Here is a 110992-nt window from a genome sequence, read left to right as displayed (position 1 = left end):
ACCCGCGATGACCCAGGAAGAGCTGGCCGCGCGCGCCGACTACGGGAAGGGCGGCGCGGTCTCGATCTCCCGGATCGAACGCGGGCTCATCAGCCCGGGGGAACACCGGCTGGCCGCCATCGCCCTCGCGCTCCAGCTGACACCCGGGCAGCTCAAGCACGAGGCGCAGGAGCGGACCAGGTCCCTCGCCCGTCAGCGCGGCCGGCGGCCGGTGAAGTTGCGCGACCAGGTCGCGGAGACGAAACGACGTCACGCCGAGATCAACGAGAAGGCGGCCCAGCGGTCGAAGATCACCCAGGAACTCGGGGAAGCCTTCAACGACGTCCACGATGCCGCCCGCGACGAGTTCTTCCTGCGGTTCGTGGAGCTGGCCGAGAGCATCAGCGGGGCGCCCGAGCCGGCGAGGCCGAGTGAGGAGGAGATCGAGAGCACGGGTGAGATCCCCACCGCGCTCCGCGTCGAGGCCATGTCCATCGGGATCGCCAACGCGATCCGCGGTGCCGCCGCCGGCGGTGCGGCCGGGGCAGCGGCCGGCGGAGCCGCGGCCTACGGTGCTTTCACCGCCGCCGCGTTGTTCGGGACCGCCTCCACCGGCACGGCCATTTCGGCGCTGTCCGGGGTCGCCGCGACCAACGCGACCCTGGCCCTCCTGGGAGGCGGCACGCTCGCCGCGGGCGGAGCGGGCATGGCGGGCGGAATCCTCCTGCTGACCGGCATGGTCGCCGCCCCGGCGGCAGCGCTGGCGGCCGCCGGCTTCTACGTCTTGAGGAAGCGCCGGAACAAGAAGGAGGAGGAGCGCCTGCGCACCGAGGTCGACGCCGCGGAGTCGGCTCTGGATCAGTCGCAGCAGGGCTTCGACGCCATGATCGACGTACTCCTCCGCGCCACGGACACCATGGAATACGTCACCGTCCACGGCACCCACGCCCTGGAGAAGTGGCGGCTGAGCCTTCCGCCGGAACCCCGGGACTGGGCATCGCTCGGGTCCGAGGGGCAGGAACGGTACCAGGAGTTCCTCGCGGTGGCGGGCTGCCTCCTTGCCGTGAGCAGCATCAACGTCAGTGCTCTCCTCACGGCGAAGCCCGACGCCGTGCGCGAGGTGGACAAGGCCATCGACGAGACGCTGCGGTACGCGGACAAGACCATCAAGTCGCTCGTCTGAGTCGCGAAGCCGTTGTGCAACCCCGTGAGGGGGCGCCGACCGCATTCGAATCCTCGCGGGAACGTTTCCGCACGTCAAGCGGCATGTTCCGGGCACGGACCGGCTGCGATGTCGAACGCGACGGGAGCGGTCCCCGCACGGACGGGTGATCATTTGTCGGCCACCCGGACCCAATCCAACGGCCCCCACTCGTCACGTTGTGTGAACGATCGCTATGGGTGTGGCATGACGAACTCACCCCGTGACCCCGCGTCCCCCCTCGGCCCCGGACGCCGTGCGGTCCTCGGCGGCGCCGCCGGCGCGGTACTGGCCGCCGGCGCCGGCCTGCCGGCCGCGTCGGCGGCCGCGGCCCGCAGCGGCCGCCCCGCCGCGGACCTGCCCGACGAAGTCGAGTACCTCGTCATCGGATCGGGTCCGGGAGGCGGCAGCGTGGCCGCGAACCTCGCCGAGGCCGGACACTCGGTCCTGGTGCTCGAGGCCGGCCCGGCCCAGGGCAACCAGACGTACTACGAGGTCCCGTCCTTCCACCTGAAGGCCGCCCGCGATCCGGAGATCAGCTGGGACATGTGGGTCCGTCACTACACCGACGACGCGGCCCACGGCAGCCAGTGGGTGCCCGGCAAGGGCATCCTCTACCCACGGTCCGCGACCCTCGGTGGCTGCACCGCCCACAACGCCATGATCCTCATGTACCCCGAGCACTCGGACTGGGCGTACATCCGGGACCTGACCGGGGACCAGGGCTGGGATCCGCAGACCATGTGGGACGTGCACTGGAAGAAGGTGCTCTCCTGGCAGCCCGTCGAACGTTCGAGTCCGCTGCTGGCCCTGCGCGACCCGTTCCTCGACGCCCTGGTGCTCGGAGTGAACTCCGAGCCGCTGCCCCAAGGGCCGGTGGCTTCTCCGCTCGACCCCGACGTGAACTCCAGGGCGAACGTCGACCGCTGTGCCCAAGGCGTGTTCACGACCCCGATGACCGCCCTCGCGGGCCGCCGGCACGCCATCCGGGAGCGCCTCCTCGCGGTCCGGTCCCGGCACCCCGCCCGCCTCAACCTGGTCACGGACGCCCTAGCCGAACGCATCGTGTTCGAGGAAGCCGGCGGAACGCTGCGGGCCACCGCGGTGGAGTTGCTGCTCGGCCGGCACCTCTACGGCGCCTTCGCGGACGCCCGTCCGGTCGCTGACGCCGAACGGGCGTCCCTGCGCCGCACCGTACGGGTCACCCGGGAGGTGGTCGTCGCGGGCGGCGCCTTCAACACACCCCAACTGCTGATGCTGTCGGGCATCGGCCCCCGCGACCACCTCGCCGCGCGTGGCATCACGCCCCTGCTCGACCTGCCCGGCGTCGGCGGCAACCTGCAGGACCGGTACGAGGTCTCCGTGGTGTCCCGGCTCGGCCACGACCTCGCGGCCATCGCCGCGTGCGAGTTCCGTGACCAGGACGACCCCTGCCTCACGGAGTGGCGCGACCCGCTCAGGCGGCCCGCGGCCCCGTACGCCTCCAACGGGGTGGCCACCGGGATCAAACGGCGGTACTCGCGCGGCTCGGCCCACCCGGAGCTGTTCGTGTTCGCCGCACCCGGCAATTTCGCGGGATACGTACCGGGCTTCGACACGCTGGCGGTCAAGGACAAGCGGCACCTCAGCTGGCTGGTACTCAAGGGCTACGCGGCCAACCGCTCCGGGACGGTACGCCTGTCCTCGGCCGACCCGACGGCGCAACCGGAGATCAACTTCCGTTCCATGGACGACGGCAGGGGCGGCGACGAGGACGTCGCCGCGATGATCGAGGCGATCCGTTCGATCCGCAGCATCAACCGCAAGGTCGGCCTCGTCGATCCGCTGAGCGAGTCCGTTCCCGGTCCGCGCGTCGCGACCGACGCCCAGCTCGCCGCGTGGATCCGGCGGGAGGCGTGGGGACACCACGCGTCCTGCACCGCGGCCATCGGTCCGGCCGGCCGCACCGGTTCGGTCCTCGACAGCCGCCTGCGCGTGCACGGAACGGCCAACGTCCGCGTCGTGGACGCCTCCGCCTTCCCCCGCATCCCGGGCCTCTTCCTGATGGCTCCCGTCCTGCTCCTGGCGGAGAAGGCCAGCCAGGACATCCTGACGGCCGCCGTCTGAGCGGCGGCGCCGGCCTCTCCGGGTGTGGGCCGGCCTCTCCGGGTGGGCGCCGGGCCGATCGTTTCCGCAGGTCAGGCTTGCGCACGGAGCCGGGCCGTTCGGGTGAGGGGAAAACGATCCCGCAGGCCGGGCGGGTTCCCCCGCCGCACCGCCGACCGAAACGATCCTCACTGCCCGGCTTCGTCGCCGGGCCGCCGCCCTCGCGCCGGCAGACGCGGTGCGCCACGGCCGCGAACCCTCACCCAACCCCGAGTAAGGAGTCCCGGCATGGGACTGACGCCAGCCACCATCGCCTCCGAACTGGAAGCCGCGAACAAGGTCGGAGACCCGAAGGCCGACCAGTTGGTCTCGGACCTGATCGACAACAAGGAGATCGACGGGGTCAACTCCCTGTTCCGGACCATCGGCACCCTCAAGCCCGGCCAGGACCTCTCCGAACTTCCCCCACGCCTGGCGGAGTTCCTCAAGGAGGCCGCGGCCGCACCGCCGGACTGGTCCGAAGCCGACGTCAAGGCCGCGGAGAGCTTCTTCGCCCACCACCACGGCGAAGTCAGCATGCTCCAGGGCACGGTCGGCCTCATCGGCACCTACCTCTCCCCGACGGGCGCCTTCACCCTCCGCTCCACCGGCCGCCTCGGCGGCGTCGAGGGCCCGGGCCGCCGCCTGTCGCAGTCCTCCCGCCTCTTCCTCGACATGGGCGACAGGAACGCCATGCGCGACGGCACCCTCGCGGCGAACGTCACCAAGGTCCGCCTGGTCCACGCATCGGTTCGCCAGCTCCACAAGAAGAGCGGCGAGTGGGACTACGCCAAGTGGGGGGAGCCGGTTTCGCAGAAGTACACCACCGGCGCCGCATGCGTCTTCTCCACCCAGATCATCCAGGCCATGGAGCGGCTGGGCATCGACGTGGCCAAGGACGACGCCAAGGGCTTCATGTGCGCCTGGCAGTACGTCAGCCACTACCTGGGCACGCACGAGAAGTGGCTCCTGCCCAAGGACCCCGGCCAGGTCGAGACCCTGTGGAACCAGGTCCGCGACGAGGAGTGGAAGAAGACCGACGACGGGGTCTTCATGACCAGGCAGGCCGTCGACTTCTACAAGAAGTTCTACCCGCCGGGCGCCCACGACGCGTTCATCGCGATGGTCCGCCACGCGTTGACCGACAAGTACGCGGACATGGCCGGCCTGCCCAAGAGCGTCCTGGACGCGGCCGCCAAGCCGATCACGGCCGGCCATGACCTGGTCAGCGGAATCGGAGGCGGCCTCCTCGGCGGCGGAGCCAAGAAGGCCACCGGCGTCAACCCCTACAAGGAGATCGTCGGCATCGCCTCCAAGGCCTTCAACGGGATCCAGAAGTTCGCCCTCACCCACGACCAGGACGACCAGCCCCAGATGCACCAGGAACTCCACGACAACCGCTGACCGCCCCGGGGCCTCCGGGACCCGCCGCGACACGCACGAAAGCGCGCGACAACGACGCCGAGGAGCATGACAGGGCCGGGACGCGGGTGGACGCACTCCCGGGAGACCGGAGGGCGGCCGCAGCCGTATCCCGCGCCGCCGGCCCTGTCGCTTCCACACGGCCACCGCCCGATTCGCCACCCGCGTAGATCAGTTGCCCGGCACCCCGGAAATCCCCTTTCCTTGATCAAGAATTCCATTCGAACAAGGTGTTGTGACGGGTGTCTCCGTTCGATACGATCGCAACCCTCAACGGCCGTAAGTCCACCTATTGCAGGGGGCATTGTGGGTGCGTTCGCGTCAGCAATCCCCGCCGGGCGGGACCATTGATGGACGAGGTCGAATTACGACCTTCCGGCCCTGAGTTACCCGAAGAAGCGCCCGCATCTCCCTTCCGCATAAGGGATTTCGCGCTCTTCTGGACCGCGGGCGCCGTCGACGGTCTCGGCACCTGCGCGTCCTCCCTCTTTCTTCCGCTGATCCTGCTGGGCGCCGGATATTCGGCCGGGCTCGCCGGACTCGTCGCGACGGTGGCTCTGATCAGCGGCCTGGTGGTCGCACCGGTCGCGGGCGTGTTCGCCGACCGGTGGCCGCGCAAACCCATGATGTACACGGCGGCCCTGGTCGCGGCCGGCGCCATGGGATCGGTGTTCGTGACCGTGGCCCTCGGCCATGTCGTCCTCGTCCACGTCCTCGTCGCGGCCGTGGTCGAGCAGGCGGCCAGCGCCACCTACGGGGCCGCCGCCTCCGGGACGATCCGGCGGCTGGTGCCGCCCGAGGGGTACGCCCGGGCGATCGGCTACCTCCAGGCACGGGACCAGGCCGTGCAGATCGTCGGGCCGACGCTGGGCGGCGTGCTCTACCAGTTGGCCCGCTGGGTTCCGCTGCTCGCGGACGCGGTGTCGTTCCTGCTCGTGGCCGTGCTGAGCAAGGCGATCCGCGCGGACCTGACGCCCGGGCGGGAGGGCCCCGCCGGTTCGTTCACCCGTGACCTCGCCGAAGGGCTGCGCTTCGTGTGCGCGCAACCCTTCCTGCGCTTCGTCGTGGTGTGGACCGCCGGGATCAACGCGCTGCTCGGCGCCCTGTACTTCCACGCGGTGTTCGCCTCCCACGCCCAGGGCGCCAGCCCCTCCTCGATCGGGCTCATCCTCACCCTCGCGGGCGTCGGCGGGCTGCTCGGCGCACTCGCCGCTCCGTGGCTGGTACGGCGGGTCGCGGCCCCGCGGATCGTGACGGGCGCGTCGTGGGCCATGGTGCCGACGGCGGCCGGGCTCGCCTTCGCGTCCCGGACCTGGGCCTACGGGCTCCTGCTGAGCGGGGTGTCGCTGATCGTGCCGTCCGTGGTGGTCGTGCTGCAGACCCGGGCCGTGCTGGTCACCCCCGACCGGCTGCTGGCCAGGATGGGGACGGTGCTGGGCACCGCCGGCCAGGGCGTCGCGGTGCTGGCGCCAGTGGCGGCGGGGGTCCTGGTGGCGGCGTACGGGGGCCGTACGGTCGCGCTGGGCTGCGCGGGCGCGTTCGCCGGGCTGGCGCTGTACGCGACCGGCAGGGCGGGACTCGTGGCCCGGGAGGCGTCGTGACACCCGCCGCGCAGAAGTCCGCCACGCGCACCTACGGCGTCTACCGGCCGGTGCTGCCGGTGACCAGCCCCCGGACGCCCGACCGCATGGTGTACACCGGCGACGCCGACGGCCGGTGCGAGATCTTCGCGTGGGACCGGTCCAGCGGCGTCGGCCGGCAGCTCACGGACCGTCCCCAGGGCACGCTCCTGTGCGCCATCGACGAGGACGAGGCCGTGTGGTGGTTCGACGAGGACCGCGGCGGCAGCGGAGGCTGGCGCACCCAGCCCTTCGACGGCGGCCCGGACCGTACGGCGCTGGCCGGAGTGCCGTACGGGCGGCCCGCCGGGCTGGCGCTGACGGCCGGGGGCGCTGTGGCCGTCGGCATCCGGAGCCCCGAGGGGCTCAGCATCCACACGGGGCGGCGCGGCGGCACCGGCACCTGCGTCCTGCACACGACCGACTCCGGCACGCTGTGCGACCTCGCGCCGGACGGCGGGCTGCTGGCGGTGTCCGGACCGGCCCACTCCGCCCACGCCGTGACGCTGCTGACCCCGGACGGGACCACCGTCGCGGTGCTCTCCGGCACCAGGGAACGCACCTGGGCGCTCGGCTTCGCGCCCATGCCCGCGCCGTTACCGGGTCCGGTGCCGTTACCCGGCCCGACGCGGCTGCCCGGCCCCGTACCGTTACCCGGCCCCGCACCGTCCTCCGGGCCCGGACCGACGCCCGGCCGCACCCTGCTGCTGGTCATGCGCGAGCGCGCCGGCCGCTACCACCTCGGCACCTGGGCCCCCGGTAGCGGACTGGAGCTGCTGCCCTGGTGCTCGTTCGACACCGAGACGACCGCCCGCTGGTACCCCGGCCCGGGCGCCGCGCGCGTCCTGCTCCGGCAGGACCGGCACGGCCGCAGTCGGCTGTTCACCGCCGACCTGGACCGCGGCGAACTGACGCCGGTGCCCACCCCGCAGGGCAGCATCCTCGACGCGGCGCCGGCGGCCGACGGCGACGTGCACTACCTCTGGACCGACGCCGTGAACGTGCCGCGCGCGCTGTCCCTGTCGGGTGCGCCGCTGCCCGGGCAGAGCCAGTGGCGCCTCCCTCGGTTCGGCCACCGCCAGGACCTGTGGACGCCCGGCCCCGACGGCCCGGTGCACACCTTCGTCACCACACCCGCCGACCGTCCCGCGCCGCACCCGCTGGTCTTCCTCGTCCACGGCGGTCCGGCCGACCACGACCGCGACGCCTACGACCCGATGGTGCAGGCCCTCGTCGGGTCCGGTTACGCCGTGGCCCGCGTCAACTACCGGGGCTCCACCGGGTACGGTCCGCGCTGGCGCTCCGCCTACTCCGAGGGCGTCGGCCACACCCAGGTCGCCGACCTGGTGAGGGCCCGGGCCGAACTGCTGGAGCGGGGCATCGGTCGCGAGGGGGCCGTGGGCCTGTGCGGCACGTCGTGGGGCGGCTACCTGACCCTGCTGGCCATGGGAACCCGCCCGGACCTGTGGAACGTGGGGGTGGCCGTCAAACCGCTCGCCGACTGCGTCACGGCCTTCCGGCACTCCACGCCCGCCCTCCAGGCGCTGGACACCGCGCTGTTCGGCGGCACCCCCGACCAGGTGCCCGAGGCCTACGCCCGCGCCTCCCCGTCCTCGTACGCGGCCGAGATCCGCTCCCCGCTGCTCGTCGTCGCCGCGCGGCGGGACGCCAAGTGCCCGCCGGAGCAGATCGAGGCGTACCTGGCCGTGCTGCGCGCGGGCGGGGTCGCCCACGAGCTGATGTGGCTGGACTCCGGCCACGACGGCTACGACGGCGCCGACCACCTGGCCGTGATTCGGCGGTCCCTCAGATTTCTCGGCCGCGGGCTGCCTTCGGCACCCGCGCCGGCCGAGCCGTCCCCGCACCCGGGGAGGAGGTGAACAGCATGCAGAAGGACATCATCCACGGCGACCCGCTCGAGGGCGACGAGGAGAGCCGCAAGCCGGGCGTCGGAGTCGTCGTCTACCTCCGCTCCGCGGAAGAGATGGAGGACGAGGAGAAGTAGCACGAAGGGGCCGGCCCCGCACCCCGTGCGCGGCCGGCCCCTGTCACACCGGACCACACCGGACCACATGAGAAGAGGCCAGCCATGCGCGTACTCCTGGTGAACATGCCCTGGGCCCCGATCGATCTCCCGTCGCTGGCTCTCGGAATTCTCAAGCGCAGCGTCGACGAGCGCGTCCCGAACGGAACGGCGGACGTGCTCCACGCCAATATCGAATACGTGGACTGGATCACCAAGAACACGGAATTCACCCTGGAGGACTACTCTTACTACGCGCTCGGCTCCTATTTCCTCGGCTGTGGCGACTGGGTCTTCTCCTCCGCCCTTTACGACGACCCCCAGTGGCGCGTATCCGAGTTCACCGAAGCGATGAGCAGCCGGGTCCGCGGAACCCGGATGGAGATGACGAAGGAACTGCACGTGACCGCGCCCGATTTCGTCCGGTACATCGCCGAGCGCATCGTCGAACTCGCCCCGGACGTGGTCGGTTTCACCTCGACGTTCCAGCAGAACACGGCCGCCCTGGCGGCCGCCAAGTACGTCAAGCGCCTCGCCCCGCACATCATCACGGCCATGGGCGGCGCCAACTGCGACGGCAAGCAGGGCGAGACCGTCCACCGCAACTTCCCCTTCGTCGACTACGTCCTGCGCGGCGAGGGCGAGGTGTCCTTCCCCGCGCTGCTGCGGGCGTTGGACGCCGGCGAGCCGTTGTCGGAGGTACCCGGACTGTGCTGGCGCGACGCGGACGGCGCCCCCGTGGTCAATGCCATGAGCACCAAACCGCTGCCGCCCGCCTCGATCCTCCCGCCGGACTACGCCGGGTACTTCGAGCGCCTCGCCTCCTCCCACGCGCGGCACTGGGTCGAGCCCAAGCTGGTCGTCGAGGGCGCGCGGGGCTGCTGGTGGGGCGAGAAGCACCACTGCACCTTCTGCGGGCTGAACGGCTCGTTCATGCAGTTCCGCAGCAAGAGCCCGGACGTGTTCTACGACGAGATCATCGAACTGGCCCGCAAGCACCGGGTCCTGGACATGTACGTCGTCGACAACATCCTGGACATGGGGTACGTGAACACGGTGCTGCCGCGCATCATCGACAGCGGGTTCGACCTGCGCATGCACATCGAGATCAAGTCCAACATGCGGCGGGGGCAGCTCCAGACCCTCGCCGACGCGGGCCTGATATTCGTCCAGCCGGGCATCGAGAGCCTCAACAGCCGGGTGCTGACGCTCATGGACAAGGGCGTGACCGGCGGCCAGAACGTCCGGATGCTCCGCGACGCCGCCACCGTCGGCCTCTCGGTCGCCTGGAACTACCTGCACGGCTTCCCCGGCGAGGACGTCGAGGACTACGACGACGTGGTGGCCCAACTGCCCGCGCTGGAACACCTCAACCCGCCCGTGGGCCCGTCCTCGCGGATCGCGATCGAGCGCTTCAGCCCCTACTTCAACAACCCCGGGCTCGGCTTCTCCGAACTGCGCGCGGCCGAACCGTACCGGCTCACCTACGACCTTCCCGACGCCGAGATGTTCGACCTGGCGTACGTCTTCGACGTGCCGCCGCGAGGGATCGGCGAGGACGTCGTCGACCGTCTCGACGAAGGCATCTCGCACTGGAAGCGCAACTACGCGGGCAGTCGTCTCACCCACTGCGATCTGGAGGACCGGATCGTGCTGGTCAGCAAGCGCCGGGCCTTCGACTGGACGCACCTGGAACTCACCGACCCGTTCGAGCTGGCCCTGTTCCGGCTGCTCGACCAGCCGCACACGGTGAAGGCGGCCGCCCGCAAGCTGCACGAGGACCACCACATGGGGGAGGAGGCCCTGCGGCAGGTACTGACGCGCTGGCGTGCGCTCGGGGTGGTCTTCGAGGACAGCGGGCAGTTCGTGCAGATCGCGCCGCCCGCGCTCAACGAGGAGTTCCTGCGGATCGACTTCATGCGGCACACCTCCGCCCGCGACGGCGAACTCGCCGCGACGACCGCCTGACGCCTGCCAGACGACTGCCCGACGGAGAGACGACGATGACTCCAGCACTCACCGGCACCCCACCCTTCACCGTGACCGCCTCGCGTGACTACGACCCCGAGGTGGGCGCGCTGCCCAGCATGTCCCTGGGCCGCTACGAGATCGACCTCCCCGGCGGCGAGGCCGCCCGACGGCTCTTCGCCGCCGGGGCCCGGCACGTCACGCTTCCCCGCCCGGTCGACGTGACGGACACCGCCGACGCGGCCTGGTCGGTCCGGGCGCTCAGCTTCGTGGGCGACCTGTCCAGCCTGGCCATCTCGGTCGACTGGCAGATCCACACCGGCCCGGACCCCGACGCCTGGCGCCACTACGGCCATCTCCACCCGCCGACCGCCGTCCTCGGCACCGCCGACCCGGCCGCGACGGCACTCACGTGGCGCAACGCGTACTACATCTGCAAATGCGTCTACCGGTACGGCCCCGGCTTCATCCAGGTCCGCGACCGGCGCTACGGCGAACTGCGCCGCTTCACCATCGACGAACCGGACTACCACGAGGCCATCGAGGCCCTCACCGACGGCGCCCGCGCCGACGCGATCCCACGGCCGATCCTGGACGACCTCATGGGCGAGACCCTGGTCCTCCGTCTCGGCGACCACCTGTGGTGGAGCCCGTACCGGGTCCGCCGCTGGTCGGAGGCCCCGCTGGTGATCTGACGGAGCGCCGGCCCAGCGGTCGGGCCGCCCGGGCGTCCTCTCGCCGCGCTCCGGGCTACGCCCCCGCCCAGTAGGCGGCCCGCACCTCCCCCTCCGCGAAGTCCCGGCGCGGCAGACGCAGGCCGAGGGACTCCTCCAAGGCGTGGAAGTACAGCTCGAACGTGCTGGACAGTTCGGGGTGGTCCAGCTCGGCCCGGCGCAAGGCCCGGTTGAGGAAGTCCAGTTCACCACCGCGGAGGTAGGGGGCGCGGCCGCGCTCGTACCAGATCAGCTCCAGCATGCCATGGTCGTCGTCGCTGACGCGGCGGCCGTCCCGCACGTAGTCGAAGGTGTAGATCGCCTTCGCGGAGGTGGCGCTCAGCCACACGCTCTCCTTGATCCCGAGGGCCGCGTACGCCTCCTTGTCGGCGAAGGATCCCGGCGGCGTGTCGTGGTGCAGCAGGAACGTCCACCCGCCCGCCTGCCCGAAGCAGCAGCTCTCCCACGCGCGGTCCCAGTGGACCCGGCCGCCGTCCACGGCCTTCAGGTCCTTCAGGCGCGTACCGGCCGCGACCTGCGCGGGATCGGCCCCGTACAGCAGGGCCAGCCGCTCGGGGTCGATGACCTGCCCGGGCGCCGCGCGGAAGAAGGCGAGCGTCGTGTACGGGTCCTGCTCGCGCCAGGACCCGGCCATCCAGGCGAGCCCCTCCAGCGGGTCGCGCCCACAGGCCTCGACCGTCCCCGTGTCGTCCAGGCCACCACTGCGGAAGCGCCTGCCCCACGCCGGATCGATCAGGTCCAGCGTGCCGGCCACCTCCTCGAGGCTGCCGCCGCGCCCGCGTATCGCGGCCTCGGCGATCAGGTACAGCGCCTGTTCGAGGTCGCGGGTGGCGAAGACCTCCCGGTAGGGGCCGTGACGGCCGTGCACCGTGCCGTCCTCGTCCAGCAGCAGCCACAGGCCGTCGTCCGCCGTCCCCTCGGCGCGCTCGGCCCACTCCTCGAGCTCGTCGTGCGAAAGCGTCACGGGCGGCAGCCCGACCTCGTCGAGCAGGGTGTGCCGCGCGGCCGTCCGCTGCCAGGCCTCCGCAAGGGTCCGCTTGGTGATCTCCATGGCGCCACTGTAAAAGGGCCCACTGACAACGGGCCGCCCCCGCCGACGGGTTCGGCACCCGGCCGCCCTGTCCCGCTGCTTCGGTGCGCGGACGGCGCCCCGGGGCACCGCGCGCGCCGGGGGAACCGTCCGGCCTGCGCGATCGTCGGTTACGGATGTGACTGAAGTGACGCCCATACTGACCGCTGACCACCGCGAACTGATCTCGGACCTGTCCGGGATCGTCTGCGACTACCCCTACGTGGATCCCGAATCGACCCTCGCCGTCCTCGCCGGCGACGCGGCGGAGGCGCTCGGCCGCGACACCCCGGAGGGCCGCCGGGAGCGGACCGGGTACACGATCCTCCTGCATGCCACCTGCTGGTACGTCGGCGCACGGGTCTTCAGCAAGTCCCTGTTCGCGTCGTACACAGAGGCCCTGGACGGGCTCCGTGCGCAGCTGGACCGGGCCTCCTGCGCCTGTCCGCCCGATGCCCACCCCGCGGATCTGGACTCGGAGTACCAGGTCGAGGCGGGGGTGAGCATGCTGACCGAGGAGGGGCGGGCCGCCTTCGCCGAGGAGTACGGTCTCGACGCGGAGGAGTTGGCGGTGTTCGACTGCCAGGGGTTCCTCGCGGACCTCGCCGATGAGGCCCTGGGCTGCCTGCACGAGGCGCACCGGGAGCTCTTCGGCGGCATTGACGTCTCCCATCTGGACGCACGGTTCGTCCGGGAAGACGGCAGCCTCGACCTCGTCGCCGTGCAGGAGGCGATCAGCCGGAGCTGGGAGAACAACACCGGCCCGGTCGCCCTGTGGTCCGCCCGCCGCTGGCTCACCGGGCGGGTGCGGGACGAGGAGCGGATCGGCCTGTTCCTGTGCCTGTGGATGGGCATCGCCCAGACGTACGAGGGTCTGCCGCCCTCGTACGCGCGCGACCTGGCCGCCGCGCTCGCCACCGTCGACCTGGACGCCTCCTGCGAGCACCCCCAGCACCCCTGGTCCACCGCCGACTCCACCGTGCAGTCCCGGTTCAGCGCCGTGGTCCACCTGTACGCGCCGCAGGACCACCCCGACACCCCCGTGCCCGCCGAGCTCTCGGCCCGCGAGCTGTGGGAGTGCCCGGTGCAGTACGCCCAGTTGGCGCGGAAGGCGCTGGAAGACCTCAAGGGATGGCGCACGATGCGCGGCGGCGACGACGAGGACTGGGAGGACTGAGCGGTACGGGTCGCCTCGGAGCAGGTCAGGACTGACCGGCCGCCACCGCCCGGAAGGCCGCGGTCGCGCGGCGTGCGACCGCGTCGGCGTACGGCACGAAGACGGCCGGGTCGGCGTGATCGGTGAGGCGCAGGCGCACCGCGGGCTCGAAGGTGTGGGCCGTGTAGTGGACGAGTCCGTCGGGGACCAGCGCCTGCGCGAACTGTTCGATCTCCCGCTCCCACCACGTGTACCGGGTGGCGAGTCCGTTCGCGATGCTCTCGCTGGTCACGACCGCCAGAGCGTAGGCACCGGAGGGCTTCCGTACGAGGAGGATCCGGTCGGGGTGGTACGAGCCGTCGCGCCACCGCCCTGCGTACAGGTGTCCCGTCGGCATGTCCGGCGGTGTCCTCAGCCAGGTGGCGTCCGGCAGGCCGGACCAGGTGAAGTGCACCCACCAGCCGTGGCGCACCTCGTACGGCTTGTCCTTCACGGTGATGATGCCGGGCCGGCCGGCCGCTTCCAGGGCCGCCGCGGTCGCGGTGATCACCCCGGTCACCTTGCGCACGGCCTCCTCGCGTGCCCGCTCGTTGCGGACCGAGGCGTGGACACGCTGCCACCAGGCGTCGACGTCACCGACGGTCTCCCGCAGGTCGGCGGGCCAGGACTCCGGTGTCTCGCCCCGCGCAGCCAGCTCGCGCGGCGTGCTCCCGCCGGGCAGCGGCCGGTCCGCGGCGGCCTGGCGCCACTCCCACTCCTCGAACCGGGCCCGGGCCTCCGCACGCCGCCGCTCCTGTTCCCGGAAGGCCCGTCGGCCCGCCTCGGCGCGCTGGGCCTCCTGGTCGGCGATCCGCCGCTCCACGGCCTCCCGCACCGGCCGGTAGGCGGCCGCCGCGGGCTCCACCCGTTCCAGGAAGGCCGCCTTGGCCTTCCTGTACGTCGCCTCGGCCCAGCGCCGGCCCACCAGCCGCCTGCGCCAGCGCCGGACCCGCTCCTCGACCCGCTCCAGTTCGACGACGGCTTCGGTGAGTTCGCGCAGGTAGGTGAGGGCGGCGGCATTCCAGGCGGTCACCTCCTGCGGTGTGCCGGCCGCCACCACCCGGGTGCGCGAAAAGCGCGAGGAGACCAGCCCGCCCGGGACGCCGTCCCCGGTCTCGTCGGCCCCCTCGGGGAACCAGTAGACGGTGATGAGACCGGCATCGGCTATCGCGTGGTTCAGCCACGATATTTTCAGGGCCATGGTCCGAGGATGCCCACGAGGACGGCTCCGAAGTCCCCGCCGGGGGCGCCGTCCAGGCCGGTTCCTCCGGGTCGGGTCACTGGGACGGGTCGTACGGGTCCACCGGGAGCTGTGCGAACGGTGTCCGGGTGTGACCCTCGGGCGAGCAGGCGGCGAACGGCCCCTGCTGGGGGTCCATCAGGACGCGCAAGTGCGGATCGGCGTGCTGGATCCACCAGGTCGTCATGCCGAGGGCCGGGTCGTGGCGCAGGTGCTCCCAGGCCAGCCAGAGTGCGGACAGCCGGGCCCCCGCCTCGAAATGGTCCCACCAGCGCGGGCACCACGTGGCGGTCGTACCGTCCAACGGGCGGCGGATGGTGTGGGCCAGGTAGCCGGTGACGAAGTCGAAGACGTCGGCGAAGTAGAACTCGGCCTTGCCGTCGTGGACTTCCGAGGCCGGCATGGGGAAGACCGAACGCGGCTCGCGCGGCGGCTTGGCCGGGGCGTACGCCCTCAGCAGCGCGTCCAGGGCCGTGTCGCGCTTCCGGAGCTCCGTCAGGATCCAGCCCTGCAACTGCTCCTGCAGTTCGGCGACCTCGGCGTAGGCGTCCGCCTCCAGGCAGTCGACTAGCCGCTTTCTCCAGTCGTCCAGCCGGCGGGCGTGGTGTTCTTCCTCGTACGCCGACCGCGCGCCGGCCAAGAAGTAGGTCAGAGTCATGTGGTGATCCCGCTTCCACTCCTCGCCGGCGGCCTCCGCGGTGACCTTGGCGGCCACCCGCTGCGCGTGTTCGGCCGCTGAGCTGTCCGTGGAGCCGGTGTTCTCGTCGGGTGCTTCGTTCATGAGCCGAGAATAACTTATTATCGTCTCAGTGACGATAAAAGGGTGCGGTCATCAGTGCGTCGGACTACCCTGGTGCAGAAGATCACTGACGCGGGGGAGCGGCCATGAGCGACGGCAACCATCAGGCTGTGCAGATCATGATCGGAGGCGGGCCGGCCGTCCTGGCCCGCCCGGCGGGGGCGGTGCTGGTCGACGACTGCGGCAGCGTGTTCCACCGGGGCGTTCTCCCCGACCTCGGCCACACCCCCGATCAGCTGCGCCACCTGAGCGCCTACGGGTTCGACCCCTACGCGTACGCCGCGCCCACTGAGCGGGTGCCGACGATGGCGGTCCGCATGTGGCTGGACCAGCTGGCGGCTTCCGGCCCGGTGGTCAACGGCACGGCCGAGCTGGCCGTGGACCAGGAACGCCGTCTGGTCGCGGCCGTCCACCCCGCGGGGGCCGCCGACCGGGTCATCGTCGACGTCGAGGGCATACCGACGCTCGCCCCGGGCCTGCCCGCACAGCTCGTGCCCGGCACCGGCCCCGCGCTGCACTCCTTCGACTGGGCCGCGGGTGTCCTGCTGGCCGATCTGGTCAGGCAGGGTCCGGTGGCGAGCGGGGCGGCGCGAGCACTGGTCGGCCTGCTCAACCAGCGGGGCGGCCCGGCGGACGTGCTGGCGTTGCTGGACCGCATGGACCCGGCGCTGCTGACCGCGTCAAGGGCGCCGATCGAGGCGATCCGAGCGTTCGCCGCCTTCCTGTGGGCCACCGAGCACGCCGCCGGACCGCTCTGCTTCGGTGACGCCCTGGTGTACGGGCGGATCGCGGCGACGGCCGCCGACCGCTGGATCGTGGCCGGCGGCGGGGACCACGCCCTGGCAACCGCCGAGGCCCTCCTCAACGGCAACCCGGCCGCCCGGGTCACCGTGGTCGCGGCAGCCTTCGAAACGGCGGCGCTCAGCACGGCACGGTACTTCGGCCTGTGGAGCCGCCACACCGCGGACGGCGGTGGTGACGGCCGCCTGGAGTTCCGCACCGGAGCCGAGCCCGGCCCCGTCACCCTCACCGGTACGGGACGCTTCACCGAGGGCGGGGTGGAGGCCGACGGATACGCGGCGTCGATCGGCCGGGCCCGCCGACTGCCGCTTGCCGTGGGCAAGCTGGCGAGCTGGGCGCGGGAGGCCCACGGACAGGTCACCGGCACCCTGCTCTTCGACACCGACCTGCTCTACCTCGGCTACCGGCTGCACTTCGCCGCCGAGGGCCTGCTGCGCCAGGTGGACGTCACCGGCGCCGCCTCGTGGTTCCTGCCCGCCGACGTGTTCCCGGAAGAGCAGGCCCGCCGGGTCGAACTGATGGGTCAACGTGCCGTGCCGCCGGAATCGGGATGCACCCCCACCGACCTGGCGCCGGTCGCGCAACAGGGCGCCCGGCTGGCGGCTGCCCGACGGCAGGGCGCGGTACGCGAGACCGAAACGGTGCCCGAACGCTGGGTGCCGTCCGTCTGACCGCTGGGCCGGATCGCGGCGCGGCGTGGCCGCGCCGTCGGATCAGGGCAGGGGCGAGGCCTCGGTGGCGCGGGCCCGCCTCAGGCGGAGACGGCGCTGCGGGTCAGGGCGGTGCGGAGCGCGAAGACGCCGAGCAGTCCGCCCGCCGTGAACCGCTGGGCGGTCATGGCGCGGGGCCGGGCGGCCAGGAAACCCGACACGCGCGCGGCACTGAGCATGATCAGGGCGTTCACGCAGATCCCCACGACGATCTGCACGGCACCGAGCTGGAGGAGCTGCGCCCAGGCCGGACCTGCCTGCGGGTCCAGGAACTGGGGCAGCAGGGCGGCATACATGAGAGCGATCTTCGGGTTGAGCAGGTTGGTCAGCAGCCCCATCGAGAACAGGCGGGCGTCGGAGACCGGAGGCAGGTCTTGGGCCGGTGCGAAGGGCGAGCGGCCGCCCGGCCTGAGCATGCCCCAGGCGAGGTAGGCCAGGTAGGCGGCCCCGGCGAGCTTGACCACCGTGAAGGCCAGCGGCACGGCGGCGAACAACGCGGACAAGCCCGCGGCCGCCGCCAGCAGGTAGCACACGAATCCCACGGCGGTCCCACTGAGGCTCACCAGTCCGGCCCTGCGTCCTTGCGTGATGGCGCGGGAGGCGAGGTGGATCATGTTCGGGCCCGGAGTCAGCGCCATGCCCAGTTCGATGAGGGCCACTCCTCCGACTGCGGTCAGAGCGATCATCGGTCAGCCTCCAGGCCGTTCGTCGGGTACCTGATGTGCAAGGGGGGTCACCCGGCGGCGAAGCGCGGGTGCGAGGCATCAGCCGAGCCTGCCGCGCCCGCAGCAGCATACGGCCCCGCCCCTCGGGCTCTTCATGAGCTCCCGGCCCCGCTCCCGGCCCGCCGACTGCTTCAACCTGAAGGCAGTCGAACGGCCTTGACGCCGAAGGGAACCCCCTCGGCTCGGCCGGCGGGTCCTCGCCGAGGTACTTCTGAGAGGGCTTGCGCGGCAGCGACTCCTCACGGTCCTCGACCCGTTCGACGTTCCGCGGATGTCCACGGACCGGTACGGGTGCAACAGCTCGCGCGTCTCCTCGCAGAACACCACTGTGCCGTTCAGGGACGGGGCGGCCAGCCGGCGTCGGAGTCGGTGAGGGCCCGGGCCTGGTGCACACGCTCTTCGACGAGCCGGCGGAACCCGGGGAGCGCGTACCGTTCCCCCGTCGCCGATCGGGTGCCGCGGATTCCGGCGATGTCGGCCATGAGCTGCTGGGGCTGGGGCTGCCAGCCCACGACCAGGACCCGCAGCCCCCAGGCTTCCGCCCGCCGGTGCAGGTCCAGCAGGTGCAGCAGCCCCTCACGGTCCATGAGGACCACGTGGTGCAGATCGACCGTGAGGACCCGCTCATGGGCGGTGACCACCTCGTCCACCACGCGCCCGAGTGCGGCGCCCGTGTCCGCGTCGAGTTTTCCGTCGACGCCGACCCAGAGGGTGCTGTCGCGGTGTTGGACGTCCACAGTGTTCAATGCGGTGCCTCCCGTCACCCGGAAGCCGGTGCCCGCCGGGGGCCATCATCTTGGCGTGCTGCCCGGCAGGACCGGTACGGGACGCGCTGGCGGACCGCTGTCGGCTTGACCGCGGCAGGGACACCCGATTCTCGAACTCGCGCTCGAACATGCGGAGATCGCCTGCAATTCAGAGGCTCCACAACAATGATTCTGGCATCTCCCGTCACGCCGGTCACGATTCTTCGACCCGAAATCAGATGGCGGGCGTACCGGCTCCGGGCATGACGAAATTGGCCGGATCGAGCTGTGGACAGCCAGGGGCCTTTCGGGCTGAATGGACCTCGCCCATCGGCGGACCATACGGGAGGGCGGATAATCGTGTCCGAAGGCCTAGGAGAAGTCGACAAGGAACAGGTTCAGGCGAGAGTCCAGAAGATCCAGGAAGTCTTCGCCCGTAAGCGGGAGGAGAGCGGCAGCCTCGGCTCGGGGCTCGATCTGGAGGCGTCAGCGCGGCAGGCCTTGGAGGCGAGGGCGCGGCCCGCCGTGGTCGCGGACGAAGAGATCCTGGCGAAGCTGCGCGCCTCCGCTCCGCAGTCCCGCGACGACAGCGGCCCGAGCATCTGGTGCGAGCTCTACGGATTCCTGGACCTCGGGTACAAGATTCATCTGAATCCCTACGCGGTCGCCATGGTGACGAGTGCGGCCTCGGCTCTGGAAAAGGTTCTGGGCGACGCCGTAGAGGATTTCCCGGAACTCGAGGCGATGTTCGTTCCGCTGCTCGCGTTCATTTACGCCGAAGGGGACGCGATCGGTGAAGTCGCTCAGATCAACGGCTCGGTCGTGCTGATCGGCGTGATCCCCGACCCGTTCCCCCTTCCGTTCCCCGACGACTAGTCCTCCACCCTCAACCGCACGGCCGGAGGCCCTCCAGCAGATCCTTCGCGATCTGCTGGAGGGCCTCCGGCCGCCCACTCCCGGTGAAGGCCGGGCGGAAATCCGCCTCCCACAGCGCGGAGAAGGTGCCAAGATGCGACGAACAGCACCGGAAAGGCAGGGGCTTGGCGCATGCTCGGATGGAACATCACCGTTTCGACCCAGACTCCGCAGGAGAGGGACCAGAACGTCACACACAGCCGCGAGGATTCCATCCTCGCCTCGTGGTCCGTCGGCATCGGCGGACTCAACTGGGTCTCAGAGCTACAGCGGTCGGGCAAGGCCGAGGAACTGCTGGGCGGCGGCTACCCCTGCCGCTACGTCATCCGTGCCGCAGACGTGCTGCCCCTGCTCGCCGACGGGCCCCCGGCGGGCGGCAGCACCATCCACTCCTCCTGGATGCACCCCGAGCGGATGGCGGCCTGCCGCGACGACCAGATGCTGACCGTCGATGCCTGGGACCAGTCGTGAACGCCGCACCCTGACCCCCGGCGACCCTCGGCAGCGCGCTCGTCGCCGGCCGCGCCGGGCGCCGAGGCCGGGTGGTGACCGCTCTCAGTGCCGGGCCTCAGCCTCGGTCTCGGCGTCGGCGACAGCGATGGCTATCCCGAGGGCCGAGGTGAGGTTGCCCGCCGCCGTCATGACACGGGCGGTGCCCACGATGGGGGCGATGGCGACCAGGACGTCCTGGAGCTGCTCGACGGTCACGCCCGTCCTGATGGCGGGGTCGATGTGCGCCAGGTACGAGATCGGCGGAGCGTCCGACGCGGCGAGGGCCGCGATCCGCGTGAGCATGAGCATGTCCGGGGCCAGCCCGCACCGTTCGATCGAGTCGACGGTCATGGCGGCGAGGGTGTCCAGGACTGGGGTTTCTGATGCGGTGGCCATGCCATTGCCTTCCCGTGTGCTTTCCCGTGTGCTCCGGCGCAGGGCCGAGTGGGTTCACGGCGGGAGCATCGGGCGTCCGCGAGCGCCGGGGCCTCCCTCCAACCGTAGATCCGCCGTGGGTACCCCGCATGGCAGGGCATCCACCCCCCGCGCCGTGTGCCCGCCCGCCCCCCCGGCAACCGAACCACTGCCGGCTCTGACGGGTCAGACCATCACCAGCAGCCGCGTGCTCGCCACCAGCTTCCGGTTGACACTGGTGCTCTGCACGAAGATCGTGAAGTCGTCGTTGTGGTCCGGCTTGACGCGGACTTCCGTGTCCGGCAGACCGAGCAGGGCCCGGGCCTCCGGCCCCGTGTAGATCTGGTCCGTCTTCTTCTCCAGCACCGCGATCTGCTTTCGCGGCTGGATGCTTTCCGACTTGCTCAGCTGGTAGAAAGCGCAACCCGTCCGGTAATCGTGCCCGGCCTCGATGACCCATTCCCGGATCGCCGCCGCCCGGGTCACGGGAACCAGCTGGTACCCCGACGGATCGGCCGGAGTGAGACCGGCTGCCTCGATGCTCTTCTTGTTGACCTTTTCCGCACCGACGGAGAACACCGCCTTCGATCCCCGAATGCCCTTGGTGCGGCCCACCATGAAGCTTTCGGTCGCCTTCAGGATGACCTGCCCGGCCTCCTCCAGACCGTGTGTGCTCGTGGCGTCCCACACGGCGATGTTGTCCTTCGGGAAGCCGCACTGCATGGCCTCGCGCTTGCCCATCTGGTCCGGCACGAGGACGGCCAGCGTCCAGTTGTCCTGCTGCGTCTCGATCATCTTGGCGACGGCCTGCACCAGTGCGCGAGGGGTCTTGGCGGGCGCGTCCGGGCAGCGGTGACTCGCGTTCTCCTGACCGTCGGTCAGCACGAAGGTGAGGAAGCTGTGGTCGCCGTACAGCTGGGCCGTCTGGGCCAGCTCTCGCTGGGACTTCAGCGTGGCGGCCAGCAGAGCTGTCATTCCCCCGGTCCGGTACAGCTGCTTCAACGACGGCATGCGCAGCACGTCCTTGTCGTAGATGACGCACTCCACCTTGTCGGCGAAGACGTACACCGTGACACGGGTCTCCTGGTCCAGTTCCTGCGACCGGCGGGCCAGATAGGCGATCTGCTGGTCGGCGACTTCGACCACCTTGCCGCTCAGGTGCGACATGGACGAACTGGCATCCAGCACGAGAGCGACGTGATTGATGTAGTTCTGCATTCCGGACATGGAAGCTCCCCCTCTTTCCGACTCGATACTTCGATCCTCCCATCCACCACTGACAATCGATCTTGTCCGGACGACCGGCCCGCCCCTCCGGGATGCGGCGTTCGGGGACGTGCGCGTGGCCTCCTTGACCGGTCGGGCCGGCACCCGCAGAGTCGGGATGCGGAGCCGTGACAGCGCCGCCCGACCCCCTTCAGCCGGCCCCCGTTCCACGGCGGCGGACGGCCCCGACCTCCGGGAGTGACCGCGCCGATGGTTCTCGACCTCGTCGTCATCGGTACGGCCATCACCCTGGGCCCCCTGCACAACAGCGCCTTCATCCTGCTGCTCTCCTCGCGGCGCGGAGTCCGGAAGGGCCTGGCGTTCCTGCTGTCGTGGCTCGCCAACCTGGTCGTGGTCATCGCGTGCGTCCTGCTGCTGACCGGCGGTGAGCCGCCGGCCCACCACAGCACCCCGTCGACCGCCGTGTCCTGGGTGAAACTCGCCATCGGCGTGGGGCTGGTGCTGTACGGCCTGCACCGGCACCGCCGGCCCCCGCGCCCGCACGGGCCGCCGCACTGGACCGCCCGGGTGGACGGAGCCTCCCTGGCCACGGCCGCCGGGCTGGCCTGGCTGTTGCAGCCGTGGGCGTTGGTCGGCGCCGGCGCCGCCACCGTCGTCGCCGCGGACCTCTCCTCCATCGGCGCCTGGGTCGCCCTGACCGGCTATTGCCTGCTGGCCACGCTCGGCCTGATCGTCATGGAGATGTACACCGTCCGGGCACCCGAGGCCTCGGGCGCCAGGCTGAACGCCCTGCGGACCTGGCTCGAGCGGCACCAGGAACAGCTGGTGGTCGGGCTCTCCCTGTTCGTCGGCCTGTGGCTGACGGCCCGGGCCGTCTACGAGCTGGTCGCCTGACGTACGCCCGCGTTCAGAGGCGGGCGTACGTCACCCGGAACGCCCAGTCGGCCCGCTCCTTGAGTGCGTCATGGCCGGGGCGTGTGGTTTCCTGAGCTGCCTCGCGCTGTAGCGGGGCGACTACATGGAGTGAAGGGGATGTTGTCGTGAGCGTTCTGGACATCAAGCTGGACCGGTCGTTCGATGTCTTCGACTCGGACGGCGACGGGCGGCTGGAGAAGTCGGACGTCACCGCCCTCTCGGACAAGCTCGCCGAGTCGCTCGGTCTCGCCCCGGACGCCGTGGAAGGACTCCGGGGCTCGCTGGCGGACCTCTGGGACACCGTCTTCCAGCGGATGGACCGGAACGGCGACGGCGGCGTCGACCGACAGGAGTTCCGGACGTCGTTCCGGGCGCGGATCGTCACGGACCAGAACAGGATCTGGGAGCGGCTCCGGAACATGAGCAACGCCTGGACCGAGCTCGGCGACCGCGACGGCGACGGCATGCTGAGCCGCGAGGAGTACACCTCCCTGCTCCACGGCATGTTCCGCCTGCCCCGCGAGACCTGTGACGAGGCGTTCAACCGGCTGGACGCCGACGGGGACGGGCAGTTGAGCCGTGACGAGATCAGCTCCGCGATGAAGGAGTACTACACGAGCGAGAACCACACGGCCCGCGGCAACCAGTTCTTCGGCCGGCTCTGAGAGGCGCGGCGGGGGTGCTCCAGCGCCCCCGCCCGCGGTGGCTTCCCCGGAGCCGGTTCGTATCGGTTCCCCGCTCGTTGACTGGAAGCGGAAGCCAATCTCTCAAGACCTACTGGAGGACCTCGTGATGGCCGATGCCGCACTGCCGGTGATCGTCGTCTCCGACTCCGATCCGCTCCGCCGGCACGAGACGGCCGAGCTGGTGCAGAGCTGGTACCGCACTTCCTTCCGCGTACTGCAGGCCTCAGGGCCCTCGGAAGTGGTCCGCGCGCTGAGGTCGCTGGCCGACCGGAAGGTACCCGTCGCGGCCGTGCTAGCCGATGAAGCCCCCGACCTCGGTGCCGGGCACCCCGGCGTGCGCTGGCTGTCGCCGGCCGGACACTCCGGCGCCGTACCCGACGCCCTTGCCGAAGGCGCAGGGGGCGCCGGGTCCCCGGCCGGGGACCCCGCCGGGCTCAGGGGCGCGCTGGACGACTTCCTGTGCACGTGGAACGCCGACTGCCAGGGCGATCTGCCCACCGCCGAGGTGCGCGGCAGCCGCTCCTCACCCGCCGCCTACGCGGTGCGCGACTTCCTCGGCCGCAGCGGCGTGATCTTCCGCTGGCTCCGCGAGGAGGAGGACGTGCGGGAGGCCCCGGTGACCGTCCGCCTCGGCGACGGCACCGAGATGGTGAATCCGTCGGTCAGCGAGCTGGCCGAGCGGCTCGGACTCATCAGGCCGGCCGAACAGACGCACTACGACGTCGCGGTGATCGGCGGTGGCCCCGGCGGCCTGTCCGCCGCGGTGTACGCCGCCGCGGAGGGCATGAGCGTCGTCGTGATCGAGGACGACGCGCCCGGCGGGCAGGCGGGATCGACCTCACGGATCGAGAACTACCTGGGCTTCCCCGTGGGACTCACGGGCGGTGACCTCGCCCAGCGCGCCCTGCAACAGGCCCGCAGGGCACGCGTCGAGTGGCAGCCCACCCGGGTGGCCAGCCGGGTCACCCCGACCGCCACGGGTGATCACACCGTTGAGTTCGTCAAGGCCGGAACGGACGAGACGGCCTCGGTGACGGCGGCCGCGGTGGTCGTCGCCACAGGTGTGGACTGGAACCGCTTGAAGGCTCCCGGCGTCGACCGACTGCTCAACTCCGGCGTCTACTACGGTTCGTGCCTGTCCGACGCCCCCTCAACCGTGGGGGAGGACGTGTACATGGTCGGCGCGGGGAACTCCGCCGGGCAGGCCGCCCTCTACTTCGCGCGCTACGCCCGCTCCGTCACCCTGCTGGTACGGGGCACCGACCTCGGCGCCTCGATGTCGAGCTACCTGGTGCAGCGCATCGAGCGGACCCCCGGCCTGCGCGTCCTGTTGGGCACCGAGGTGACCGAGTGTTTCGGCGGGACCGCTCTCACCGGGCTCGGGCTGCGGTCCCGCGACGGCGGGGAGCGAACCGTGTCCGCGCACAGCCTGTACGTCCTGATCGGCGGTCACCCGTCGACCGACTGGCTGGGCGGGGCGCTGCAACTCGACGACCGAGGGTACGTCCTGACCGGAACCGGCGGGGCCGGCCCTGACGCGCTGCCGATGGAGACCAGCGTGCCCGGCGTGTTCGCGGTGGGCGACGTGCGCTCCGGTTCCGTCAAGCGGGTCGGCGCGGCCGTGGGCGAAGGGGCCGCCGTGGCCCAGTGCCTGGTCGAGTACAGGCGGCGGCATCCCGAGCGCTTCCGGGACGCGCGAGCCGTCTGCGGCTTCTGACGGAAGACGACTGGCCCGGGGTGCCTTCCGGCCTTGGCCGTCGAGGCCGTCCACGCGTTCTCCGGTACGCGTGGACGGTGACCCGCTTGCCACGCGGATCAGGAGGCCCGCGCGGTCGGCCACTTGAGCTCGATCTCCAGCTCGATCTCCCCGTCCTCCACCTCTACCTCGACCTCGGTGTGGATCTCGTCCGGGATCCGCAGGGTCAGCGTCCCGGGTCCGAGCTCCAGCTCGGCCGTGCCGCGGTGCCGGAGCGCCTCCGCGAGCGCGGAGAGCTGATCGGCCGCCTCGAGACGGGACAGGGATCTCTTCTGCTCAAACTTGAGGTCCTTCACGGATGTCTCCAATCCGCTACGAACAGCGCGAACACCTGGTGAGTCTCATTGTGAGGCCGCGCGGCAGGCCGGGCACGTGCGCCCGCGTCACCGGGCACCCACCCCGCCCGGCCGCTCCTGCGCCGCCGGTCGCGGCCGGCTGAAGGCCAGGCCGACGACCTCACGCCACTGCACGGGCGGCAGCGACACCGGAGACCCGGGGCGATCCCGGGGCACGCGGACGCGCAACGCGCCCGGGCGGACGGTGCAGACGACCGGCACCGGCATGGTCAGGGCCTCTCCGTCGACGGCGACCGGAATGCTCTCCGTGCCCGAGCTGATGCTGATCCGCCGGGAGGCCAGCACCTGGAGCCCGGCCGACCTGGCACCCCGGAGCGCGACGTCGGTCGCCTGGGCCGCGTTGTCCACCCGGATCCCGAGGACCCCCAGTACTCCGCGGTCGAGCCGGGACCTCCGGCCGCCCGCGGCCATCGGCTCGGGGGTGGCATACGGGTTGTTGCTGACCAGCAGCGCCTGCTGGGACTCCAGCCGCGCATCGTCCGTCACCGCGTCGAGCCTGTGACCGGTGAAACCGAGCAGCAGGTCGGGCATCGCGTCCAGTGCCGTGTCCGCCTTGGCGTCCCGGTAGTCCGGGCGCTGCACGACCTCCGCGTAGACGCCGAACGAGGCCGTGTTGACGAAGGCGTGACCGCCCACGACGCCCAGGTCGACCCGGAGCTCCTCCCCGTCGGCCAGCGCTTCCAGACACCGGGCCGGGTCGTCGCGGTCCAGACCGAGATCCCTGGCGAAGTGGTTCCTGGTGCCCGCGGAGACCACGAGGAACGGCAGGTCGTGGTCGGCCGCCACCTCGGCCACCCGGGCCTGGGTCCCGTCGCCCCCCGCCACCCCGAGCAGGTCCGCGCCCTCGGCCACCGCCCGACGGGCGAGCGCGGCGACATCCGTCGTGACCGTCGTGTCCAGCAGCACGACCCGGGCGCCCAGCGCCTCGGCCTTCTCGACCAGGCCGAAACGGCCGACCTTGCCGCCGCCGGACTTCGGGTTCATGATCAGCACCGGATGCCGGGGGAGGGGACCGGCGACCGCCGGCATGGCGTCGGGTTTCCGTACCGCGCGCAGCGCCGATCCCGCGCACACCACGGCGGCACCCCACAGCGCGATGGCGGTCAGCGCCACGGGCCACAGATCGGCCAGAGCGTACGTGACCAGGATGGCCACCGGCGCGCCCACCACGAGCAGCGCTCCGGCCACCCGTACCGCCCCGTGATGGGCCAGGACCCACCACGTACCCGCGGCGGTGAGCACCGCGCCGGCCGCCCCGACCGTGAGGACGAGCAGACCACCCCGGCCGGCGGCGGCGGCGAGCGCCACCACCGCCCCCAGCGCGCAGAGCAATGCCAGCCGGGCCAGCAGTCTGGCGCGGGGAGCCGAGCCGGCTGGATGCGACGGTGACATCGTCCTCACGCCCTCTGGCCGGTCCTCACCACGAGCTGTCGCCGGCACCGGTTGCGGTCCCCGTACGGCCCGGCGCGGCGGTGCGCATCGTGCGGCGGCGCTACCGGCGCCACTCGCCCAGTGTGCCACCGCCCCTGCGCCGTCCCCTGTGCCGGACCACGAGCCACCGGGAATCCACCGGATGGCTCAGCTTCGGAGATCCGACGATCCGGGCGCCAAGTGCCGTGCCGCAGAGGAGCATTGCGGTCTGCAGGCCGCGGACACGGCCCGCCGGCTGCGCGCGCGGCTGGCCGGCGAGCCCCACCCCGAACCCTGACCGGAGCCGGCCCGCCCGGGGTGTGCGCCCGCGCCTCCTGACCCCATGGCCGGGGCGGTCAGGAGGCGCGGGCCGCCGACGCCGTCAGGCGCGGCAGCGCAGCATTTCCAGCGGGGGGTTGGCGTAGAGGTCGGCCCAGTGGTCCGCGCCGAACGCGCGTACGCCGGCCTCGGACACCTCGACCGGAACCCAGGTCAGCTCACTGAATCCGGCCGCCTCCAGGCACTTCTCGTAGACGTCGCGGCGCGGGCGGTTGGCGACGAACGACACCGGCGGGTCGAGCAGTGCCGTGGTCCGGACCCGCGGCCCGGTCTCGCCTTCCTCCCCGGTGAGCTCGCTGCGGAAGCCGTACCTCTCCGGGGACGGCCCGTCGAAGCGGAAGTCGGGCGACTGGTTGAGCAGGAACAGCTCGGCGCCGGGCTTCAGGCTCCGGTGGATGCGGCGGCACATCAGCTCGGTGGTGGCGATGTCCGGCGCGTAGTTGAGCAGCTGGACGGCCAGGCCCACGTCGAAGGGCTGCTCGAAGGTCCGCAGTTCCGACACGTCGCCGACCTCGTACCGCACGCCCAGCGGACTCTGCTCCTCCAGCTTCTGCGCCACGGCGACCATCTCGCCGGAGATGTCGATCCCGAGGACGTCGGCGGCGCCGCGCCGCTTGAACTCCCGGCTGTAGAAGCCGGTGCCGGAGGCCAGGTCCAGGACCGACTTGCCGGTCACGTCCCCGACCAGGGACAGGAAGCCGGGCACCACCGCGTACTGCTCCAGGGGCAGGGCCTTGAACCCCTCGTAAGCCTCGCCGATCTCGTCGTACTGCTGCTGCGCACTCATCGTGCCGTCCTCCCCGTTCGTTGCACCATGTCATCGGCCCCGGCCGCCCGTGACCGGGACGGGCCGTGGCCTCTGGCTGGAAGTCTCTCCCAACCTGGCAGAGCGTCAGGCTTGGCGGAAACCACGAAAATACGGTCACCGTCCCGGCCTCCCGCACAGCACCGTCCCGGCCTCCCGCACAGGCGGGCCCCCTGGTCGCGACCGGATCCGGGGCCGCAGCGGACGCTCCCGGCCACGCCGAGTGCTAGAAAGGGAGTATGTCCGGGTTCGGTCGGTCTGCGGCCCCGTCGCCACGCGCATCCCCGGGGCCTCCCCGGCGCTCCTTCCTCGGGGTGCGCAGCGTCGCCGGCCAGGTCCTGTTGCTGCAGGTGGCGGTCGTGGTGCTGCTGGTCGCCGCGGCCGTCGGGACGCTGATCCTCGAAGCGCGCGGCGAGAACACGCGCGAGGCCCGGGACCGGTCGATGGCCGTGGCCGAGACGTTCGCGCACGCTCCCGGGACGGCCGCGGCCATGACGAGCACCCACCCCAGCGTCGTGCTGCAGCCGCGCGCCGAGCAGATCCGCAAAGAGACCGGCGTGGACCTCATCGTCGTGTACTCCCCGCAGGGAATCCGCTACACGCACCCGGACCCGGCCCTCATCGGGGAGCGGGTCCCGGGCGGTGGCGAGGTGCCGAAGGAGGCCCAGACGCAGATCGACGAGACCACGCAGGGGCTCGCCGTGCTCTCGCTGGTCCCCGTCATCGGGCCTGACGGCTCGGCCGTCGGTACCGTAGGGGTCGGGATCACCGTCCAGAGCGTGAGCTCCGTGGTCAACCGCCAGCTCCCGGCCCTCCTGGGGGGAGCGGCGATCGTGCTCGCGCTCGGTACCGCCGGTTCGGCGCTGGTGGGCAGGCGGCTGCGGCGGCAGACCCACAACCAGGACCCCGCGGAGATGGCCCGCATGTACGAGCACCACGACGCGGTCCTGCACGCGGCCCGTGAGGGCGTCCTCATCGTCGGCGGGGACGGCCGGCTGCTGCTGGCCAACGACGAGACGCGGCGGTTGCTCGGACTGCCCGCCGACGCGGAGGGGCGGAGCATCACCGACCTCGGCCTCGGCCGGGACCTCGTCGCGCTGCTGACCTCCGGCCGCAGTCCGACCGACGAGCTGCACGAGGCCGGTGAGCGGCTGCTGGCCGTCAGCGTGCGGCCGACCGGCCCGTACGGCGGGCCGCCCGGCAGCGTGGCGACGCTGCGCGACACCACCGAGCTGGAGGCGCTGGCCGTCCGGGCGGAGGCGGCTCGGACCCGGCTGCGGCTGCTGTACGACGCCAGCGTGCGCATCGGTACCACCCTCGACGTGGTGCACACCGCCGTGGAGCTGACCGAGGCGGCCGTTCCCCGGTTCTCCGACTTCGCCAGCGTCGATCTGCTGGAGCCCGTACTGCGGGGCGAGGAACCGGTGGGACTGGACATGCGGAGGATCGCCCTCGGCGCCATCCGGGACGACCACCCGCTGTATCCGCTCGGGCGGCTGATCAGCCTCGCGCCGAACAGTCCGCAGGCGTTCGGCTTCGCCAGCGGACGTACGGTGCTGGAGGCGGAGCTGCCCGATTTTTCCGGCTGGCAGGAGCAGGACCCCGCACTGGCCGAGGTGATCGTCGGATTCGGCATCCATTCCATGATCACTGTGCCGGTCCGGGCCCGGGGCGTCACCCTCGGCATGGCCTCCTTCTGGCGCTCGGAGAAGTCCGGGGCGTTCGACGACGAGGACGTCTCCCTGGTCGAGGAACTGGTCGCCCTCGCGGCGGTCAGCATCGACAACGCCCGGCGCTTCACCCGCGAGCACACCACGGCCGTCACGCTCCAGCGCAGCCTGCTGCCCAGTGCCCTGCCCGAGCAGGACGCCGTGGAGGTCGCGCACCGCTACCTGCCCGCCAAGGCGGTGGGCGGCGACTGGTTCGACGTCATCCCGCTGCCGGGTGCCCGGGTCGCCCTGGTGGTCGGGGACGTGACCGGCCGGGGTCTGCAGGCCGTGGCCACGATGGGCCGGCTGCGTACCGGCATCCACAACTTCGCCGCGCTGGACATGGCCCCCGAGGAACTGCTGGCCAGCCTGGACGACCTGGTCGTCCGGACCGACGAGAACCGGCCGGCCGTCGGGGACAGTGCCCAGATCATCGGGGCCACCTGCCTGTACGCGGTGTACGACGCGGTCAGCGGCCGCTGCACCGTGGTCCGGGCCGGTCATCCCGGGCCCGCCGTGATCCTCCCCGACGGCACCGTGGACTTTCCCGAGGTCCCGGCCAGCCCCCCGCTGGGCCTGGGCGGCCTGCCGTTCGAGGCCGCGGAGCTGGAACTGCCCGAGGGGAGCGGGCTGGTCCTGTTCACCGACGGTCTCGTCGCAGGACCGGAGCGGGACGTCGGCACCGGTCTGGACAGGCTGCGGGGCGTGCTGTCCGGCGTGGCGGGGGAGCGGAGCCCGGAGGCGATCTGCGAGGCCCTCGTCACCTCCATGGTGCCCGGCGACCGCAGCGACGACACCGCGCTGCTGGTGGCCCGTACGCGGCTGCTGGACCCCGCCCGGGTTGCCCGGTGGGAGGTACCGAAGGATCCCGCGGAGGTCGGCCGGGTACGTGCCTCCTGCGCGCGGAAGCTGGAGGAGTGGGGTCTCGACGCGGTCGGATTCACCACCGAACTCATCCTCAGCGAGCTGATCACCAATGCCGTCCGGTACGGCTCCGAGCCCATCAGGGTGCGGCTGCTGTACGACCGGAGCCTGATCTGCGAGGTGTCCGACGGCAGCAGCACCTCACCGCACCTGCGACGGGCGGCCATGACGGACGAGGGCGGACGGGGCCTGTTCCTGATCGCCCAGATGGCGAAGAGGTGGGGGACGCGCTACACGGCCCAGGGAAAGATCATCTGGGCGGAGCAGGTCCTGTACCCGAGCGGGGCGGACGGGGCGGACGCCGTGGGGAGGGCAGGCCCGGAGGCCGAGCTGCCGGCCCTGTGGGACGACGTACCGGCCCTGTGAGCAGGCCGGACGGGGCCGGACCGGCTCCTCATGGGAGCCGGTCGACGACGATCATCGCCACGTCGTCCGCCAAGTGCCCCTCGGTGTGGCGGATCAGTGCCTGGTGGAGTTCGTTCAGGAACTCCTGCGGGGAAGTGCCGGCCCGGATCCGTTCCAGGGTCTCCGGCAGGGGGAGGAATTCGTTGTCGCGGTTGCGCGCTTCCATGACGCCGTCCGTGTAGAGCAACAGGCGGTCGCCGGGCAGGAACGGGTAGCTTTCGGGTCTCGCGGGAGGCCCGGTGTAGAGGTCTTCGAGGCCGAGGGGCGGAAGCGGACAGGAGGGCGTCAGGGCCCGAACGCTGCCCTGGCGTAGCACCAGCGGAGGGGGATGGCCGCGGTTGACCAGCTGTACCACCTCGTCTTCCGGAACCTGGGCGACGAGGGCGGTGGTGAACCCCTCCATGAGCACCTCGGGAAGGTCGGCCTGGGAGTACGTACCCGGTACGGCGGCCTCGCGCCGCAGGGCGGCCGAGCAGTGCTCCATGACCTCCTGCAGCTCGCCCTCGTAGTGAACGGCCTCCCGGAACGCGCCCAGCGCCACCGCGACCGCGCGGATGGCGGACAGCCCTTTCCCGCGGACGTCCCCGACGATCAGCCGGACGCCGTAGCGCGTCTGCACGGCCTCGTACAGGTCGCCGCCGATCTGCGCCCCCGTACCTGCCGCGAGGCACAGGCTGGCGGCCCGTACCCGTCCCAGGAGCTCGGGGACGGGCCGCAGGACGACCTCCTGGGCCGCGACCGCGATCCTGCGGACCTGGTCGAGCTCGCTCTGCCTGCGCGTGCGCACCGCGTTGCTCAGGATGACACTGGCCACCGACACGACGGTGATCCCCAGGAAGTTGCCGATGATCAGCTGGGTCTGGGTTCCCCAGGACTGGTTGTAGGTCGCGGAGGTCGCGTTCACACCAGCGGCGAGGGCTGCCGCGGTCAGTGTGCCCATGGGGCCCATCGTCAAGGCCGCCAGGGCCGGCGTCGTGGTCAGGATGGGGCCGGTGACCAGGTCGTGTGCGGGCGAGAGCTCGATCCCCAGCACGCCCAGCGCGATCGCGAACGGCGCGCAGCGCGCCAGCGTGAACAGGACCTCGCCATGACCGCCGGCTCCCGGTCGGGAGGACGCCCCGGGCCTGATCGCTGAGCGAGGTTGGGACCTCATGGGAACAGCCTGCCCCGTGGAACCTGCCGGGGCCTCCGGAACCCTGTGACCTGCGGCGCGGCCTGCCGCCCGCTGGCCGACCCGGGCCGTTTCGGCCGTTCGGCCGTGAGGGGAGCCCGGCCGGATGCTGACCGTCCCGTCCGGGGTCCGGCTCTCCGCCCGGACGGCGCGTCAGACCACGGCGAGCCGGTCCACGAGCAGCTCGACCCTCCGTTCGGCGTCCTCCGGCGGCAGCCGTCCCGCCCGGGTCAGGGTCGCCAGCCCGTGCAGGGCCGCCCAGAACACCTCCGTGAACAGTCCCGGGTGGACACCCTCCCCGGCGACCTCGCCGAGGCTCTCCAGCAGGGCGGCGAAGGCGTCCTTCAGCGGTGCCGGGGTGTCCTCCCGCGCGAACGCCAGGCCGCCGTCGAGCTGGAACATGGCGTCGTAGAGCGCCGGGTTGCGTTCGGCGAAGTCGAGATAGGTGCGGGCGAGGGCGACGACCCGCCCGCGCGGGCCGTCCGCGGCGGCAGCCGCGGCCCGCAGCGCCGCGGCCATCTCGGCGGCGCCCTCGAGGGCGACGGCGCCGATGATCTCGCGCTTGCCGCGGAAGTGGCTGTAGAGGACGGGCTGGCTGTACTCGATGCGCTCGGCGAGACGGCGGGTCGTGACCGCGTCCCAGCCCTGCTGCTCGGCGAGTTCGCGGGCCGTCGCCACGATGAGACGTTCGCGGCCCGCCCGCTCGCGCTCCTTGCGTTCCTGTACCGACATGATTCGATCCTAGCACCGCTAGACAACAGAGCGGCAGTAGTACTAGCTTTGCCTCATCGGCTAGCACTGCTAGATCCCCGGAGGGGTCATCATGCTCAACGCACTTCAGGTCTTCACCACCGTGGTCGTCGGCCTGATGGTGGGGGTGGAGTTCTCCGTCGCCTTCGTCATCAACCGGATCCTGAACGCCCTCCCCGAGGACAGCGGCCAGCTCGGCCGCGCCCACGGGGGCCGGATGCTCGGAGCCGTGATGCCGGTCTGGTACATCGGCTCGCTCGTCCTCGTCGCGGTCTGGGCCGTCTCCGGATGGCGCCACGACGGCACCGGCCTCGTCGTCACCGCCGGAGCGCTGCTGATCCTCAGCGTGGTCATGTCGCTCCTGCTGCTCGTCCCGATCAACAACCGGAGCAAGACGTGGACCCCCGAGAACCGGCCCGAGGACTGGAAGGAGCAGTCGAACCGCTGGGACCGCTACCACTACGTCCGCGTCGCCGTCATCATCGCCGCCTTCGCACTGCTGGTCACCGCCCTCGCCTGAGCCCGCGGCCCGCCACGCTCCCTGCGGGCCGGCAGACGCTGGAGCGCCCGGTCAGGTGAGGGTCTGGACGAGGTACAGGGCGCCGACGCCGGCGGCGAGGCCGCCCAGGAGCAGGCGCAGGAAGGTCTCGGGGAGGCGGGGCTGGAGGCGGGCGCCGAGGTAGCCGCCGATGAGCCCTCCCAAGCCGCAGGCCAGGCCGAGCCACCAGTCGGGGGCCACGGGCCCCGTGCTGGCCCTGGACAGCACGGTGTACGCGGCGGCGCCGGCGACGGAGGTGGTGAAGGTCGCGGCGAGGGTGGCCGGTGCGATGCGGGCCAGGGACATGCCGCGCGCCGCGAGGATCGGCCCGAGGAGGGAACCGCCCCCGATGCCGTAGATCCCGCCGACCACCCCGACCGTCAGGGCGAGGGAGGCGAGCACGCGTGCCGACGGCTCGGCCGGCCCCGGCCGCCGGCGGGTGGGGCGCAGGGTGCGCAGGCACAGCCATGCACCGAGCGGGAGCAGGAAGGCGGCGACCAGGATGCGGAAGACGCCGGGGCCGGGGAGGGCGAAGACGCGGACGGCGGCGCCGACGATGACGCCGGGCAGCGTCCAGGCGACGAGACGCCGGGCCAGGTCGTCGCGCAGAGCGCCGTCACGGCGGTAGCGCCAGAGCGCGCCCGGCCCGGCAACCACGTTGAACAGCAGGTTCGTCGGGGTGACCGAGGGGCTCGGCACGCCGAGCACGCTCAGCTGGACCGGCAGCAGGAAGACCGCCCCGGACACCCCGACCGGGGCGGTCACGGTCGAGATCAGAAGGCCGGCCGCGAACCCTGCCCAGACCGTCCACTCCACCGTTGCCCCTGTTCCTGTTCCTGCCGCTCCTTGATCGCCCCGTCAGTATCGACGGAGCCGGTGGCGGGATCGCGAACCGGCAACGAGATGTTCACGAGCGGCAGGTACGGCCCGGCTCGCAGGCGCACGTGCCTGATCAGCCCTTGAACGGCTGGTTCGTCTCTCTCGGCTTGTCTGCGGCGGGAGCCTGCTCGGTGGCGAGCAGGGCATGCGCCATGTAGTTCGCGCTGAGGGTCCGCGATCCGGGGTGTTCGCGGGTACGCGCCGCGTACAGCTGCTCGATGAGCGGTTCGTCCCCGGGCTCGCTCGCCCGATCCGGATACGGTGTCTCCCCGCACCGCTCCTGGACGTGGCTCACGAGGGCGTAGACCTCGTGGGTGTCACTGGAGTCGGCGCAGCCGGGGCCGGGCAACCGCATGCCCAGGGCGAGACGCTGGGCCACGCCTTCGGAGACGGCCCGGGCGAGGATGCCCTCCCGTTGGCAGGCGATGGCCTGCGCGGCCCACGCTCGCATGGAAATCGAGCGCGCACAGTGGATCGTGCGGTCGCGCATGGCGCCGTACCGATCGTTGTCTGCGAGGGCGGCGTCGAGAAGGGCACGCATCTGCTCGATCGCGGGTCCGTCTTCCCAATGCAGGCTCCACACCGCCCCCCAGGCGTGGATCAGGTTCACACCGACGTCGGTGGCATCGCTCAGGTGCCGGGCCAGGAGACGGGCCTGTCGGCTGCGACTCACGCTGCCACCTCCATGGCGACCGCCCCGTCCGGGGACGGAGGCTTGATCGTGACAGGAAAGTCCAACGGCATGGTCGGCGCCCTTCTTCGTGAATGGTTCAGGCAAACGCTAGGGCGTGCCACTGACACCGACCGGCCGTAAGGCGGGGGACCGGCTCGGCTGCATCTGGCCCTGTCGCATCAGCGAGCGCCGGCGGTTGCCCTCGTACGAACTCCGGCTGCTTCGCCGCTCAGTGTTCGTGCGTCACCTGAGCCAGCAGCTCACGGATCTCCCGCAGGCTCATCCGCGTACCGGGGTCGGAGTCCCGCTCCTCGATCTGCGCGAAGTGGTGTTCGGCCGTGGCCAGGTCGCCGCGCTGCCGGGCCAGTCGCCCGGCGAGGCGGTGGCCGGCGAGGTGGCCCGGGTACTCGGCGAGGATGTCCGCGACGAGTGGCGCGGCCTCCTCGTCGCGCTCCGCCTCGACGAGCAGCTCGGCCAGCTCGGGACGGGCGTCGACGCGCCGTCCGAGCGGTCCGCGCGGTGGGTCGAAGTCGCCGGAGCGCTCCACCGCGCGGCGCAGCCACTGTTCGGCCTCCGAGGTGCGTCCGAGCCGGCGCAGCGCCCTGCCTAGGTGATACGCCGCCTCGGGGATGTCGTTCTCCCACGCCTTCACGAGCCACCGCTCGGCCTCGGCGTACCGCCCCCAGCGCACCATGCTGCGACCGGCCAGGAACGCGGGCCGCGCCAGACCGCCCTCGGCGGAGCGCACGTACCAGCGCTCCGCGAACTGCGGGTCCCCTCCCCGCTCTTCAGAGGCCCAGCCGACGCCCCAGGCTGCCCTCACGTGACCGAGGTCCGCCGCCTTCAGCGTCCAGATGCCGGCGGCCCGCTCGTTCTTCGCGTGGGTGTGGATCCCGGCGATGCTGTACGCAGCCCCCGCGTCCCCGGCCTCGGCGGCCGGCCCGAAGTACGGTACGAGCAGGGTCTCGTCGGCATGGCAGTCCTGCAGCATGCGGCCGAGCTTGAGCAGCGCGCGCGGAGTGCCGGTCTTGCGGTACCAGTCGGCGGCGTCGGGCAGCCGGTAGAGGCGGTCGAGTGCATCGGCGTACGCGAAGCACTCCTCGACACCGCCGGACTCCGCGGCCGTCCGCAAGTCGGGCAGGCGCGCCGCGAGTTCGGGGTCGGGCAGTAGGGCGGGGTCGGCGCGAATCGCCGCGATCTCCTCGAGCTGCTCGACGAACATCTTGGGCAGGCCGCCGTCTTGAGCGTTCTCGTCCTCGGCGTCGCCGGTGAGACGCAGCCATCGCTCGGCCTCGTCCAGCCGACGCTGCACGATGCCGATCAGACCGAGGTAGAAGCGGGCGTAGTCGTGACCATCGGGTGCTGCGGCCGCCGTCTCGAACCAATGCTCGGCCCTGCGCTGGTCACCGCGCTCGAAGGCCCAGACACCCATGACGAAGGCCGCGCCGGAGTAGCCGAGTTCGTGCGCCCGTACGGCCAGGGCGCGCGCCTCCTCGATCCGGTCGCTGTCGCGGGCCACCAGGAGGGCCTGCTCGACCAGGGTCTGGTGCGAGCCGACCGCCGCGGCTCGCGCGTACTCCAGCCGACGATCGTGATCTCGTTGGTGAAGGGCGCCGAGGCGACACTCGGACAGCGTCGACCATCTGGCCGGGACCGCCCACGCCGTCGGCTCCTCTTCCCCCTAACCGAGTTCACCGAGACGTAGGGCGTCCCTGATCTCGCTGAGCTTCGCGGTCGTCGCCGGGGTCTGCTCCTGCGCTTGTCCAGCGAGTCGGAGGGCATCGTCGATCTCGCTGAGCTTCGCCGGGGACAGGACGGCCGCCCGCTCTATCAGGTCGTCCCGCGATACAGTGGTCAGCCACGTGCAAGGGGTGAAGCCTGGACGCGGGAACGCGAGCCGCAGCACGCCTTCGAACGGCAATCCTTCACCGGCGCCCACCCTCACTTCGATGCCCAGACCGCTCATGTCGACGCCCGCCGGAGCGACGACCTGCATCACCCGGATCCCGGACGCGTCGTCTCCCGACAGCAGTACGACCAACCTCCGCTCGTCGAACCGGACCCACCAGACTTCGCCACGTTGCACAAGTCCTCCAGAGCGGTGGCCGCAGGTCACAGCGTAGACCCCGCCCTCTGGCAGGAGGCGTTCGAGGGCCTGATGAGCCGGATCGCGGGACGGTTCACGCGGGTACGGGGTGGAGCATCTGCACGACGACGGGGCGGTGCTGGTGGTCGTTTTCAGGAAGCCCGGATCGCCCGCTCGATCTCCGCGCCGGTGCGGACCACGATGACCGGCCACTCGTCCCTGAGGGAGACGGGCAGGAGCTCGCGGTCCTCGTCCCGCTGGACCATGGTCGGCCCGCCCGGGACGACGAGCACGGCATCCAGCCGGCGCAGCAGGACGGCCAGGAGGTCCATGATCCCGTCCCCTCCGAAGCGGTTGAAGGTGATGCCGGTCGGGTCGCTGAAGTACACACCCGCTTCCTCCCCCTCCGCCGTACTCACCAGCAAGAAATCCGTCTCGGGGTCCCGCGCCACCACGTAGGGGCCGAGGACCTCGCGTGCGGCACTCATGTCCAGGGGCGCCGGCTCACCGTTCTCGAACCGCAGCACGAAGATGTCGAAACTCATGGAGTCCTGGAGTCCTTTCCAGCGTCAGGTCGAGGTGTGGAGCAGGAGCCTGACCTGCTCCGGGAAGGTCCAGAGGGTCGCGTAGACCCTGCCTTCGTGTAGCCGCTCCGCGCGGCCGACCGGCCTGCTGAGCACGGCCGCGAACCATGCCGCGCACCGCTCCGCGCTCCTCGCGGCCCTCCGCCAGATCCTCGTCCCAGAACCAAGGGTTGCCGTCCATGGTGTGATCGTAGGACTCCATCACGAAGGTGTACGCGCGCGAGGGTCAGGCCGGGACGCGCAGTCCTGCCAGGAGCCGGTCGAGCGCCTGCTCCGCGGCCTCCGGGTCCCCGCCCCGCGCGATCCACAACGCGGCCTCGTTCATCGCCCCGGAGAGCAGCCGGGCCAAGGGCTCGACCGGCTGCTCGGCGATGATCCCGGCCGCGGCGAGGGCCGTCAGGGCCTCCGCGAGGTGCCGGGCGGAGGACGCCTCGTCCATGGTCCTCCACTCGTCCCAGCCCAGTACGGTCGGGGCGTCGACCAGCAGGATCTGCCGCACCGCCGGGTCGGTCCCCGCCGCCAGGAAGGCCCGGCAGCCGGACCGCAGTTGCTCCCAGAGGTCCGCGTGCCGTTCGGCCGCGGTGGCGACCCGCTCGCCCAGTTCCCGCTGGACCTCGCGGACGACGGCCCGGAAGAGCCCCGCCTTGCTGTCGAAGTGGTGATAAGCGGCGCCCTTGGTGACCCCGGCTGCCCGCGCCACTTCGGCCAGCACCACGTGGTGGTACCCGTCGGCCGCGAACCGCCGCTGCCCTTCGGCCAGCAGCGCCTGCCGCGTGGCCGCCCGCTGCTCCGCCCGGTTGACCGCCATCGCGCGCACCGCCCTTTCCGTTTCGCGTACCGGGGGTATGCTAACGCCACGGTTCACATACCCGAGGTATGTGAAATGGATCCGGAGGACCCCCTGCCATGACGAACGAACTCCCGGCCGCGCCCACGACCGAGCTCGGCGGCTTCTACCCGGTACTCGCGACCCGGGACGTGACGGCCTCCCGCGACTTCTACACCCGTCACCTCGGGTTCGAGGTGACCTTCGAGGCGGACTGGTACGTCAGCCTGCGCCGGCCGGACGCCCCGCAGTACGAGCTGGCCCTCCTCGACCACGCCCACCCGACCCTCCCCGAGGGCCACCGGCACCCGCTCCGGGGCGGCCTGCTCCTGAACTTCGAGGTGGCGGACGTGGACTCCGAGCACCAGAGGCTCGTGGCGGAGGCGGGCCTGCCCGAGGTACTGCCACTGCGCACCGAGGAGTTCGGCCAGCGCCACTTCATCCTCGCCGCGCCCGACGGCGTGCTGATCGACGTCATCACCGTCGTCCCGCCCGGCGAGGAGTACGCCGCCCAGTACACGAACGCCTGATTCCCGGGGCAGCCTTCGGGGCCGCGGGGGTCAGCGTGCCTGGAGCTTGCTTCCGATGTCGTAATGGGCCGAACTGTCGAGCGTGATGGCCTTGCCGTACGTGGCCCTGGGGGAACCCTGTGTCTCCAGCGAGCAGTTCTCGGAGTAGTACCCGTCCTGCGGGGTCAGAGTGCAGTCCCAGGAGTACCAGCCGCTGTTGAGGGCGATGCTCCTGCCGCCGTCGATGCAGGTGTAGCCGTCCTGGCAGGTGTACACCTGCCAGGTGTACGTCGCGGCGACGAGGTAGATGTCCCTGTGCATGGACACGGATGCCATTCCGGAGTTCGGGGCGTTGGTGAGCCAGCGGGTCTGCTCGACAACGGCGGGCGCAGGAGCGGCCGTTGCCGGTGCCGGACCGAATGCCAGAACAGCTGCGAAGACCGCGATGACGGCGCCGAGCCTGAGTCGCTTGCCCATGTGTGTGGTGATCCCCCGTCGGATTGGTGCGGTAGACGGCTGGGGTTCCGGCCCGGACCTTCGTCACGGTCCCTCGCGGGCGCAGCCCCAGCTCAAATGCTTGCAGAGCGGCGGCTTCCGGCCCCGCCTCTCGAACCTAGGCGTGCGTGGCGGTTCGCCCTGTGCGTGGAGTGCACGACTCCTCGACATCCCGTGCGATCTCGCACCGAGGGACGGCCGTCCGGTATTCAGTGGGAGTCATCCCGTACACGTCGCGGAACATCCGGCTGAACGCGCTGGCACTGGAGAAGCCCCAGCGGGCCGAGATCGTCTGCACGGGATGGCCGCGCCACTCCGGGCGACCGAGTTCGGCGCGCGCACGTTCCAGCCGGCCCTGGCGGATGTAGCCCGCCACGCTGACGGGCTGGTCACTGAAGAGGGAGTAGAGGGAACGCAGGGATATGTTGTGCCGGTCCGCGATGGCTTGGGGCGTCAGGTCCGGGTCGCCCAGATTGTTCTCGATGAACCGGGTGACCCGTTGACGGGTTTCCTGGGCGCGGGCTTCGGCCGGCGCCGCGTCGGGGGTGCCGAGTTGCTGCGCCAGGCAGGCGGTCGCCAGATCCAGGGCGATGGACCCCATGCTCGCCAGCTCCGTCGGCCCGCAGCTCGGGCCCTGGACGAGCAGGGTCCTCAGAAAGCCGCCGAGGATCGCCCCGGTACCCCTGTCACCACGGATGCGCTGCCCCAGGATGCCTTCCACCCTGTCGTGCCGCAGCGGCAGGAGGGAGCGGGGAACCTGCAGAATGGCGACCGTCGACCGCTCGTCGATGCTCGCCCCCTCGCTCGGGCGCGAGGTGTCCGTCAGGACCAGGTCCCCTACGACGAGCGACTGGTGGCTCCGCTGGGCCACCTGGAAGGCGCCCCGTGTGACCAACGCCAGCTGGAACTGCTCGGGATCGCCCCTGCGTACATGAGCCGACGTACGGCGCGACAGCACCGGGGAGAAGGTGAGCGCCGACAGCCGCACGGAACCGAGCTCCAGGTCGGCGACGTCCGCGTGGAAGTCGGACGGACGACTGGTGCTGAGGCTCACGGGCATGACGTGGTCCGACACCGCGTCACAGAACCACTCGAACCTCTCGAACCTTTCGAACCTCTCGGCGGAAGCCATGCCCTCACTCCTCGGACCCGCTGATCCCACGTACCCCTTGCTCCCCCCCAGTGCGCCAACGATTATCCGCCATGGCCGAGGTGCACTCCGCGGGGTGTACGACTTCCGGCCGGTCCCATCCGGTTCCCGGTCCCATTGGGTTCCCGGTCCCGCCCGCGCGCCGGCCCCGGCAGGCTGCCGACACGCGCGGCGGGCCCCCCGATGACGATCGGGGGGCCCGCGTGGTTCTGCTACCCCTGCCCGCTGTTCACGCCCGGCGCAGTGCGGAGCGGCCCGCGTAGCGGGCCGAGTCGCCCAGCTCCTCTTCGATCCGGATCAGTTGGTTGTACTTCGCGGTGCGGTCGGAGCGGGAGAGCGAGCCGGTCTTGATCTGACCGCAGCCGGTCGCCACCGCCAGGTCCGCGATGGTGGTGTCCTCGGTCTCCCCCGAGCGGTGCGACATGACGGCCGTCCAGCCCGCCTGGTGGGCCGTGGCCACGGCGGCCAGGGCCTCGGTCAGGGTGCCGATCTGGTTGACCTTGATCAGGATCGAGTTGCCGGCGCCGGTGCGGATGCCCTCGCGCAGCAGTGTCTCGTTGGTGCAGAACAGGTCGTCGCCGGTGAGCTGGCAGCGGTCGCCGACCCGGGCCGTCAGTTCGCGCCAGCCCTCCCAGTCGTTCTCGGCCATCGGGTCCTCGATGGACACGACCGGGTAGGCGTCGATGAGCTTGGCGAGGTAGTCGGCGTTCTCGGAGGGCGTGCGCCGCACTCCCTCGCCCGCGTAGTCGTACACCCCGTCACGGAAGAACTCCGACGACGCCGGGTCCATGACCAGGCCGATGTCCGTGCCGGGCCGGTAGCCGGTGCGCTCGATGGCGGCCACCACGAAGTCGAGCGCCTCCTCGGCGGTACGCAGCGCCGGCGCGAAGCCGCCCTCGTCGCCGACGCCCGTGGAGTGCCCGGCGGCCAGCAGGTCGCGGCGCAGGGTGTGGAAGACCTCGCTTCCCATGCGGACGGCTTCGGCGAAGGTGTCCGCGCCCACGGGCACGATCATGAACTCCTGGAAGTCCAGCGGATTGTCGGCGTGGGCACCACCGTTGACGATGTTCATCATCGGCAGCGGTAGGAGATGGGCGTCGGCGCCGCCGAGGTAGCGGTACAGGGGCTGCCGGTGGGCCGCCGCGGCGGCCTTGGCCGCAGCGAGGGAGACGCCGAGGATCGCGTTGGCGCCGAGCCGGGACTTCGTGGCGGTGCCGTCGAGGGCGGCCAGCGCGGCGTCGAGACCCGCCTGGTCCGCCGCGTCCCGGCCGCGCACGGACGCCGCGATCTCCCCGTTGACATGGGCCACCGCGCGGTCGACGCCCTTGCCGTGCCAGCGCGCCGGGTCTGCGTCGCGCAGTTCCACGGCCTCCCGGGCGCCGGTGGAGGCGCCGGAGGGGACGGCCGCGCGCCCCAGGGATCCGTCCGCCAGGACGACATCGACCTCGACCGTGGGGTTGCCCCGGCTGTCGATGATCCGGCGGGCGGTGACGGTCTCGATGGCGGCGTCGACGGTTCCGACTGCCTTTTCGGACATGGGAGGTCCTTCCCGTTGTCATGTGCCGTGGCCCCGGCTGCGACAACGCTGACGCTGAGCCCGACAAGCCAAACACTACAGCAATGCTGCACAGTTTGGCTGTGCAGCATTGCTGTGCAGGTCAGGTGCGCAGCGTTGCCGGGGGTCGGGGTAAAGTGCCCTATGCCCACCCCGGAAGCCGCCGCCATCGCCACCGAACTGCGCACCGCGATGGGCAAGCTCACACGACGTGTCAAACACGAGGACCACATCCCGCTGGGCCAGGCCGCCGTCCTCGGTGCCCTCGACCGCAACGGCGCCATGACCACCAGCGACCTCGCCGCCGATCAACGCGTACGCCCTCAGTCGATGGCCCGGGCGGTGGGCCTGCTCATGGAGCAGAACCTGATCACGCGCCGGGCGCACCCCACGGACGGCCGCAAGTCGCTGGTCGAGCTGTCGGACGGGGGCCGGACCGCGCTCGAAGCGGAACGCGGCCGCAGGGCCGGCTGGCTCGCACTGGCCATCGAGGCCGAACTTACCGACGAGGAGCGGGCGTTGCTGGCGCGGAGCGCCGCCCTGCTGGAGCGGCTCGCCGCACGCTAGTGCCGTGACCGGAAAGGTCCACCCCGTTGCGACGCCGGGTGCCCGGGCGGGCCCGGCGCTGCGCCCGGGGTCCCGAAGGCCGTGTGCGGGATGCGGGCGGCCCGGTCCGACGAGCGGGACCGCCGCTCAGCCCCAGGTCAGCGGGTCGAGATGGAGGTAGAAGCGGAGGCGGTCGTGGTCGAGGGGACTGCCGTACCCCTCGGCGAACTCCCTGTCCGCGGCCCGAGCCCGCTCCTCGTCCGGCCACGTCTCCCGCGCGCTGGTGAGCAGCAGCGCCAGGTCGGCGTGGCGGTCGGCCAGCCCGAGGCGGCCCAGATCGACGAAACCCGACACGTCCAGGGTCCGCGGGTCGAGGAGGATGTTGGGCAGGCACAGGTCTCCGTGGCACACGACCGTGTCGGCGGCCTCCTGCTCCCGTCGACGGGTGACCTGCGGGACGAGACGGGCCAGCAGCTCCGCGGCCGGCGTGTGCTGCTGCTCGACGGGAAGGAACTCCGGGTTCACGGCCCCGCGGGACACGACCTCGCGCGCCGTCGCGACCATCCCTGCCACGTCCCGCCGGAACGGACACCGTTGCACGGGAAGGGCGTGCAGCGCGCGGACCGCGTCCGTGACGCGTCCCCACGAGGCACGCAGGTCCGCGGCGGCCACCTGGTCGGCGGGTACGCCGGACACGGCCCCGGTCACGAGGCAGGCGCCCGCATCACCGGAGCGCCAGTCCAGCACCCGTGGCCCCGGGATGCCCTGGTCGCCGAGCCATGCGACCCGGTCGCGTTCGGCCTCCAGGTCACCCGCGTCCGTCGCCACCACGCACTTCGCGTACCGGGTGCCGTCCGCGCTGCGGAAGACGGCGGCTCCCGACTCGCCCGTGCTGACCGGCAGCCAGCCGCCCTTGCCGCCGTCCGGCAGCACCGGCGGGACGGTCCGGGATCCGGGACGATCACTCATGGCGGCCACTTTAGGCGGATGGCGGACGGATGCGCTCCCTCACATCGAGGAGCCCCGGTTGCGGTTGGCGAAGGGGAGCGCCCCGTGCAGCGAGGTGAACTCTGCGATCAGCTCCGCCTCGGCGCGGCCGGGAGGCGGCTCGGCCACGGTGCGCCAGGCGACCAGGAGCGTGCCGGAGTCGGCGAGTTGCCAGATGTAGTCGCCGCCGCTATGGCCGGCGTTGCGGCCCTCGCCCTGGCGACGGTAGGCGTTCAGCCGTTGGCCCAGCCCCTGGCGGCCGGCGGCCTTGCCCACGTACACCACGTGGGCGCCGGGCACCCAGGCGCCGTTCAGGGTGGCGGTCGTCGCAGTGGGATCGCGGCCCTTGCGGTGGCCGGCGGGGCTCCGGGCGAGGAAGACCGGGGGTGAGGTGGTGGGACGCAGCACCACGTAGATGCCCGTCCCGGCGGGGACGGCGCTGTGGGGGAGGTCGGCGAACGGCACGAAGCCGACGAAGCCCCGCTCAGCCAGCGTCGCCGGCGTCAGGGGCGCGGGGCGGCCCGTTGGGACCGGGGCGAGGGCGCTGTCGGCAGGTTCGGGTTCGGGCGTCATCGGGTGTCTGCCTTCGGGCTGGAGCGGAGGTACCGGCTGGCTGACGGACCCCCGCCATGGCACCGGGGCCGGAGAGGGGGCGGGTGACGACGTCCGGCGGCGAGCTCCGCCAGCCCCGCCGGGGTACGCGGTTACCCGGCACCCGGCACCGGCCTCACGCTTCGGGCCGGGCCCAGTCGGCGGTGCGGCCCAGGTGGGCGAGGAGGGAGGCGACGGGGTCCGTTGCGGGGTCCGGGGCCGGGGTGAGGGCGGGGCCGAAGGCGAAGCCGCGCAGGGGCTCGACGAGGAGGTCCGCGGTGGGGCGCAGCGCCGAGGCGAGCTCGGGGGTGAGGGGGGAGCTCTGGCCGGTGGCGACCGCGATGTCCCAGGCGTGGACGGCCGCGTCGAGGGCGGCGGCACCAACCGCGGCTTCGGCGGTGACGGTGAACGGCGGCAGCGGGACGGCCACCTCGGCCGTCCCGGGAGCGACCCCGGCGAAGGCCTGGGCTGCGGCTTCGAGTGCCGGCTCCAGAAGGTCCGCGGGGGTGCCGGACAGGACACCGCTGGGCTGGAACGGGTCCTCCGCCGGCCCGGGGCCGCCCGTCAGCCGGGACGCGTAGGCCAGCTGGTCGCCGGCCGCGTGCTGGAGCACCTGGGTCACGTTCCACCGGTCGCAGGGCGTCGGACGGTCCCACCCCTGGGCCGTTATGCCGACGGCTACGGAGCGGAGCGCGGCGTGCGCCTGGTCGAGCAGGTCCCATTTGGATGTGGTCATGCCCCCGACCCTATCGACACGCTTCCGCCAAGGTGACGTATTCCAAAGCTGGTTGACACCCGGACCTGCCCGCGACCGGTCGCACCACCGGGCGGACGGAGGTGGCCTCGGCGCCGGTCTGGCCTGCGGCCCCTCCGTGCCGGGCCCGCCGCGGTCCCCCCTCCCGGCCCGGGCCGGGAGGTCCGTATCGTAGGCGCGAAGGCCGTTCGCATGTTCGGGGGTTGGGTGCGCGTCGCAGATCACGTCGGGTGGGACCGGGGTTTCCCGGTGAAGTACCTCCTGGTCCGGGAGGACGAAGACGGTGTCGAGCAGCTCTGGGGGAGGTGTGCGGGCGTCGACGGGTTGTTCGTCGATCCGGTCCCGCTGCCACGGGAGGTGCTGACCCTGCGCGGATGCAGTCCCGAGGGCATTCTGGGCGATGTCCTGGCCGAGCCCGACGTCTCGTTGCGCAGTCTGGGCGATCTCTGCGTCGAAGTCTGGGACGACGAGCAGCCCGTGCAGTGGTGGACCCTCGTGGATGCGGTCGTGGTGGCCCATCAGCCTCACGCCGCCGATCCGGCCCTGTACGACATCGTGCTCGGCGCCGGAGTCAGGAAGGACGAGAGCTTCGTCGAACTGTCCGCACCCACGCGGTTCGAGCTCTCCGGGGGAACGACGGCCGCCGCCGCACGTCCGAGCCGGTGCTCCGCCGTCGACGGCTTGTTCGAGCCGCGAGACGATCCGGCCCCCGTCCCGATGGAGCTGATCGGCTGCGAGGCCGTGGAGCCACTGCTCGTAGGGACGCAGCAACCGCGCCGCTGGGCACGTGACTGGGCCGAACTCCTGGTACTGGATCGGCATGGTGGCGTGATGGCCTCCCGCGTCGTGGGCCTGGCCATCGACGGAGCGCGCCCGTCCGTGCTCGGCGACGGGCTGGAGGACATCACCCTCACCGACGGCGGCGACGGCCGGCCGTCGCCGGCGGTCCGCCCGGTCTGGGAGAAGTGGTGTCAGGGCCCGCCGTCGGAGCCCAACGTGTGGGCGGCGTACGACGCGCAGGGCAGGGCCGAGTGGTTGGAACTCTCCACGCGTGCCTGGCGGGTGCCCGCGCCCCGGCCGGACCGGTCCGGCGGCGAGTACCACGTCGACGGCCGGTTCGTCACGGACGTGCCCGGGCTGCACTGCGCGATCGCCGAGGCCCTGCTCGGACCCGGCCGCTACTTCGGCCGGGAGTGGAACGCCTTCGCGGACTGCCTGGCCGGTGGATTCGGGGTGATCCCGCCCTTCACCCTGATCTGGCACGACTCCGAGGTCGCACGCCGCGCACTGGAGGACGGGGCGAAAGACGCGGGGGAGCGGCTCCCCTACTTCGAGGGGGTCGTGCGGCTCCTCGAACGGCGCGGAGTCACGGTCCTGCTGCGGTGACCGTCATCGCCCAGGAGGGTGACATGCTTCAGGTGTACGACCCTTGGGGCTCGACCACCTGGGTCAGTGAGGACGACGTCATCAACGGCTACATGGGCAAGGCTTCGAACAGTGATCTCCCCAACGCGTACAGCGCACGTCTTCCGCGGTAGCAGGGGCGGTGCGGCGATCGCGGCGTCCGCGCTTTCGCCACGGGCTGCGGCTCCGGCACCGGCGAACCGATCGACGGCTCCACGAGCACCGCGAGCCGCCCGGTGAACGACACCAGCATCACTGCCGAGCCGGGCGAGCGCTTCACGCTCACCGTCGACCAGAACGCCTCCACCCGCGAGTACTGGTACCTGGTCGACCCCGAGCCCGACAGCTCCGTGCTGGTCAGCCGCGGCCGGGCCTACGCGTCGGACTCCGGCGACGAAGCGGTCCCCGGTGCCGGCGGCCGGCTCACCTTCACCTTCGAGGCCAAGGGCAAGGGGACCACCCGGTTCACACTGCTGCACTGCACTTTCACGACCTGTCAGGGCAACACCTCCACCGTGCCCCCCGAGACGACCGGCCCCTCCGCCACCCCGACCACCGGGGCGAGCACCCCCTCCCAGGCACCCGAGCGCATCACCTACACCGTCACCGTCAGCTGACCCGGAGCAAGCGGCCACGTCAAACGAGAGGCGGGCCGGCCACGTCACCGACGCGATCCCCGGCCAGGAGCCATGCCCCTGGCCGGTCACGCTGATCGCGGACCCGCAGTACGCCGAAGGTGCGGGCAGTGGCAGGCGCCGGCGGCCCGGCTCAGACGCCGGAGGAGACCTCGGCCATCTCGTCGGAGCCCGCGCCCTTCGCCTCGGCCGCGGCTAGCCTGCGGTTGCGCCGGACCGAGGAGACGAAGGACCAGGCGATCAGGAGGACGCCGACGAGGCCCGTGATGACCTCGGGGATCTCGTACTGGATGGTGACGAGCAGGATCACGGCGAGGGCGCCGATCGCGTAGTGGGCGCCGTGCTCCAGGTAGACGTAGTCGTCGAGGGTGCCCTGGCGGACCAGGTAGACCGTGAGCGACCGGACGTACATCGCGCCGATGCCGAGGCCGAGCGACATCAGCACGATGTCGTTGGTGATCGCGAAGGCGGCGATGACACCGTCGAAGGAGAAGGACGCGTCCAGTACTTCCAGGTAGAGGAACAGGAAGAACGCGGCCTTGCCGGCCATCACGACCGCCGGGACCTTCGAGCCGCTCGCCCTGGCCGCTTCCTCGGCCTCGTGCTCGCGCTCCTCCTCTTCCTCGAGCCTGTTCTCGAAGTAGCCGGAGAGACCGCCGACGATCAGGTAAGTGATCAAGCCCGCGATGCCGGAGATCAGGACGGTCTCCGACTTGTCCGCGTGGACGCCGCCGTACTGGTGGGCGTTGGTGGCGAAGGTCATCGCGGAGACGAGCAGCACGATGAGCGCGATGCAGACGGAGAGCATGTCGATCTTGCCGAGCTTGGCGAGCGGACGCTCCAGCCACGCGAGCCACTTGAAGTCGCGGTCCTCGAAGATGAAGTCAAGGAAGATCATCAGGAGGAACGTCCCGCCGAAGGCGGCGATCGAGGGGTGGGCGTCGGTCACCAGCTGCTGGTACTTGTCCTTGTCGTCCAGCGCGAGCTGTACCGCTTCGATCGGCCCGATCTGGGCACTGACGGCGACGATCACGACGGGGAACACCAGGCGCATGCCGAAGACCGCGATCAGGACACCGATGGTGAGGAAGATCTTCTGCCAGAAGGCGTTCATCTTCTTCAGGATCCCGGCGTTGACCACGGCGTTGTCGAAGGACACCGAGATTTCAAGGATGGACAGGATCGCCACGACGCCGAAGCCGGCCCATCCCCCGTATAACACCGCCGCGATCAGGCCGAGCGCGGTGACCGCGAACGACCAGCCGAACGTTTTCAGAAGCATGGGCCACCCAATCGTCGTGTGCGGGGCTCCCCGCGCCGTACATGGCTTTGCGAAACGTTGACCCTGAAGTCTAGAGCCGACGCCCCGCAGCCCTGACCCATTACCCGGCCGGCGGTCTCACAACTTCGGCTCGGCGCAGTGCCGTTGGGTGGTCGGCTGCCCGACGGATGGTCGCCCTGGCGTCGGCGGCGGAAGCGGCCGGCCTGCGCCTCGTATCAGTCAGGCGGCGAACTGCTCGCGTACGGCGAGCAGGGCTTCGTCCAGGGCGCCCGCGACGTTCGGGTACCCCGTGAAACCGTTGTCGCACCCCGGGTCCACCTCCCAGCCCCATCCGGAATCCGTGGCCCCGCTGATGGAGGCGTAGTGGTCTCCGCTGTGGATCGTGATCGAGACACTGCCGGCGGGGAAGGCGGTGATGTCGGCGCGGGCTGTCTCGCCGAGAATCCGGCGTACGGCCTCACGGGCGCTCTGCTCCGTGGTCATGGGCATCGTCTCCTCGGGTGTGCGCCCCTGGGGGCAAGGGTGTCTTCGGGCGGGTCGCCGTGTCGGTTCTGGGCGGTGGCGCGTGTTCCGGGCTCGGCGCGGCCCTGAGCTCACGCCGGTACGGGATGGTCCCGGTCGTCGGCGGGGCTGGGCGTCGACGAGTCGTCGCCGTCCCCTTCGTCGCGGCAGTACGGGCACCACGGCATCAGGCGGTTGTGCGTGTACGCCGCCCAGTTGACTGCCAGGGTGAGGCCGATCGCCACGCTGAGGAACACGTACGCCGACCCTGGCATGCGGCCCGTCCCGAGTGCCTCGACCTGCAGCCAGAAGCTCGCTGTCTGGAGGCCGAGGGAGAGCAGGGCGACGCCCAGGAACGCGGAAGGGCGATGTGCCGCTCGTAGCGCCCATCGGGACCGGCGCCCCTGAACCGCTTCTTCCGGGTTGAGCGGCATGTCCTTGACGCATTCCGTGCAGGGTGGCCCGAACCTGTGCCGGATCTGCATCGCATTGGAGAGGGTGACGAGCAACTGGCCGGGGAGGGCGGCGACCCCGGCCCAGGAAGTCCTCCAGGTGGCGGCGAGGGCGCAGAGCAGCAAGACGAAGGCGAGCTGCTCCAGGCGGTAGCCGTAGTGGCGGTGCCTCATGTGGGAGGTCCGTCTGCGCAGGTTCGCCATGCTGAGCTCTCCTTATCGCGTTCCGGTCGTGCCCGGATTCCATGCGGATGTGAAGGCTCGTGTCCAGCAGTCGAGAGATGCGCCAGTGCAGGACGTCTCTCGATGGAAGCCCCCCGACTTCTACGGAATCATAGCTGAGCGGCTCGAAGTGAAAGCAATAAACAGATGTTGATTGTCCATCAACTTTCGTCTAGTCAAATCAGCGTGCACCGCGTAAGGTCAGGCCGCGCCCCCACTCGGATGGTCCACGGCGTGCGCGCCCCGCACTGTCGCGCTCCGGCCGCGTGAACCGGCGGCCTTCCATCCGTGTTCGTTCGAGAGTGGAAATAGTGAGTAGAAGAAGAACGCTCGGCGCATGGGCGGCCACGGGAGTCCTCGCGGCGACCGCCTTGCTCTCCAGCCTGCCGGTATCGTCCGCCGCATCGGCCACGGCTCCCGCCGGCACACCACCGGTGCGAACGATCTCGTACAACGTGTGCGGCGCGTACGCGAAGTGCCAGAGCGAGATGCCGCCGGCTGCCTGGGCCGACGGGGTGCGGGACCACGTCACGGACTGGGACGCCGACGTGACGATGCTCCAGGAGATGTGCAAGGGCCAATACGACCGGCTGCGCGAGGTGCTGCCCGACTACGCGGGCGTGTGGACCAGCACCCAGACGGCCGACGGATGCGCCAAGTGGGGTGAGGACAAGAGCTTCGGTCAGGCCCTGCTGGTCAAGGCACCGCAGAGCGAGGTCGCAGGCATGTCCGCGGAACTCACGCCGCCCGGCTTCACCGGGGAAAAGCGTTCGGTGGTCTGCGCCAAGGCACCCGTGGACGGGCGCGCCGTCCTGGCCTGCGGCACACACCTGCGGCGCGACGACGCCGCGCAGAACGACACCCCCGCCCTGCTGCAGCGGATCGAGACCTGGGCGAACGGCCTGCCGGTCATCCTGGCCGGAGACTTCAACGCCCGGCCCGACTACGCGCACATGGACCCCGTCTACGCGGGCCGGCCCGGGACGCTGTCCTTCGCCGAGGCTGACAGCACCGATCAGCAGTACTTCTCCACGGCGTGCAAGACGGCCGGTGCCACGGAGTGCCGCTCGGGCGCGCCAACCCTCGTCGACGGCGAGACCGGCACCAAGTACGTCTCGAAGTTCGACTTCACCTTCTTCACCCGCCAGGACTTCCGCGACCTGCGCAGCGAGACCGTGGAGACCGGCTACACCAAGGTGAAGGACCACCTGATGGTCCGCTCGGCGGCGGCGTTCCAGACGCGCACGCCGGTGGCCGGCGACCTCACCGGAGACGGCGTACGCGATCTGCTCGCGGTCCAGGACGACGGCTCCCTGCGCCTCTACCCCGGCCTCGGCGACGGGCGTTTCGCCCCGCACCAGGTCATCGGCGCGAGCGGCTTCGCGGGCGCCGACGTCAGCCACCGCGGAGACTGGACCGGCGACGGCCGCGAGGACGTCATCGCCCGGATCGGCGATGAGCTGTGGGTCTACCCCAACACCGGCAACGGCCACCTCGGTGAGCGCATCGCGATGGGCGAACGCCCCACCGGCTGGGCACACGCCACCATCCTCGCCGTCGGCGACGTCGACGGGGACAAGCAGCCCGATCTGGTGGGCCGCAGCGTCAACGGCCTCTACCTGCACCGCGGCAGCGTCGGCACCAACCCCACCCTGCCCCGCAACGCCGTGGTTCTGGGCGGCCCGGAGTGGAAGCCCGCCGACCTGCCCGAGATACTCGCCCCCGGCGACCTCAACCAGGACGGCCGCGCCGACCTGTGGGCCCGCGCCGCCGACGGCCAGCTGCGCCAGTTCCTGTCCGCCGGAGCGCAGGCTCTCCCCGCCCCCACCGTCATCGGCTCCGCACCGAGGACCTCGTACCCGCTGGCCGGGACGGCCGGCGACGCCAACGGAGACGGGCGGGCGGACCTGCTCCTGACCACCGCGCCGCAGGGCACCTCCACGGGTGACCTGCTGTTCCTCCCGGGCGATGCGGCGGGGACCGGATTCGGCCCGTCCGTCACCATCGGCGCGGGCGGCTGGCGCTGGATCCAGTCCCTGCGCTGACGGCGGACGACCCGACGGCGTCCCCGGAACGGTCACACCGGGGGCGCCCGCGCCGCAGGAGCGTTCTATCCGGCGGGTGCCCGGGTGACGGTGGCGGGTTCCCCCTCGGGCACGAAGGGCAGCACGCGAGAGACGCGCACGACGATGTCCGGGTACACGGCCTCAGCCGAGCGAAGCGACGCCGCGGCCCTGGCGCTCTGTTGGTCGTCCACCCCGGCCTCGCGCGCACGGTCTGCCGTGGCGGCCCGAAGCATGGTGGCGAGGCCGATGGCGACCGCCCGGTCCTCCCGCTCTCCGTGGTCCTTGGCCTCTTGGTAGGCGGCCGCGCGCACCTCGTCGCTGCAGTAGGCACGCAATTTCAGCATCCAGTCGTGGATGCTCGTGATCCGGGCCACCAGGTGCTGCTCCGGGCTCGAATACCATGGCGTGGTCAGGAGCAGGCTGTTGCCCGCACCGGTGACGGGGTGACACACGATGCGCCACAAGTGACGCAAGGCGATGATCGTCAGCAGCGGGCGCCAGACGTGCTCGCCGAGCCGGGGACCGAAGGCCGCCACCAGGAAGCCCAGCCCGATGATCACGCCTGTGAGCGACATGAGCAGCGTCGCCCCTTGGTTGAGGCCTTCCCAGTCGTGACCGGCCCACCGCGCGAGGATCGCGACCAGCTTGAACGAGCCGAACAGGACGCCGGCCAGCGAAACGACGACGAATACGAGCAACCCCGTCCGCAGCGCACCCCAACCGCGCGACACGTCGGGACACCGCCTGGCGGTGCTGAGCTCGACGGCCCACCTCCAGCACGCCCGCACGGTGGCCACGCCCGCCACGACGAAAGCAAGGAGATAGAGGACGACCATCTCCCGGATGAAGGGCGTGGTGGCGTAGTACGTGTCGAAATCCCTGGGCCGCTCGACAGGCCTGTCCCCGAGGAAGAAGAGCACGACGATGGAGGCGGTCACCAGACCGTAGCCGCGGCTCCAGGCGCGCACCCGTCGGCGCGTGCGCGCCTGTTCGTGTGCCTCGCCACGCCAGTACTCCATGAGCACCACACACGCGTACGCGATCCCGCAGATGGTGCAGTGCACCAGGAGGGCCGAGAGGTTGGCGATGCCGGTGACCCGGTTGACGAACCTGATCGTGGGCGGCGCCGACAGCAGTAGACCCGCACAGGGCAGCACGAGGAGCGCGTTCACCGCGCGGACCGTCGGGCTGCGCCACCGCCGGAGCAGGGCCGGCAGTTTCGCCAGGAAGGTCACCCCCAGCACGGCCGCCGACACGTAGTAGTTGACGCCTTCGTACACGCTCAGCCTTCCAGTGACGCCTTGATGCGGCCGACCAGGCCTTCCCCCGATGCCGGGTCGCCCTTCCTCCCCAGGTACGGGCGGAACTTGGCGCCCACCAGACGTCCGAAGGTCTCCGCGCGCCGTTCCTCGTCGTCGAGGTCGACGTCCCCGCGCGCGGCCACGTGGGCCAGAGCGTCGGCCAACTGCCAACGGTCTCCGAGCAACCGGGCCGCTGCGTCTCCGGCGAGCCCGCCGTGCCCGCCGTGTCCGCCGGGCCGGCCGTGGTGCGCCTCTTTGCGATGCCACAGTTCATGGGCCGCGATCACGATCTGGTGGAGCGGTGAGGTGTTTTCCTCCACCACGATCAGGTCGAAGTCGCCCATGTCGATCCAGAGCCCGCTGACGGTGTCGGCCGGAAAGGACTCGAACATCACTCGGACTTCGCGCCCCGCGGTGGCCGCGACGTGCGCGCACAGCGCCTGGATCAGTTCGCGCGGCTGTTGCGGCACTGGCCGACCGACCCCGGCGAAGAGTTCGTCCCGGTATCGCTTCATCTCGCGGGAGGTGCCCAGCACGTACCCCACCTCGTCCCCCTATGTCGTACCGCACCGGCGTCCGAACCCACCGGAGCTGCTCCCGCGCGGGCCGGTCTCCCCTTGACCGGCCAGGTGGTGGTGGGCAGCACGTCACAAGGACGTCGGTCCCCCTATTTCTCCCGCGCCCGTTCTTCGCGGGCCCGCCTGGCGACGGACTCGATCAGGGCGATCAGCGGCTGTGCGGTGTCGTCGGGAACCTCGGCCAGAGCCCGGGCCGCGTAGGCGACGATGCCGAGTTCGGAGTCGCCGCCACCGGGTCCGGCGCTCTTGAGCCTTTCGAGATCCTGGCTCTGACGCTCGACGGTCTTCTCCAGGAGATCCTTGTGGATTTGCTGGAGGACCCGGTCCAAGGCGTCGTCAGGCGGATCCACCAGGAACTCGATCTTCTCTCCGAAGAAACCCGCGATGCCTGCGGCGTGGTCGAGGTTCGGCGCTTTGCCGGCCCTGATCATCTTGTCGAGCCACTGGGCGCTCGTCCCGGCCCCGGCCGCGATCTCCGCGAGTGAGTACGGCCGCAGGCTCCCGTCCGAGGAACCCTTCAGTCTGGTCCTGCGCAGGAAGAGGATCCGGTCGACCACCTGGCGGTGGCGCTCTTCCGCATCGGTCGTCCCGCGGACTCCCTGAGGGGGCGTGGTGCCCCGCCGTCCGCGCAACAGTGATTCCACCTGCTCCGGAGGCAACCCCGAGGCGAAGGACAGACCGCCCTCACCTTCCACCCGCAGCACTTCGGCACGGGTGAGCCCCACCCGTTCTGCCAGGGAGGCGATGCGCCGCGCGGTCTCCACGGGATCGGGAGTAGCTCTTTCACTCACGCAAACTCCCGGGACGGCTGGTGGATGGCGATGCGGACGGTCCTGCTGAGCCAGACAGTAACGTCACTGCCATAGCCGGGCAACCATGGCTGAATTTCGTCAACCAACGTTGTTATACCAGCCGGAACCCCGCGCCGGTGCGACGGGCTGCCCGCCGAACTCTCGGCCGGCGGGCAGCGCCGGTGGTGCGAGGACCGGTTGGCGACGTTCCACAACTGCTAACCCTCGTCCGCCTCGTCGGGCGTCCAGCGCAACACGTCGCCGGGCTGGCAGTCGAGCGTGCGGCAGATCGCGTCGAGCGTGGTGAAGCGGACCGCCTTCGCCCGGCCGTTCTTCAGCACCGCGATGTTGGCGGGACTGATCCCGACGGCGGCGGCGAACTCCGCGACCGAGAGCTTGCGTTGGGCCAGCAGTACGTCGATGTCGACGATGATGGCCATCAAACGACCCCGGCGAGTTCGCTCTTCATGGAGGTCGCGTTGCGCAGCAGGCCGCGCATGATGACGATGAGCATGACCAGGCAGGCCCCGACGCCGGTGGTCGCGGTCGCGGCGGCCAGGGCGCTGATGAGCTCCATACCGTCACCGGGGGAGGGGATGTCGGCGACCGTCAGGTGGCAGGTGACGGCGAGAGCCAGGAGTGTCGCCGCGACGATGGCTCCGATGATGGTGTCGACCCACCGGAAGGCCGCCGAGGAGAAGATCGCATCACGTTCGACCATGGTGAGCAGCCTCCACGCCGCGGCGAGGACGACCTGAACGCAGGCGACCCCTGCGATGGCAACCACCGTGTACGGCAAGGCGTACGGGGCGTACGGAGCGAATCGGTCGACCTCGTCGGCCGCCGTGGTGGGGATGACGACGAGCTGGCCGAAGAGGCCGAAGAGGATCGCCATGGCGATGCCACCGCGAAGCACGGTGATGAAGAAGCGATGCATGCATCGATAATCGATCGATTGTGATCGATAGTCAATGGATCCCTGTCGGTCGTTCCTGTCCCCGGTCGGCGTGCGCCTACTCGTGGGGCTGGTGGTCGGTCATGTCCATCGCCACCTCGTAGGAGAGTTCGTAGTCCGCCCCGCGCTTCACGAAGCGGGTGGTCCGGATGCCTCCCCCCAGATCCGCATCGCTCAGCGACAGCGAGCCGATGACGTCCCACACGCTGCCGTCCGCCGCCGGTCTCACGGCCAGTTCGAGGACGCCGGATCCCACCAGGGGGCGGGTCACCTCGGGCCTTCTCGTCTCGCCGGTGCTCGCGTCGTCCTGCCAGACCTCCTCCCCGTCCCAGAGGAGCTTGACCCGGTCCACACCGTGGATCCCGGGCGCCTGAGGCGACGAGCAGAAGAGGGTGGGGACTCTGACCTCATAGGCATGCGACATCATCGACTCCGTGATGGTGGGTACCGCCGGTTTCGGCCTCCGCCTGCGGGGCCGGGTCCCGGACGGCACCGCCCCTGCCCGACCACCCTCACCCGGTCCCCCGAGGTTGACCACAGCTCGCCGCCAACCAGGTGAGCGGGACCGCTCTCCCGGTGCCGATCACGCGCGCCTCCTCACCGACCACGACGGCGATGCGCCAGGATCACCCGTCGAGGGCGCAGCACATCGGCTCCACGGGAGTGGGCTGCGGCCAGAACGGAGGACCCGTCATGTCGAACAGCACGATCAGGGGGCCCGTGCCCGACCCGTGGCGACCCGTCAACGTCACCGTACCGGTGTCCTTGGCGAACGACCTCGACCAGATGCAGGACGTCATCAAGAACGTCATGGACCAACTCGGCTGCCCCACCTGTCACTCGGGGTTCGACCTCCGGATCAACATCGCCAAGGACTTCGTGGTGAACCCGGCCGGCCAGGTCCAGCAGGGCGTCGCCATCTCCTTCGGCGGTTAGCGGGACCATGACGCGGCTCGGCGTGGGCCTCACCTACGTCCCCGGCCTCGACCCGGTGCTGGACGCCTGCGCCGACGTGCTGGACGTCGTGGAGATCGAACCGCAGACGCTCTGGCGGTCCCGCACGGACGGCGCGATCTCCACGGACGAGGACGTACTGCGCCGACTGGCGGACCTGCCGGGCAGCCGGCTGCTTCACGGAGTCGGCAACCCCGTCGGGGGTTGCCGACTGCCCGACCGGAGGAACGCCGCACTCTTCGGAGAACTCGCCGAACGGCTCGGAGCGCCGTGGGTGAGCGAACACCTCGCGTTCAACCGGGTCGGCGGCGCGGGATCGGACTTCCACACCGGTTTCATGCTTCCGCCCCGCCAGACGCCCGACGGCGTCCGGTACGCGGTCCGGTCGGTCCGGGCGATGGCGGACGCGCTCCCGGTGCCGCTGGCGGTGGAGATCGGCGCCAATTACCTCCGGCCACGCCCCGGCGAACTGTCCGACGGGAAGTTCGTGTCCGGTGTGGTCGAGGGCAGCGGCTGCGGCCTGCTCCTCGACCTGCACAACGTCCTCGCCAACGAACGCAACGGCCGCGGCCGTGTGGACGACCTGCTCGCGGCCCTGCCGCTGGAGCGAGTGTGGGAGGTGCACCTGGCCGGGGGTTTCGCACACCGGGGGTACTGGCTGGACGCCCACAGCGGCCTTCCCGACGAGGACCTGCTGGCACTCGCCGAAAGGGTCCTGCCCCGCTTGCCGGCGCTCCGGGCGGTCCTGTTCGAAGTGACGCCCTCGGCCGTGCCGCGGCTCGACGCCCAGGCCGTCCGCGATCTGCTGATCAGGGTGCGCGAGACGTGGCCTGGCCGCTGCCCGGCGCCGCTCCCGCCTCCGACGTCCGCGCCGCCGCTCCCCGACGGCACGGGAGATCCCGGTCGGGACACGATCAGCCCACAGGAGTGGGAGCACACCCTCGGCAGCCTGGCGATCGGGCGCGACCTCGACACCCCGCTGGCCAGGGACCTCGCGGCGGACCCCGCCCTCCCCCTGCTCCGTGAACTGATCGGAGAGTTCCGGGGCAGCGCCCTGGCCGGCGCCCTCCGCTACACCCTGAGGCTGCTCCTGCTCACCCTCGGCGAGCCCGGCACCCGCGAGCTGCTGGGCGGCTTCATGCGCACGCATCCGCCCCAGCCCTTCGCCTCGCAGGAGGCATGCGCGTTCGCGGACCACCTGCGGCGCGTCCGCCCCTCGGTCCGCTGGCTGAGCGACGTACTCGAACTGGACCTCGGGCTCGTCCGGGCGCGGCTCGACGGCCGGCCCTGCACGGTCACCCTCGGCACCGACCCGATGGCCCTGCTCACGGACCTGGGGGCGGGGCGACTGCCGGCCTCTCCCCGACGCGCCTCCTTCCAGGTCCAGCTCGTCGACGACAGCCGCCCGGAAACCCACCTGGCCCCTTCCACTCAATAGAATGCATGTTCGGATAGAGGGGGGCTCTGAGGGTGGTGCGGCAAAGGCCGGGCGGGAATCCGAGGGGTGCGCGGGCCTCGGGGGCGACTCGTCGGGCATGGGGCGGGTGGGTAGCCGACTCCGTCCGCCAGAGCGCTTTGCCCCTATTGCCCGGATAGTCTAGGGGTGTGATCGAGTCTGGACGGCCGCGGCTCCGTCGGCGTTACGGCCGGGGGAGATTTGTGCGGCTGTCGCCGGTCATCTTGACCGTCGTGATCGCCAGCCTGGCCTATGCCACTCCGCCGGAAATGGCCTTCAGCCGTCTCCTGCCCGCCGCCCCGGCCCTGGCCGCCGCCATGTGGCCGGTACTCCCCACCGTCCTGCTCGGGACGGTCTGCCTCCTCCTGATGATCGGCCTGGGCCTCGTCTTCCCCGATCTGGGAACGTGGTGGACGGCCGCCGGGATCGTCGCGGTCACCGTGGCCGCCGCGTACGGAAGCCACGCCCGGCTCCAGCGGGAGCGCACCCTCTTCCAGGTAAGGCTCGTCGCCGACGCGGCACAGCAAGTGGTGCTGAGCCCCATGCCGCGCCGCTTCGGAAGCGTCGAGATCGAGTCGCTGTACCTCGCGGCAGCGGCGGAGGCCCGCATCGGCGGGGACTTCTACGAGGTGGTCGACACGCCCTACGGGGTCAGGCTGCTCATCGGCGACGTACGGGGCAAGGGCCTGCCCGCGGTCGGGGCGGCCGCGGCGATCGTCAACGCCTTCCGGGAGGCGGCCTACGACGAGACCGACATGGTCGACGTCGCCCGCAGGATGGACGCCAGCAGCACCCGCTACAACGCCGCCTTCCCCCCCGACGGGCCGATGGAGCGGTTCGCCACCGCCCTCCTCGTCGAAATCCCGCACGAGGGCAGACACATCGACATCCTCAACTGCGGACACCCCCCACCACTGCTCCTGAGCCCCAGCGAACTCCATGTCCTCGAAACCGCCACCCCCTCACCCCTGCTCAGCCTCGCGGAGCTGATCGGAGACCACTACACCGTCGACACCTTCGACTTCGCCCCCGGCGACCTGCTGCTCCTCTACACCGACGGGATCGCCGAGGCCCGCGCCCGCGACGGCGAGTTCTTCCCACTGGCCGCCTGGATGCGTCGACAGCCCCCGACGCCGCCCCGTGAACTGCTCACGGCCCTTCACCGCGACCTCGTGCACTACAGCAGGGGACGCCTCGACGATGACATCGCCGCCCTCGCCGTACGCCTGGGCGAACCCGGAGGCGCGCAGTCCCGCTGATCGGCCGGAGCCCGAGGCCGGTCACGGGGTGGGTGTCGGGGCGGGCCGGCCGTGGAGCACCGCTTCCTCGACGGGGGTCAGGGCGGGCCCGTCCAAGGGCGGGAGACGCGGCCCGCGGATCGCGCAGAAGAGCACCCGCGGCGAGGCGAGCACCATGACGCTCGCCCGGAGGGTCATGACGTCGGTGAGGGCCTTGACCACGGTGAAGTCCGAGCCGGCGGTCGTGACGAGCCGGTTGATGTACCGGGCGGAGAGGCGATCGGCGAAGTTGGGCGTCTTCCCGACCGACCCGGGGAAAGCGGCGTCCTGGCCCACGGCGAGCAGCCATGCGGCCGCCGCGGGCCGGGAGATCGCACGCTGTGCGCGCCGCGCGAACCCCTTCGACGAGATGCCGTGCTTCATGGCCACCCCACGCAGGGCCCGCGCACCCTGGGCCGCCGTGGACATGCCGTGCCCGTAGATCGGGTTGAGCGCTGTGGCGGAGTCCCCGAGCGCGATGAAGCCCTCGACGCCGGTCTTCTCGTAGTGGCGGCGCCGGTTGGCCGTGTTCCGGGCGACCGCCACCGGGCCGAGGGGCTCGGCCCGGTCCAGGAACTCGGCTATGAGTGGGGCTCGCATCCGGCGGGCGAACGACGTGAAGTGGGCCTCGTCGCTGGTGGGCTCGCCGCCACGGGTGCCGGAGAGGCTGACCATCCACGCGCCGCCCTCGACCGGGAGGATGGTGCCGGCCGTACCGGGCCCGTCCAGTCGGGCATCGGCCTGAACGTTGACGACGGGCCAGTCGGCGGTGTCGACGGGCGCCTTGTAGCGCCGGCTCGCGTAGGTGACCCCCGCGTCGACGACGCTCTCGGTGACGGCCGGGACACCCAACTCGGCGAGCCAGGCCGGGGCCCGCGAGGAGCGGCCCGTGGCATCGACGACCAGGTCGGCCCCGAAGGCCTCCTCGGTGCCGTCCGCGCGCCGGACGACCGCACCGGTGACCCGGGCGCGGGTGCCGAGGAGGCGGACCGGCTCGGCCCCGGCCAGCAGCCGGACTCCCGGAAGCGCCAGAGCCTGGGTGCGGACGGCCCAGTCGACGAGGTCACGGCCGGCGGTGATGACGTACTGCGCTTCGGGCCAGCACCGCCGGTACCACCCGCCGGGGGAGAACGAGACCATGCCGTTGGGAATGGGCACCCGGTGCGCGCCGGCGCTCAGCCACATGTCGGTGGTCCCGGGGAGGAGCGATTCGATCGCGTCGGCTCCGCCGGACCAGAGCAGGTGGGCGTGGCGGGTCTGGGGAAGTCCGCGACGGGGCCGCGGGGTGTCGGGCAGGGCGTGCCGTTCGACGATGTCGACGCCGTCGCTGTACGGAGCGAGGGCGGCCGCGGCCAGCGTGCCGCTCAACCCGCCTCCGAGGACGAGGACTCGGGGACGGCGCGGAGGGGTGGTGGCCATGCGGGTCTGCTCTCTGCCCCGGCGCTGGCCGGTATGGCGGAAGTCGAGTGGAGCGCCGATGCGGAGCTCTAGAATCCGATGATGATCACTACGCGGTTTGTCGGAGGTCCTCTCGAGGGCGTCGAGGGGATCCAGGCCACCGAGGTGACCCTGGCCGCGCACAGTGGCAGTCGTGAGATCGGGCGCTACGTGCGGGGTCCCGATCAGGGTGGCGTGGCGGTCTACCAGTGGGTGCCCGCCCCGGAGGGGCAGGGGGGCCTTCCCGAGCAGGTGTGAACGGGTTCGGCACCAGCGGTCGCGCCCGCCGGTTCCGGTCCGTCAGCCGCTGATGGGCGTGGTCTCCTCCGGCGCCGGGTTCTGGGCGAGCCACTGCCCGTACGCCCGGATCATCCCTCGGTTGCGCAGGGTGTCACGGGTGAGGGCGAGGCGTGCGGAGGTCCGGGTACGGGGCGGCCGGCCGCGGGAGATGCGGCTCATGTGCGCCCGGACGAGGGCCAGGACGCCCGCGCTGGCGATGTCCGTGTCCCGCCAGTTGAGGCGTGGTGCGGTGACCTCGACGTCCTCTCCCCGCTGCCAGCGCGTGGGCAGGTCGGGACGGAGCGCCAGGGCGGTCGCCAGACCCACCATCGCGAAACCGCTGGCCAGGACCCGCTCGGCGGACGCGCGCCGACCGATGCCCCCCGTCAGCATGAGCGGCATGGGCGCGGAGGCGACGAGCCGTTCGGCGATGGCGAGGAAGTACGCCTCCCGGCCGAGTTGCCGGTCGTCGGCCGTACGGCCCATGGTCGCGGCGCTCTCCATGCTCCCGCCGGACAGTTCCACCAGGTCCACGTCGAGGTCCTTGAGGAAGGTGAGCACCCGTTCGACCTCGTCGACGTCGAATCCGCCGCGCTGGAAATCAGCGGTGTTGATCTTGATGCTGACGGCGAAGCCCGGGGAAACCGCCGTGCGTACCGCGCGTACGGCTTCCAACAGGAGCCTGGCCCTGTTCTCCAGGCTGCCGCCCCACCGGTCGGTGCGGCGGTTGACGAGGGGCGAGAGGAACTGGCTGAGGAGGTAGCCGTGGGCCGCGTGGATCTGGACGCCGTGGAACCCGCTCTCCTCCGCGAGACGCGCCGTGGTGGCGAACCGGCCGATCGTGGCCTGGATGTCCGCCTCGGCCATCGCGGTGGGGCGGGCGAACGCGCTGGTGTGCTTCCCGAGGCTGACGCCGATGGCGGACGGCGCCCATGCGACACCGGGCAGGTCGGACCGTACCTGCCGACCGGGGTGGTTGATCTGCATCCAGACCTGTCCGCCCTCCGAGCCGGCCGCGGCCGCCCAGCGGCGGAAGGGGGCCAGGTCGGTTTCGGAGTCGAGCACGATCGTTCCCGGAGACGTGAGGGCCCGCCGGTCCACCATCACGTTGCCGGTGACGATCAGTCCGCTCCCGCCGCGCGCCCAACTGCGGTAGAGCTCTTCGATCTCCGGCCCGGGCAGCTGGCCGGGCTGGCGGGCGAGGCTCTCCTCCATGGCGGCCTTCGCGATTCGGTTCGCAATGCGGTTGCCGTTCCGCAAGACGAGAGGTGTGGACAGGTACATGGAAGATTCCCCTCTGGATGTCGTCACGTGAAGTGCGGTCGTGGCCCGCGGCTACGGTGCCTTCCTCGGCCCGTGCCGGGCCCGGCCGGTTCCGGCTCAGCGGGAGCGCAACCCCAGGACCCGGCCCGCTGCCGCCCGTGCGAGCGCGAGGCGTTCGGACAGGCTCGGGGCGACGGGCCTGAACCGGCCCCCGCCCATCGGACCCGTCCGGGGATCGGACCACAGCTGGGCGACCTCTTCGGCGATCGCCTGCTGGGCCTTGCGGGACGCCGTCGGGTGGCTGATGCCCCGTCCGAGTGCCACGCGCAGGGCCCGGGCGGCCGCCTCGGCCGCCAGCGGCCCCCGCGCGTCCAGGGGACTGAAGGTCGCCAGGGCGTCTCCGACGACGACGAGGCCGCGGGGCCCGCGGACGCGCTCGTACCGGTGCCAGCGCAGGGCCGGAGTGGGTGAGACGACCACGTCGCCCACGGGCTCCGCGCCGTCGATGAGCCGGCCCACGCTCGGGTCCGGCAGGGCCAGCGCGGCGGCGGTGAAGGCGTCCGCGCAGGCGATCCGTTCGCGATCCGAGGAGGTCTGGGTGACGGCCCACAGTCCGTCCTCGACCGGAACGAGCACCGCGCTGCGGGCGCCGTCCGCGACGGCGGTGAGGGGAACGTCGGCCTGTCCTTCCGGCGCCCGGTAGAGACGGCCTGCGGAGAACCCGGGTGTGCCGCGCGTGGTGACCGGCGCGGGGGCGGTGCCGAGATCGCTCAGCCAGGCCGCGGTGCACGCGTCCGCGCCGCTCGCGTCGACGATGAGCTGGGCGGTGACCTCCTGCTCCGTCCCGTCCTCGAACCGCACGCGCGCCCCGAGCACCGCGGACTGGTCACCTATCAGCCCGACGGCCCGGGCGCCGTCCACGATGCTGGTGTCCCGCTCGCGCGCGGGGTTGGCGACGACGACCTCGCGCAGCACGCCGGTCAGGAGGTCGCGGCTGCAGGTGAGCACCTCACGCGTTCCCCAGGCCCGCGGGCGCGTCCGCGACAGGTGGTCGCCGACGGGGAGGGGGAACGTCCGAGCACCTCGTTGCCGCAGCATCGCACCCGATCCGTACGCCAGGTCGTTGACGTCCCACATGCCGCCGACGTGGAGGACCTCGCCGTGCCGAGCGGGTTCGCGGTCCGCTCCCCGCGGGTGGGCGGCGGACGGACCGCCCGCCAGCACGAGGACGTCGTATCCGGCCAGGGCGACCACGGAGGCGGCGAGCAGGCCCGCGTACCCCCCGCCGATGATCAGGGCTTCGACGTGCTTGGGGTGTGTGGTGGTCATGGTCATCTCTCTGTGAGGGGCCTCAGTGCGGCGGAGGGAAGCGGGCTCCCGGCGTGTTCGCCGCGGTCATGCACCGTGCTCGGCGAGTGCCGTGGACTGCCGTGTCACCTCCACTCGCGGTGAGCGCAGCATGGCCGTGGACATGTTGACGAGGTCGTCGGAGTCCTCGGTGGAGCTGACCGACCACCGGTGCTCCGGAGCGACCGCGGGCGCGGCGCGGCCCTTCCGGATGACGGCGCGGGCTATCACGGAGGCATCGGCCTCGCCGCGGGCCCGGAGGCCCTCGGAGTGCTCGGCCAGGGCGAGCGCGTAGACCTTCGCGCCGGTCGAACGGTCGAACCAGGGTGCCAGCCGCAGTACCGCGTCGAATATGTCCCTCTCGCGCTGCATGAGCCGGCGCTCCACGGGCCGCCACCACGGCATCGGCTCCGGACTCGTGGGAGGTATCTCAGGGCGGATCTCCAGCCACAGGGGCTGGAGCCGGCGAAAGCGGCGGAAGGCCCGCCACCGGGAGCCGACTCCCTGTCCGATGGGCGGCAGCAGGAAACCGGCGGAGACCAGGGAGGCGCTGATACCGGCCAGGGAGAAGGCGACGTGGGTGCTCAGCCAGTCCCAGTCGTGGCCGAGCCAGCGGGCCGTGATGGCCGTGTACTTCAACAGGTCGTAGGCGACGGTGCCCACCGCGCCGACCGCGATCAGAATGAGCCCGGCCTTCAGGGTGCCGGGCACCTGCCTCGACCAACGCCAGCTGAGGACCACCATGGTGACGGCCGCCACGCTGTGCGCCGCCAGGTAGAGGAGGATCATCTCGCGGATCCAGGGCGTGCCGCAGTAGTAGGTGTCCAGGTCGCGGAGCCGCTCGACCGGCGCGTCGCCCAGTGCGAACAGGACGTATATGGCCACGATCACCAGGGCGTAGGTCGTCAGGCACAGCCGGGTCTGGCGCAGGGTGACGCGCGCGTCGTCGTTACCCCGCCAGTGGATCAGCAACACTATGCTGACGCCGTCGAACGCGGTCAGGATCGAGTACACGATGGGTGCCGCGATGTTCGGTACGCCGAACGCCGCGTTGATGGCCGCGAGGTTGGGGGGAGCGGCGGTGACGAACAGCAGCCCGCCGATGAAGAGCGTCGCGGTGACGGTCCTGAGGAGCGGGTCCCGCGGGTTCCTTCGCAGCGCCCAGAGTTTGACGGCGGTGGCGGCGAACAAGCCGGCGGCCGAGCACAGGTACGCCGTTCCCGCGTTCACCGACGGCTCCCGTCGGCCACGCGGGCGGGAGTCGGCATGATCAGTTGCTCTCTGAGTGGGCGGCGCCGACGGGGGAGTCGCAACGGTGGATCTTGGCGAACTGGACGCTCAGTCGCGCGAGACCGTTCGTTCCGGAGACGCGGGTGGGGAACGCGGTACTGGTCGCGGCGGTCGCGGGCAGCTGACCGGACGCCTGACTCCCCGCGCCCTCCGCGGCGACCAGGGCGGCGTGGATCGTGGCCGCTTCGGCGAAGATGAGGGCGGCCTCCGGCTCGCAGCCCTGCGCGGAGGCGTACCGTTCGGCTGCCTCGCGGCGGCTGCCGTCCAGGTGGGGCGCCAGGTTGAGCAGACGGTCGGAGATGTCGGTGGACCTGGCCATCGCCCGGATCTCCGGCGACGAGGTGGGGCGGATCCGCATCGGCTTCCCCGGGCCCGCGAACGGTTCGAGGGCACGCCAGAGGGGCTCCATCGCCCGGTAGGCCCGCCAGGACACCCACATGGACCCCAGCCGCGGCCCGACGACCGGTACCAGGAAACCGATGGTGGTCATGGCCGCGCCCAGCCCGGCGAGGGGAGGGGCGATGTCGGTGCTGAGCGGGTCCCAGGCGTCCGTACCGGCCCAGCGGGCGCCGACGGCCAGGAACTTGAACAGGGCGAACGACAGGGTGAGGCCGAACGCGGCCACCAGGATGAGCAGGCCCCAGTGGGTCCACGCCGCCTGGAGGTCCCGGAGTTCGCGGGCCCACCGCCAGCACTTCGTCGCCACCACGAGACTCGTGGCGGTGTGCGCGGTCAGATAGAGGACGATCATCTCCCGCACGTACGGGGTGGTCGCGTAGAAGGTGTCGAAGTCGCGCTGCTGCTCGATGGGGACGTCGCTCAGCGAGAACAGGACACAGAACGTCGTCATCACCGCGGCGGTCGCCGCGATCCACATCCTGGTGTGGCGCCGGACGGTCTCCTCGGGGCCTCCGCGCCAGTGCATCAGGAGCACCAGCGAGCCGCACGACAGGCACGACAGGATGCAGTAGACGATGAGCGCCGAGATGTTCGGGACGCCGGTGATCCGGTTGACCCGCTCGATCGTCGGCGGAGCGCCGAAGACGAAGCCCGCCGTCGACGACGCGAGGATCACGAAGATCGACTTCGACATCGGTGAGTGCCAGGTACGCCAGAACGAAGGCGCCTTCACCACCAACGCGATCGCCAGGACGGCGGCGGGTATGTAGTAGTCCGATCCGGTCATGCTCAGTAGCCCCTGCCCATACTGGACTGGATCCGGCCCGCCACACCGTCGATCGGCACGGCACCGCCACCCTTCAGGTGCTCCCGCAGCCGGGCCCCCATCTGCAGGCCGAACTCCTCCGCGTCGTTCTCCTCCTCGGTCTCGACGTGGCTCCTCGCGGCCAGGGCGACGAGCTCGTCGCTCGCCAGTTCACCACCGAGAGACCGGGCCGCCGCCGCGGCGACGTGGCTGTGGGCCCCGTGGGACAGGCAGTCCCCCTTCAGGGCGTGCCACATCTCGTGCGCGAAGATCACGAACTGGTGCAGCGTGGTCGTCTGGCTCTCGACGATGATGACGAGCCGGTCGTCGAACCTCGCGGTGAGGCCGCTGGCCGTGTCATCGGGGAACTCACGGAAGTAGAGGTGGACCGGGCGGAACGGCGCCTCCCCGCGGTCCTCGTTGAGACGCCGCTCGACCTCGGCCCTCAGTACCTCGAACAAGCTGTCCGGATCCGAAGGGATCGGCCGGTCGAGACCCGCGAACACCTCGTCGCGGAATTTCGCGATCTTCCGCCCGGTGGACCGCCGCGCCAGATGGGTCCGCGGTGCGGCCAGCAGACCCTCGGCAGGTGTCAGCCTGCCGAGAGCCGCGCGCACCCCCTTGCGAAAGCCGGCCGTCTGCCGTTCGTTCATCCGAATGTCCCCACTCTGCGTTCCCTCCGATGGGTGATTGGGCCGAGGCCTGCCCCGGCCGCTCCTGTGACCGAAGGTCACGTCGGTTCCCTGCGTCCCGCGCCGTCCCCGACCTTAGGGGCCGGAGCCCTCTCGTACGATCGCGTCCACGAAGGCCATGAGCGCCGTCTCCAGGTTCGGCGGCAGCTCCTTGTCGCCGAGACGGAGCTGGACCTGCATGGCGTGACGATTCCTCACCGCCTCCGACGGGTTCTTGAGGAGCGCTGTGAGGTGCGGGATGACCTTGCTGTCCAGAACCCGCTTCACGGCCTCGGGCGGCGAGTGGGTGAAGTACTCCATGGGGACGTCGAAGAACTTGGCCAGGCCCGCGCCGTGCCAGATGTTCGGCGTGCTCCGGTTCAGCAGCTTGCCGTGCCACTGCGGCGTCATCCCGCTGCCGGCGGCGATCTCGGCGGTCGTGTACTGACGCCGGCTGCCCGTGTCCTTGTCCACGGTCAGCCGGGTGTCCCTGAGGAACGCGATGCGGCGGGCCAGTTCGGCCGGGCCGCTCGTCGGCGACGCGACGCGCTCACCGTCGAGCAGTCGCCGGACGTCGGCTTCCGGAAGGGAGGTGTGGAAGGAGAGGTCCGGAAGGTTGAAGACCGACGCCCTGTCGAGCCCCGATTCCGCCTGGAGCCCTTCGACTTCACGGACCGTCTCGGCGAGCTGCTCGTACCCGTCGCTCATGCACCCTCCGGCGGGATGAAAGGGGGAGGTGGTCGGATGAACCCACGACCCGCGCCGACACTAGATCACGGAAACGGTCAGATTCGCAATGAAACGATCGTTTCATGAGACGGGCGGGGCGAGCGAGGGGCCCCGCACGCTCCTCCGAAGCCGTTGAGCCGCCCTGCTCGGTGTCCTGCTCGGTGCCCTGTCCGCCGCCCTGTTCGGCGCCAGGGCAGCCGAAACGAATATGCGATTGTCGGACGCGCGTGATAGTCACTTCCCTCACGGGCAGCGATTTCGTCGGCCGCCCGTTCGAACACAACAAGGGGTGGGACATGGCGTTGCTCCGCGACATGGGGCGCACGCTGGGGAAGTGGACGGGACGGCCCGCCGCACGGTTGCAGAAGGACTCCGGGCAGCCGGACGTCCAGCAGGTCCGGGAGGCTGCGGGGGCAGCCGACTGGGCCACGGTGCGCAGGCTGTTCGAGGCACGGCCCGACGGCGGGGACAGTACGGAGCTGCTGTGGGCGGCTGCCGACACCGCGGGCGTGGAGCGGTGGATCGTACCGGCCGTCGAGGCCGAACCGGACGCGGCGCTGCCGCGGCTCGTCGCCGGGTTCCGGCACATCTCCTGGGCCTGGGAGGCGCGTACCGCGGCCCGGGCCCAGCACGTGTCGCGCGAGCAGTTCGAGGTGTTCCACAGCCGGCTGAGGCTGGCGGAGCAGTGGCTGTACGAAGCGGCCGAGCGCGAGCCGCGCCTGACGGCTCCCTGGTACGGCCTGCTGGTGACCGGGCGCGGCCTCCAGGTCGGCTCCACGCAGGCGCTGCGGCGCTTCGAGGCGGCCGTACGGCGGGCGCCGCACCACCTGGGTGCGCACACCCAGCGGCTACAGCAGGTCTGCCACAAGTGGGGCGGCTCCCACGAGGAGATGCACGCCTTCGCACGGGAATCGGCCGCGGCCGCTCCCGGCGGATCGGCGCTCGGCATGCTCGTCGCGGACGCGCACCTGGAGCACTGGCTCTCGCTCGACTCCGGGGCAGACGACCGCTACATGCGCGACCCCCAGGTACGGGCTTCCCTGCACGAGGCCGCCGAGCACTCCTACCGGCACCCGGGCTTCGGGCAGGCCGCGTCCCCGTACCAGCAGCTGCAAGTGCTCAACTCCTTCGCGATGGCGTTCTCGCTCGGCGGAGACCGGACGGCCGCACGCGAGTGCTTCCTGGCGACCGACGGCGCCGTCACGGAGTCGCCCTGGCAGTACCTGAACGGCTCCGATCCCGCCGCCGCCTACCGCAAGCACCGCTCGGCAGCCGGCCGCTGAGCCGGCCTCCAGGCCAGGCCCGTCCCCGTCGCCCGCACGCCCCGCTCCCTGCCGGGGCCGTTCAGCCGTGCCCTGCCCGGGCATGCCCACAGAAGGACTCCGTCCGGTGACCCACCCCGAGAACTCGCACACCTTCCAGGTCGACCTGCGCGGCCTCGTCGACCTGCTCTCCCACCACCTCTACTCCAGCCCCCGCGTCTACCTGCGCGAGCTCCTCCAGAACGCCGCCGACGCCATCACCGCCCGACAGGCCGTACAGCCCGGCGCACCCGGAACCATCACCCTGCGGACCGGCGACACGCTCACCGTGACCGACACCGGCATCGGCCTGACCGAGGCCGACGTCCACCGGTTCCTGGCCACCATCGGGCGCAGCTCGAAGCGGACCCCCGACGGAGGCCTCGACGGCGCAGGCTTGGACGCCGCCCGCGGCGAGTTCATCGGACAGTTCGGCATCGGCCTGCTCGCCTGCTTCGTCGTGGCCGACGAGATCACCGTGATCAGCCGGTCCGCGGCCGATCCGGCGGCGCCCGCCGTCGAATGGCGCGGCCACTCCGACGGCCGCTACACCATCCGCACCCTGCCCGCCACGGCCGTGCCGGAGCCGGGTACGACGGTCCGGCTCACCCCGCGCGCCGACGCCGCCGAGTGGACCCGCCCCGAGACGGTGGCCGGGCTGGCCCGGCACTACGGCAGCCTCCTGAAGCACGAGGTGAGGGTGGCCGGCCCGCACGGCGGGACCGAACGCGTCAACGCGACACCGCCCTGGGAGCAGCAGCACCGCTCTCCGCTGGCCCGCCGCGAGGCCCTGACCGCGTACTGCAGGGACCTGTTCGAGTTCACCCCGCTGGACACGATCGAGCTGGACCTGCCGGCAGCCGGGCTGCGCGGTGTCGCGTACGTCCTGCCGACCTCGGTGAGCCCGGCCCAGCGCGCCGGACACCGCGTGCACCTCAAGGGCATGCTGCTCACCGACCGGGCGCCCGAACTGCTCCCCGAGTGGGCGTTCTTCGTGCGCTGCGTGGTCGACACCTCCAGCCTGCGGCCCACCGCGTCCCGCGAGTCGCTGTACGAGGACGGCACCCTGGCCGCCGTCCGCGACGCGCTCGGCGAGCGCATCCGGGACTGGCTCACCGGGCTGGCGGCCAGCGACCCGGCACTGCTGCACCGCTTCATCGACGTGCACCACCTCGCGGTGAAGGCCCTGGCCCGGTACGACGACGAACTGCTGCGCGTCGTACTGCCGTGGCTGCCGTTCGAGACCACCGACGGCAACGTCACCCTGGAGGAGTTCCTCCGCTCCCACCCCACGGTGCTCGTGACCCGCAGCGTCGAGGAGTTCCGGCAGGTCGCCCCCATCGCCTCCGCCGCCGGCCTGGGCGTCGTCAACGGCGGCTACACCTACGACCGCGACCTGGTGCACCGCCTGCCCGAGATCCGCCCCGGCACGGCCGTCGCCGACCTCGATCCGGCCCTGGTCACCGCCCACCTGGACGCCGTGGACCCGGCCACGGAGCTGCGTGCGGCCTCCTTCCTCGCCGTGGCCCGCGAAACGATCGGCGTGCACGACTGCGACGTCGTGCTGCGCGACTTCCAGCCCGTCAGCGCGCCCGCGCTGCTGCTCGACAACCGCGAGGCGCGCCACGAGCGGACCCGCTCGAACCTGGCCGCGGACGGCGACGGCCTGTGGGCGGACATCCTCGGCTCGCTGCGCCAGGAGACCCCGCCCGCCCAGCTCGTCCTGAACCACCTCAACCCTCTGGTCCGCCAGGCGGTCACGATCGGCGAGCGCGGGCTGGCGGTCACCACCGCCGAAGCCCTCTACGGGCAGGCCCTGCTGCTGAGCCGCCGGCCGCTGCGCGCCAGCGAGAGCGCCCTGCTCAACCGCGCGTTCATCGGTCTGCTCACCCACGCCATGCACAACGCCGGCCCGGACGCGCCCGCCGCCGAGCCCCGGAAGGAACTGTAATGCTGGACACTCCCGAGGCCGTGTTCGAGGCGCTCCGCGACAACAACGCCCGGCCGCACGGGCTACAGCGGACCGTCACCGCCGAGGAGCTCACCGAGGCGGCGGAAGCACTGGAGAAGCCGGACGTACTGGCCACGGCGCTGCTGGAGCTGATGTCGGCGTACGAGTTCACCGGCGAGCACCGCAAGGCGCCGGTGGTCTTCGCCCGGCTGCTCAAACTGTGGGACACCGACCCGGGCGCGTTCAGCGAGTGGGAGGCCCACCAGGTCTTCTGGCGGTTCAAATGGGTCACCACCTCCCTGCTGGAGGTGCCCGACGTACCGCTGGCGAGCGTCGAGGGCTGGATCGACCGGATGCGGGAACGCTACGCGGACGCCGGCCACGACATGCAGCCGGTAGCGGCGATGCGCTACCACGTCGCCGCCCACACGGGAAAGGGCGTGGACGACGCCTACGACCTGTGGGCCACCCGCAGTCGCAGCGAGCTGAGCGACTGCGAGGCCTGTGAGGTCCGCCAGTTCGCCTCCCACGCGGTCACCGCCGGCGACGACGCGGAAGCCCTCGCGCGCTGGAACCCGGTCCTCGCCGGCGAACAGGAGTGCAGCGAGGAACCGCAGATGAGCCAGGCGCGCGCACTGCTGCCCCTGCTGCGTACCGGGCGCACCGACGAGGCGCGCTCCCACCACCTCGCCGGCTACCGCAAGGTGCGGGGCAACAACGGCATGCAGGACGAGGTCGGCCTGCACCTGGAGTTCTGCGCCCTCTCGCGCAACGAGGGACGGGGCCTGGAGGTGCTCGCCGAGAACCGTCCCCTGTTCGAGGCGACCGGCGCCCCCCTGTCCCGGCTGGGCTTCCTGACCGGCGTCGAGGTGCTGCTGGCCCGCATCGTCGGCGCCGGCCACGCGGACACGGCCGTCGCGGGACCTCCCGGCCGGGCATGGACCGCCGGCGAACTGCTCGCCCACGTCCGCGCCGAAGCCGGCCCGCTCGCCGCCGCCTTCGACGCCCGTAACGGCACCACCTCCATCGGGGAACGGCGCAGGGCACGGCTCGCGCAGCCCCCGCTGCTCGACGAGCCGCTGCCGCTCGGCCTGCGCACCAAGCGCGCCGAACCGGCCGCACCGGCCAGGGCCGCGGCAGTGCCCGGCGGGGACGGCGCCGCGGCGCACGAGATCCCCGAGGACTTCGCCGAGCTGGTACGCGAGGCACGCCGCAAGAACCTCGCGGGAGACCCCGGCAGCCACCGGCTGTGGAACCGCATCGCCGCCCGTCTCGACGACGGCAGCGGCGCCCACGACGACCTCCCCGGCCCGGCGGACCTGCTGCTGGCGGAAGTCGCGGAACACCGCGCCCACGAGCTGGCGGAAGCGGACCGCGACGAGGAGTGCGTCGCCGAGCTGGAGCGCGCGGCCGATCTGTACGACACGCTGGGCAAGCCCTGGCACGCCCTGTCCGCGCGGGCGTTCGCCTTCACCCGGCAGACCGGCTCGCACGAGGAGAGGGCGCGCGAGAAGCAGGGCCAGGGCACGGCCGACCGCCCGGACACCACCGAGGTCCGGGCCACCGTCGACAAGATCCTGCGCCTCGCCGAGGACCTCATGACGGCAGCGCCGCCGGCCGACGGCGTCACCGATGAGGAGGCGGCCGCCTCCGGAGCGGACACCGCCACGGAACGCGTACGGGAGTACCTCTCCGTGCTGTACGCGTGCGCTCTCGCAGCCCACAACGTGGCGCTGGACGAGAACGAGAACGAGAGCGAACACGACTCTGTGGGGGAGTGGTCGGAAGCGCTCCGCGACCGGCTGCGCGCCGAGGCCGAACGGCTGTCCGTACGCCACCAGGTGGCCGGCGCACGGTGCCTCGCGGCCGACGCCGCCGCACGCCGCTGCGACTTCGCCCTGGCCGAGACCGAGCTCCGCGCGGCCCTGGACGACCTGACGGCTGCCGGACGCCCGTGGCGGGCTCCCCGCATCCGCGGCCAGCTCGCCCAGGTCCTGCTGGCCCGGCAGCAGCCGGAGGAAGCCGTGGAGGCCCTGCACCAGGCCCTGGCCGAAGCCGTACGGTACGACGAAACGGACTTTCCGTTCGCCCCGACGTACGGCCTGCTCGGCCACGCCGCCTCCCACGTCGGGGACACGACGGGCGCGGTCCGCCACTACTCGGAGGCCGCCGACCGCTACGACCGGCACGGCTCCTTCGAGGAAGCGACCGACATCCGGCTGCAACTCGCCGACGTGCTGATGCGCTGCGGCCAGCAGGCCGACGCCGTCGCCGTACTGGAGTCCGTCCTGTCCGACGGGGCCGCCGCAGCCGCCAACGAGCGCCTGATCGCCCAGGTACGGCTGACGCTGGCCCGCGGACTGCGGGAACTGGAGGAGTACCTGCCCGCCGCCGAGGAGTTCCTGCGGCTGGCCGACACCGTCGCCGCCTGGCAGGAGGACCGCGAACTCCACACCATGGTGGCGGCCGAGGCAGCCGTCACCCTCGCCCTCGGCGAACGCTGGGACGCGGCCGACACCGCCTACCGCCGCGCGGTCGACGCACACGAGCAGGCGCCCAACCCGTCCCCCGTCATCCAGATGATGTGCGAGTTCGCCCGGACGACGGTCCTCGCCCGGGAGGCGGACGGTCTGGACGCGGCACTGGAACACCTGACACGGGCGGACGCGGTGCGCGCGGCCGTACCCGAGGACGACGAGGAATTCGTCCACTGGTACCAGCACGGTGCCGTGCGCTACCGCCGCGCCCGGGTGCTGGCCCAGGTGGACCGCTTCCCCGAGGCACTCGTCGAGGCGGAGGGCGCTGTGGCCGCCTACGAGGCGGGCGGCGCGGACGGCGACGTGCCGCGCGCCGAAGCCGTCCGGATCGCGGCCCTGATCGAAGGGAACGGCCTCGGCCGCTACGACGCGGCGGTCCGCCGCCTGGCCACGGCCGTCGACCGCTGCCGCGCGGCGGACCTGCCCGAAGCCGCACGGATCCTCGACGCCCTCCGCCAGGACTACCGCAACCGGGCATCCTGACGGACCGCACCCCACGCGAGCAGCCGGGCGGCGCGGGCCGGGGCGGGTGCGACGCACCCGCCGCCGGTCCACGCGGTCCGGACAGCACCGGCGGACCGGCGGATCGGCGGGAAGGGATGTGCGGGGCGGGGGAGGCAGGGGATAATCACCGGCATGATCGCGCACGACAACGGTGAAGGCGGCCCGTCCGCGGAACAGGTGCTCCGGGCACGCTACGCCCGGCGGCTGCCGGCCTCGCTGGACAAGCTCGCCGGCCCCCGCGGAGGTCAGGTCGAGCTGCCCGCGCACGTGGCCTGGTCGGGGCTGCGGACCTTCGATCTGGACCGGCCCAAGCTGCGGATGAGCATGTACCGCACCGTCCTCGCCGAAGGCCAGCACGAGGACCTGCTGCACCTCCTGGACCGCGACCTGCTGCTGGAACAGTGGCCGGTCCTGCGCAAACTGGTCAGCAGGCACATCCGAGCGGTGTGGGAAGAGGCCTTTCCCGAGCTCGCCGCGGCCGCCGGCGCGGGGCCCACTGCTGCGTGAGGCTCACCGACCTGCACGAACGGCTGCTGGCCGCCGTCATCGAGATCGGCTCCGACTACCCCCTGGTCCTGGCGGGCGGCTACGCCGTCCAGGCGCACGGCCTGGTCGACCGGCTCAGCCAGGACCTCGACGTGGCCACCCAGGACCCCACGCCGATGGCCCACATCGCCGCACGGGTGGAGAGCGGACTCACCGCACGCGGTTGGCGGGTACGCCTCGTCGATGTCGACTCCCTCGCCGCCCGGCTGATGGTCACCGACCCGCGTACCGGCGAAGACTGTGAGGTCGACATCCTCAAAGAACACTTCTGGACCACACCCGTCGACACGGAGCACGGCCCCGTCCTCGCCCTCGACACCGTGATCGGCACCAAAGTGCGCGCCCTCGCCGACCGCGGCACCGCCCGCGACCTCATCGACGTCCATGCCGCCGCCGCACTCCGCGGGCTCCGGGAACTGGAGCGCCTCGGCGCCCGGCACACCCGCGACGACGGGTTCCACCTCGAAGACCTCCACGACCGCCTCGCCGGCTCCGAGTGGATCGACGACGAGGAGTTCGCACGCTACGGCCTCGACGAGGAAGCGATCACCGTCCTGCGCGGCTGGGCGGCGGCCTGGGCCGCCGACGTCCGCCGGCGCCTGCCCGCGCACGGCACCGACGACGAGGGCTGAGCACCTCGCCGGACACCGGCAGGCAGTGCTCCGACCCGGGGGTCGGCTCCTGCCGTCCGCGGACGGCCGGGGAACGACGCCTACGGCACGCCGGGAAGCCGGACCGTGACGCGGAGACCGCCGGCGGGGCCGGCCACGAGGTCGAGGGTCCCGCCGTGGGCGCGCACGATGCTGTGCACGATCGCCAGACCCAGGCCGACACCGGCGTGCTCGTCGGTGCGTACGCGCTCCGTTCCGCGCTGGAAGGGTTCGGTGAGGGTCGGTACCAGCTCCGGCGGCAGCCGCGGGCCCGTGTTCTCGACCCGCAGCACGCTCGTGTCGTCGTGCGCCTCGGTGTGGACCGTCACCGTGCCGCCGGAGGGGAGGTTGTGGACGATGGCGTTCTGGACGAGGTTCGTCACCATCCTCAGCAGGAGCTCCGCGGAGCCGCTGGTCAGCGCTGCCCCGCCGGTGACGTCGAGCGCGATCCGGCGCTGTTCCGCGAGGGGAAGCAGCGCCTCGGCGGCTTCTTCGGCGACGAGCGAGAGGTCCACGCCCTCGCGGCGGAAGCTTCCGCGGTCGCCGCGGCTGAGCAGCAGGAGGGCCTCGGTGAGGTCGATCGCCCGCGTGTTGACGACGTGCAGGCGTTCGATGAGTTCGTCCCGGTCCCGCGTGGGGTCCTTGCGGGCGACGTCGAGGAGCGTCCGCGAGATCGCGAGCGGGGTGCGCAGTTCGTGGGAGGCGTTCGCCGCGAACCTCTGCTGCTCGGCGACGTGGGACTCGAGTTGCCCGAGCATCGCGTCGAACGCGTCGGAGAGTTCCCGGAACTCGTCCTGGCGGCCCTTCATACGGATCCGGTGGGACAGCGACCCCCTCCCCGCCCTCCGTGCCGCGTCCGTGATCTGCGTGAGCGGTGCGAGCATCCGGCCGGCGAGGATCCAACCGCCCAGGAGGCCGAACACGAGCAGGAGGACCAGGCTCGCGGCCGCGGCGGGGGCGAAGGTGCGCAGCAGGAGGTACCGGTTGGGCGAGATCCCGAGAAGGCCCTGCGAGTTGTCGGGTACGTAACGCAGCAGGAACACCCACACCACCGCCAGCAGGAGGGTGCTGGCGACGAGGAGGAACCCCGCGTAGCTGAGGGTGAGCTTCAGCCGGGCACTGAGCCCCGGGCGTCTACGCATGCGGACGGCTGCCAGGGCCCATGACAGGGCCGGGGCCAGGGGCACGGCCAGGGGCGGGGGTGCCCCCGCCGGTGTCGATCCGGTATCCGACGCCGGGCACCGTGGCGATGAGCCACGGTTCACCGAGTCGTTTGCGCAGGGCGGAGACGGTGATGCGGACGGCGTTGGTGAGGGGGTCCGCGTTCTCGTCCCAGGCCCGTTCCAGCAGCTGCTCGGCGCTGACGACACCGCCCTCGGCGGCGACGAGGACTTCCAGCACGGCGAACTGTTTCCGGGTGAGCGCGACGTAGCGCCCGTCGCGGAAGACCTCCCGGCGGAAGGGGTCCAGCCGCAGGCCCGCGATCTCGCGGACCGGGGGCCGGGCGTACGCGCGCCTGCGGTCGAGCGCCCTCAGCCGCAGGACCAGCTCCCGCAGCTCGAACGGTTTGGTGAGGTAGTCGTCGGCGCCGAGCTCGAACCCGGAGGCCTTGTCGTCGATCCGGTCGGCGGCGGTGAGCATGAGGATCGGGATGCCGCTGCCGGAGGCCACGATGCGCCGGGCGACCTCGTCGCCGGAGGGGCCGGGGATGTCGCGGTCGAGGACCGCGAGGTCGTAGGAGTTGACGCCGAGCAGTTCCAGGGCGGAGTCGCCGTCACCGGCGATGTCGGCGGCGATCGCCTCCAGCCGCAGCCCGTCACGGACGGCTTCGGCCAGGTAGGGCTCGTCCTCGACGATCAGTACGCGCATGTCCCCAGCCTAAGCAGCACGACATATCGCCGACGTATGCCGAGCGGTGCGTCCACCGGGCACCCGACTCAGACCGCCGCTGCCGGAGCGGGGCGGGGCCGGTCCGACGGGGCCTCCGCCGTGGTGCGCCACCAGCGGCGCGAGGCCAGCCCGGCCAGTACGGCGCCGACCGCGTTGACCAGTACGTCGTCCACGGAGGACACCCGGTCCAGCAGCAGGACGTACTGTGCGGTCTCGACCAGGACCGAGCAGCCCGCCCCGAGCGCCAGGATCCGCGGCACGGACGCCAGCGCCGGGAACCGCATCGGGGCGAAGAACCCCAGCGCCGCGAAGACCAGCAGGTTGCCGCCGATCCCGAGCGGCCCCATCGTCGCCAGGTCCCGCAGCGGCACCAGGCTCACCGCGCCCGGCGCGGTGCCGGCCCCAGCGGCCCCCGGCATCATCGTCATCCACAGGAACGGAACCGTCCCGTGGACCATGCCCACCTCGGCCAGCGACATCCGCCACGCCGACGTGACGCCCGCGGCGCGCCGGCGGCGGGCCAGGGCCCACACCACCAGCAGGGCCAACGGCACCGCTGCCAGCGTCATCAGCACCACGCCGTTGAACGTGTCGAAGCAGCCGTGCCACCGCCCGGCCAGGCACTTCGGAGCGGACATCATCAGCGGCCGCCGCACGGCGTACACGGCGCCCGCCACACCGAGGACCGCGAGGCCGAGGAGCACGATTCCGCGCGTGCGGAGGAGCGGTGCCGACAGGGACACGTCGTTGTTCATGCCCCCATGGGACATGGAGGGCCGTCGCGGCGGCGTATCCGATTTCCGATACGCCCGCGATACACGCACCGCCGGACGGAACAGGTGCCCGCGCGCACGGGAACGGCCGGGCCGGGTCAGAAGCGCAGCGAGCCCAGGTCGCGGACCGTGTCGGCGAGGGCGCGGATGAGGTCGTTCTCGGCCTCGGTGCGCCAGACCAGGGCGAAGGACATGGCCGGCAGGTCGGGAATGGCAAGCCATCGGAGGTTCGGCATGCCCCAGTACCTGGTGACGTGGCTGGGGAAGCCGTGGATGATCTCGCCCATGCCGACTAGGTTGATCAGTTCGTCGGCGTTGGCCACCTCCTTGACGCGTTCGATGGTCCGGCCCCTCGGGGTGAGGAAGGGCAGGTAGCTGTCCTCCCAGTAGTCCGCCATGCCGGTGGCGGTGGCGTGCGGGAAGTCGGCGAACGTCTCCAGGGCCACGGAATCCCGCTCCGCGAGGCGGTGGCCGGAACTCACGGCGAGGACACGGGAGTCGGTGCACAGAACGGGCCCCACGGTGAAGTCCGGTTCGTTCACGGGCAGCCAGACGACGATGACGTCCATGTCCCCGGCGCGGAGCCGTCCGAACACATCGCTGAAGGGCGCCGGACGGATCTGGAGCCCCCACTGCGGGTGCCGCGATCGGAACGCCTTCCAATAGGGGTGCAGATCGACGACGTTGAAGGGCAGCATGCTGACGCGGAGCTGTGCGGTGATGCCGGAGGCGGCCAGCCGGGCGCGCTCCAGGGACTCGTGCAGACCCGCGTAGACCGGTTGGAGATCGTCACGGAACTGCCGGCCGATCTCGGTCAGGCACACGGAACGGCTGGTGCGGCTGAACAGTTCGGCACCGATGCGCCGCTCCTGCTTCTTGATGGCCTGACTGACCCGCGCCTGGGAAACGCGCAGCCGCTCCGCGGTCCGTCCGAAGTGCAGTTCTTCGGCCAGTACCAGGAAGATCTCGATGTCCCGCAGCTCCACCGGCTCCCCTGTTCTCCGGCGATAACCAGGCGGTTATCGAACAGCGCGGAATCTTACATTGATCATGGCCGCCGCTCGCAAGAGGGTTGAGGACATGCGATCCGACCCGCGCGACCGACATGCCCCACCGCCGCAGTACCGCGGGACGGTGTGGTGCCGGCACCTCGTGGAGCCGGGCCGCGCCGATCGGCCGTCTCCAGGCCGAACCCATAGACGAAGGACTCTCCATGACTGAGAAGAACACCAACGTGGTAGTGATCGGCGGCGGTTACGCGGGCGTCATGGCCGCCAACCGCCTCACCCGGCGCGGCGACGTGTCGGTGACGCTGATCAACCCGCGCCCCTCGTTCGTCCACCGCATCCGGCTGCACCAGCTGGTCGGCGGGACCGACGACGCGGTCGTCGAGTACAGAGAGGTCCTCACGGAACGGGCCTCCCTGCTGGTCGACACCGCGACCCGGGTCGACGCACCCGGGCGCTACGTGCAGCTGGCGTCGGGCGCGAGCATCGGCTACGACTACCTGATCTACGCGGTGGGCAGCGGCAGCGCCGACCCGACCGTGCCCGGGGCCGCCGAGTTCGCCTACCCGATCGGCACCCTCGAGGAGGCGGAGCGGCTGCGCCCGGTCTTCGACGCCGCATCCCCGACGGCCGCGGTGACGGTCGTCGGCGCCGGTCCGACGGGGATCGAGACGGCCGCCGAGCTGGCGGAGGCGGGCCGCGCCGTGACCCTGGTCTGCGGCGGCGCCCTCGGCCCCTACCTGCACGCCCGGGGCCGGCGCTCGGTCGCCCGGCGCCTCACCAAGCTCGGGGTGACCGTGCTCGAAGGCCCCGGCACGAAGGTGACGGCCGTGACCCGCGACGCCGTACGGCTCAGCGGCGGCCGCACCGTCCCGAGCGGGGTGACCGTCTGGACCGTCGGATTCGGCGTGCCGGACCTGGCCACGCACAGCGGGCTGAGCACCGACGCCGTGGGCCGCCTGCTCACGGACGAGACCCTGACCAGCGTGGACGACGACCGTATCGTCGCGGCCGGGGACTCCGCGGCGCCGTCGGGCCTGCCGCCGCGGATGAGCTGCCAGGCGGCGATGCCGATGGGCGCGCGGGCCGCCGACACCGTGCTCAGCCGGATCGAGGGCGAACGGCCCGCCGCGCTCAACCAGGTTTTCGGAGCCCAGTGCATCAGCCTGGGCCGCGGCGACGGCATCTTCCAGTTCGCCGACCGGTTCGACCGCGCGGTGTGGTTCAACATCGACGGCCGTCTCGGCGCGAAGCTCAAGGAGCTCGTCTGCTCGGGCGTCGTCAAGCACCTCGCCGAGGAGGCCCACAAGCCGGGCGGATACAAGCTGCACCTCATGTCCCGGGGCGGCGCGCGCCAGCGGGTCCTGGAGACGGCGGGCGACAACACGCCGGTCACCGCCACGTCGCCCGTCTAGCCGGCCGGCCCCGGGCCCGCAGGGGCCGCGGCCCGGGCCCCGTACCCGCCCCGGCTAAGGGTCCCGCAGCGGCAGCCGCCGCCGCTGCGGGAAGCCGCGGCCGGGGCGCTCCGAGGGACGCTCCCCGCGGTCAGGCCCGGTGCCTGATCGCGGCCAGGGCGTCCTTGACCTCCCGCACCACGCGGGCCGCGTCCTCGGGCTCGTTCACCACGTCGGTGTGGTTCATGTCGATGACGAGGACCTCGCTGGCCGAGTAGTGCTTGTGCACCCAGTCGTCGTAGCCGGACCACAGGGTCCGGTAGTACTGCACGAGGCCCTCGTCCTGCTCGAAATCGCGGCCCCGCAGCCCGATGCGGTGCATCACCGTCTCGAAGTCCGCCTTGAGGTAGACCATGAGGTCGGGCGCCTTGCGGTACGGCAGACCGTCGATCTCGCGCATCATCTCGTTGAGCAGCCCCTCGTACACGCCCATCTCGAGGGAGCTGATCCGGCCCAGGTCGTGATTGACCTTGGCGAAGTACCAGTCCTCGTAGATGGACCGGTCCAGGACGTTGTCGCCCTGCTTGTACGCCTCCTTGATCGAGGCGAACCGGGTCTGGAGGAAGTACAGCTGGAGGAGGAAGGGGTAGCGTCTCGCCTGGATCTCTTCGGGGCTCGCCGTGTAGAAGAGCGGAAGGATCGGATTGTCCTCCACGCTCTCGTAGAAGACCTCGCTGCCCAGCTCCTTGGCGAGCAGTTCGGCCACACTCGTCTTGCCGATCCCGATCATGCCTCCGACGCAGATCACTGACATACCTCACTTCTCCCTGGGGGTCTTCTGTACGTGGGCGGGTGGGCTGGGCACCTCACACCACTGAGACGCACGCCGACGGGCACGTGATTCCCCGGGAGCTTCATGATCAGCGTCATACGGTCCCCGTCCGGACCGGAATCCCGACGCAGGCCGTGCACAGCGACGCCCCGCAGCCCTGCGGCCAGCCTGAATCTTAAATGACGATGCGACCGGGACCGTCAAAGCGTCGGCGGTGCGACGCACTCCGCGACGCACTCCGCGCCGCACTCCGCCACGCACGGCCGACAGCCGCGAGCCGCTCCCGGAGCGACGACGGCCCGGCCTGTCAGATCCCCCGCCTAGGCTGTCCCACGGATTCGATCAAGGAGCGGGGCAGTGCGAATAGAGCGTCACCAGGTGGGCGGACCGATCGTGTCGGCAGCACGGCAGGACTTCACGAACCGCATCGGGGGTCAGGTGCGGTCCATGTCGAGGGCCGGCCGGATGGCCACGTACGAATGGCAGGCGATCGCCGAAGAGTTCCTCGACTACCTGGGCGCCCTCTCCGTCGAGACGCCCGACCTCGACACCGCGGAGGCCAAGGCCGCCCTCAAGGACGCCGCCGAGGCCGCGGCAGGCGCCGTCGCCTACGCGGCCTACCACCCGCACTGCACCTTCCAGGTCTTCCTGGAGTACGTGGACTTCGGCATGAGCTACGACCCGGGCGAGGACGCCCCCGAGGAGAGCATCACACCCGGGGAGTGGATCGACGCGCTCTGTCTGTCGGTCCTCAGGGACAAGGCGAAGTGGCACGGCGAGGCCTTCCACTTCGCCCGGCAGAAGTTCGCCGCGGGTGCGCGGGGAACGTCCACCGGCGAACTCGCCACCGGACTGACCGCCGTGGTCCTGGACGACACCGGCGAGGACGAGGAGTACCCGCCGGGCGCGGAGGCCAAGCTCGCCGCCGTCGACGCGGCGCTGGAGCGCATCGGCGTCCGCGCCGGAGAGACGGGCGAGCCCCTCCTCGACCGGCCGGACAGCGTGGCCCTCCGTGCGCTGCGGGCACTGGCCGCAGCGGAGCGGGAGGCCTTCGATGCCGCCCTGGCCGACCTCCTCATCGGGCACACCACCCTGCACGGCCCCACGGCATCCCCCGGCACCCTGCTCCCGCTCGTCCCCCTGGCCCTCGCCGCGCTCGCCTACCGCACCCAGGGCTGGGCCCCTGCCGTCCGGACCGACTACCTCCCGCACGCGCTCGTCACCAGCTTCGAGGACCGGGGCCCGCGGGTCGCGGGGTTCGGCCGGGACCGGCGGCCGGACGCGGTGGCCGCGCTCGCCGCAGGGCCGCTGGTGGTGGAGCGGCCGGCCTTCGACTGGACGGTGGGCCCGCAGATCGAGGCCATGTACGAGGAAAACGTCCGGGAGGCGCTCACCCCCGTCGACGGGGAGCCCCTCGCCGTCTGGCGGCTCGGCAGCGTCATGGGCGATCAGGAACGCCTCTTCAAGTGGCGCGCGGGATCCCCCGACGGTGTCACGGACGCCCAGCTCGCGAACCTCCGGTCGGCCTCTCAGATGGGGGCGGCCCTGTTCCGCATCGCCCTGGCGGAACCGGGCACGGAGGTCGAGGTGACCATCGACGGCCGCACGCTGCGCTACCCGGCCGAGCGGGACGAGGAAGCAGGCGCCGCCGGCTGGCAGAAGGCCGTTGCCCTGGCCCTGATCACCGGAGTCCGCGAGGAACTCGCCCCGCTGGTCCTCACCGGCCCCGCCTTCGCCCGCCCGGACGGCTCCGCTTCCGCCGCGTACCGCGAAGCCCTCCACGCCTACCTGAAGGGCACTGATCCCGAACCGGCCGTGCAGCGGGCGCTGCAACAGGACGAGCAGGCCGAGGACTGGGGCTTCGCCATGCCACCGGCCGTACTGCTGTCGCAGCTCGTGGCGGGCGACGAGGAAAGCTTCAACCTGGCCCTGGCCGACGCGCTCGAAGCCCACCGCGACCACTACCGGGTCGCCGACCGCGCCAACGGCCCGGATGCCTCCGTCAACCTCGACGTCCTCGCCCTGGCCTGCCACGCACGCCGCCGGGGCTGGGCCGTCCGCGTCGAATCCCCGTACCTCCCTCAGGAGCTCCTACGGGCCGCTGAACCCTTCTAGACCCTGGTACGGGGGCGACGGCCTGCGCGCGGGACGGATCCCTACCGCCAGCCGGTCACGGAGCGGATCCGTTCCAGCTCCTCGCCGGTCGGCGTACGGAACGCCAGCCGCTCGCCGTACCAGTCGAGCGCGCCGTTGCGAAGCCCGTCCGCCAGGCACTCAAGGCCCTCGGTCTCGAACATGTCGTTCGCGTCCGCGGGCCGGCCTGGTGCGGCCGTTTCGTACAGGATGACCTGGATGTAGTCGAAAGGCTCCCCACCCCGCTCGTACGCCGTCGTGCCGGCAGCCACGCGCAAGTAGAAAACACGCCCCTCGGCGTCGGCGCCAATCCCCAGAAGCCCATCCAGAGAAAACCGGTCCTGACCCACCCGACGGCCTCCTTCCCCCGCCGCCCCCACCACCGGCGGCGGTGGCCGTACCGGCCATTCTCCCAGTCCCGTCCGGCGCACTACCGGCCGGTGGGCGTCTGCTTCAATCAACCATGACGCGAATCGAACGAACTCTGGCCACCGGGGCTGCCCTCATCGTCTTACTTGCCGGTTGCGAAGCGGGCGGGGAGGCGGACGGAAATTCTCCGGGCAGCGCTATCGGCGTCACCCCGCTGAAGGATTTAGAACCAATTACTGTCGCCGGTGACCCCATGGCGGATGTTCCCGGTTCCCTCACGATTGTGGCCGAAATTAAATACGGTCACAATCGAATCATCGGCTACGTGAATGACGATTCCTGTGGGCTTCTGACTTTCTCTACGGACGACCCCGCAGTCAATCGTGCCCACTTGGTGTCGAAGTGGCCGGGCCCGGGAGAGGGAAGCAACGCACTTCCCGCCGGTCCGTACCACAGCGTTTCCGGAGCCGCTGGCGCGAAGGCCTGGGCGTCCCTGCGGTGCGGCCAGAACGCGATGGTGATCGAATATGTCTCCGACGGGCCTGCCGCCCCGCACGACGTCCGAGGCCAAGCCACCGCCGCGCAGCTCGCCGGCAACCCCGCGACCGTCCTGATCACCATCGGCGATCCCACCGTGCGCAAGCAGCTCGAGTACTGGGCGAAGAGTCCGGTACGGCCGACCACCTCCGGGCCCATCCGGTAGTCCGTCGATCGCACACCATCGCGCGCAGCTAGTCCCGGCCGCACTGCCTAGCGGCGCCAACGTACTTGGACTCCTCGAACCGAGGTCGGTATCGGACGCGGGCGGTGCCGTCCCGGATACAGGCGAAGGCGGGTGCGGGGCCGGATCATGCCGATGGGGAACGGCGAACCAGGCGTGCGTTGAGCACGACTTCGAGCCAGGTGTAGCAGTCACCTGTCCACAGCCCCACCTCGGCCCCGCACCCCGCGCACGCCAGGTTCGGCCCGTCGTGCCCGCCCGGCCCGCAGCAGCCGCCCCAACGGTGCAGGATCTTCGAGGTGCCCACCAAGTCGCCCGGGCTCAGCAGCAGGTCAACCGGCGTTCCGTGGCCCGCCCGGGGCTTCTTGAAGCCCTTGGGTGGCGGGCCCCATGCGATCCGTCCCGACTGCGGATCGAGGGCGAAGGTGCCCGCCGCCATGCGGGGCGGGCAGGGGTCCACGGGGGAGTCGAGCGGGGTCCAGGTCTCCGCCTCCGCAGGCGGGGGGACCTCGCGCACCGGAGCGGACAGGCGGGAGCCGCACGCGGCGCAATGAAACGTGATCACGACGCCATGATGCCCGTAGCCTGCGCGGAGCTGCGTTCAACTCGGTGGCGTCCGCAGTGGAAGTGGGGCAGGCTCGCGCGCATGGTTTCGATATTGCAGAACGTGGCGATCGACTGTGCGGATGCCTACGAGTTGGCCCGTTTCTGGAGCGGAGTGACCGGCCGTCCACTGCATCCGGAGGACAAACCGGGTGACCGGGAGACTCAGGTGATGCTGGCGGCGGGTCCAGTGCTGTACTTCAACCAGGTACCCGAGCCCAAGAAGATCAAGAACCGGATCCATCTGTGCTTGCGCCCTGAGACCTCGCGTGAGCAGGAGGTGGAACGGCTGCTCGGCCTCGGTGCCACCCTCGTCACCGATCGCCGTAATCCCGATGGCTCAGGCTGGGCAGTCCTTGCCGACCCCGAAGGCAACGAATTCTGCGTCCTCCGCAGCGACTCCGACCATGCCGCGATGAGTTCCTGACACCCACGCTCAACCCTCGTGGCCACGGGGCCGGCCGTAGCGGGAACCACATTCCTTGCCGGAGCCGTCCGCCGATCGCGGGGCTCGTCCCAGACGCCGCCCGGTGGTTCCTTCCGCGGGTCACGCCGCTCGCAAGCCGAGGCTGCACGCCGTGGGCGGCGGCGGGAGGTCTTTCAGGGAATCCACGCCCCTGCTGTACGGGCTGCTGTACGTTCGGGGCATGGCATCGAAACCCGTCACGATCCGAGTCCCCGAGGAACTCCACGCGCAGCTTCAGGAGCGTGCCGAGGCCGAGGGCACCACCGTCACCGCGCTCATCACCGAGGCCGCGGCCAACGCGGTGCGTGACCCGCGCCTCGAAGGGGCGGCCGAAGTGTTCCGCGCGTTCGTCGCGGAGCACGCCGCCGCGTTCGACAAGGGGTTCCCCGACGACGCCCCGGGCCGGCTGGACGCCGCGGGACGGGCCGCCTGACCGTGGAGCTCTCCATCGACATCCGCTGGCTCCTGGAGCGCCAGGCGGAGGTCCTCCCCAAAGAGCCGGTCATCCACGACTTCAGCGCTCTGGTAGCGGCCGTCGGACGCCACCGCGTCAACACCCCGAAGGTCGGCGCCCTCGCCGACAACGCGTGGCGCGCGGCCGCCCTGATGCACTCCGTCATCCGACTGCGCCCCCTCCCGGCCCGCAACGCGCTGTTCGGCGCGGGCACCGCCGTGGCCTACATGCACGCCGCCGGGGAAGCCATCGACGCCCCGTACGGTGCGCTGATCGACCTGGCCCGCGACATCGACGCCGGGCGGGCCGACGCGTACGACGCCGCCGACCGCATCCGCTCCTGGCGGATCTGACCGACCTGGCCCGAACCGCCGGAGGGGAGTCCGACATGGCCGACGCAGAGGTACCCGAAGACCCGGCCTCGATCGTCCGGGCGCGGTACGCCCTCTATGTGGAGACGCTCCGGGTCCGGATGCCCCAGCAGCAGTTCGACCTCCTCATGGAGGTCGTCCGCGAGTACGTGAAGGCCGGCGGCGGCCGGTTCCGGCTCGATCTGGAGCCGGAAGAGAGGGCGCTGTTCACCGAGGAGGTGCAGATGGAACTGCTGAACCTCCTCGGCCTGCTCGGTGCGATGGAACCCGGCCACGAGGACCGGGCCGACCACGTCGTTGCCCGCCTCGGTGACGGCGAGCACGCCAGGGCGGCGATGTCGCTGGTTCCCCCGGACGTCGCGGACGACCCGGAAAAGCTGCGGGCGCTGCGGGACGAGCTCGATGTCCAGCAGCACCAGCGCAGGGAGGACAAGCAGGTGGTGGAGGGGATCGCCCGGGCGAGCGGCATGTCCGACGACTGACGCACACGGGTCCCACACAGGTCCCAGGCGGCTCCCAGAAGGGTCACACCCGGGCAGCAGGCCCTGGCGGGCCGTCTCACGCGCACCCCGGCCAACGGCGGGCGACGGGCGACGGGCCGCACCTGATCGGTCCGGGGCGGGCGGCAGGCCGGAATCAGTGGGCCCAGGGCAGGCGTACGGCCTCGACCTCCGCGTCGTCGAGGAGGGCCTCGACGAGCCGGGCGGGGCCCGCCACCTTGGTGGCCCACAGGTCATAGTCCGTGCACAGGACCCAGGACCGGTCCCGGGCCCAGAGGTTGGACGGGGTCCAGCCGTCTTCCTCGGGGTGGTCGTACAACGCTTTGGCGTCCGCGAGCGTGCCGGCCCGGACGTGCAGGTTGTCGAAGTCCTCAGCCCCCTGCAACAGCGGGTTGTAGTAGGCGAGGCAGGGGGTCCGCGCACCCTGCGGGCTGTGCTCGGTCAGGACGTCGACCAGGCGGTTCCAGTCGGTCCGGTCCAGGCTCCCCTCGGACGCCCCCGTGATGCCGACCGGCCAGCCGCCCGGTTCCCGGAGCGAGGGGAAGGAGCGGTAGCAGGGCAGCTGCCCCTCGGGCGCCACGGGCTCACCGGTCCGCTGCGAGAGCTCCGCCCAGAGCAGTCGGCGCCAACGGGGGCCGTGGGGCTCGCCCGGCGTGCCCCCGAACACGTCCGCGGGGTCGAGACCCGGGATGATCTCGGGCCCGCCGCCGTTCAGCACTGCTCGTTGATACGCGACGAACGACATGTCGGTCGGCCCGAGTACGTGTTCGTACATGGAGTGGAGCACCCAGGCGGCGTCGGGCAGCGCGGGCGGCATGAAGCCGGTGAGCCCGTCATCGCCGGTCAGCTCCCGCAGCCAATCGGTCTCCCCGGCCGCGGCCAGCGGCCACCGGGCGGCCGCCCGTGCAGCGGAAGTCTCGTTCATCGGTTCAGGATCTCACCCGCCGCCAGGGCGAGCGCCGGGATCTTCCACAGGGCGGCCCGCAGGCGTTCCTAGGGACCAGGCGTCGGGGATTCGTGCGGGACCGGCGGGTGGCACGCGGCGCGGGCTTCGTCTTCCTCGGTGCGTTCCTCCGCGCGCGGCCAGTACCGGCCTTCGAGGGCCTCGGCGCTGCGGTTGAGCCGGACCAGGACGTCCTCCAGCTCCCGTACTTCCTCGGGGGACCAGCCGGCGACCACCCGGGCCAGGCAGCTCCGGTTGACCTCACGGTCTTCCGCGAGCCGGCGGCCGCCCTCGACCGTGATGCGCAGCTTGCGGGCCATGCCACCGTCCGGGTCCGCGACCCGCTCGGCCAGTCCGCAGCGCAGCAGCGCCGCCGTCTGGCGGTTCACGGTCGAGGTGTCGAGCCCGAAGGCCTCCGCCAACTGTCCGATGGACATGGGGCCTTGGGTGTCGATCCGGCTGAGCAGCAGGTACGCCGACCGCTCCAGGCGTTCGGGATCGCGCTCGCGCCGGGCAAGCACCTGGTGCCGCGACAGCAGCATCAGCTCCCGCTCCAGTTTCTCCAGCACTGCGCCTCCCGCTCCCTTCCGGCGCTCCATTATCGCGGACCTGTGGACCCGGGGGACCGGCGGACCCCCGCAGGGCCCGGCCTGCGGGCGGCGGGGCACGAGGACCCGGCGCTGCAATATGCATGATACATAACATGTGTACTATGCACTTCTCGTTGTCACCCGACGAGCCACAGCAGCCTCAATCCGGAGGACCCGCATGACCGCCACCCAGCCCACCGCCTCCCGCGCGGCCGAGATCCTCTCCCGGCCCGTCCAGCTGAACGGCCTGACCGTCCCCAACCGCATCGCGATGGCGCCGATGACGCGGATGTTCTCCCCCGGCGGCGTGCCCGGCGAGGACGTGCAGGCGTACTACGCCAGCCGGGCCGCCGCGGGTGTGGGCCTGATCGTCACCGAGGGCACCTACGTCGGACACGACTCCGCCGGTCAGAGCGACCGGGTGCCGCGGTTCCACGGTGAGGACCAGCTGGCGGGGTGGGCGAAGGTCGCCGCGGCCGTGCACGAGGCGGGCGGCACGATCGTGCCCCAGCTGTGGCACATAGGCATGGTCCGCAAGCAGGGCGAGGCGCCGTACGCCGACGCGCCCGCCGTCGGCCCCTCCGGCATCCGCGTCGACGGCACCGAGGGGACCGGCAGGGCGATGACCCGTACCGACCTCGACGACGTCATCGGCGCGTTCGCCGACGCCGCCGCGGAGGCCGAGCGGATCGGCTTCGACGGCGTCGAACTGCACGGCGCCCACGGATACCTGCTCGACCAGTTCCTGTGGGAGCGGACCAACCGCCGCACCGACGCGTACGGCGGCGACGCGGTGGCCCGTACGAAGTTCGCGGCGGAGATCGTGGCCGCGGTCCGCGAACGCGTCCCGGCCGACTTCCCGGTGATCTTCCGCTACTCGCAGTGGAAGCAGGAGGCCTACGACGCCCGGCTCGCGCAGACCCCGGAAGAACTGGAGGCGATCCTGGCCCCGCTGGCGGCGGCGGGCGTCGACGCGTTCCACGCCTCCACGCGGCGCTACTGGCTCCCGGAGTTCGAGGGCTCGGACCTCAACCTGGCGGGCTGGACCAAGAAGCTCACCGGCCGGCCGGCCATCACCGTCGGCTCGGTCGGCCTCGACGGCGACTTCATCCGCGCCTTCGCCGGTGAGGGAGCGGCGCTCGGCGACATCGACAACCTCCTGGACCGCATGGAACGCGACGAGTTCGACATGGTCGCCGTCGGCCGCGCGCTGCTCCAGGACCCGCAGTGGGCGGCGAAGGTACTCGGCAACCGCTTCGACGAGCTGAAGCCGTACGACGCGGAGGCGCTCAAGTCGCTTAGCCGGTAGCCGGTGGCCGTTCAGGCCTAGCCGGAAGCCGTCCCCGACGGCGGCGCGGCGTCACGGGGCGTGATGCGCTGGGCCCGGTCCCGGCGCGCCACGCCTCGGAGGCCGGGCCCCGGACTCGCGGCGCATCCGCCGTTCACGCAAGGGAGGCGGCAGCCGCGCGGTCCGCCTGCGGATCATGCATCTAGGCTTGTGCCCCGTCAGAGAGTCGAGACGGACGACCGGTCGTGGAACGGAGCATGGGGTGCCAGTGGGCCAAGCGGGGGAAGCGAACGACGGGGACCTGATCGGCAAGGTGCTCGGGGGACGCTACCGCGTGACCTCCGTGGTCGGCCGCGGCGGCATGGGCGTGGTCGCGCGGGCCGTCGACGAGCTGCTCGCCCGCGAGGTCGCCGTCAAGGTCCTGCGGGCCTACACCGACTCCAGTGACGCCGAACTCGCCGACCTGCGCACCCGGATGGAGCGTGAGGCGCAGGCCGCCGCCCGCATCCGGCACGGCGGCGTCGTCACCGTGCACGACGTCACGCACGAGCAGGGTCTGCCCGTCATCGTCATGGAACTCGTCGACGGACCCTCCCTCGACGAAGTGGTGACGCAGCGCGGCGCGCTCGACCCGCACGAGGCCGCCGCGATCGGCGCCAAGCTGATGGACGCGCTCGACGCGGCGCACCGCGCGGGCGTCCTGCACCGCGACGTGAAGCCCGGCAACGTGCTGCTGGAGCGCGGCGGCCGGGTCGTGCTCACGGACTTCGGCATCGCCACCATCGAGACCTCCGGCGACGAGGCCGTGGCGAAGCTGACCCGCAGCGGTGAGCTGGTCGGCTCGCTCGACTACCTGCCGCCGGAGCGCGCGCAGGGCCGGGAGCCCGGACCGGCCTCCGACATATGGTCGCTCGGGATGACCCTGTACGCGGCGGTCGAGGGCGTCTCGCCGTTCCGCCGCACCTCGGTGTGGTCCACGCTGGCCGCGATCGTCGGCGACCCGCTGCCCGAGCCGCGACGCGCGGGGCCGCTCGCCCCCGTGCTGCGGGCACTGATGGCGAAGGAACCGGAGGACCGGCCCACCGCCGAGCAAGCCCGCGCGATGCTGGAGCAGGTCGCGGCCGGCGGCGACGCGGTCCCCGAGGCGGCGCCCGCCACGGTCCAGCCGACCCCCTCCGCGCCGCCCGTGTCAGCGCCCGTCCCCGGCTTCGGGCCCCCGCCCCCGGCCGGATTCGACGCCGGCGCCGTATCGTTTCCGCAGCCCTACGCCCCCACCCCGCAGCCCGGATTCCCGTCGCACGGACTCCCGCCCGGTCAGCCGTTCACCGCCAACCAGTCCGGCTCGGCGGCCGCGGATCGGGCGCGGCGTCGCAGCCGTGCCGCGATGGCCGTGGCGGTCGTCGCCGTACTCGCCGCCGGCGGCGTCACCTACGCCCTGACCTCGGGCGGCGAAGACCCGGCGCGGGCGGTGGCCCCGACTCCGGCACCCGGCGGCTCCCCGGCCGCCGGCGGGCAGCCGGTCGCGCAGACCCCAGCCACGTCCCCCTCCGGCTCCGGGTCGCCCTCCGGCTCCGGACCCACGGCGAAGCCGTCCGCGAGCCCCTCGAAGAAGGGCGCCACGTCATCGCCCTCCCCGAAGGGCTCCTCACCCGCCCCGGCCAAGCCGAGCCCCGTCCCGACGGGCTGCGCCGGCTGGACCCACAGGGACCCGGCGCCGGGCACCTACGGCTACATCTCCGGCGACCACCACCTGCTGGGAGCGCCGTACCAGCAGTGCCCGAAGGGCAGCCTGGTCAAGAACGGCACCAAGCTCTGGTACCAGTGCTACATCGTCAACTCGTACGGAAACCAGTGGACGTTCGTGCGCGTGGACGGCACGAACGCCACCGGCTGGCTGTACAACCGCGACCTCAAGGGCCAGAAGGGCTCGTCCCCCGCCTGCTGAGACGACGCCCCGCCCGCCGGGCCCTCTACCGGTACGCAGACCGCAGCGCCCGCGGTGCGCATGCGCCGGCGGAGCCGATGGCGGCAGGGTCCTCTCCTGCTGTATATTGGATCTTGAGCTCGTGGCCGTGAACGGCGGCTGACGGGTCTGGCGTTGGTGGTCCAAGGAAAGACACCCCACTTCCCGTGGGGGGATGCAGGTGCAAGGCCTGCCCAGCGCTCAACCAAGGCCCCGGCCTCCTTCAGGAGGCCGGGGCCTTCTTGCGGAGCGGCTGGACCGCCGCGGCACGCCGAGGCTCCGCGCCGGCGGCCCTTTCCCCGCCCCGCCGACCCGGGCCCGGACCGCACGGCACACGTGCCCGACCTGTCCACGCCCCGGGACCCGGGACCCTTCGACACCTCGAGCTTCAGGCGGGGCGCTCCCGCTGTTCGGCAGGGGGCAGCAGATCCTTCGCCCTGCGCTCCATCAGGACCGGCAGGTAGGCACGGACACGCGCGTACCTGAGCTCCTCGTACGCCGTCCTCACGGAACTCTCCACCAGCTCCGGGTCCAGCTCGGGGTGGGCCGCCAGCAGTCGCTCCACCACCTGGCGGATGGTGAGGCCATCCTCCGACTCCGCCACCACGGACCAGCCTTCCCTCGAGAACCGACCCTGCTCAGTCTCCCGGAGCGGCCGCGGGCCCGGAAGTCGATCTTCCGGCGCTCTGCGCGTACCCCGGCCGTACCCACCGGCCCAAAAGGCCGCCGTACCGACTCCGGCTCCCGGCGCACGGGAGCCACCGCCCCTCGGCCTCCTCGGTTCTACCGGGCCCTGCTTTCATCCGATCGGGGGAAGCCTGCCGCCGCTGCCGAGCCGCTGTGCCCGCGGCGGCTGGGTTCATCGGCCCGTTGGTGCCTGAGGCGCGCCCCCGTACGAGGCGGCCAGCGCTTCGGCAACGGCGGTTGCATCTGCGTCGGCCACCTCGGCCGGGTACGCGGGCAGGAGGTCGTCCCAGACGGGCAGCCACGACCCGTACAGCTGGGTCTGGCCCTCGGGCCGGGCGAAGAACCACACGTGGAGGTGTGCGGACCCGTCCCCGATCCGGTACACGTGCGCCCGGCAGATGTGGGGCAGTGCCTGCACGTGGCGGACGATGTGAGTGGTGAGCACGCCCAGCTCGGCGGCCAGCTCGTCGGGCAGGTCGGCCATGTCGAAGTGGTCGCGCGGGTACAGCATCAGCACCAGCGGTACACCGACGCCCGGTATCCGGGCCAGCCGCCAGCGGTCGTTGAGCCAGACGCCCTCGTCGCGGGAGCGGCACTCGGCACAGTCCGCCGGGTCTTCGCCGTGCCGCGGCGGCTCGGGCAGAACGGGCGGGCGGAGCGCGGACACGCGCAGCCCGTCCGCTTCGAAGGGGCTGATGTCCCAGCCGGTCATTCTCGCCAGCGGAAGCCGAAGCTCATCATCCGCTGCCGCACGCGCGTGGTCGTAGAACTCATCGGGTCGCAAGGCCATGATCATAAGACTAGCTGCGCCCTGCACCTTGCCGGCGGTCCGCAGAAATCGGCGGGCGACCTATCGTAGTCAGTGAATTGGTGACCTGGGCGGGCGTTTGGTCGCCCGAGCGAGGCAGCGGCCACGCCGGCTCACTGACCTGTGGGGGCCGGTGCGTTGGCCGTCGGGGGAGAGGGAGCGTACCGGTGCGGACGACGGTTCCCGACGGCCGCACCGGCCGAAGCGGGGCGGTCGTCGTCACCGTTCCGCGGTGGGCGTGGGCAGGTGGTGCCACGCGTGTCCGCAGGCGCCCTTGCAGTACGTCCGCCAATCGCGCCGTCGGTGACCTCGCTGAGCACTGGCGTATAGCCTCGTAGCGATCGTCGGCGTTGAGCGAGTTGCGCGAAGGCGCGAGTACGGAGACAGTGGATGGCGCTTCGTTAGGAATGGAAATGCCTGAAATAGAGCGCGAATTCAGCGTCAGGGGAGGCCAGGTCATGCGACTGCCCTTCGGTACCGTCGGAGGGGTCGGGGCGATCGCGGCGCAGGAAGGGCAGCCCGCGCAGGTGCGACTGTTCATCGAGGTACCGGGCGGCGCGAGCGGACCCCGAACCCTGCCCCTGGGAGCCGAGTTCGCGCTGGCCAACGGCTCCTGGACCGTCGCCGAGATCAATGGTCCGGGCAGCAGCGAGTGGTCCGTCCGCCTCCAGCGGACCGACTGATACCCGTACCGAGACAGCCGCGGCGCCGCGGAGTCCCGCCAGGTTGCGGGACGGAGCCGCTCCGGCTCCTCGAGCGGCGCTCGCGGAAGGAAGCACGGCACACCCGCCAACGCCAACCGCACCATCTCCATCAATGCGGCGGGCCCACGATCTCCGTGAGCGCGGCAAGGTGGCGCCGGTAGGTGGCTGCTCCGTCCTCGGTCAGACGCAGCCAGGCCCGTGGCCCACGTCCGACCTGTCCCTTCTCGGCCGATATGGGGTCAGGGTGTGGTGGCGGGGTGGAGCAGTCGGGCCGCCTCGAGGGTGGTGCGGGCGAAGGCGCGGGTGGCGGGGGTGTTGTGCGACTTCAGCCAGACGGGCGCCCAGTCGAGCCGGAGTGAGCCGGTGAACGGGACGTAGGCGATGTCGGGGCGGGTGTAGAACCGGGTGACCTGCGCGCCGACGATGCCCGCGCCGGTTCCGGAGGCGATCACTTGCAGGGCCTCCAGGAACGTCTCGATCTCGGGGCCCGGGGCGATCGGCCGGCCCTGTGGCGTGCGGTCGGGCCAGCGGTCCGAGAGCCACTCCCCGGGCTGTACGCCGGCGACGCGCAGGAGCGCGACGTCGGCCAGGTCCTCCAGGGTCACGCTTTCGCGCTGGGCCAGGGCGTGGTTCGCGGGCAGCCCGAGCATCAGCGGCTCGGAGAGGACCACCGGTCCGACGACTATGTCGGGTTCGGTGATCGGCAGGTGGAGGAGCAGGACGTCGACGTCGTCCTCGCGGAGCCGCGCCAGGGCGTCGAAGAGCTGGACCTCGCGGATGCGGACGCGCCAGCCGGGCTCGCGTTCGGGGAACATGCCGCCCGCCCGGTGGGCGATCTGGCCGGCGGCGACACCGATGAAACCGACCCGCAGGACGTTGGTGGTCTGCCGGGTGCTGCTGACGGCGCGGGCGAGGGCGGCCTGGATCTGCTCGTACGCGGGCCAGAGGTCGTCGTGCAGCTGGTGGCCGAGCGGGGTCAGGCGGACGCGACGGTTGGACCGCTCGAACAGCGGCGCCCCGACTTGGCGTTCGAGCTTCTTGATGAGTTGGCTGACCCTGCCGGTGGTCACGCGCAGGCGTTCCGCGGTACGCCCGAAGTGCAGCTCTGCGGCCAGTACGAGGAACGCTTCCATTTCCAGGCGTTCGAGCACGCGGTCCGCCACCCCCTGTTGAGCCTCGCTAAACGCAGGTTCCAGTATCTCTCGTTGATCAACCGGATTTCGCTGGGCACCCTGGTCAGATCGGCGCGGCCGCTGCGGGAGGCCCGCCACGAGGGGCCGTCGTGTCCCTCGTCCGGCTCGCGTACGACCGTTGAGGCTTCCTCAAGGAGTAGTGGTTGGGCAGAACAGTCGCGTTGTCCGGCTACCAGTGGCAGGCGCTCTTCCCGGCTGACCGGCCGCTGCGCCTCGCACGCGCGCAGCCACGCGCGGGGCCGCTCGCCGGACGGGCAGGTCCGGCAGGACCGGCAGGACCGGCACCGTCAAGGGGATGACGGAACGTTTCGGCTACGACACGCGCGCCTGCTGGGCGCGCACGGGGGTGGGGGAATGAACGACACATCGGGGCTGGAAGTCCTTGGCCTCAACAGAACCCAGGAGGCCGTCTACCGCAGCCTGTTGGCGGGATCGGCCGAAGGGGTCGAAGAGCTCAGTTCGCGCCTGGGGATCTCCACCGGTGACGTCGGCGCCTGTCTGGAGCACCTCCTCGACATGGGACTGCTCCAGCCCTCGCGGGACCGGAGCGGCACGCTCCGGGCGGTCAGCCCGGAGATCGGCTTCGACATCATCCTGCGCCGCCACGAAGCCGAACTCCTGCACCGGCAGCGGCAGATCACCCTGGGCAAGGAGATCGTGGCCCGGACCGTCGCCGCCTTCGCCCGCGAGCACGGACCTGCCGACTCCGAGACGGGAGAACGGCTGATCGGCCTCGACGCCATCCAGCAACGGCTGGAGACCCTCACCCGTCAGCTCCGCGACGAGTGCCTGGCCATCGAACCCGGCGGAGCCCAGTCCCAGGCCAGTCTGGACGCGGCCCGCCCCCTCGACGAGAGCGCACTGGACCGCGGCGTGCGCTTCCTGACGATCTACCAGGACAGCGCCCGGAACGACCCCGCCACTCACGCCCACGCCCGCTGGATCAACGAGCGGGGCGGTCAGGTGCGTACCTGCCCCGAAACCCCACCCCGCCTGATCGTGTTCGACCGGCGGATCGCGATCGTCCCGATCGACCCCTCCCACACCCGCAAGGGCGCTCTGTGCACGACCGCCCCCGGGATCGTCGCCGCACTCGTCGTCCTGTTCGAGCAGACCTGGGAGAACGCCGTACCCCTGGACGCCGACCCCCGTACCGAAAACAGGGACGGCAGGGGCCTGGCGCCTGCGGAACGCGGCCTGTTGAAACTGCTCGCGTCAGGCATGACCGACGAAGCCGCCAGCAAGCGCCTGGGTCTTTCCCTGCGCACCGTCCGACGTCAGATGGCCGCTCTGATGGAACGCCTCGACGCCACGAGCCGCTTCGAAGCGGGCCTGAAAGCCAGCCAGCGGGGCTGGCTGTAGCCGGCGCAACCCTCACCTGCGGGCCGGCGGTACGGCACTCGCCGGGCCGGCCGGTTACTCGTACCGGTACTTCAGTGAGTCCGCCTCATCCTGCTCGATGCCGGCGATCGTCAGCTCCGGCATCCGCAGCTGGGCCAGCGTCACCTCGGCGGAGGTCGGCTGGGCGTCCGCCGGCAGCCACTGCTCCGGCTTCCAGGCCCCGCTGCGCAGAAGGGACTTGGGGCAGTGCGGGTAGACCTCCTCGATCCCCAGAACCAGCGCACTGGCCGGCGGCTTGCCCACGGCGGTCAGCTGCGACAGCAGTTCCGGGCGGGTGGAGACGACAGCCCGGCCGTTCACCCTGAGCGTGGTGGTGCGCCCCGGGATGACGAACAGCAGTCCGGCCCGTCCGGTGGCGATGACGTTCTGCAGGGTGTCCAGACGCTTGTTGCCGGTCGCGTCCGGTATCGCCACCGTCCGCGCGTCCAGGACGGTGACGAAGCCGGCGGGGCCGCCGCGCGGGGAGACGTCACAGTTGCCCTCGGCGTCCGCGCTGGAGACCAGTACCAGCGACGAGCAGCCGATCAATCGCCGCGTCTGCTCGGTGAGTTCGGTCATCTGCTTCCGCACGGCCGAGTCCTTGGGGAGTGCGTAGGCGCGGCGCAGTGTCTCCTGGTCGGGCACGGCGTCGCGGCGGAGCGAGTCGAAGGCGCTGCCGGCAAGGGGTGTCGTCATGCCCCGACCCTAATGGGCTGACCTGCGATTGCTCTTGGTTGGCGAATGCGGGGACATCGATACCCGCCCGCTACGGCCGCACAAGGCGCGCAATTCATGCCGGAAAGGGCTGCGCGCCGTAGTCGGCCGCTCGTGTACTCAGTGCTGTGAAAGGCTGAGCGGCATGCCCCAACACCTGCGGTTCTTCTTCGAGTACGGCGTCGACACCCCGTTGTGGCCAGGTCCGTCGGGCACACCCGACCTCGACAGCCCCTACGGGTACCCGTGCGCCCCGGAGGAACTGCCCATCACTGCGGCTACCAGCCACGAGCTCACGCGGCTCGCCGACCTGTACCAGTCCTCACTGGACTGGGACCACCCGGCGGGTCCCTCGCCCTGGACCGGTGAGCAGGAGAAAACTTTCCGGTGCGAGGCCGATGCAGCACTCGCGGCCTTGCGCCGCGAGCTCGGCGACGGCTGGACGGTAGAGGACCGAAGGCGCTGAGCCACGCCGGCGGCCGACAAGCATGCCGCAGCCGGCCAGCTGCGGTGCTCAGTCACGCGTGCCCCGGACCGGGGCGACCGACAGCGAACCGAAAGGAGTCGACCCGCATGAGCCGCGCCCTCGACCTGCGCCACTACACCCATGCCGACCTGTCCGGGATACGGCAGACCCTCCTCGACGTCCACGCCGACGCCTACGCCGACGACCTGGACGACCCCTTCACCCAGCGCTTCCCGTGGTTCGTCGACCACTGGGGCGAACACCCCGCCTTCGCCTGCGTCATCGCCTACGACCAGGACAAGCCCGCGGGCTTCGCCTACGGAGCGCCGTCCAGCCCCGGACACGAATGGTGGCGAGACCACCTCGACCCGGCACCGGCGAAGGACACCACGTTCGCCGTCTCCGAGCTCATGGTCCGCCCGGCCTGGCGCAAGAGCGGTGCGGCCCACGCCCTCCACGAGACCCTCCTCGCCGCGCGCACCGAGGACCTCGCTGTGCTCCTCGTCGACACCACCCACCCCCGGGTACAGGCGCTGTACGAGCGTTGGCGGTACCGCAAGGTCGGCGAACGCCGGCCCTTCCCCGACTCACCCCTGTACGCGGTCATGCTCCGCCACCTGACCTCTCCGCACACCGACACCGCACGGGACAGCGGTCAAGGAGTGCCGAGAACCTGGGGCTGGCCCCGTCAGGATCGGTAGGGGTACAGGGCGACGCTCTCCGATCCGACGCTGATCTGTACCCAGGAGTCGTCCAGGCCGGTGGGGATGGGTGATGCCAGATCGAGCAGCACGGACCACTGGCCCATATGGAGACAGGCGGCGCCGTCGCCGGTCAGGCACAGGCGGCCGCTCATGACCACCCGGTCACCCTCCTGCCGGATTTCCGGCTTGGCGGCAGCGGCTGGCCGGGTGTTCTGGCCCCAGAGGATGTCCTCGTCGACGGTCCATTCGATGAGGTGCCGGCCGTCCGCTTCTCGCGGATCACCGCGCCAGAGCACCACGGCGGACCCGATGGGGGTGTGAACCCGAACAGTCATGTGCTGCTGCGGGGTCTGCGGCAGGCTCTCCGTGCGGACGAACATTGCCTCATCATCCACGACGCCACGTCTCAGAACCGACGAGGACGCCGTCGCGCTCAAGATCACGGGGGCGCGGATCACCGGCGTACTGGACCTGAAGCACGCCACGATCGACGCCGCCGTCCGGCTGAGCCGCTGCCAGTTCGAGGCGGGGGCGGGCGCGGCTCGGCGGGGCGCAGATCTCCGGGGCACTGTTCATGGACGACGCGGAGTTCGCGGCGCCGGACGATTCCGAGCCGGTGCCGCAGCTCAACCAGGCCGTGATCGGTGCCGGGGCTCGCATATATCAGGCCCTGGACCTGCTTCAGGCCCACCTGTCCCAGCCGGGCGACACAGCACTGCGGGCCAGTAGATGTGTCATCGGTGAACTCTGGCTGCTGCATGGTGATCGCATCGAGGACACTCTGAACCTGAGACGTTCCCGAATAGAGATCATGAACGTCGAACCGGGGATGCTGCCGGACCGGGTGCACATCAGCAGCCTCACGTACACGGTACTCACCCGCACGAGCCCGCCGAGAGGCGACTGCCCATGCTGGAGTGGGACGGCGACCGTTACGAGCCTTACGGCTAAGAGCAGTTGACGGCTGCCCACCGCCACGTCGGCGACGACGACGCGGCCCGGCTAGCCGGTCGTCGCGGGCGTGACGCGTTCGGTGAGCCGCCAATGACTACCCCGACGTTCCCCGCCGGCGGCGCCGTCGCCGAGTTCGTGCCGCGCGCATCCGCAGCGCCGGCACGACGAGCCCTTCGGCGCGGTGATCCCGTGATGCGCTGGGGTCGAGGGCCTCGCTCCTGCATGACCTGATGGCGTGAGGGTACCTATCATGGGGACATGAGTTCGAATATGGGCGCTGAGGCGCGACCGGAGCTGAGTGCGGCGTTGAGCGGCGACGAGCTGGCCCGCTGGTACTGGACGCTGGCCGAGCTGACCGCGCTCGCCCGGGAGATCGGGGTGCGGCGGAGCGGCGGGAAGGCTGCGCTGACGGAGCGACTGCGGGCCGCGTTGGACGGCGTCGCCCCGCCGGCCGAGCCGTCCCGGACGCGCAGCGCGGGCCGCCAGCTCGCCGCGCCGGTGACCGGCTCCACCCGGATCCCCGAGGGCCAGCGGTGCAGTCAGGTGCTGCGCGAGTACTTCCGCCGCGAGATCGGCCCAGGCTTCCACTTCGACGCGTACATGCGAACGTTCATTGCCGAAGGCGCGGGGCGCACCCTGGCCGACGCCATCGCACACTGGCATGCCACGCGCCGGGCCGCTGCGCGGCCGCAGGAGATCGGCTCGCAGTTCGAGCTCAACCGCTTCCTGCGTGACTGGCGTGCCGAACATCCCGCCGGCAGCCGTACCGAAGCGCTCGCCGCCTGGCGCGCTCACCGCGACCTGCCTCGTAGCCCGGCCGCAGGGTGACCGACCGGACCACCCCGGCAGCCGGTGCAGACACCCCGCGTGGACATGCTCGAACAGGGGAAACGCAGGGCAGGAACTTCCTGGACATCAAGCGTGATTGAGGTTCTACCGTGTCTCCTACGTGATCATCTGACGACGGGAACACGCCCATGATCCTCGTGACCGGAGCCACCGGAAACATAGGCAGTGCCCTCCTCAAGGAGCTGCACGCACACGGTGTCAGGCCGCTGAGGGGGCTCACTCGTGATGCCGCCCGAGCCACTTTCCCCGACGGGGTCGAGGCCGTGGAGGGCGACTTGGCAGAGCCCGCGTCGTTGAAGCCGGCGCTGGACGGGGTGCGCTCGCTGTTCCTCCCGTCGAGGCTGGGCCCGGACGCCGACATCCTCGAAGCCGCCCGGCAGGCGGGCGTCCAGCACGTCGTGCTGGTGTCGTCCATCACCGTCCGGACCCACCCGCACCTGGGCCCCGCCGGCGAGAACCTGGCGGTGGAACAGGCGCTCAAGGCGAGCGGCATGGACTGGACGGTCCTGCGGCCGACACAGTTCGCATCGAACGCCCTGATGTGGGCCGCGATCATCAGCGGCCACGAGACAGTCCACGCGCCGTACGCCGAGACCGCGCTGCCGACCATCCATCCCGCGGACATCGCATCGGTGGCCCGCGTGGCACTGACCGAGCCCGGCCACCGGGGACGCACGTACGCCTTGACCGGTCCAGAGCCGGTCACCGCCCGACAGCAGGTCGAGGCCATCGCGGCAGCACTGGGACGGCGGATTCCCTTCGCCGAGATCAGCCGCCGGCAAGCCCACGCCCGAATGGCCGCGGTGTTCGGCGCCGACGCCGCGGACGCGGTGCTCGACGTCACCGGCGGCGACGTCAACGACGAACTGCTGATGGTGCGCGACACGGTTTCACAGATCACTGGAATCCCGGCCCGTCCCTTCCGGCAGTGGGCTGCAGAGAACGTCGACGCCTTCCGCTGAACCGCGACCCTCGGGATGGGCCGGAGTCGGCGGAATGGGCGGGCGCGCGGGTTGTCGCCGGTAGCCGAGCGCGGCGTGAACCGTGGTGCAATCGCGGCGGGTTCTGTGACCGCTGCTAGCCTCCCGTTCATGATCAAGGGTGGTCTGGCAGGCCGAATAGGCCGCATGGCGGGGGACAACGGGCCGGAACGCGTGCTGATCGCCGCCAGTTTCACCAACCGGGTCGGCAACGGGCTGTTCAACGCGGCGTCGGCGCTCTATTTCACCTTGGTCGTGGGCCTGCCCGCGGTGCAGGTCGGCGCCGCGCTCACCATCGCCGGAGTGATCGGCTTGTGCGCGGGGATACCCGGAGGGCATCTCGCCGACCGGCGCGGGGCGCGCACGATCATGATGCTGGCCCTCGTGGTCCAGGCGATGTCGATGGCGGCCCTCGTCCTCGTCGAGAGCTGGGCCGCGCTCACGATCATCGCGACGGTCGACCAGATCGCCGCGGCGGCGGGTGGGGCGGCCTGGGGCGCTCTGGTGGTCCGGGTCGGGGGTGACCGCCCGGCCCGGTTCCGGGCGAAACTGCGCACCTTCGTCAACCTGGGCGTCATCCTCGGAACCGTCGGTGCCGGGCTGGCACTGGCCGCGGACACCCGCACCGCCTATGTCACGCTGATCCTCGGCAACGCGGCGAGCTTCGCCCTGTGCGCGGTGCTCCTGCTCCTGCTGCCCCGCTATCCGGTGCTGGCGGCCCCACCGCAGCAGCGCCGCTGGCTCGCTTTCGCGGACCGCCCGTTCCTGACGTTCACCGCCCTCTACGGAGCCATGGGACTGCAATACCCGGTGGTCTCCCTGCTCCTGCCGATCTGGATCTCCGAACACACCGAAGCGCCGCGCTGGACGGTGGCCGCACTGTTCGCCGTCAACGCCGCCTTCTGCGTACTGATGCAGACCCGGATCGGCTCCCGCATTGAAACCCCGCACGACGGCGGCCGGGCGTTCCGCACCGCGGGGCTGCTCTTCCTCGTCAGCTGCCCGATGATGGCGCTGGCGGCGTACACCCCGGTCTGGGCGGCAGCGGGACTGGTCCTGGCAGCGATCTTCGTCCACAGCCTGGGAGAGGTCTGGGAATCCTCGGCGGGCTTCGCCCTGGGCTTCGGCCTCGCCCCCGACCACGCGCAGGGCCAGTACCAAGGCGTACTCGGCCTCGGCTTCAGCGCGGGCCAGGCTCTCGCCCCCGCGATCCTCACCACGGTCGTGCTCGGCCTCGGCACGACGGGCTGGCTGCTGCTGGCGCTGTTCTTCGCGGCGCTGGGCGCTGCCGGCCCCTCCCTTGCCCGCTGGGGCCTGCGGACCCGGCCGCAGCCGGGCGTCGCAGCGGAAGTGACGGGATGACCAGGCAGCAGGAGTCAGCAGTCCTGCACCCCATTGGGTCAGCCCGCCGGCCGAGGATGTCGGCGACGGTGGTGGTGGGGGTTTCGGGCCGGGCCACGGCGAGCCGCTGGATCTCCGTCACGTGCTCGGCGAGCCGGCCGGGCGCATGCCGGCAGACACGGTGAATCCGTGCGCCGCGTCCAGTAGGTGGCGCGCAGTTGGGCGGGCCGGTCGTCCTCGTCGGTGACGAACACCGCGCCGACGCACGGGGATTCCTTTCGAAGGGGTGCGGTGGGCCCACCGGTCATGGGTGTCGGGTGGCGTGGAGTCGGCGCAGGGTGCGGTGCCCGCGTTCGGTCACCTCCGGGTCGTCGTGGCGGGTTCCGTAGGCGATGCCTGAGACGGCGTCGAAGGCGGCTTCGCAGTCCAGGCGGAGTTCCTCGGCCGGAGTGAGCGGTCTTCCGTAGCCGTCGAGGAACGCGGTGCGCAGGTCCGGGCGGCCGGTCCAGGTGTCGCTCAGCCGTGCCAGGTCCCGTGTCACGGTTGCGAACTCGGACCGCTCGAAGTCGAACAGCTGTGGTTCGCCGTCGTCGGCGAGCAGAACGTTGCGGTACTGCAGGTCCCCGTGGGTGGGTACGAGCGCGGGCCGAGGGAGGTCCGTGTAGGCGTTGGCCAGGCCGAGGAGCAGCTCCTCGTCGCCATCGGCCAGGTACGGCCGGGCGTCCTCCAGGTGGCGTTTGACCTTGTCGGCGGCCGTCGCGGATCCAGCGGGCTGCCCGGGCGCGCTGCCGTGGAGGGCGCGGACGAGACGGCCCAGACCGTGCTGGACGCGAGCCTCGCCGGCAGCGCTGAGGCGCATGCCGTGCAGCGGGCTTCCGGCGAGCGCGGTGACGACGACGGCCTGCGCCGCGGTGTCGGACGCGACGAGACGGGGAGCCCGCGGCCCGAGCGCCGGCACCCACGACCGGTACGCGGCCACTTCCCGGTCGTGGAACTTCGGCCCGCGGTGCCGTTTCAGGAACCAGGTGCCCCCACCGGTCCCTGTGAGCCGCCACACCCGGCTGCCGGCGCGCAGCCAGGAGACTTCCGTCGCCTGCTCGATCCTGCCGATGGCCTGCTCGGCGAACGTCCGCAGCCGACGGGGCAGTTCCACCCCGCCTGCCGACGGTCCGGCCAGCAGCTGGGTGCGGTCGGGGCCGTCCGGGCCGTACTCGACGGCGTCGCCCGGCTGCTGGAAGTGCACGGCGGCGGGCAGGCCGGCGCGGTAGGCGTCCAGCCCGGCCCGGCAGTACGCCACCATCGGCCCGTGGAGGGCGTCCAGCGGGTACCAGTCCATGCCGTCGCAGCGGTCCGGCTCCATGATCCGAGGCTGCCCGGACCACCTGCGCACCTCGAAGAAGACGCCCAGGCGGGAGCGGGATCCGATGGGCGGATGGTGGTGGACGGTGACGGCCGCGGTCACGTCCTCCGCCGCGACGACGACGCCGGTCTCCTCGCGGGCCTCCCGGATCACTGCCGTGACCATGTCCTCGCCCGGGTCGAGGTGCCCGGAGGGAAGGTGCCACAGCCCGGCCGCGTACACCGGCCCGGCGCGGCGGGACAGCAGTACCTCCGAGCCGCTCTCGCCGTCGCGGCGCAGGATGAGGTGGACGTCGACGGGCACGGTGTGCCGTGCGCCGCCGCTCACCACGAGGCCTTCGGGAGTCGGGCGAGGAGCACGGTGAACAGGAATTGCTCCTGAAGGAGGCCGTCTTGGGCGTGCATGTCGAGGAGGGCCAGTGCCTGGCCCTCGAACCGCGCGTGGTCGCTGAACAGGTCGGCCCGCGCGAAGCTGGTGGAACGCAGGTACCCGACCACCTCCTGCGGGGTCCAGGTCCGGGTGAGAGGGAACCGGTGCTCGGCGACGTCGCTGAAGGGAGAGTCCGCCAGGTCGTCTTCGTAGCGGCGGCGGTGCCTGCTGCAGGTGCCGGCGGTGCCCGCGCGGCGATCTGGGCCGAGGTGGGACTGGATGAGCTGTCTGAGGGCGGCCGTCCAGTCGGCCTGGTGGGTCCACAGGCTGCCGTCACCCATGATCGCGAGTGCCGCTCGTGGCGCAGCCACCCGGTCGGTCATGGCCAACACCTCGGGCCTCGCCATCCAGTGGAAGGCCCGGCAGCAGGTGACCAGGTCGGCTTGACCGCCGGGGAGCGTGGGGGCGAACTCTTCGGCCTGGACAGCGTGGAGGACCACGGTGCGCTGTCCCAGATGCGGGCGCAGGGTGTCGATCGCGGCGCGGAGCATGCCCTTGTCCGGGTCCACGAGGTCGAGGCGTGCGACGGGCGGCAGTGCCGGGAGCATGGCGAGGGCGACCTGGCCGGTGCCTGCGCCGAGATCCACGAGCGCAGGTTCGGCGACCCCGTCCAGCGTTGCGGTCAGGAGCTGCACCACCTCGTCGGGAACACCCGGCCGGTACCGGCTGTAGTCGGCAGCCACGGAGTCGAACAGGGTCATGTCTCTCCGATCGCGGGAGCGGGCCGTCATGGCAGGGTCGGTGGGGAGGTCGAACGGAAAGTTCACGTCCAGCCGAGTTCGGTGTAGACGCGCCCGGCTGTGATGCCTTCGACGGCAGCCCGGGTGTAGGGGACGATCGGCTGGGGGAGGGCGTCAGTGGGCCACCAGTTCCAGGACACGCACCGGTCCGGCTCGCACACCGTGGGCGTGCCCTGCCACCGCCGTGCCCGGAACACCAGGCCCATCCGCGGTTGGGCTCCCGGCGCGTCCACCGTGTGCACCAGGTGCACCAGCTCCACGTCGTCCGGGTCGATGACCAGGGCCGCTTCTTCCGCGGCTTCCCGCACCAGGCAGGCCACGGCGGATTCCTGTTCACAGTGCCCGGCGAGGAAGTGGTGGGTGGAGGCTGCGAACGCGGAGTCGGGGTGCCGGAGCCCGAGCAGGACCTTGCCGTCCTGCTCCAGGTAGAGGTGGACGCCCACGATGTGCGGAGCGCCACCGCTGCCGGCTCGCGGCCGGGGTCGCTGCCGCGGCATGTCCGGGGTGAGCTGTCGTCGTACCGCGCCGGCACGGCTGTCGAGTTCGGAGTGGGCGACCGCGTGCCGGCGTACCAGGTCCAGGGTGGAGGGGCTCAGCCGCAGGCGGGGCATCGTTTCGGGGTGGAACCAGGCGAGCATGACGCCCTCGGTGAGTTCGAGGTCGGCCGGCTCGCCGTTCCATCGGGCGGTGAAGTTCTGGACGGGTACGGTCAGGCCGTCGGTGCCGGTGGCGAACTCCACGGCGAAGGGCTCCAGTACAGGCAGTTCGAGCCCGGCTTCCTCCCGCAGCTCACGGCGGATCGTGGCCTCCAGCGAGACGTCTTCGGCCTCACGGCCGCCGCCCAGCAGGGAGCACGCACCCGGCTCCCAGATCCCGGGCAGGTCGTCCCGCAGATGGAGGAGGTAGCGGCCGTGACCGTCGTGGATCAGCGCGGAGGCGTTCACCGGCTCGACCCGGCCGTCGAGGCCGGAGACGACGAGCTTGGCCCGCACCGTCGGCGATGCCACCTCGTCGACGGGGCACCACCGCGCGCCCGAGACCTCTTCGGCCTGCAAGGTGATCTCGGCGGTGGTGTCGACGAGGCTGAAGACGAACCGGAAGTCGTAGTGCTGGTGGGGGACTTCGCCCTTCGCGGGGTTCGCGTCGATGTCGTGGACGTCGATGTCGAAGGGCTCGCTCCCGTACTCGGCGGTGACGCACAGGGCGCCAGGCGGGAGGCCGGTCTCCTCGTGGACCTCCCGCAGCGTCGCTTCGAGGAGGGTCCGGTCGCCCTGCTCGACGTGGCCACCCGGCGCGCGGAGTTTGCCGCCGGCCTTGTGGCGGATGTGCAGCACGCGCCCGTCCGGGTCGATCACTATGGCGCTGCACGTGACGTGCCCGGGCCGCGTGGAGCGGTTCGTGGGATCGTCCCCGTCACCGTTCCCCGCCTCCAGCGCCCGCACCAGCGGTTCCAGCAGCTTGGCTTCGGCAGGGTTGCGGACCAGGTAGGCGGTGACGAGGTCGCGGATCTGGGAGCGAGTGGGCGGCAAAGTGGCCTCGCGATTCAGGGAAGCGGATGGGGGAGGGACCGTCGGCGGGGTGACACGGGCCCGGTTGGCCGGGGAGGTCATGTCCGGTCCTTGGTGGGTAGCGTGTCGTGGTTGCCGACGGGCTGCCCGGGGACGCGGTCGGCGAAGGCCGCGGCCTGGACGAGGTAGGCGTCGCGGAAGTCCCCCGTGCCGGTCTTCTCGTCCATCAGCACGTCGAAGGTCCCCGATTCCGCGACCCGCCCCTCCTTCAGGACATGGATCAGGTCGGCATGGCGCACGGAGTGCAGGCGGTGCGTGATGAGGACGATGGTCTGCCCGGTGCTCGCGGCCAGGGCCCGGATCTGGTCGAAGACCCGCTGCTCGGCGACGGCGTCCAGCGCGCTGGTCGGCTCGTCCACGATGAGGATCTCCGCCTGCCGGTACTTGGCGCGGGCGATCCCCACCCGCTGCCACTGGCCGCCGGAGATCTGGTGCCCGCCCCGGTATCCGCGGGCCAGCAGGGTGCCCAGCCCGCGCGGCAGGCCGGCCAGGACCTCGTCGGCCCCGGAGTAGGCGGCCGCGTCCTGGACGGCGTCGTCGTCGATCGGACGGCCGGACTCGCCGATGCCCACGTTGACGCGGAAGGTGAAGGGCCAGTGGAAGAAGTTCTGCGACATCAGCGCGACCCGGGCGAACACCTGCGTGCGGTCCGCCGTCCGGGCGTCCACGTCGTCCCACCGGATCGTCCCGCCGCCCTCGTCCGGCAGGTAGAGGCCCGCCAAGAGCTTGACCAGGGTGGACTTCCCGGATCCGTTCTCGCCCACCAGCGCGATGATCTTCCCCATGGGGAAGGACAGGCTGACGTCCCGCAGGGTCGGTTCCGGCTGCTCGCCGCCGCTGCCGGGGTAGGTGAAGGTGACCTCCTCGAACCGGACCTCCCGCACCCGCTCCGGCAGCGGTGTCCCGCCGGCGGGGATGGCACGGGCCTCGGCCTCCCGGCACAGCCGCTCGTAGTCGGCGACGAACAGGCTCTCCTGGTGCAGCTCGGTGATCTCCAGCACCAAGGAGTCCAGGCTGGAGGCGCCCGTGCGGATCGCCAACACGGCCGTTCCCGCCACGGCCAGCTCCATGGCCCCGCCCCACAGCAGCAGCCCGAGCGCCCCGTACGTGAGCAGGGTGGCCATGCCGCCGGCGCCGTCCGCGACCAGACCGATCCGCGCCGCCCGCCGGGCCAGCCGGGTCTGCTCCCGCTCGCTGGTCTCGGCCATCTGCCGGAAGTGCCCGAGCAGGAACGGCCCGACGTCGTGGACGCGCACCTCGGCAGCGGCCTCCTGCTCGGTCAGCAGCTGCCCCAGCAGGTGCCCGGCCCGCGCGTGCTGCACGAAGGTGTGGAAGCTGATGTAGCGCTGCTTGGAGATGGTCAGCGAACTCCACGCGCTCGGCAGGGTCATCAGCACCAGGAGCGGCAGCAGGACCGGGTGCAGGATGGTGAGGACCCCCGCCGCCGCGGTCAACGAGATCGCGGAGTTCAGCGTGTTGGTGCAGTAGCGGATCATGCGGCGGGCGGAGTCGGCCCCGTAGCGGGCGGCGTCCAGCAGCCGGTGGAACTCGTCGTCCTCGACGGCCGCGAGCTCGACCCGGTGCACCAGCCCCAGATAGCGCTCGGTCGCCACCCGCTGCACCTTCGGCTCCAGCGTTCCGGTCGCCGCCGTGGAAGCGGACCGCAGGAGTGATCCGAGGAGCGCCGTCACGGCCACGACGAGGAGTGCGGGCACCGCCCGGGCCAGCCGCTCGTTGGTGGTGCCGTCCGTGAGGAGGTGCCCGAGCACGCCGTTGACCGCGACCAGTCCGACGGCCTGGGTGACACCGCGGCTGATCTCGGCGCCGAGGACGACCCGAAGGGCGTCGGCGTCGGCGAGGTGCGCGAGCCGCATGCCCGTGCCGACGAGCCGGGGCAGGCCCTTCGCCATCGTCCACAGTCCGAGCTTCAGCCAGGCGCCCTCGTGCCGCTCCCAGCCGATGTCGTACGCGAGCTCGCCGCCGAAGAGGAGCCGCTCGGACTCAGACACCCCCGCGGTGCCGGATCCGGAAGAGTTCTTCTCGCTCACGCCCCCCACCTCGTATCCGGTCGTGACCCACGACGCCCGACCCGCGTGTCAACACGACGCCGCTCACGAGGCGGAAAACAGGGGGAGAATGGCTGATGTTCGAATGTTGCAGGGGTTACGCGGCGGGCGGGTGCAGGATTCACGGCATCCTCCGGACGGGCGCAAGGTGGGTACTGGTGCTCTAAGAACGGCGCCAGAACGCAGCCGTCACGGCCGATTCGGGGGCAATCGGGGAACGTATGTTCCTTCTTGGGTCGGTGGCCATGGCGGGTCTGGGGTGGCCGTGCTGAAACTCGCTCGAACAGGGCCGCTCACCCGTGCGGGGGATTGTCGGCCGCGCGCGGGCAAAGGCCCGGTGACGCCGCCGGCCCCGCGGATCCGTTGGGGATCCGCGGGGCCGACGTCCTCGTCCGGCCCGGCCGGGTCAGACGAGCAGTTCGCCGTCCGGGTAGCCGTTGCCGATCTGGGTGCGCGGGGCGTAGGAGCCGGCGCCGTCGCCCCGGTACAGCCACAGGACACCGGCGGTGTCGCGGGCGATCAGGTCGGCCTTGCCGTCGCCCGAGAAGTCGCCGGGCGCGACCAGCTGGTCGTACGTCTGCCAGCCGGCGCCGATCGGGGTGCGGGCGGCGTACGAGCCGTTGCCGTTGCCCTTGTGCAGCCAGAGGGCCCCCGCCGTGTCGCGGGTGATCAGGTCGGCCTTGCCGTCGCCCGAGAAGTCGCCGGGCGCGATCAGCTCGTCGTACGCCTGCCAGCCGGTGCCGGCCTGTGTGCGGGTTCCGCCGGAGTACGTACCCGTGACCGGGTCGGCGGGGTAGCGCCACAGGGCGCCGGCCGTGTCGACGGCGAGGAGGGCGGAGCCGTCGCGGACGACGTGCGTCATCCCGCTCCAGCCGGTGCCGATCTTGCAGGCCCCGGCGACGCCGCCGTCCGGGCGGCCGGCGTAGGCGAACAGGGCGCCCTTGGCGTCGCGGCGCAGGACGGAGCCCGCGCCCCCGGCGGCGGGCCCGCAGTCCGACCAGTACGCGGCCGCCCGCAGCGGCTTGTGGTCGGAGACCAGGCCGTCCAGGGGCAGCACGTCCGCCTTGGCGTTCTTGAAGTGGCGGCTGGACAGGAACACGTAGTCGATCTTCGTGGTGTTGAAGGTCGGCTCGCCGCTGCGGCAGCGGGTGCGGCCGTCTCCGCAGGGGTCGGAGGCGAAGTGGTCGCGGTCCGTCTCGTCGGCCTCGCTGAAGGTGCCCCAACCGCCGTCGCCGACGCCCGGACCGTAGAAGTACGAGGCCGCCTTGGAACGGGGAGCGGCGTTGAAGTCGCCGCCGAGGACCACCGGGACGCCGGCGTCCTGCCACTGCTTGGCCTGCGCGGCGAGCTTGACGGCCTCCTGCTCGCGCAGTCCGGCGTCGCTCCAGTAAAGGTGGACGGAGCAGGCCCAGTTGGCGCGGCTCTGGGTGTACGTCTTCACGCACGGGACGGTGATGGGTTCGCTCTCCCCGCCCACGGTCAGGTCGAGGACCTTCGTCTCGGACAGCGGGCCCTTGACGAGGACCGCGTTCCCGTAGTCGGCGCCGCCGCACACCGCGGGGTTGCCACCGGACAGGGCGGTCGCGAAGAAGCCCTGGAAACCGGCCGACTGCAGACGCGTACGGATCGCGTCGAACTGGGGCCGGCACACCTCCTGGAGGTGCAGCTGGTCGGCGTTCCAGCTGGAACCGGTCGCCTCGGCCACGACCGAGTCGATGCGGCGCTCGTTGTCGTAGCCCTTGGATTCGGAACAGTTGTTGCCGCATATGTTGTAGCTGAGGAACCGCACGGGCGGGGCGTCCGCCCCGGCCACGCTGTCGGCCTGCGCGGCCGGGGCGAGGGCCAGGGCGCTGAGGACGCCGCCGAGTAGGGCGGCAGCGGCCGTGCCGAGGGTTTTGCGGACGATCACGAGGTGCTCCTGAACTGGGTGAGAGGGGCTGAAGGTTGCGGTACGGGGCGAACGGGAGAGGTGCTCACCAGGCCGTTCCGATCTGGACGCGGGCCGAACCGCCCGCGAAGGCGGGGCCGGAGTAGCGGAAGAGCTTGCCGGTGGCGGTCTCGGAGGCCAGCAGGTCCGGGACGCCGTCGCCGGTGACGTCGCCGATGCCGGTGATGTTGGTCATCGAGTCCCAGTTGGTGCCGATCTGCACCTTGGTGCCGCCGTTGTAGTTCGGCCCGGAGTAGCGGTAGAGGTTGCCGTTGTCGGCGTCGACGGCGAGGACGTCGGTCACCCCGTCGCCGGTGAGGTCGCCGGCGGCGACGATGTCGCGCATGCCGTTCCAGCCGTTGCCGATCTTCACGCGGCTTCCGCCGGTGTAGGAGGGGCCGGAGTAGCGGTACAGGTCGCCGGTGGTCTTCTCGACCGCGATCAGGTCGGGCTTCCCGTCGCCCGTCAGGTCGCCGACGCCGGTCATGTTGGTCATCGCGTCCCAGTTGGTGCCGACCTGGACTTTGCCGCCGCCCTTGAAGTCGGGGCCGGAGTAGCGGTAGAGGTTGCCGTTGTCGGCGTCGACGGCGAGGACGTCGGTCACCCCGTCGCCCGTGAGGTCGCCGACACCGACGATGCCGCTCATCGCGTTCCAGCCGTAGCCGACCTTGACCCGCGAACCGCCGCCGTACGACGGGCCGGAGTAGCGGTACAGGTCACCGGACGTGACCTCGACGGCGATCATGTCGGTCACGCCGTCGCCCGTGAGGTCGCCGACCGGCGTCAGGTGGGTCATCTTCGACTGCGGGGCGGGCGGTTCGGCCGGGTACGGGTCGGCGGGATCGGCGCCCAGACCCGCCGCCGGGCCGCAGGTCGGCCAGGCGCCCTGGCCCTGCGTGGCCAGGACCTTCTCGGCGATCCGTATCTGCTGTTCCTTGGTCGCCTGGTGCGGGTACTGCGCGTACTGCCGTCCGCCGAAGGCGTCCCAGGTCGACTTCAGGAACTGCAGGCCGCCGTAGTAGCTGTGACCCGCCTTGTAGTAGCTCCAGTTGCCACTGGACTCGCACTGGGCGACCTTGTCCCAGGTGGTGACGGACGCGGCGCCGGCCGACGGCGCGGCCGGGGCCAGCAGGGTCAGGGCGGCGAGCGGGGCGGCGACGAGGGCCGCCCGGGAGAGCGTGGTGCGCGGACGCGAAGGCATGCCGGTTCCTCGGTGAGGTGGTGAGCGGGTGAGTCGGTGAGAGGGAAGGGAGATCGGTGAAGCGGTGAGGGGGAGGCCGGTCCCGCGGCCGGAACCGGTCGCCTTGTCCGGCTGGCCGGCTACCAGTTGGTGCCGATCTCGACGGCGCTGCCGCCGTTGAAGGACGGTCCGGAGTAGCGGTACAGCTTCTGCGTCGCCGCCTTCACGGCGAGCAGGTCCGGGACGCCGTCTCCCGTCAG

The 110992-nt window shown here is 71.5% G+C and carries 108 protein-coding genes (2 of these 108 cut by a window edge); 47 read left to right on the top strand and 61 right to left on the bottom strand.

From position 1 onward, the window contains the following. The 7 genes from AC07B0_RS11790 to AC07B0_RS11760 all read left to right on the top strand — a co-directional run. Positions 1-1162, top strand: partial view of a helix-turn-helix domain-containing protein gene (locus AC07B0_RS11790; protein ID WP_469378165.1) — the 3' portion only. The gene continues 62 nt to the left of window position 1, outside the view; only the last 1162 of its 1224 coding nucleotides appear in the window; its start codon lies beyond the left edge, outside the window; the stop codon is at positions 1160-1162. 225 nt (positions 1163-1387) lie between these two features. Then, positions 1388-3286, top strand: coding sequence for a GMC family oxidoreductase (locus AC07B0_RS11785; protein WP_478897782.1), 1899 nt, complete (start codon positions 1388-1390; stop codon positions 3284-3286). 267 nt (positions 3287-3553) lie between these two features. After that, positions 3554-4708 (top strand): oxygenase MpaB family protein, encoded by a 1155-nt coding sequence (locus AC07B0_RS11780; RefSeq protein WP_356873670.1) that lies wholly within the window; start codon positions 3554-3556, stop codon positions 4706-4708. 368 nt (positions 4709-5076) lie between these two features. Continuing rightward, positions 5077-6327: an MFS transporter gene (locus tag AC07B0_RS11775; protein ID WP_478897781.1), complete on the top strand. Its 1251-nt coding sequence runs from the start codon at positions 5077-5079 to the stop codon at positions 6325-6327. Beyond that, the gene (locus AC07B0_RS11770; RefSeq protein WP_478897779.1) at positions 6324-8225 is read left to right on the top strand and encodes an alpha/beta hydrolase family protein; all 1902 of its coding nucleotides are present in this window, start codon (positions 6324-6326) and stop codon (positions 8223-8225) included. The genes AC07B0_RS11775 and AC07B0_RS11770 overlap by 4 nt, the downstream gene beginning before the upstream one ends. Positions 8226-8434: 209 nt before the next feature. Continuing rightward, entirely contained in the window at positions 8435-10336 is a 1902-nt protein-coding gene (locus AC07B0_RS11765) for a RiPP maturation radical SAM C-methyltransferase (RefSeq protein ID WP_478897777.1), read from the top strand. Between the two features lie 35 nt (positions 10337-10371). Next, positions 10372-11031, top strand: coding sequence for a DUF5825 family protein (locus tag AC07B0_RS11760; RefSeq protein WP_356873678.1), 660 nt, complete (start codon positions 10372-10374; stop codon positions 11029-11031). Between the two features lie 55 nt (positions 11032-11086). Here AC07B0_RS11760 and AC07B0_RS11755 read toward each other — a convergent pair whose 3' ends face one another. Beyond that, a complete protein-coding gene (locus tag AC07B0_RS11755; protein ID WP_478897775.1) occupies positions 11087-12121 on the bottom strand; it encodes a hypothetical protein in 1035 nt (344 codons plus the stop codon). A 166-nt stretch (positions 12122-12287) separates the two neighbouring features. On the opposite strand from AC07B0_RS11755, the gene AC07B0_RS11750 reads away from it, so the two are divergent. Then, the gene (locus tag AC07B0_RS11750; protein WP_478897774.1) at positions 12288-13316 is read left to right on the top strand and encodes a hypothetical protein; all 1029 of its coding nucleotides are present in this window, start codon (positions 12288-12290) and stop codon (positions 13314-13316) included. 25 nt (positions 13317-13341) lie between these two features. Here the strand turns inward: AC07B0_RS11750 and AC07B0_RS11745 are convergent, their stop codons facing one another. Both AC07B0_RS11745 and AC07B0_RS11740 read right to left on the bottom strand, forming a co-directional pair. After that, positions 13342-14535, bottom strand: a complete 1194-nt coding sequence (locus AC07B0_RS11745) for a hypothetical protein (RefSeq protein WP_478897773.1) — start codon at positions 14533-14535, stop codon at positions 13342-13344. Positions 14536-14611: 76 nt separating this feature from the next. Next, positions 14612-15355, bottom strand: coding sequence for a DUF4913 domain-containing protein (locus tag AC07B0_RS11740; RefSeq protein ID WP_478897771.1), 744 nt, complete (start codon positions 15353-15355; stop codon positions 14612-14614). A 104-nt stretch (positions 15356-15459) separates the two neighbouring features. Here AC07B0_RS11740 and AC07B0_RS11735 point away from each other — a divergent pair, with 104 nt between their 5' ends. After that, a complete protein-coding gene (locus AC07B0_RS11735; RefSeq protein WP_478865161.1) occupies positions 15460-16845 on the top strand; it encodes a hypothetical protein in 1386 nt (461 codons plus the stop codon). Between the two features lie 80 nt (positions 16846-16925). Here the strand turns inward: AC07B0_RS11735 and AC07B0_RS11730 are convergent, their stop codons facing one another. Then, a complete protein-coding gene (locus AC07B0_RS11730; RefSeq protein ID WP_356873690.1) occupies positions 16926-17570 on the bottom strand; it encodes a LysE family translocator in 645 nt (214 codons plus the stop codon). 374 nt (positions 17571-17944) lie between these two features. Beyond that, the gene (locus AC07B0_RS11725) at positions 17945-18346 is read right to left on the bottom strand and encodes an STAS domain-containing protein (protein ID WP_469378646.1); all 402 of its coding nucleotides are present in this window, start codon (positions 18344-18346) and stop codon (positions 17945-17947) included. Positions 18347-18715: 369 nt separating this feature from the next. Between AC07B0_RS11725 and AC07B0_RS11720 the strand changes: the two genes are divergently transcribed. Continuing rightward, the gene (locus AC07B0_RS11720) at positions 18716-19231 is read left to right on the top strand and encodes a hypothetical protein (RefSeq protein WP_478897769.1); all 516 of its coding nucleotides are present in this window, start codon (positions 18716-18718) and stop codon (positions 19229-19231) included. A gap of 171 nt (positions 19232-19402) precedes the next feature. Then, positions 19403-19741, top strand: a complete 339-nt coding sequence (locus AC07B0_RS11715; RefSeq protein ID WP_478865159.1) for a hypothetical protein — start codon at positions 19403-19405, stop codon at positions 19739-19741. Between the two features lie 84 nt (positions 19742-19825). Here the strand turns inward: AC07B0_RS11715 and AC07B0_RS11710 are convergent, their stop codons facing one another. Beyond that, positions 19826-20158: a carboxymuconolactone decarboxylase family protein gene (locus tag AC07B0_RS11710; RefSeq protein WP_467295169.1), complete on the bottom strand. Its 333-nt coding sequence runs from the start codon at positions 20156-20158 to the stop codon at positions 19826-19828. Positions 20159-20362: 204 nt separating this feature from the next. Then, entirely contained in the window at positions 20363-21403 is a 1041-nt protein-coding gene (locus AC07B0_RS11705) for a vWA domain-containing protein (protein WP_356873698.1), read from the bottom strand. Positions 21404-21652: 249 nt separating this feature from the next. Between AC07B0_RS11705 and AC07B0_RS11700 the strand changes: the two genes are divergently transcribed. From AC07B0_RS11700 to AC07B0_RS11690, 3 genes are all read left to right on the top strand, one after another. After that, on the top strand, positions 21653-22297 hold the full coding sequence (locus AC07B0_RS11700; RefSeq protein ID WP_356873700.1) for a GAP family protein: 645 nt from the start codon (positions 21653-21655) through the stop codon (positions 22295-22297). A gap of 146 nt (positions 22298-22443) precedes the next feature. Then, entirely contained in the window at positions 22444-22983 is a 540-nt protein-coding gene (locus tag AC07B0_RS11695) for an EF-hand domain-containing protein (protein ID WP_469378192.1), read from the top strand. Positions 22984-23110: 127 nt separating this feature from the next. Continuing rightward, positions 23111-24721, top strand: a complete 1611-nt coding sequence (locus AC07B0_RS11690; RefSeq protein ID WP_478897766.1) for an NAD(P)/FAD-dependent oxidoreductase — start codon at positions 23111-23113, stop codon at positions 24719-24721. Between the two features lie 98 nt (positions 24722-24819). Here the strand turns inward: AC07B0_RS11690 and AC07B0_RS11685 are convergent, their stop codons facing one another. From AC07B0_RS11685 to AC07B0_RS11675, 3 genes are all read right to left on the bottom strand, one after another. Then, positions 24820-25056 carry an amphi-Trp domain-containing protein gene (locus AC07B0_RS11685; protein ID WP_356873706.1) on the bottom strand — a complete coding sequence of 79 codons (237 nt, stop codon included), beginning with the start codon at positions 25054-25056 and terminating at the stop codon, positions 24820-24822. Positions 25057-25143: 87 nt separating this feature from the next. After that, positions 25144-26508, bottom strand: a complete 1365-nt coding sequence (locus AC07B0_RS11680) for a diacylglycerol/lipid kinase family protein (RefSeq protein WP_356873708.1) — start codon at positions 26506-26508, stop codon at positions 25144-25146. Positions 26509-26908: 400 nt separating this feature from the next. Then, the gene (locus AC07B0_RS11675; protein ID WP_356873710.1) at positions 26909-27652 is read right to left on the bottom strand and encodes a class I SAM-dependent methyltransferase; all 744 of its coding nucleotides are present in this window, start codon (positions 27650-27652) and stop codon (positions 26909-26911) included. A 257-nt stretch (positions 27653-27909) separates the two neighbouring features. On the opposite strand from AC07B0_RS11675, the gene AC07B0_RS11670 reads away from it, so the two are divergent. Next, the gene (locus tag AC07B0_RS11670) at positions 27910-30669 is read left to right on the top strand and encodes a SpoIIE family protein phosphatase (protein WP_478897764.1); all 2760 of its coding nucleotides are present in this window, start codon (positions 27910-27912) and stop codon (positions 30667-30669) included. Positions 30670-30697: 28 nt separating this feature from the next. Here the strand turns inward: AC07B0_RS11670 and AC07B0_RS11665 are convergent, their stop codons facing one another. Then, positions 30698-31861, bottom strand: coding sequence for a PP2C family protein-serine/threonine phosphatase (locus tag AC07B0_RS11665; protein ID WP_356873713.1), 1164 nt, complete (start codon positions 31859-31861; stop codon positions 30698-30700). Positions 31862-32032: 171 nt separating this feature from the next. Beyond that, the gene (locus tag AC07B0_RS11660; protein WP_469378199.1) at positions 32033-32611 is read right to left on the bottom strand and encodes a TetR/AcrR family transcriptional regulator; all 579 of its coding nucleotides are present in this window, start codon (positions 32609-32611) and stop codon (positions 32033-32035) included. A gap of 91 nt (positions 32612-32702) precedes the next feature. Between AC07B0_RS11660 and AC07B0_RS11655 the strand changes: the two genes are divergently transcribed. After that, positions 32703-33149: an anthrone oxygenase family protein gene (locus AC07B0_RS11655; protein ID WP_469378201.1), complete on the top strand. Its 447-nt coding sequence runs from the start codon at positions 32703-32705 to the stop codon at positions 33147-33149. A gap of 51 nt (positions 33150-33200) precedes the next feature. On the opposite strand, the gene AC07B0_RS11650 is transcribed toward AC07B0_RS11655, so the two are convergent. The 6 genes from AC07B0_RS11650 to AC07B0_RS11625 all read right to left on the bottom strand — a co-directional run bounded on the left by AC07B0_RS11650 (position 33201) and on the right by AC07B0_RS11625 (position 38197). After that, a complete protein-coding gene (locus tag AC07B0_RS11650) occupies positions 33201-33983 on the bottom strand; it encodes a sulfite exporter TauE/SafE family protein (protein WP_356873719.1) in 783 nt (260 codons plus the stop codon). Between the two features lie 136 nt (positions 33984-34119). Further along, positions 34120-34719, bottom strand: coding sequence for a hypothetical protein (locus AC07B0_RS11645; protein WP_469378203.1), 600 nt, complete (start codon positions 34717-34719; stop codon positions 34120-34122). A gap of 229 nt (positions 34720-34948) precedes the next feature. Then, the gene (locus tag AC07B0_RS11640; RefSeq protein ID WP_469378205.1) at positions 34949-36238 is read right to left on the bottom strand and encodes a tetratricopeptide repeat protein; all 1290 of its coding nucleotides are present in this window, start codon (positions 36236-36238) and stop codon (positions 34949-34951) included. Between the two features lie 162 nt (positions 36239-36400). Then, positions 36401-36805, bottom strand: a complete 405-nt coding sequence (locus tag AC07B0_RS11635; protein WP_469378207.1) for a type II toxin-antitoxin system PemK/MazF family toxin — start codon at positions 36803-36805, stop codon at positions 36401-36403. A gap of 152 nt (positions 36806-36957) precedes the next feature. Then, positions 36958-37350 carry a hypothetical protein gene (locus tag AC07B0_RS11630; RefSeq protein ID WP_478898188.1) on the bottom strand — a complete coding sequence of 131 codons (393 nt, stop codon included), beginning with the start codon at positions 37348-37350 and terminating at the stop codon, positions 36958-36960. Positions 37351-37615: 265 nt separating this feature from the next. Beyond that, entirely contained in the window at positions 37616-38197 is a 582-nt protein-coding gene (locus AC07B0_RS11625; RefSeq protein WP_469378648.1) for a TetR/AcrR family transcriptional regulator, read from the bottom strand. A gap of 98 nt (positions 38198-38295) precedes the next feature. On the opposite strand from AC07B0_RS11625, the gene AC07B0_RS11620 reads away from it, so the two are divergent. Then, positions 38296-38745, top strand: a complete 450-nt coding sequence (locus tag AC07B0_RS11620; RefSeq protein ID WP_356873729.1) for a VOC family protein — start codon at positions 38296-38298, stop codon at positions 38743-38745. Positions 38746-38775: 30 nt separating this feature from the next. On the opposite strand, the gene AC07B0_RS11615 is transcribed toward AC07B0_RS11620, so the two are convergent. From AC07B0_RS11615 to eno, 3 genes are all read right to left on the bottom strand, one after another. After that, positions 38776-39201 (bottom strand): hypothetical protein, encoded by a 426-nt coding sequence (locus AC07B0_RS11615; protein WP_478897760.1) that lies wholly within the window; start codon positions 39199-39201, stop codon positions 38776-38778. Positions 39202-39337: 136 nt separating this feature from the next. Further along, a complete protein-coding gene (locus tag AC07B0_RS11610; protein ID WP_478897758.1) occupies positions 39338-40351 on the bottom strand; it encodes an AraC-like ligand-binding domain-containing protein in 1014 nt (337 codons plus the stop codon). A 247-nt stretch (positions 40352-40598) separates the two neighbouring features. Then, a complete protein-coding gene (eno, locus tag AC07B0_RS11605) occupies positions 40599-41906 on the bottom strand; it encodes a phosphopyruvate hydratase (protein ID WP_469378214.1) in 1308 nt (435 codons plus the stop codon). Between the two features lie 162 nt (positions 41907-42068). Between eno and AC07B0_RS11600 the strand changes: the two genes are divergently transcribed. Further along, positions 42069-42491 (top strand): MarR family winged helix-turn-helix transcriptional regulator, encoded by a 423-nt coding sequence (locus AC07B0_RS11600; protein WP_478897756.1) that lies wholly within the window; start codon positions 42069-42071, stop codon positions 42489-42491. A 126-nt stretch (positions 42492-42617) separates the two neighbouring features. On the opposite strand, the gene AC07B0_RS11595 is transcribed toward AC07B0_RS11600, so the two are convergent. The 3 genes from AC07B0_RS11595 to AC07B0_RS11585 form a co-directional block, all read right to left on the bottom strand. Next, positions 42618-43439, bottom strand: coding sequence for an APH(3'') family aminoglycoside O-phosphotransferase (locus tag AC07B0_RS11595; protein WP_469378216.1), 822 nt, complete (start codon positions 43437-43439; stop codon positions 42618-42620). 39 nt (positions 43440-43478) lie between these two features. Continuing rightward, on the bottom strand, positions 43479-44030 hold the full coding sequence (locus AC07B0_RS11590) for a hypothetical protein (RefSeq protein WP_469378218.1): 552 nt from the start codon (positions 44028-44030) through the stop codon (positions 43479-43481). 154 nt (positions 44031-44184) lie between these two features. Then, the gene (locus tag AC07B0_RS11585) at positions 44185-44784 is read right to left on the bottom strand and encodes a TIGR03086 family metal-binding protein (RefSeq protein ID WP_469378220.1); all 600 of its coding nucleotides are present in this window, start codon (positions 44782-44784) and stop codon (positions 44185-44187) included. Positions 44785-45051: 267 nt separating this feature from the next. Here AC07B0_RS11585 and AC07B0_RS11580 point away from each other — a divergent pair, with 267 nt between their 5' ends. The 3 genes from AC07B0_RS11580 to AC07B0_RS11570 all read left to right on the top strand — a co-directional run bounded on the left by AC07B0_RS11580 (position 45052) and on the right by AC07B0_RS11570 (position 46823). Beyond that, positions 45052-46188 (top strand): barstar family protein, encoded by a 1137-nt coding sequence (locus AC07B0_RS11580; protein ID WP_478897753.1) that lies wholly within the window; start codon positions 45052-45054, stop codon positions 46186-46188. Between the two features lie 23 nt (positions 46189-46211). Further along, on the top strand, positions 46212-46340 hold the full coding sequence (locus AC07B0_RS11575; RefSeq protein ID WP_356873747.1) for a hypothetical protein: 129 nt from the start codon (positions 46212-46214) through the stop codon (positions 46338-46340). 102 nt (positions 46341-46442) lie between these two features. Continuing rightward, entirely contained in the window at positions 46443-46823 is a 381-nt protein-coding gene (locus AC07B0_RS11570) for a protease inhibitor I42 family protein (protein WP_478897752.1), read from the top strand. A gap of 151 nt (positions 46824-46974) precedes the next feature. On the opposite strand, the gene AC07B0_RS11565 is transcribed toward AC07B0_RS11570, so the two are convergent. The 3 genes from AC07B0_RS11565 to AC07B0_RS11555 form a co-directional block, all read right to left on the bottom strand. Further along, positions 46975-48123: a DUF475 domain-containing protein gene (locus AC07B0_RS11565; RefSeq protein WP_478897750.1), complete on the bottom strand. Its 1149-nt coding sequence runs from the start codon at positions 48121-48123 to the stop codon at positions 46975-46977. Between the two features lie 219 nt (positions 48124-48342). Further along, positions 48343-48606 carry a hypothetical protein gene (locus AC07B0_RS11560; protein ID WP_469378228.1) on the bottom strand — a complete coding sequence of 88 codons (264 nt, stop codon included), beginning with the start codon at positions 48604-48606 and terminating at the stop codon, positions 48343-48345. 110 nt (positions 48607-48716) lie between these two features. Further along, positions 48717-49280 carry a hypothetical protein gene (locus AC07B0_RS11555; protein WP_356873755.1) on the bottom strand — a complete coding sequence of 188 codons (564 nt, stop codon included), beginning with the start codon at positions 49278-49280 and terminating at the stop codon, positions 48717-48719. A 329-nt stretch (positions 49281-49609) separates the two neighbouring features. On the opposite strand from AC07B0_RS11555, the gene AC07B0_RS11550 reads away from it, so the two are divergent. Beyond that, positions 49610-51343, top strand: coding sequence for an FG-GAP-like repeat-containing protein (locus AC07B0_RS11550; protein WP_478897748.1), 1734 nt, complete (start codon positions 49610-49612; stop codon positions 51341-51343). 65 nt (positions 51344-51408) lie between these two features. On the opposite strand, the gene AC07B0_RS11545 is transcribed toward AC07B0_RS11550, so the two are convergent. The 6 genes from AC07B0_RS11545 to AC07B0_RS11520 form a co-directional block, all read right to left on the bottom strand. Then, the gene (locus AC07B0_RS11545) at positions 51409-52644 is read right to left on the bottom strand and encodes a DUF6545 domain-containing protein (RefSeq protein WP_478897746.1); all 1236 of its coding nucleotides are present in this window, start codon (positions 52642-52644) and stop codon (positions 51409-51411) included. Between the two features lie 2 nt (positions 52645-52646). Next, a complete protein-coding gene (locus tag AC07B0_RS11540) occupies positions 52647-53201 on the bottom strand; it encodes a toxin-antitoxin system, toxin component (RefSeq protein WP_478897744.1) in 555 nt (184 codons plus the stop codon). A 131-nt stretch (positions 53202-53332) separates the two neighbouring features. Then, positions 53333-54034, bottom strand: a complete 702-nt coding sequence (locus tag AC07B0_RS11535) for a hypothetical protein (protein ID WP_478897742.1) — start codon at positions 54032-54034, stop codon at positions 53333-53335. Positions 54035-54252: 218 nt separating this feature from the next. Continuing rightward, complete coding sequence (locus AC07B0_RS11530) at positions 54253-54474, bottom strand: helix-turn-helix domain-containing protein (protein ID WP_469378237.1); 222 nt, start codon at positions 54472-54474, stop codon at positions 54253-54255. Continuing rightward, a complete protein-coding gene (locus AC07B0_RS11525) occupies positions 54474-54971 on the bottom strand; it encodes a DUF2975 domain-containing protein (protein ID WP_478897740.1) in 498 nt (165 codons plus the stop codon). The genes AC07B0_RS11530 and AC07B0_RS11525 overlap by 1 nt, the downstream gene beginning before the upstream one ends. A 76-nt stretch (positions 54972-55047) precedes the next feature. Continuing rightward, positions 55048-55341 carry a hypothetical protein gene (locus AC07B0_RS11520; RefSeq protein ID WP_469378239.1) on the bottom strand — a complete coding sequence of 98 codons (294 nt, stop codon included), beginning with the start codon at positions 55339-55341 and terminating at the stop codon, positions 55048-55050. Between the two features lie 341 nt (positions 55342-55682). On the opposite strand from AC07B0_RS11520, the gene AC07B0_RS11515 reads away from it, so the two are divergent. From AC07B0_RS11515 to AC07B0_RS11505, 3 genes are all read left to right on the top strand, one after another. Beyond that, positions 55683-55925, top strand: a complete 243-nt coding sequence (locus AC07B0_RS11515) for a hypothetical protein (RefSeq protein WP_356873771.1) — start codon at positions 55683-55685, stop codon at positions 55923-55925. A gap of 7 nt (positions 55926-55932) precedes the next feature. Then, positions 55933-57381, top strand: coding sequence for an MbnB/TglH/ChrH family RiPP precursor modification enzyme (locus tag AC07B0_RS11510; protein WP_478897739.1), 1449 nt, complete (start codon positions 55933-55935; stop codon positions 57379-57381). Between the two features lie 167 nt (positions 57382-57548). Beyond that, positions 57549-58658, top strand: a complete 1110-nt coding sequence (locus AC07B0_RS11505; protein WP_356873775.1) for a PP2C family protein-serine/threonine phosphatase — start codon at positions 57549-57551, stop codon at positions 58656-58658. Positions 58659-58679: 21 nt separating this feature from the next. Here the strand turns inward: AC07B0_RS11505 and AC07B0_RS11500 are convergent, their stop codons facing one another. The 7 genes from AC07B0_RS11500 to AC07B0_RS11470 form a co-directional block, all read right to left on the bottom strand. Next, positions 58680-60095 carry an FAD-dependent oxidoreductase gene (locus AC07B0_RS11500; RefSeq protein ID WP_478897737.1) on the bottom strand — a complete coding sequence of 472 codons (1416 nt, stop codon included), beginning with the start codon at positions 60093-60095 and terminating at the stop codon, positions 58680-58682. A 318-nt stretch (positions 60096-60413) separates the two neighbouring features. Beyond that, a complete protein-coding gene (locus AC07B0_RS11495; protein WP_356873779.1) occupies positions 60414-61676 on the bottom strand; it encodes an NADH:flavin oxidoreductase/NADH oxidase family protein in 1263 nt (420 codons plus the stop codon). Between the two features lie 96 nt (positions 61677-61772). Next, entirely contained in the window at positions 61773-62984 is a 1212-nt protein-coding gene (locus AC07B0_RS11490) for an FAD-dependent oxidoreductase (protein WP_478897735.1), read from the bottom strand. Positions 62985-63050: 66 nt separating this feature from the next. Then, the gene (locus AC07B0_RS11485) at positions 63051-64232 is read right to left on the bottom strand and encodes an MAB_1171c family putative transporter (protein ID WP_478897733.1); all 1182 of its coding nucleotides are present in this window, start codon (positions 64230-64232) and stop codon (positions 63051-63053) included. 40 nt (positions 64233-64272) lie between these two features. Next, positions 64273-65478: an MAB_1171c family putative transporter gene (locus AC07B0_RS11480; protein WP_469378250.1), complete on the bottom strand. Its 1206-nt coding sequence runs from the start codon at positions 65476-65478 to the stop codon at positions 64273-64275. Positions 65479-65480: 2 nt separating this feature from the next. Then, positions 65481-66149, bottom strand: a complete 669-nt coding sequence (locus AC07B0_RS11475; RefSeq protein WP_469378252.1) for a toxin-antitoxin system, toxin component — start codon at positions 66147-66149, stop codon at positions 65481-65483. Between the two features lie 114 nt (positions 66150-66263). Next, positions 66264-66875 carry a hypothetical protein gene (locus tag AC07B0_RS11470; RefSeq protein WP_469378254.1) on the bottom strand — a complete coding sequence of 204 codons (612 nt, stop codon included), beginning with the start codon at positions 66873-66875 and terminating at the stop codon, positions 66264-66266. Between the two features lie 317 nt (positions 66876-67192). Between AC07B0_RS11470 and AC07B0_RS11465 the strand changes: the two genes are divergently transcribed. From AC07B0_RS11465 to AC07B0_RS11445, 5 genes are all read left to right on the top strand, one after another. Next, entirely contained in the window at positions 67193-68179 is a 987-nt protein-coding gene (locus tag AC07B0_RS11465) for a hypothetical protein (RefSeq protein WP_356873792.1), read from the top strand. A gap of 106 nt (positions 68180-68285) precedes the next feature. Next, positions 68286-70148 carry an HSP90 family protein gene (locus AC07B0_RS11460; protein WP_356873794.1) on the top strand — a complete coding sequence of 621 codons (1863 nt, stop codon included), beginning with the start codon at positions 68286-68288 and terminating at the stop codon, positions 70146-70148. Next, on the top strand, positions 70148-73168 hold the full coding sequence (locus AC07B0_RS11455; RefSeq protein WP_478897730.1) for a hypothetical protein: 3021 nt from the start codon (positions 70148-70150) through the stop codon (positions 73166-73168). Before AC07B0_RS11460 ends, AC07B0_RS11455 begins: the two co-directional genes overlap by 1 nt. Before the next feature lie 153 nt (positions 73169-73321). Beyond that, a complete protein-coding gene (locus AC07B0_RS11450) occupies positions 73322-73696 on the top strand; it encodes a hypothetical protein (protein ID WP_356873798.1) in 375 nt (124 codons plus the stop codon). Next, the gene (locus tag AC07B0_RS11445; protein WP_469378263.1) at positions 73693-74367 is read left to right on the top strand and encodes a nucleotidyl transferase AbiEii/AbiGii toxin family protein; all 675 of its coding nucleotides are present in this window, start codon (positions 73693-73695) and stop codon (positions 74365-74367) included. The genes AC07B0_RS11450 and AC07B0_RS11445 overlap by 4 nt, the downstream gene beginning before the upstream one ends. 80 nt (positions 74368-74447) lie before the next feature. On the opposite strand, the gene AC07B0_RS11440 is transcribed toward AC07B0_RS11445, so the two are convergent. The 4 genes from AC07B0_RS11440 to AC07B0_RS11425 form a co-directional block, all read right to left on the bottom strand. Further along, positions 74448-75527, bottom strand: coding sequence for a sensor histidine kinase (locus AC07B0_RS11440; protein WP_469378264.1), 1080 nt, complete (start codon positions 75525-75527; stop codon positions 74448-74450). Continuing rightward, positions 75520-76254: a response regulator transcription factor gene (locus tag AC07B0_RS11435; protein WP_469378266.1), complete on the bottom strand. Its 735-nt coding sequence runs from the start codon at positions 76252-76254 to the stop codon at positions 75520-75522. The genes AC07B0_RS11440 and AC07B0_RS11435 overlap by 8 nt, the downstream gene beginning before the upstream one ends. 68 nt (positions 76255-76322) lie before the next feature. Further along, positions 76323-77030, bottom strand: a complete 708-nt coding sequence (locus tag AC07B0_RS11430; RefSeq protein ID WP_469378269.1) for a VanZ family protein — start codon at positions 77028-77030, stop codon at positions 76323-76325. A 116-nt stretch (positions 77031-77146) separates the two neighbouring features. Beyond that, the gene (locus AC07B0_RS11425) at positions 77147-78034 is read right to left on the bottom strand and encodes a LysR family transcriptional regulator (RefSeq protein WP_356873808.1); all 888 of its coding nucleotides are present in this window, start codon (positions 78032-78034) and stop codon (positions 77147-77149) included. A gap of 227 nt (positions 78035-78261) precedes the next feature. Between AC07B0_RS11425 and AC07B0_RS11420 the strand changes: the two genes are divergently transcribed. Then, entirely contained in the window at positions 78262-79470 is a 1209-nt protein-coding gene (locus AC07B0_RS11420) for an NAD(P)/FAD-dependent oxidoreductase (protein WP_478897727.1), read from the top strand. Positions 79471-79600: 130 nt separating this feature from the next. On the opposite strand, the gene AC07B0_RS11415 is transcribed toward AC07B0_RS11420, so the two are convergent. Continuing rightward, on the bottom strand, positions 79601-80263 hold the full coding sequence (locus AC07B0_RS11415; protein WP_356873812.1) for a deoxynucleoside kinase: 663 nt from the start codon (positions 80261-80263) through the stop codon (positions 79601-79603). Between the two features lie 396 nt (positions 80264-80659). Here AC07B0_RS11415 and AC07B0_RS11410 point away from each other — a divergent pair, with 396 nt between their 5' ends. Continuing rightward, positions 80660-82396, top strand: coding sequence for an Imm49 family immunity protein (locus AC07B0_RS11410; RefSeq protein ID WP_478898173.1), 1737 nt, complete (start codon positions 80660-80662; stop codon positions 82394-82396). Positions 82397-82437: 41 nt separating this feature from the next. Here the strand turns inward: AC07B0_RS11410 and AC07B0_RS11405 are convergent, their stop codons facing one another. Then, positions 82438-82764 carry a hypothetical protein gene (locus tag AC07B0_RS11405; protein WP_478897725.1) on the bottom strand — a complete coding sequence of 109 codons (327 nt, stop codon included), beginning with the start codon at positions 82762-82764 and terminating at the stop codon, positions 82438-82440. A gap of 113 nt (positions 82765-82877) precedes the next feature. Between AC07B0_RS11405 and AC07B0_RS11400 the strand changes: the two genes are divergently transcribed. Continuing rightward, positions 82878-83486: a hypothetical protein gene (locus AC07B0_RS11400; RefSeq protein WP_478897723.1), complete on the top strand. Its 609-nt coding sequence runs from the start codon at positions 82878-82880 to the stop codon at positions 83484-83486. A gap of 145 nt (positions 83487-83631) precedes the next feature. On the opposite strand, the gene AC07B0_RS11395 is transcribed toward AC07B0_RS11400, so the two are convergent. After that, on the bottom strand, positions 83632-84069 hold the full coding sequence (locus AC07B0_RS11395; protein ID WP_469378278.1) for a hypothetical protein: 438 nt from the start codon (positions 84067-84069) through the stop codon (positions 83632-83634). An 81-nt stretch (positions 84070-84150) separates the two neighbouring features. On the opposite strand from AC07B0_RS11395, the gene AC07B0_RS11390 reads away from it, so the two are divergent. The 4 genes from AC07B0_RS11390 (at position 84151) to AC07B0_RS11375 (ending at position 85880) form a co-directional block, all read left to right on the top strand. Continuing rightward, the gene (locus AC07B0_RS11390; protein WP_469378280.1) at positions 84151-84534 is read left to right on the top strand and encodes a VOC family protein; all 384 of its coding nucleotides are present in this window, start codon (positions 84151-84153) and stop codon (positions 84532-84534) included. Between the two features lie 220 nt (positions 84535-84754). After that, entirely contained in the window at positions 84755-85006 is a 252-nt protein-coding gene (locus AC07B0_RS11385) for a YlcI/YnfO family protein (protein ID WP_356873824.1), read from the top strand. 2 nt (positions 85007-85008) lie between these two features. Continuing rightward, positions 85009-85380, top strand: coding sequence for a toxin Doc (locus AC07B0_RS11380; RefSeq protein ID WP_467295274.1), 372 nt, complete (start codon positions 85009-85011; stop codon positions 85378-85380). A 35-nt stretch (positions 85381-85415) separates the two neighbouring features. Beyond that, positions 85416-85880, top strand: coding sequence for a hypothetical protein (locus AC07B0_RS11375; RefSeq protein ID WP_478865117.1), 465 nt, complete (start codon positions 85416-85418; stop codon positions 85878-85880). 154 nt (positions 85881-86034) lie between these two features. Here the strand turns inward: AC07B0_RS11375 and AC07B0_RS11370 are convergent, their stop codons facing one another. Together AC07B0_RS11370 and AC07B0_RS11365 are read right to left on the bottom strand one after the other, a co-directional pair. Beyond that, positions 86035-86823: a hypothetical protein gene (locus AC07B0_RS11370; protein ID WP_469378286.1), complete on the bottom strand. Its 789-nt coding sequence runs from the start codon at positions 86821-86823 to the stop codon at positions 86035-86037. Between the two features lie 68 nt (positions 86824-86891). Then, positions 86892-87440 (bottom strand): MarR family winged helix-turn-helix transcriptional regulator, encoded by a 549-nt coding sequence (locus tag AC07B0_RS11365; RefSeq protein ID WP_469378288.1) that lies wholly within the window; start codon positions 87438-87440, stop codon positions 86892-86894. Positions 87441-87609: 169 nt separating this feature from the next. Here AC07B0_RS11365 and AC07B0_RS11360 point away from each other — a divergent pair, with 169 nt between their 5' ends. Both AC07B0_RS11360 and AC07B0_RS11355 read left to right on the top strand, forming a co-directional pair. After that, entirely contained in the window at positions 87610-88740 is a 1131-nt protein-coding gene (locus tag AC07B0_RS11360) for an NADH:flavin oxidoreductase (RefSeq protein ID WP_469378290.1), read from the top strand. 247 nt (positions 88741-88987) lie between these two features. Then, positions 88988-90664, top strand: coding sequence for a serine/threonine-protein kinase (locus AC07B0_RS11355; protein WP_469378652.1), 1677 nt, complete (start codon positions 88988-88990; stop codon positions 90662-90664). 406 nt (positions 90665-91070) lie between these two features. Here the strand turns inward: AC07B0_RS11355 and AC07B0_RS11350 are convergent, their stop codons facing one another. Next, the gene (locus tag AC07B0_RS11350) at positions 91071-91250 is read right to left on the bottom strand and encodes a three-helix bundle dimerization domain-containing protein (protein ID WP_469378292.1); all 180 of its coding nucleotides are present in this window, start codon (positions 91248-91250) and stop codon (positions 91071-91073) included. 291 nt (positions 91251-91541) lie between these two features. After that, complete coding sequence (locus tag AC07B0_RS11345; RefSeq protein ID WP_356873838.1) at positions 91542-92081, bottom strand: hypothetical protein; 540 nt, start codon at positions 92079-92081, stop codon at positions 91542-91544. Positions 92082-92590: 509 nt separating this feature from the next. Between AC07B0_RS11345 and AC07B0_RS11340 the strand changes: the two genes are divergently transcribed. Next, on the top strand, positions 92591-92860 hold the full coding sequence (locus AC07B0_RS11340) for a DUF6406 domain-containing protein (protein WP_478897719.1): 270 nt from the start codon (positions 92591-92593) through the stop codon (positions 92858-92860). Between the two features lie 260 nt (positions 92861-93120). Here AC07B0_RS11340 and AC07B0_RS11335 read toward each other — a convergent pair whose 3' ends face one another. Next, positions 93121-94032, bottom strand: a complete 912-nt coding sequence (locus tag AC07B0_RS11335) for a LysR family transcriptional regulator (protein ID WP_356873844.1) — start codon at positions 94030-94032, stop codon at positions 93121-93123. A gap of 396 nt (positions 94033-94428) precedes the next feature. Between AC07B0_RS11335 and AC07B0_RS11330 the strand changes: the two genes are divergently transcribed. Further along, the gene (locus AC07B0_RS11330; RefSeq protein ID WP_356873846.1) at positions 94429-95436 is read left to right on the top strand and encodes a helix-turn-helix domain-containing protein; all 1008 of its coding nucleotides are present in this window, start codon (positions 94429-94431) and stop codon (positions 95434-95436) included. 54 nt (positions 95437-95490) lie between these two features. Here AC07B0_RS11330 and AC07B0_RS11325 read toward each other — a convergent pair whose 3' ends face one another. Further along, the gene (locus AC07B0_RS11325) at positions 95491-96150 is read right to left on the bottom strand and encodes an MSMEG_1061 family FMN-dependent PPOX-type flavoprotein (protein ID WP_469378298.1); all 660 of its coding nucleotides are present in this window, start codon (positions 96148-96150) and stop codon (positions 95491-95493) included. 163 nt (positions 96151-96313) lie between these two features. Here AC07B0_RS11325 and AC07B0_RS11320 point away from each other — a divergent pair, with 163 nt between their 5' ends. Continuing rightward, positions 96314-96634, top strand: a complete 321-nt coding sequence (locus tag AC07B0_RS11320) for a hypothetical protein (RefSeq protein ID WP_469378300.1) — start codon at positions 96314-96316, stop codon at positions 96632-96634. A gap of 107 nt (positions 96635-96741) precedes the next feature. Beyond that, on the top strand, positions 96742-97335 hold the full coding sequence (locus tag AC07B0_RS11315) for an N-acetyltransferase family protein (RefSeq protein ID WP_478897717.1): 594 nt from the start codon (positions 96742-96744) through the stop codon (positions 97333-97335). Here the strand turns inward: AC07B0_RS11315 and AC07B0_RS11310 are convergent. Continuing rightward, positions 97323-97718, bottom strand: a complete 396-nt coding sequence (locus AC07B0_RS11310; RefSeq protein WP_469378304.1) for a hypothetical protein — start codon at positions 97716-97718, stop codon at positions 97323-97325. The genes AC07B0_RS11315 and AC07B0_RS11310 overlap by 13 nt on opposite strands. Positions 97719-97912: 194 nt before the next feature. Here AC07B0_RS11310 and AC07B0_RS11305 point away from each other — a divergent pair, with 194 nt between their 5' ends. From AC07B0_RS11305 to AC07B0_RS11290, 4 genes are all read left to right on the top strand, one after another. Continuing rightward, a complete protein-coding gene (locus AC07B0_RS11305) occupies positions 97913-98299 on the top strand; it encodes a hypothetical protein (RefSeq protein ID WP_478897715.1) in 387 nt (128 codons plus the stop codon). Between the two features lie 251 nt (positions 98300-98550). Further along, positions 98551-99120: a DUF6434 domain-containing protein gene (locus AC07B0_RS11300; protein ID WP_469378308.1), complete on the top strand. Its 570-nt coding sequence runs from the start codon at positions 98551-98553 to the stop codon at positions 99118-99120. A gap of 149 nt (positions 99121-99269) precedes the next feature. Continuing rightward, positions 99270-100103 (top strand): SDR family oxidoreductase, encoded by an 834-nt coding sequence (locus tag AC07B0_RS11295; RefSeq protein WP_469378310.1) that lies wholly within the window; start codon positions 99270-99272, stop codon positions 100101-100103. A 129-nt stretch (positions 100104-100232) separates the two neighbouring features. Then, on the top strand, positions 100233-101483 hold the full coding sequence (locus AC07B0_RS11290) for an MFS transporter (protein ID WP_469378312.1): 1251 nt from the start codon (positions 100233-100235) through the stop codon (positions 101481-101483). Positions 101484-101766: 283 nt separating this feature from the next. Here the strand turns inward: AC07B0_RS11290 and AC07B0_RS11285 are convergent, their stop codons facing one another. The 7 genes from AC07B0_RS11285 to AC07B0_RS11255 form a co-directional block, all read right to left on the bottom strand. Further along, positions 101767-103149: an NUDIX domain-containing protein gene (locus AC07B0_RS11285; RefSeq protein ID WP_478897712.1), complete on the bottom strand. Its 1383-nt coding sequence runs from the start codon at positions 103147-103149 to the stop codon at positions 101767-101769. Then, positions 103146-103952 carry a class I SAM-dependent methyltransferase gene (locus AC07B0_RS11280; RefSeq protein ID WP_478897710.1) on the bottom strand — a complete coding sequence of 269 codons (807 nt, stop codon included), beginning with the start codon at positions 103950-103952 and terminating at the stop codon, positions 103146-103148. Before AC07B0_RS11280 ends, AC07B0_RS11285 begins: the two co-directional genes overlap by 4 nt. A 62-nt stretch (positions 103953-104014) precedes the next feature. Beyond that, complete coding sequence (locus AC07B0_RS11275) at positions 104015-105520, bottom strand: NUDIX domain-containing protein (RefSeq protein ID WP_478897708.1); 1506 nt, start codon at positions 105518-105520, stop codon at positions 104015-104017. Between the two features lie 77 nt (positions 105521-105597). Then, positions 105598-107469 (bottom strand): ATP-binding cassette domain-containing protein, encoded by a 1872-nt coding sequence (locus AC07B0_RS11270; protein ID WP_478898171.1) that lies wholly within the window; start codon positions 107467-107469, stop codon positions 105598-105600. A 562-nt stretch (positions 107470-108031) separates the two neighbouring features. Continuing rightward, positions 108032-109534, bottom strand: a complete 1503-nt coding sequence (locus AC07B0_RS11265; protein ID WP_478897706.1) for an endonuclease/exonuclease/phosphatase family protein — start codon at positions 109532-109534, stop codon at positions 108032-108034. Between the two features lie 64 nt (positions 109535-109598). Continuing rightward, a complete protein-coding gene (locus AC07B0_RS11260) occupies positions 109599-110753 on the bottom strand; it encodes a transglycosylase family protein (protein ID WP_478897705.1) in 1155 nt (384 codons plus the stop codon). A gap of 119 nt (positions 110754-110872) precedes the next feature. Beyond that, positions 110873-110992, bottom strand: the end of a protein-coding gene (locus AC07B0_RS11255; protein ID WP_478897703.1) for an FG-GAP repeat domain-containing protein. Its footprint extends 1200 nt past the window's final position; only the last 120 of its 1320 coding nucleotides appear in the window; its start codon lies beyond the right edge, outside the window — the gene reads right to left on this strand; the stop codon is at positions 110873-110875.

The organism is Streptomyces sp. NPDC044704, assembly GCF_056433525.1.
The sequence above is the reverse complement of the archived record's forward strand: the minus strand, read 5'-3'. Positions and strand labels throughout refer to the sequence as shown.

What these genes read in the sequence shown, in the direction of transcription:
- AC07B0_RS11300 (WP_469378308.1), top strand. Translation starts at nt 98,551, where the DNA reads ATGAGTTCGAATATGGGCGCTGAGGCGCGACCGGAGCTGAGTGCGGCG.
- AC07B0_RS11690 (WP_478897766.1), top strand. Translation starts at nt 23,111, where the DNA reads ATGGCCGATGCCGCACTGCCGGTGATCGTCGTCTCCGACTCCGATCCG.
- AC07B0_RS11440 (WP_469378264.1), bottom strand. Translation starts at nt 75,527, where the DNA reads ATGCGTAGACGCCCGGGGCTCAGTGCCCGGCTGAAGCTCACCCTCAGC.
- AC07B0_RS11310 (WP_469378304.1), bottom strand. Translation starts at nt 97,718, where the DNA reads ATGTTCGTCCGCACGGAGAGCCTGCCGCAGACCCCGCAGCAGCACATG.
- AC07B0_RS11510 (WP_478897739.1), top strand. Translation starts at nt 55,933, where the DNA reads ATGACGCGGCTCGGCGTGGGCCTCACCTACGTCCCCGGCCTCGACCCG.
- AC07B0_RS11415 (WP_356873812.1), bottom strand. Translation starts at nt 80,263, where the DNA reads ATGTCAGTGATCTGCGTCGGAGGCATGATCGGGATCGGCAAGACGAGT.
- AC07B0_RS11785 (WP_478897782.1), top strand. Translation starts at nt 1,388, where the DNA reads ATGACGAACTCACCCCGTGACCCCGCGTCCCCCCTCGGCCCCGGACGC.
- eno (WP_469378214.1), bottom strand. Translation starts at nt 41,906, where the DNA reads ATGTCCGAAAAGGCAGTCGGAACCGTCGACGCCGCCATCGAGACCGTC.
- AC07B0_RS11470 (WP_469378254.1), bottom strand. Translation starts at nt 66,875, where the DNA reads ATGAGCGACGGGTACGAGCAGCTCGCCGAGACGGTCCGTGAAGTCGAA.
- AC07B0_RS11610 (WP_478897758.1), bottom strand. Translation starts at nt 40,351, where the DNA reads ATGGCTTCCGCCGAGAGGTTCGAAAGGTTCGAGAGGTTCGAGTGGTTC.
- AC07B0_RS11780 (WP_356873670.1), top strand. Translation starts at nt 3,554, where the DNA reads ATGGGACTGACGCCAGCCACCATCGCCTCCGAACTGGAAGCCGCGAAC.
- AC07B0_RS11515 (WP_356873771.1), top strand. Translation starts at nt 55,683, where the DNA reads ATGTCGAACAGCACGATCAGGGGGCCCGTGCCCGACCCGTGGCGACCC.
- AC07B0_RS11600 (WP_478897756.1), top strand. Translation starts at nt 42,069, where the DNA reads ATGCCCACCCCGGAAGCCGCCGCCATCGCCACCGAACTGCGCACCGCG.
- AC07B0_RS11660 (WP_469378199.1), bottom strand. Translation starts at nt 32,611, where the DNA reads ATGTCGGTACAGGAACGCAAGGAGCGCGAGCGGGCGGGCCGCGAACGT.
- AC07B0_RS11280 (WP_478897710.1), bottom strand. Translation starts at nt 103,952, where the DNA reads ATGACCCTGTTCGACTCCGTGGCTGCCGACTACAGCCGGTACCGGCCG.
- AC07B0_RS11565 (WP_478897750.1), bottom strand. Translation starts at nt 48,123, where the DNA reads ATGCTTCTGAAAACGTTCGGCTGGTCGTTCGCGGTCACCGCGCTCGGC.
- AC07B0_RS11305 (WP_478897715.1), top strand. Translation starts at nt 97,913, where the DNA reads ATGGACGACGCGGAGTTCGCGGCGCCGGACGATTCCGAGCCGGTGCCG.
- AC07B0_RS11360 (WP_469378290.1), top strand. Translation starts at nt 87,610, where the DNA reads ATGACCGCCACCCAGCCCACCGCCTCCCGCGCGGCCGAGATCCTCTCC.
- AC07B0_RS11710 (WP_467295169.1), bottom strand. Translation starts at nt 20,158, where the DNA reads ATGGCCACCGCATCAGAAACCCCAGTCCTGGACACCCTCGCCGCCATG.
- AC07B0_RS11675 (WP_356873710.1), bottom strand. Translation starts at nt 27,652, where the DNA reads ATGAGTGCGCAGCAGCAGTACGACGAGATCGGCGAGGCTTACGAGGGG.
- AC07B0_RS11450 (WP_356873798.1), top strand. Translation starts at nt 73,322, where the DNA reads ATGATCGCGCACGACAACGGTGAAGGCGGCCCGTCCGCGGAACAGGTG.
- AC07B0_RS11385 (WP_356873824.1), top strand. Translation starts at nt 84,755, where the DNA reads ATGGCATCGAAACCCGTCACGATCCGAGTCCCCGAGGAACTCCACGCG.
- AC07B0_RS11375 (WP_478865117.1), top strand. Translation starts at nt 85,416, where the DNA reads ATGGCCGACGCAGAGGTACCCGAAGACCCGGCCTCGATCGTCCGGGCG.
- AC07B0_RS11270 (WP_478898171.1), bottom strand. Translation starts at nt 107,469, where the DNA reads ATGGCGAAGGGCCTGCCCCGGCTCGTCGGCACGGGCATGCGGCTCGCG.
- AC07B0_RS11500 (WP_478897737.1), bottom strand. Translation starts at nt 60,095, where the DNA reads ATGGCCACCACCCCTCCGCGCCGTCCCCGAGTCCTCGTCCTCGGAGGC.
- AC07B0_RS11775 (WP_478897781.1), top strand. Translation starts at nt 5,077, where the DNA reads ATGGACGAGGTCGAATTACGACCTTCCGGCCCTGAGTTACCCGAAGAA.
- AC07B0_RS11340 (WP_478897719.1), top strand. Translation starts at nt 92,591, where the DNA reads ATGCCTGAAATAGAGCGCGAATTCAGCGTCAGGGGAGGCCAGGTCATG.
- AC07B0_RS11290 (WP_469378312.1), top strand. Translation starts at nt 100,233, where the DNA reads ATGATCAAGGGTGGTCTGGCAGGCCGAATAGGCCGCATGGCGGGGGAC.
- AC07B0_RS11330 (WP_356873846.1), top strand. Translation starts at nt 94,429, where the DNA reads ATGAACGACACATCGGGGCTGGAAGTCCTTGGCCTCAACAGAACCCAG.
- AC07B0_RS11745 (WP_478897773.1), bottom strand. Translation starts at nt 14,535, where the DNA reads ATGGCCCTGAAAATATCGTGGCTGAACCACGCGATAGCCGATGCCGGT.
- AC07B0_RS11390 (WP_469378280.1), top strand. Translation starts at nt 84,151, where the DNA reads ATGGTTTCGATATTGCAGAACGTGGCGATCGACTGTGCGGATGCCTAC.
- AC07B0_RS11755 (WP_478897775.1), bottom strand. Translation starts at nt 12,121, where the DNA reads ATGGAGATCACCAAGCGGACCCTTGCGGAGGCCTGGCAGCGGACGGCC.
- AC07B0_RS11420 (WP_478897727.1), top strand. Translation starts at nt 78,262, where the DNA reads ATGACTGAGAAGAACACCAACGTGGTAGTGATCGGCGGCGGTTACGCG.
- AC07B0_RS11590 (WP_469378218.1), bottom strand. Translation starts at nt 44,030, where the DNA reads ATGACGCCCGAACCCGAACCTGCCGACAGCGCCCTCGCCCCGGTCCCA.
- AC07B0_RS11295 (WP_469378310.1), top strand. Translation starts at nt 99,270, where the DNA reads ATGATCCTCGTGACCGGAGCCACCGGAAACATAGGCAGTGCCCTCCTC.
- AC07B0_RS11620 (WP_356873729.1), top strand. Translation starts at nt 38,296, where the DNA reads ATGACGAACGAACTCCCGGCCGCGCCCACGACCGAGCTCGGCGGCTTC.
- AC07B0_RS11455 (WP_478897730.1), top strand. Translation starts at nt 70,148, where the DNA reads ATGCTGGACACTCCCGAGGCCGTGTTCGAGGCGCTCCGCGACAACAAC.
- AC07B0_RS11700 (WP_356873700.1), top strand. Translation starts at nt 21,653, where the DNA reads ATGGTTCTCGACCTCGTCGTCATCGGTACGGCCATCACCCTGGGCCCC.
- AC07B0_RS11585 (WP_469378220.1), bottom strand. Translation starts at nt 44,784, where the DNA reads ATGACCACATCCAAATGGGACCTGCTCGACCAGGCGCACGCCGCGCTC.
- AC07B0_RS11615 (WP_478897760.1), bottom strand. Translation starts at nt 39,201, where the DNA reads ATGGGCAAGCGACTCAGGCTCGGCGCCGTCATCGCGGTCTTCGCAGCT.
- AC07B0_RS11735 (WP_478865161.1), top strand. Translation starts at nt 15,460, where the DNA reads ATGAGCGACGGCAACCATCAGGCTGTGCAGATCATGATCGGAGGCGGG.
- AC07B0_RS11315 (WP_478897717.1), top strand. Translation starts at nt 96,742, where the DNA reads ATGAGCCGCGCCCTCGACCTGCGCCACTACACCCATGCCGACCTGTCC.
- AC07B0_RS11525 (WP_478897740.1), bottom strand. Translation starts at nt 54,971, where the DNA reads ATGCATCGCTTCTTCATCACCGTGCTTCGCGGTGGCATCGCCATGGCG.
- AC07B0_RS11575 (WP_356873747.1), top strand. Translation starts at nt 46,212, where the DNA reads ATGCTTCAGGTGTACGACCCTTGGGGCTCGACCACCTGGGTCAGTGAG.
- AC07B0_RS11730 (WP_356873690.1), bottom strand. Translation starts at nt 17,570, where the DNA reads ATGATCGCTCTGACCGCAGTCGGAGGAGTGGCCCTCATCGAACTGGGC.
- AC07B0_RS11480 (WP_469378250.1), bottom strand. Translation starts at nt 65,478, where the DNA reads ATGACCGGATCGGACTACTACATACCCGCCGCCGTCCTGGCGATCGCG.
- AC07B0_RS11400 (WP_478897723.1), top strand. Translation starts at nt 82,878, where the DNA reads ATGACGCGAATCGAACGAACTCTGGCCACCGGGGCTGCCCTCATCGTC.
- AC07B0_RS11665 (WP_356873713.1), bottom strand. Translation starts at nt 31,861, where the DNA reads ATGAGGTCCCAACCTCGCTCAGCGATCAGGCCCGGGGCGTCCTCCCGA.
- AC07B0_RS11365 (WP_469378288.1), bottom strand. Translation starts at nt 87,440, where the DNA reads ATGGAGCGCCGGAAGGGAGCGGGAGGCGCAGTGCTGGAGAAACTGGAG.
- AC07B0_RS11370 (WP_469378286.1), bottom strand. Translation starts at nt 86,823, where the DNA reads ATGAACGAGACTTCCGCTGCACGGGCGGCCGCCCGGTGGCCGCTGGCC.
- AC07B0_RS11475 (WP_469378252.1), bottom strand. Translation starts at nt 66,149, where the DNA reads ATGAACGAACGGCAGACGGCCGGCTTTCGCAAGGGGGTGCGCGCGGCT.
- AC07B0_RS11760 (WP_356873678.1), top strand. Translation starts at nt 10,372, where the DNA reads ATGACTCCAGCACTCACCGGCACCCCACCCTTCACCGTGACCGCCTCG.
- AC07B0_RS11625 (WP_469378648.1), bottom strand. Translation starts at nt 38,197, where the DNA reads ATGGCGGTCAACCGGGCGGAGCAGCGGGCGGCCACGCGGCAGGCGCTG.
- AC07B0_RS11465 (WP_356873792.1), top strand. Translation starts at nt 67,193, where the DNA reads ATGGCGTTGCTCCGCGACATGGGGCGCACGCTGGGGAAGTGGACGGGA.
- AC07B0_RS11320 (WP_469378300.1), top strand. Translation starts at nt 96,314, where the DNA reads ATGCCCCAACACCTGCGGTTCTTCTTCGAGTACGGCGTCGACACCCCG.
- AC07B0_RS11430 (WP_469378269.1), bottom strand. Translation starts at nt 77,030, where the DNA reads ATGAACAACGACGTGTCCCTGTCGGCACCGCTCCTCCGCACGCGCGGA.
- AC07B0_RS11715 (WP_478865159.1), top strand. Translation starts at nt 19,403, where the DNA reads ATGCTCGGATGGAACATCACCGTTTCGACCCAGACTCCGCAGGAGAGG.
- AC07B0_RS11595 (WP_469378216.1), bottom strand. Translation starts at nt 43,439, where the DNA reads ATGAGTGATCGTCCCGGATCCCGGACCGTCCCGCCGGTGCTGCCGGAC.
- AC07B0_RS11555 (WP_356873755.1), bottom strand. Translation starts at nt 49,280, where the DNA reads ATGGCGAACCTGCGCAGACGGACCTCCCACATGAGGCACCGCCACTAC.
- AC07B0_RS11680 (WP_356873708.1), bottom strand. Translation starts at nt 26,508, where the DNA reads ATGTCACCGTCGCATCCAGCCGGCTCGGCTCCCCGCGCCAGACTGCTG.
- AC07B0_RS11560 (WP_469378228.1), bottom strand. Translation starts at nt 48,606, where the DNA reads ATGACCACGGAGCAGAGCGCCCGTGAGGCCGTACGCCGGATTCTCGGC.
- AC07B0_RS11740 (WP_478897771.1), bottom strand. Translation starts at nt 15,355, where the DNA reads ATGAACGAAGCACCCGACGAGAACACCGGCTCCACGGACAGCTCAGCG.
- AC07B0_RS11765 (WP_478897777.1), top strand. Translation starts at nt 8,435, where the DNA reads ATGCGCGTACTCCTGGTGAACATGCCCTGGGCCCCGATCGATCTCCCG.
- AC07B0_RS11495 (WP_356873779.1), bottom strand. Translation starts at nt 61,676, where the DNA reads ATGTACCTGTCCACACCTCTCGTCTTGCGGAACGGCAACCGCATTGCG.
- AC07B0_RS11345 (WP_356873838.1), bottom strand. Translation starts at nt 92,081, where the DNA reads ATGACCGGCTGGGACATCAGCCCCTTCGAAGCGGACGGGCTGCGCGTG.
- AC07B0_RS11630 (WP_478898188.1), bottom strand. Translation starts at nt 37,350, where the DNA reads ATGAGTTTCGACATCTTCGTGCTGCGGTTCGAGAACGGTGAGCCGGCG.
- AC07B0_RS11490 (WP_478897735.1), bottom strand. Translation starts at nt 62,984, where the DNA reads ATGACCACCACACACCCCAAGCACGTCGAAGCCCTGATCATCGGCGGG.
- AC07B0_RS11435 (WP_469378266.1), bottom strand. Translation starts at nt 76,254, where the DNA reads ATGCGCGTACTGATCGTCGAGGACGAGCCCTACCTGGCCGAAGCCGTC.
- AC07B0_RS11655 (WP_469378201.1), top strand. Translation starts at nt 32,703, where the DNA reads ATGCTCAACGCACTTCAGGTCTTCACCACCGTGGTCGTCGGCCTGATG.
- AC07B0_RS11260 (WP_478897705.1), bottom strand. Translation starts at nt 110,753, where the DNA reads ATGCCTTCGCGTCCGCGCACCACGCTCTCCCGGGCGGCCCTCGTCGCC.
- AC07B0_RS11325 (WP_469378298.1), bottom strand. Translation starts at nt 96,150, where the DNA reads ATGACGACACCCCTTGCCGGCAGCGCCTTCGACTCGCTCCGCCGCGAC.
- AC07B0_RS11530 (WP_469378237.1), bottom strand. Translation starts at nt 54,474, where the DNA reads ATGGCCATCATCGTCGACATCGACGTACTGCTGGCCCAACGCAAGCTC.
- AC07B0_RS11705 (WP_356873698.1), bottom strand. Translation starts at nt 21,403, where the DNA reads ATGTCCGGAATGCAGAACTACATCAATCACGTCGCTCTCGTGCTGGAT.
- AC07B0_RS11670 (WP_478897764.1), top strand. Translation starts at nt 27,910, where the DNA reads ATGTCCGGGTTCGGTCGGTCTGCGGCCCCGTCGCCACGCGCATCCCCG.